The 95,000-nt window shown below is 58.4% G+C and carries 96 protein-coding genes (1 of these 96 running past the window's edge); 41 read left to right on the top strand and 55 right to left on the bottom strand.

The genetic code is table 11. The annotated features are described in order from the left end of the window. From F8N12_RS14770 to def, 3 genes are all read right to left on the bottom strand, one after another. Window positions 1–687: transcription antitermination factor NusB (locus F8N12_RS14770; protein ID WP_318189650.1), on the bottom strand; the 687-nt coding region annotated here is incomplete at its 3' end. Then, window positions 684–1,658: a methionyl-tRNA formyltransferase gene (fmt, locus tag F8N12_RS14775; RefSeq protein ID WP_150581089.1), complete on the bottom strand. Its 975-nt coding sequence runs from the start codon at window positions 1,656–1,658 to the stop codon at window positions 684–686. The genes fmt and F8N12_RS14770, both read right to left, overlap by 4 nt. Before the next feature lie 71 nt (window positions 1,659–1,729). Then, a complete protein-coding gene (gene def, locus F8N12_RS14780; protein ID WP_150581090.1) occupies window positions 1,730–2,236 on the bottom strand; it encodes a peptide deformylase in 507 nt (168 codons plus the stop codon). A 199-nt stretch (window positions 2,237–2,435) separates the two neighbouring features. Between def and F8N12_RS14785 the strand changes: the two genes are divergently transcribed. The 3 genes from F8N12_RS14785 to F8N12_RS14795 all read left to right on the top strand — a co-directional run bounded on the left by F8N12_RS14785 (window position 2,436) and on the right by F8N12_RS14795 (window position 5,252). Next, window positions 2,436–3,461, top strand: coding sequence for a LysM peptidoglycan-binding domain-containing protein (locus F8N12_RS14785; RefSeq protein ID WP_150581091.1), 1,026 nt, complete (start codon window positions 2,436–2,438; stop codon window positions 3,459–3,461). A 78-nt stretch (window positions 3,462–3,539) separates the two neighbouring features. Then, window positions 3,540–4,640, top strand: a complete 1,101-nt coding sequence (dprA, locus tag F8N12_RS14790; protein WP_150581092.1) for a DNA-processing protein DprA — start codon at window positions 3,540–3,542, stop codon at window positions 4,638–4,640. Between the two features lie 54 nt (window positions 4,641–4,694). Next, window positions 4,695–5,252, top strand: coding sequence for an L-threonylcarbamoyladenylate synthase (locus F8N12_RS14795; protein WP_028620349.1), 558 nt, complete (start codon window positions 4,695–4,697; stop codon window positions 5,250–5,252). Between the two features lie 134 nt (window positions 5,253–5,386). Here F8N12_RS14795 and F8N12_RS14800 read toward each other — a convergent pair whose 3' ends face one another. Further along, the gene (locus F8N12_RS14800) at window positions 5,387–6,364 is read right to left on the bottom strand and encodes an NADPH:quinone reductase (protein ID WP_150581093.1); all 978 of its coding nucleotides are present in this window, start codon (window positions 6,362–6,364) and stop codon (window positions 5,387–5,389) included. Window positions 6,365–6,520: 156 nt separating this feature from the next. Here F8N12_RS14800 and hemF point away from each other — a divergent pair, with 156 nt between their 5' ends. Together hemF and aroE are read left to right on the top strand one after the other, a co-directional pair. Then, a complete protein-coding gene (hemF, locus tag F8N12_RS14805; protein WP_150581094.1) occupies window positions 6,521–7,435 on the top strand; it encodes an oxygen-dependent coproporphyrinogen oxidase in 915 nt (304 codons plus the stop codon). 13 nt (window positions 7,436–7,448) lie between these two features. Next, window positions 7,449–8,270, top strand: coding sequence for a shikimate dehydrogenase (gene aroE / locus F8N12_RS14810; RefSeq protein WP_150581095.1), 822 nt, complete (start codon window positions 7,449–7,451; stop codon window positions 8,268–8,270). 100 nt (window positions 8,271–8,370) lie between these two features. Here the strand turns inward: aroE and F8N12_RS14815 are convergent, their stop codons facing one another. From F8N12_RS14815 to betC, 3 genes are all read right to left on the bottom strand, one after another. Next, on the bottom strand, window positions 8,371–9,939 hold the full coding sequence (locus F8N12_RS14815) for a SulP family inorganic anion transporter (RefSeq protein ID WP_150581096.1): 1,569 nt from the start codon (window positions 9,937–9,939) through the stop codon (window positions 8,371–8,373). 176 nt (window positions 9,940–10,115) lie between these two features. Further along, the gene (gene choX, locus F8N12_RS14820) at window positions 10,116–11,036 is read right to left on the bottom strand and encodes a choline ABC transporter substrate-binding protein (RefSeq protein WP_150581097.1); all 921 of its coding nucleotides are present in this window, start codon (window positions 11,034–11,036) and stop codon (window positions 10,116–10,118) included. Between the two features lie 16 nt (window positions 11,037–11,052). Then, entirely contained in the window at window positions 11,053–12,567 is a 1,515-nt protein-coding gene (gene betC / locus F8N12_RS14825) for a choline-sulfatase (protein WP_150581098.1), read from the bottom strand. Window positions 12,568–12,681: 114 nt separating this feature from the next. On the opposite strand from betC, the gene F8N12_RS14830 reads away from it, so the two are divergent. Then, entirely contained in the window at window positions 12,682–13,632 is a 951-nt protein-coding gene (locus F8N12_RS14830) for a choline sulfate utilization transcriptional regulator (RefSeq protein ID WP_150581099.1), read from the top strand. Between the two features lie 4 nt (window positions 13,633–13,636). Here the strand turns inward: F8N12_RS14830 and F8N12_RS14835 are convergent, their stop codons facing one another. After that, entirely contained in the window at window positions 13,637–14,296 is a 660-nt protein-coding gene (locus tag F8N12_RS14835) for an NAD(P)-dependent oxidoreductase (RefSeq protein WP_150581100.1), read from the bottom strand. An 83-nt stretch (window positions 14,297–14,379) separates the two neighbouring features. Between F8N12_RS14835 and F8N12_RS14840 the strand changes: the two genes are divergently transcribed. The 10 genes from F8N12_RS14840 to F8N12_RS14890 all read left to right on the top strand — a co-directional run bounded on the left by F8N12_RS14840 (window position 14,380) and on the right by F8N12_RS14890 (window position 25,503). Further along, window positions 14,380–14,706, top strand: a complete 327-nt coding sequence (locus F8N12_RS14840; protein ID WP_150581101.1) for a DOPA 4,5-dioxygenase family protein — start codon at window positions 14,380–14,382, stop codon at window positions 14,704–14,706. A 301-nt stretch (window positions 14,707–15,007) separates the two neighbouring features. Then, complete coding sequence (locus tag F8N12_RS14845) at window positions 15,008–16,315, top strand: CitMHS family transporter (RefSeq protein ID WP_028620358.1); 1,308 nt, start codon at window positions 15,008–15,010, stop codon at window positions 16,313–16,315. Window positions 16,316–16,401: 86 nt separating this feature from the next. After that, window positions 16,402–17,169, top strand: a complete 768-nt coding sequence (locus F8N12_RS14850) for a TerC family protein (RefSeq protein ID WP_150581102.1) — start codon at window positions 16,402–16,404, stop codon at window positions 17,167–17,169. 296 nt (window positions 17,170–17,465) lie between these two features. After that, window positions 17,466–19,124: a Na/Pi cotransporter family protein gene (locus tag F8N12_RS14860; protein WP_150581104.1), complete on the top strand. Its 1,659-nt coding sequence runs from the start codon at window positions 17,466–17,468 to the stop codon at window positions 19,122–19,124. A 175-nt stretch (window positions 19,125–19,299) separates the two neighbouring features. Then, window positions 19,300–20,688: a M16 family metallopeptidase gene (locus F8N12_RS14865; protein WP_150581105.1), complete on the top strand. Its 1,389-nt coding sequence runs from the start codon at window positions 19,300–19,302 to the stop codon at window positions 20,686–20,688. Window positions 20,689–20,896: 208 nt separating this feature from the next. After that, window positions 20,897–21,937, top strand: a complete 1,041-nt coding sequence (locus F8N12_RS14870; RefSeq protein ID WP_150581106.1) for a DUF5924 family protein — start codon at window positions 20,897–20,899, stop codon at window positions 21,935–21,937. 42 nt (window positions 21,938–21,979) lie between these two features. Then, entirely contained in the window at window positions 21,980–23,128 is a 1,149-nt protein-coding gene (locus F8N12_RS14875) for an ABC transporter permease (protein ID WP_150581107.1), read from the top strand. Continuing rightward, a complete protein-coding gene (locus F8N12_RS14880) occupies window positions 23,125–23,928 on the top strand; it encodes an ABC transporter ATP-binding protein (RefSeq protein WP_150581108.1) in 804 nt (267 codons plus the stop codon). Before F8N12_RS14875 ends, F8N12_RS14880 begins: the two co-directional genes overlap by 4 nt. Window position 23,929: 1 nt before the next feature. Further along, entirely contained in the window at window positions 23,930–24,868 is a 939-nt protein-coding gene (locus tag F8N12_RS14885; protein ID WP_150581109.1) for an MlaD family protein, read from the top strand. Then, the gene (locus tag F8N12_RS14890; RefSeq protein WP_150581110.1) at window positions 24,865–25,503 is read left to right on the top strand and encodes an ABC-type transport auxiliary lipoprotein family protein; all 639 of its coding nucleotides are present in this window, start codon (window positions 24,865–24,867) and stop codon (window positions 25,501–25,503) included. The genes F8N12_RS14885 and F8N12_RS14890 overlap by 4 nt, the downstream gene beginning before the upstream one ends. Before the next feature lie 116 nt (window positions 25,504–25,619). On the opposite strand, the gene F8N12_RS14895 is transcribed toward F8N12_RS14890, so the two are convergent. The 5 genes from F8N12_RS14895 to F8N12_RS14915 form a co-directional block, all read right to left on the bottom strand. Beyond that, window positions 25,620–26,849, bottom strand: coding sequence for a nucleoside recognition domain-containing protein (locus F8N12_RS14895; protein WP_150581111.1), 1,230 nt, complete (start codon window positions 26,847–26,849; stop codon window positions 25,620–25,622). A gap of 197 nt (window positions 26,850–27,046) precedes the next feature. Then, window positions 27,047–28,378: a glutamate/aspartate:proton symporter GltP gene (gltP, locus tag F8N12_RS14900; protein ID WP_150581112.1), complete on the bottom strand. Its 1,332-nt coding sequence runs from the start codon at window positions 28,376–28,378 to the stop codon at window positions 27,047–27,049. A 701-nt stretch (window positions 28,379–29,079) separates the two neighbouring features. Next, complete coding sequence (locus F8N12_RS14905; RefSeq protein ID WP_150581113.1) at window positions 29,080–29,544, bottom strand: inhibitor of vertebrate lysozyme family protein; 465 nt, start codon at window positions 29,542–29,544, stop codon at window positions 29,080–29,082. 2 nt (window positions 29,545–29,546) lie between these two features. Next, window positions 29,547–29,711, bottom strand: coding sequence for a DUF1328 domain-containing protein (locus F8N12_RS14910; protein ID WP_003380232.1), 165 nt, complete (start codon window positions 29,709–29,711; stop codon window positions 29,547–29,549). An 81-nt stretch (window positions 29,712–29,792) separates the two neighbouring features. Continuing rightward, a complete protein-coding gene (locus F8N12_RS14915) occupies window positions 29,793–30,080 on the bottom strand; it encodes a hypothetical protein (RefSeq protein WP_150581114.1) in 288 nt (95 codons plus the stop codon). A 437-nt stretch (window positions 30,081–30,517) separates the two neighbouring features. Here F8N12_RS14915 and algB point away from each other — a divergent pair, with 437 nt between their 5' ends. Beyond that, window positions 30,518–31,864 (top strand): sigma-54-dependent response regulator transcription factor AlgB, encoded by a 1,347-nt coding sequence (gene algB / locus F8N12_RS14925; RefSeq protein ID WP_150581116.1) that lies wholly within the window; start codon window positions 30,518–30,520, stop codon window positions 31,862–31,864. Window positions 31,865–31,874: 10 nt separating this feature from the next. After that, window positions 31,875–33,665 (top strand): ATP-binding protein, encoded by a 1,791-nt coding sequence (locus F8N12_RS14930; RefSeq protein WP_150581117.1) that lies wholly within the window; start codon window positions 31,875–31,877, stop codon window positions 33,663–33,665. Window positions 33,666–33,671: 6 nt separating this feature from the next. Here the strand turns inward: F8N12_RS14930 and F8N12_RS14935 are convergent, their stop codons facing one another. The 7 genes from F8N12_RS14935 to F8N12_RS14965 form a co-directional block, all read right to left on the bottom strand. Then, entirely contained in the window at window positions 33,672–35,285 is a 1,614-nt protein-coding gene (locus F8N12_RS14935; protein WP_150581118.1) for an EAL domain-containing protein, read from the bottom strand. A gap of 75 nt (window positions 35,286–35,360) precedes the next feature. Then, window positions 35,361–36,143 (bottom strand): N-acetylmuramoyl-L-alanine amidase, encoded by a 783-nt coding sequence (locus F8N12_RS14940; protein WP_150581119.1) that lies wholly within the window; start codon window positions 36,141–36,143, stop codon window positions 35,361–35,363. 102 nt (window positions 36,144–36,245) lie between these two features. Then, entirely contained in the window at window positions 36,246–38,279 is a 2,034-nt protein-coding gene (locus F8N12_RS14945) for a GGDEF domain-containing protein (protein WP_150581120.1), read from the bottom strand. Next, a complete protein-coding gene (locus F8N12_RS14950) occupies window positions 38,276–39,154 on the bottom strand; it encodes an endonuclease/exonuclease/phosphatase family protein (RefSeq protein ID WP_150581121.1) in 879 nt (292 codons plus the stop codon). Before F8N12_RS14950 ends, F8N12_RS14945 begins: the two co-directional genes overlap by 4 nt. A 14-nt stretch (window positions 39,155–39,168) precedes the next feature. Next, a complete protein-coding gene (locus tag F8N12_RS14955; RefSeq protein WP_150581122.1) occupies window positions 39,169–39,810 on the bottom strand; it encodes a thiol:disulfide interchange protein DsbA/DsbL in 642 nt (213 codons plus the stop codon). Window positions 39,811–40,011: 201 nt separating this feature from the next. Beyond that, complete coding sequence (locus F8N12_RS14960) at window positions 40,012–40,623, bottom strand: c-type cytochrome (RefSeq protein ID WP_150581123.1); 612 nt, start codon at window positions 40,621–40,623, stop codon at window positions 40,012–40,014. A gap of 46 nt (window positions 40,624–40,669) precedes the next feature. Continuing rightward, window positions 40,670–40,960, bottom strand: coding sequence for a c-type cytochrome (locus F8N12_RS14965; protein ID WP_150581124.1), 291 nt, complete (start codon window positions 40,958–40,960; stop codon window positions 40,670–40,672). A 191-nt stretch (window positions 40,961–41,151) separates the two neighbouring features. On the opposite strand from F8N12_RS14965, the gene yihA reads away from it, so the two are divergent. Next, window positions 41,152–41,796, top strand: a complete 645-nt coding sequence (gene yihA / locus F8N12_RS14970) for a ribosome biogenesis GTP-binding protein YihA/YsxC (RefSeq protein WP_150581125.1) — start codon at window positions 41,152–41,154, stop codon at window positions 41,794–41,796. 411 nt (window positions 41,797–42,207) lie between these two features. Here yihA and polA read toward each other — a convergent pair whose 3' ends face one another. Then, window positions 42,208–44,979 (bottom strand): DNA polymerase I, encoded by a 2,772-nt coding sequence (gene polA / locus F8N12_RS14975; protein ID WP_150581126.1) that lies wholly within the window; start codon window positions 44,977–44,979, stop codon window positions 42,208–42,210. A gap of 74 nt (window positions 44,980–45,053) precedes the next feature. On the opposite strand from polA, the gene F8N12_RS14980 reads away from it, so the two are divergent. Together F8N12_RS14980 and F8N12_RS14985 are read left to right on the top strand one after the other, a co-directional pair. Beyond that, on the top strand, window positions 45,054–45,344 hold the full coding sequence (locus tag F8N12_RS14980; RefSeq protein WP_150581127.1) for a DUF2782 domain-containing protein: 291 nt from the start codon (window positions 45,054–45,056) through the stop codon (window positions 45,342–45,344). 58 nt (window positions 45,345–45,402) lie between these two features. Beyond that, the gene (locus tag F8N12_RS14985; protein ID WP_150581128.1) at window positions 45,403–46,353 is read left to right on the top strand and encodes a homoserine kinase; all 951 of its coding nucleotides are present in this window, start codon (window positions 45,403–45,405) and stop codon (window positions 46,351–46,353) included. Window positions 46,354–46,415: 62 nt separating this feature from the next. On the opposite strand, the gene F8N12_RS14990 is transcribed toward F8N12_RS14985, so the two are convergent. Then, complete coding sequence (locus tag F8N12_RS14990) at window positions 46,416–47,336, bottom strand: zinc ABC transporter substrate-binding protein (RefSeq protein ID WP_150581129.1); 921 nt, start codon at window positions 47,334–47,336, stop codon at window positions 46,416–46,418. Window positions 47,337–47,402: 66 nt separating this feature from the next. Between F8N12_RS14990 and zur the strand changes: the two genes are divergently transcribed. The 4 genes from zur to F8N12_RS15010 are packed head-to-tail and all read left to right on the top strand — an operon-like array spanning window position 47,403 to window position 50,205. Beyond that, window positions 47,403–47,885 carry a zinc uptake transcriptional repressor Zur gene (gene zur, locus F8N12_RS14995; RefSeq protein WP_028619883.1) on the top strand — a complete coding sequence of 161 codons (483 nt, stop codon included), beginning with the start codon at window positions 47,403–47,405 and terminating at the stop codon, window positions 47,883–47,885. Further along, entirely contained in the window at window positions 47,885–48,670 is a 786-nt protein-coding gene (znuC, locus tag F8N12_RS15000) for a zinc ABC transporter ATP-binding protein ZnuC (RefSeq protein WP_150581130.1), read from the top strand. The genes zur and znuC overlap by 1 nt, the downstream gene beginning before the upstream one ends. Beyond that, window positions 48,663–49,451 (top strand): zinc ABC transporter permease subunit ZnuB, encoded by a 789-nt coding sequence (gene znuB / locus F8N12_RS15005; RefSeq protein ID WP_150581131.1) that lies wholly within the window; start codon window positions 48,663–48,665, stop codon window positions 49,449–49,451. Before znuC ends, znuB begins: the two co-directional genes overlap by 8 nt. A 37-nt stretch (window positions 49,452–49,488) precedes the next feature. Then, window positions 49,489–50,205, top strand: a complete 717-nt coding sequence (locus F8N12_RS15010; RefSeq protein WP_150581132.1) for a PA5502 family lipoprotein — start codon at window positions 49,489–49,491, stop codon at window positions 50,203–50,205. Window positions 50,206–50,341: 136 nt separating this feature from the next. On the opposite strand, the gene katE is transcribed toward F8N12_RS15010, so the two are convergent. Next, a complete protein-coding gene (gene katE, locus F8N12_RS15015) occupies window positions 50,342–52,480 on the bottom strand; it encodes a catalase HPII (protein ID WP_150581133.1) in 2,139 nt (712 codons plus the stop codon). 262 nt (window positions 52,481–52,742) lie between these two features. Here katE and F8N12_RS15020 point away from each other — a divergent pair, with 262 nt between their 5' ends. From F8N12_RS15020 to F8N12_RS15030, 3 genes are all read left to right on the top strand, one after another. Beyond that, window positions 52,743–53,750 (top strand): methionine ABC transporter ATP-binding protein, encoded by a 1,008-nt coding sequence (locus tag F8N12_RS15020; protein ID WP_150581134.1) that lies wholly within the window; start codon window positions 52,743–52,745, stop codon window positions 53,748–53,750. After that, a complete protein-coding gene (locus tag F8N12_RS15025; RefSeq protein WP_150581135.1) occupies window positions 53,750–54,424 on the top strand; it encodes a methionine ABC transporter permease in 675 nt (224 codons plus the stop codon). Before F8N12_RS15020 ends, F8N12_RS15025 begins: the two co-directional genes overlap by 1 nt. Before the next feature lie 72 nt (window positions 54,425–54,496). Then, window positions 54,497–55,267, top strand: coding sequence for a MetQ/NlpA family ABC transporter substrate-binding protein (locus F8N12_RS15030; protein WP_150581136.1), 771 nt, complete (start codon window positions 54,497–54,499; stop codon window positions 55,265–55,267). A 144-nt stretch (window positions 55,268–55,411) separates the two neighbouring features. On the opposite strand, the gene F8N12_RS15035 is transcribed toward F8N12_RS15030, so the two are convergent. The 5 genes from F8N12_RS15035 to F8N12_RS15055 are packed head-to-tail and all read right to left on the bottom strand — an operon-like array spanning window position 55,412 to window position 59,320. Continuing rightward, window positions 55,412–56,047 carry an SCO family protein gene (locus tag F8N12_RS15035; RefSeq protein ID WP_150581137.1) on the bottom strand — a complete coding sequence of 212 codons (636 nt, stop codon included), beginning with the start codon at window positions 56,045–56,047 and terminating at the stop codon, window positions 55,412–55,414. Further along, window positions 56,044–56,943: a heme o synthase gene (gene cyoE / locus F8N12_RS15040; protein ID WP_150581138.1), complete on the bottom strand. Its 900-nt coding sequence runs from the start codon at window positions 56,941–56,943 to the stop codon at window positions 56,044–56,046. The genes F8N12_RS15035 and cyoE overlap by 4 nt, the downstream gene beginning before the upstream one ends. Continuing rightward, window positions 56,931–58,010 (bottom strand): COX15/CtaA family protein, encoded by a 1,080-nt coding sequence (locus tag F8N12_RS15045; protein ID WP_150581139.1) that lies wholly within the window; start codon window positions 58,008–58,010, stop codon window positions 56,931–56,933. Before F8N12_RS15045 ends, cyoE begins: the two co-directional genes overlap by 13 nt. Window positions 58,011–58,020: 10 nt before the next feature. Next, entirely contained in the window at window positions 58,021–58,614 is a 594-nt protein-coding gene (locus F8N12_RS15050; RefSeq protein ID WP_150581140.1) for a hypothetical protein, read from the bottom strand. Further along, window positions 58,580–59,320 carry an SURF1 family protein gene (locus tag F8N12_RS15055; protein WP_150581141.1) on the bottom strand — a complete coding sequence of 247 codons (741 nt, stop codon included), beginning with the start codon at window positions 59,318–59,320 and terminating at the stop codon, window positions 58,580–58,582. Before F8N12_RS15055 ends, F8N12_RS15050 begins: the two co-directional genes overlap by 35 nt. A 71-nt stretch (window positions 59,321–59,391) precedes the next feature. Between F8N12_RS15055 and F8N12_RS15060 the strand changes: the two genes are divergently transcribed. After that, entirely contained in the window at window positions 59,392–59,595 is a 204-nt protein-coding gene (locus F8N12_RS15060) for a twin transmembrane helix small protein (protein WP_150581142.1), read from the top strand. 40 nt (window positions 59,596–59,635) lie between these two features. On the opposite strand, the gene F8N12_RS15065 is transcribed toward F8N12_RS15060, so the two are convergent. The 4 genes from F8N12_RS15065 to coxB all read right to left on the bottom strand — a co-directional run bounded on the left by F8N12_RS15065 (window position 59,636) and on the right by coxB (window position 64,015). After that, complete coding sequence (locus F8N12_RS15065; RefSeq protein WP_150581143.1) at window positions 59,636–60,523, bottom strand: cytochrome c oxidase subunit 3; 888 nt, start codon at window positions 60,521–60,523, stop codon at window positions 59,636–59,638. A gap of 25 nt (window positions 60,524–60,548) precedes the next feature. Further along, complete coding sequence (locus F8N12_RS15070; protein ID WP_150581144.1) at window positions 60,549–61,100, bottom strand: cytochrome c oxidase assembly protein; 552 nt, start codon at window positions 61,098–61,100, stop codon at window positions 60,549–60,551. Between the two features lie 118 nt (window positions 61,101–61,218). Beyond that, window positions 61,219–62,805, bottom strand: a complete 1,587-nt coding sequence (gene ctaD / locus F8N12_RS15075; RefSeq protein ID WP_150581145.1) for a cytochrome c oxidase subunit I — start codon at window positions 62,803–62,805, stop codon at window positions 61,219–61,221. An 82-nt stretch (window positions 62,806–62,887) separates the two neighbouring features. Then, the gene (coxB, locus tag F8N12_RS15080; protein ID WP_150581146.1) at window positions 62,888–64,015 is read right to left on the bottom strand and encodes a cytochrome c oxidase subunit II; all 1,128 of its coding nucleotides are present in this window, start codon (window positions 64,013–64,015) and stop codon (window positions 62,888–62,890) included. Window positions 64,016–64,385: 370 nt separating this feature from the next. Here coxB and F8N12_RS15085 point away from each other — a divergent pair, with 370 nt between their 5' ends. Continuing rightward, window positions 64,386–65,036 (top strand): hypothetical protein, encoded by a 651-nt coding sequence (locus tag F8N12_RS15085; protein WP_150581147.1) that lies wholly within the window; start codon window positions 64,386–64,388, stop codon window positions 65,034–65,036. A gap of 125 nt (window positions 65,037–65,161) precedes the next feature. Here the strand turns inward: F8N12_RS15085 and F8N12_RS15095 are convergent, their stop codons facing one another. The 3 genes from F8N12_RS15095 to F8N12_RS15105 all read right to left on the bottom strand — a co-directional run bounded on the left by F8N12_RS15095 (window position 65,162) and on the right by F8N12_RS15105 (window position 68,813). Then, window positions 65,162–66,688: a SulP family inorganic anion transporter gene (locus F8N12_RS15095; RefSeq protein WP_150581148.1), complete on the bottom strand. Its 1,527-nt coding sequence runs from the start codon at window positions 66,686–66,688 to the stop codon at window positions 65,162–65,164. A gap of 91 nt (window positions 66,689–66,779) precedes the next feature. Next, complete coding sequence (locus tag F8N12_RS15100) at window positions 66,780–67,511, bottom strand: carbonic anhydrase (protein WP_150581149.1); 732 nt, start codon at window positions 67,509–67,511, stop codon at window positions 66,780–66,782. Window positions 67,512–67,754: 243 nt separating this feature from the next. After that, window positions 67,755–68,813 (bottom strand): PA0069 family radical SAM protein, encoded by a 1,059-nt coding sequence (locus tag F8N12_RS15105; RefSeq protein WP_150581150.1) that lies wholly within the window; start codon window positions 68,811–68,813, stop codon window positions 67,755–67,757. A 211-nt stretch (window positions 68,814–69,024) separates the two neighbouring features. On the opposite strand from F8N12_RS15105, the gene F8N12_RS15110 reads away from it, so the two are divergent. Next, window positions 69,025–69,330 carry a hypothetical protein gene (locus F8N12_RS15110; protein ID WP_150581151.1) on the top strand — a complete coding sequence of 102 codons (306 nt, stop codon included), beginning with the start codon at window positions 69,025–69,027 and terminating at the stop codon, window positions 69,328–69,330. Between the two features lie 82 nt (window positions 69,331–69,412). Here F8N12_RS15110 and F8N12_RS15115 read toward each other — a convergent pair whose 3' ends face one another. The 4 genes from F8N12_RS15115 to prlC form a co-directional block, all read right to left on the bottom strand. Further along, entirely contained in the window at window positions 69,413–70,795 is a 1,383-nt protein-coding gene (locus F8N12_RS15115) for a M3 family metallopeptidase (RefSeq protein ID WP_224787707.1), read from the bottom strand. Window positions 70,796–70,926: 131 nt separating this feature from the next. Further along, complete coding sequence (locus tag F8N12_RS27900) at window positions 70,927–71,439, bottom strand: hypothetical protein (protein ID WP_224787708.1); 513 nt, start codon at window positions 71,437–71,439, stop codon at window positions 70,927–70,929. A 110-nt stretch (window positions 71,440–71,549) separates the two neighbouring features. Then, window positions 71,550–71,828, bottom strand: coding sequence for a YheV family putative zinc ribbon protein (locus F8N12_RS15120; RefSeq protein ID WP_150581152.1), 279 nt, complete (start codon window positions 71,826–71,828; stop codon window positions 71,550–71,552). Next, window positions 71,825–73,876, bottom strand: coding sequence for an oligopeptidase A (prlC, locus tag F8N12_RS15125; RefSeq protein WP_150581153.1), 2,052 nt, complete (start codon window positions 73,874–73,876; stop codon window positions 71,825–71,827). Before prlC ends, F8N12_RS15120 begins: the two co-directional genes overlap by 4 nt. Before the next feature lie 89 nt (window positions 73,877–73,965). On the opposite strand from prlC, the gene F8N12_RS15130 reads away from it, so the two are divergent. After that, window positions 73,966–74,511, top strand: a complete 546-nt coding sequence (locus F8N12_RS15130; RefSeq protein WP_150581154.1) for a gamma carbonic anhydrase family protein — start codon at window positions 73,966–73,968, stop codon at window positions 74,509–74,511. Window positions 74,512–74,539: 28 nt separating this feature from the next. Then, the gene (locus tag F8N12_RS15135; RefSeq protein WP_150581155.1) at window positions 74,540–75,190 is read left to right on the top strand and encodes an HAD family hydrolase; all 651 of its coding nucleotides are present in this window, start codon (window positions 74,540–74,542) and stop codon (window positions 75,188–75,190) included. A gap of 29 nt (window positions 75,191–75,219) precedes the next feature. On the opposite strand, the gene F8N12_RS15140 is transcribed toward F8N12_RS15135, so the two are convergent. After that, on the bottom strand, window positions 75,220–76,302 hold the full coding sequence (locus F8N12_RS15140) for an aminopeptidase (RefSeq protein ID WP_150581156.1): 1,083 nt from the start codon (window positions 76,300–76,302) through the stop codon (window positions 75,220–75,222). 60 nt (window positions 76,303–76,362) lie between these two features. Between F8N12_RS15140 and F8N12_RS15145 the strand changes: the two genes are divergently transcribed. Further along, entirely contained in the window at window positions 76,363–76,785 is a 423-nt protein-coding gene (locus F8N12_RS15145; protein ID WP_150581157.1) for a hypothetical protein, read from the top strand. A 40-nt stretch (window positions 76,786–76,825) separates the two neighbouring features. After that, complete coding sequence (locus tag F8N12_RS15150; RefSeq protein WP_150581158.1) at window positions 76,826–77,248, top strand: hypothetical protein; 423 nt, start codon at window positions 76,826–76,828, stop codon at window positions 77,246–77,248. A 6-nt stretch (window positions 77,249–77,254) separates the two neighbouring features. Here the strand turns inward: F8N12_RS15150 and F8N12_RS15155 are convergent, their stop codons facing one another. Continuing rightward, on the bottom strand, window positions 77,255–77,494 hold the full coding sequence (locus F8N12_RS15155) for a DUF1161 domain-containing protein (RefSeq protein WP_150581159.1): 240 nt from the start codon (window positions 77,492–77,494) through the stop codon (window positions 77,255–77,257). A gap of 146 nt (window positions 77,495–77,640) precedes the next feature. After that, complete coding sequence (locus tag F8N12_RS15160) at window positions 77,641–78,072, bottom strand: OsmC family protein (RefSeq protein WP_150581160.1); 432 nt, start codon at window positions 78,070–78,072, stop codon at window positions 77,641–77,643. 241 nt (window positions 78,073–78,313) lie between these two features. Here F8N12_RS15160 and F8N12_RS15165 point away from each other — a divergent pair, with 241 nt between their 5' ends. Beyond that, window positions 78,314–79,315 carry an LLM class flavin-dependent oxidoreductase gene (locus tag F8N12_RS15165; protein WP_150581161.1) on the top strand — a complete coding sequence of 334 codons (1,002 nt, stop codon included), beginning with the start codon at window positions 78,314–78,316 and terminating at the stop codon, window positions 79,313–79,315. A 61-nt stretch (window positions 79,316–79,376) separates the two neighbouring features. On the opposite strand, the gene F8N12_RS15170 is transcribed toward F8N12_RS15165, so the two are convergent. Together F8N12_RS15170 and F8N12_RS15175 are read right to left on the bottom strand one after the other, a co-directional pair. Further along, window positions 79,377–79,598: a DUF1161 domain-containing protein gene (locus tag F8N12_RS15170; protein ID WP_150581162.1), complete on the bottom strand. Its 222-nt coding sequence runs from the start codon at window positions 79,596–79,598 to the stop codon at window positions 79,377–79,379. A gap of 122 nt (window positions 79,599–79,720) precedes the next feature. Further along, a complete protein-coding gene (locus F8N12_RS15175) occupies window positions 79,721–79,936 on the bottom strand; it encodes a dodecin (protein WP_150581163.1) in 216 nt (71 codons plus the stop codon). A gap of 155 nt (window positions 79,937–80,091) precedes the next feature. Here F8N12_RS15175 and F8N12_RS15180 point away from each other — a divergent pair, with 155 nt between their 5' ends. Continuing rightward, entirely contained in the window at window positions 80,092–80,418 is a 327-nt protein-coding gene (locus F8N12_RS15180; protein ID WP_028619847.1) for a DUF883 family protein, read from the top strand. Between the two features lie 2 nt (window positions 80,419–80,420). Here F8N12_RS15180 and F8N12_RS15185 read toward each other — a convergent pair whose 3' ends face one another. Further along, window positions 80,421–81,308: a LysR family transcriptional regulator gene (locus F8N12_RS15185; protein WP_150581164.1), complete on the bottom strand. Its 888-nt coding sequence runs from the start codon at window positions 81,306–81,308 to the stop codon at window positions 80,421–80,423. Between the two features lie 111 nt (window positions 81,309–81,419). Here F8N12_RS15185 and trpB point away from each other — a divergent pair, with 111 nt between their 5' ends. Beyond that, a complete protein-coding gene (trpB, locus tag F8N12_RS15190; RefSeq protein WP_150581165.1) occupies window positions 81,420–82,655 on the top strand; it encodes a tryptophan synthase subunit beta in 1,236 nt (411 codons plus the stop codon). Next, window positions 82,655–83,476, top strand: coding sequence for a tryptophan synthase subunit alpha (gene trpA / locus F8N12_RS15195; protein ID WP_150581166.1), 822 nt, complete (start codon window positions 82,655–82,657; stop codon window positions 83,474–83,476). Before trpB ends, trpA begins: the two co-directional genes overlap by 1 nt. Before the next feature lie 69 nt (window positions 83,477–83,545). On the opposite strand, the gene F8N12_RS15200 is transcribed toward trpA, so the two are convergent. From F8N12_RS15200 to F8N12_RS15245, 10 genes are all read right to left on the bottom strand, one after another. Continuing rightward, window positions 83,546–85,507, bottom strand: a complete 1,962-nt coding sequence (locus F8N12_RS15200) for a DUF4105 domain-containing protein (RefSeq protein ID WP_150581167.1) — start codon at window positions 85,505–85,507, stop codon at window positions 83,546–83,548. Continuing rightward, a complete protein-coding gene (locus tag F8N12_RS15205) occupies window positions 85,504–85,824 on the bottom strand; it encodes a DUF2388 domain-containing protein (protein ID WP_150581168.1) in 321 nt (106 codons plus the stop codon). Before F8N12_RS15205 ends, F8N12_RS15200 begins: the two co-directional genes overlap by 4 nt. Window positions 85,825–85,851: 27 nt before the next feature. Next, window positions 85,852–86,166, bottom strand: coding sequence for a DUF2388 domain-containing protein (locus F8N12_RS15210; protein WP_150581169.1), 315 nt, complete (start codon window positions 86,164–86,166; stop codon window positions 85,852–85,854). Between the two features lie 103 nt (window positions 86,167–86,269). Further along, window positions 86,270–86,587 (bottom strand): DUF2388 domain-containing protein, encoded by a 318-nt coding sequence (locus F8N12_RS15215; RefSeq protein ID WP_150581170.1) that lies wholly within the window; start codon window positions 86,585–86,587, stop codon window positions 86,270–86,272. A 311-nt stretch (window positions 86,588–86,898) separates the two neighbouring features. Beyond that, window positions 86,899–87,114: a DUF1127 domain-containing protein gene (locus tag F8N12_RS15220; protein ID WP_150581171.1), complete on the bottom strand. Its 216-nt coding sequence runs from the start codon at window positions 87,112–87,114 to the stop codon at window positions 86,899–86,901. Window positions 87,115–87,433: 319 nt separating this feature from the next. Continuing rightward, window positions 87,434–88,927 (bottom strand): acetyl-CoA hydrolase/transferase family protein, encoded by a 1,494-nt coding sequence (locus tag F8N12_RS15225; protein ID WP_150581172.1) that lies wholly within the window; start codon window positions 88,925–88,927, stop codon window positions 87,434–87,436. Window positions 88,928–89,114: 187 nt separating this feature from the next. Continuing rightward, window positions 89,115–90,563, bottom strand: a complete 1,449-nt coding sequence (locus F8N12_RS15230) for an NAD(P)(+) transhydrogenase (Re/Si-specific) subunit beta (RefSeq protein WP_150581173.1) — start codon at window positions 90,561–90,563, stop codon at window positions 89,115–89,117. Further along, window positions 90,563–90,883, bottom strand: coding sequence for an NAD(P) transhydrogenase subunit alpha (locus tag F8N12_RS15235; RefSeq protein WP_003187417.1), 321 nt, complete (start codon window positions 90,881–90,883; stop codon window positions 90,563–90,565). The genes F8N12_RS15230 and F8N12_RS15235 overlap by 1 nt, the downstream gene beginning before the upstream one ends. 15 nt (window positions 90,884–90,898) lie before the next feature. Further along, window positions 90,899–92,020, bottom strand: a complete 1,122-nt coding sequence (locus tag F8N12_RS15240) for a Re/Si-specific NAD(P)(+) transhydrogenase subunit alpha (protein ID WP_150581174.1) — start codon at window positions 92,018–92,020, stop codon at window positions 90,899–90,901. Between the two features lie 432 nt (window positions 92,021–92,452). After that, window positions 92,453–93,352: a LysR family transcriptional regulator gene (locus F8N12_RS15245; RefSeq protein ID WP_150581175.1), complete on the bottom strand. Its 900-nt coding sequence runs from the start codon at window positions 93,350–93,352 to the stop codon at window positions 92,453–92,455. Between the two features lie 157 nt (window positions 93,353–93,509). On the opposite strand from F8N12_RS15245, the gene F8N12_RS15250 reads away from it, so the two are divergent. Both F8N12_RS15250 and F8N12_RS15255 read left to right on the top strand, forming a co-directional pair. Next, a complete protein-coding gene (locus F8N12_RS15250) occupies window positions 93,510–94,691 on the top strand; it encodes an acyl-CoA dehydrogenase (RefSeq protein WP_150581176.1) in 1,182 nt (393 codons plus the stop codon). A gap of 12 nt (window positions 94,692–94,703) precedes the next feature. Beyond that, window positions 94,704–95,000, top strand: the 5' end (the start) of a protein-coding gene (locus F8N12_RS15255) for a CaiB/BaiF CoA transferase family protein (protein ID WP_150581177.1). 924 nt of this gene lie beyond the right edge of the window; 297 of the gene's 1,221 nt are visible here — the first part of the coding sequence; it begins with the start codon at window positions 94,704–94,706; its stop codon lies beyond the right edge, outside the window.

Below are 95,000 nucleotides of genomic sequence, written 5' to 3' on the forward strand. Positions count from 1 at the left end.
GTCCTGCACGCTGATCCAGCCTTCGGCGAAACCTGGCAGGCTGCGCACGTCGGCAGCGACGTCCAGAATGATGCCGTCCAGGCTGTAGACGCAAGGTGTGGCGGCAATGCCGGCCTCGGTCAGCAAGCCGAGATAGGCATCGCGACTGTGGTGTCGTCGATTGACCCGCAGGATCATCGGCGGATGCGCGTTGTTGGCTGCGCAAATGGCTTCCCACTGCTCAGGCCAGAACGCTTTGAGGGACTTTTGCAGCCAGCGCGGGTGGGCGGTGCGCACCACCGGGTCGTGTTCCAGCTCGGCGAGCAGTGTTTCGCTTTCACGCTGGGCGCGCCGCAGCACGGCGTTGAGCAAGGCCTTGGCCCACGGCTTTTTCAGCTTGTCGGCACAGCCGACGGTTTCGCCGATAGCGGCGTGGGCCGGCACGCGGGTGTAGAGCAACTGGTACAAACCTACCAGCAGCAGCGCCTCGACATCGGCGTCCGCAGCCTTGAAGGGTTTCTGCAGCAACTTCGCCGCCAGCGCCGACAATCGTGGCTGCCAGCGGGCGGTGCCGAAGGCCAGATCCTGAGTGAAGCCGCGATCGCGGTCTTCAACCTTGTCCATCTGCGTGGGCAACGAACTGTTGAGGGAGGCTTTTCCGTTGAGTACAGCCGCCAGGGCCTTGGCGGCAGCCAGACGCGGGTTCATTGAGCGTCCGCCGCTTGGCCGGGAGCTGTTTGCCCGAGAACCGTGCCCACAGCGAATTTTTCACGACGGCTGTTGAACAGATCGCTGAAATTCAACGCCTTGCCACCCGGCAGTTGCACGCGCGTCAGGCACAGCGCTTGCTCACCGCAAGCGACGATCAGGCCGTCCTTGCTGGCGCTGAGGATTTCACCTGGCGTGCCTTGCCCTTCAGCGAGGCTCGCGGCCAGCACTTTCAGTGCTTCGTCGTTAAGTGTGCTGTGGGTGACCGGCCAGGGATTGAAGGCACGGACCAGACGCTCCAGCTCAACGGCCGGGCGACTCCAGTCGATGCGCGCTTCGTCCTTGTTCAATTTATGCGCGTAGGTGGCGAGGCTGTCGTTCTGCCCTTCGCCTGTCAGCGTCCCGGCGGCGAGGCCGGCGATGGCTTCAAGCACTGCCGGCGGACCGATCTCGGCCAAACGGTCATGCAAACTGCCGCCGGTGTCTTCAGCGCTGATGGGCGTTGTCGCTTTGAGCAGCATCGGCCCGGTGTCGAGACCCAGTTCCATGCGCATTACGGTGACACCACTTTCAGCGTCCCCCGCTTCGACGGCACGCTGGATCGGCGCCGCACCGCGCCAACGCGGCAACAACGACGCGTGACTGTTGATGCAACCCAGGCGCGGAATGTCCAGCACCACTTGCGGCAGGATCAGACCGTAGGCGACCACCACGAGCAAATCCGCTTTCAACGCGGCCAGCTCCGCTTGCGCATCTTCATTGCGCAGCGTCGGCGGTTGCATGACCGGAAGGTTGTTTTCCAGAGCAAGTTGCTTGACCGGGCTTGGCATCAGCTTTTGCCCACGGCCCGCCGGACGGTCCGGCTGGGTGTAGACCGCGACGATCTCGTAAGGGCTGGCGAGCAGGGCCTTGAGGTGTTCGGCGGCGAACTCCGGGGTGCCGGCGAAAACGATGCGCAGTGGCTCAGTCATGGAAACTCTCTATTACAAAGCAGTCGCAAAAGAAAAAGGCTTGCCGCAGCAAGCCTTTGCAAAGGAGGGCATCAAGCGTTCTGGCGGTGGAGCTTTTCCAGTTTTTTCTTGATTCGATCGCGCTTGAGATTGGACAGGTAATCGACGAACAATTTGCCGTTAAGGTGATCGCATTCGTGCTGGATGCACACGGCGAGCAGGCCTTCGGCGATCAGTTCATAGGGCTGGCCGTCGCGGTTCAGTGCCTTGATCCTCACCTTCTGCGGTCGGTCGACGTTTTCGTAAAAACCCGGCACCGAGAGGCAGCCTTCCTGGTATTGCTCCATCTCGTCGGTCAGCGTTTCGAACTCGGGGTTGATGAACACCCGGGGCTCGCTGCGATCTTCGGAGAGGTCCATCACGACGATACGTTTGTGCACGTTGACCTGGGTCGCGGCGAGGCCGATGCCTGGCGCTTCATACATTGTTTCAAACATATCATCGACCAACTGACGCACTTCGTCGTCCACTACGGCCACAGGTTTGGCGATAGTGCGCAGACGCGAGTCGGGAAATTCGAGGATGTCTAAAATGGCCATAAGCGTATTTGCTGCACGTGTGAGGTAAAATCGGGTCGATGGCCTGGCGGGTCCGAAGATGCCGGCTACCGTTGTGAAACGAATCTCCCCCTTCCTTTCGTGAAGCCTTTTCAGCAAAGTCTTCCCTGAAAAAAGCCAGGAGCGAGCCACGAAGGCTCCGGCGTTTCACGCGAACGCACATAATAAAGGGATTCACCGCATGAGGAAATCACTACTCGCCCTGCTCCTTCTGGCTTCGGCCGGTTTTGCGCATGGGCAAGTGCAGCTCAGGGAAGGTTTTCCACAGCAATACACGGTGGTTACCGGGGACACACTCTGGGACATTTCGGGAAAATTCCTCCGTGAGCCATGGAAGTGGCCGGAGCTGTGGCAGGTCAATCCGCAGATCGACAACCCCAACCTGATCTACCCCGGCGACTTGCTGACGCTGGTCTACGTCAACGGTCAGCCGCGTCTGACGCTGGGTCGCGGCGCCTCCAGAGGTACGATCAAGCTATCGCCGAAGGTACGCAGCTCGCCGGTGGCCGATGCCATCCCGAGCATCCCGCTCAAGTCGATCAACAGCTTCCTGCTCAGCAACCGCATCGTCGACAAGGTTGAAGATTTTGACCAGGCGCCATACATCGTCGCGGGCGATGCCGAGCGTGTGCTCAGCGGTACCGGTGATCGAATTTTTGCGCGTGGACAGTTTGATCCAGCTCAACCGGTCTATGGCATCTTCCGCCAGGGCAAGGTTTATACCGATCCCGAAACCAAAGAATTCCTAGGCATCAACGCTGACGACATCGGGGGCGGTGAAATCGTCGCTACCGAAGGTGACGTCGCAACGTTGGCGCTGCAGCGCACCACACAGGAAGTAAGGCTGGGCGACCGCTTGTTCAGCAGTGAAGAACGCTCGATCAATTCGACCTTCATGCCCAGCGCGCCTACGGCAGATATTGATGGCCTGATCATCGATGTGCCACGCGGGGTAACGCAGATCGGGGCGCTGGACGTGGTCACGCTGAACAAGGGGCAGCGCGACGGGCTCGCCGAGGGTAACGTGCTGGTGGTGATGAAAACCGGCGAAACCGTGCGAGACCGCATCACCGGTCAGCCAGTGAAAATTCCCGATGAACGCGCTGGCCTGCTGATGGTTTTTCGCACCTACGACAAGCTCAGTTACGGTCTGGTATTGAACGCCTCACGCTCGTTGGCGGTGCTGGACAAGGTGCGGAATCCTTAGCCAGCTTCGCAAGTTACCAACAGAGTTATCCACAGCTTGTTCCCGTTTGAACGGGGCTTTAATGATCAAGGATGATCCATGTCGCTGTCTGTTTTTGCACCGGTCTCCCCTGCGGAGCTGGAAGCCCGTTTACGTCTGCATCGTTTGCCGGAACTCGGGCCTGCGCGTTTCAAGAAACTGCTGGAAGCCTTCGGATCGGCGTCCAGCGCCATCACTGCACCTGCCAGCGCCTGGCGTGCTTTGGGCTTGCCACTGGCGTGTTCAGAGGCCAGGCGATCGAGTGAAGTGCGCGACGGCGCCGGTCACGCGCTGGCCTGGCTAGAGCGTCCGGGCCAGCATTTGCTGATGTGGGACCAGCCTGACTACCCTGCACTCCTCGCTGAAATAAGCGACGCACCGCCGCTGTTATTCGTCGCCGGCGATCCCGGTATTCTGGAAAAACCACAACTGGCGATGGTCGGCAGTCGCAGTGCATCACGTCCTGGTGTGGACACGGCGGCCGCTTTTTCGCGCAGCTTGGCCAGCGCCGGATTTGTCATCACCAGCGGCCTCGCGCTCGGGATCGATGCCGCCGCGCACCAGGCTGCTCTGGACGTTGGCGGGCAAACGGTAGGGGTACTTGGCACGGGACTTGAAAAGTTTTATCCACAGCGCAATCGGCGCCTGGCCGACGCGATGATTGCGTCAGGTAGCGCGGTGCTTTCCGAGTTCCCGCTGGACGCCGGGCCGAGCGCAAGCAACTTCCCCCGGCGCAACCGGATCATCAGCGGTTTGTCCCTGGGTGTGCTGGTGGTCGAGGCCAGTGTAGCCAGCGGTTCGTTGATCACGGCGAGGCTGGCTGCGGAACAGGGTCGTGAGGTGTACGCGATTCCAGGATCGATTCATCATCCCGGTGCGCGCGGTTGTCACCAGTTGATTCGCGACGGTGCGGTGCTGGTCGAAACCATCGAGCACATCCTCGAAGCCCTGCGTGGCTGGCAGCAGTTGCCGCTGTGTCTTGAAGCTCCAGCGGTGAGCCATCCTTTGCTTGAGCTTTTGCATGCCGCACCCCATACCAGCCAGGCGTTGGCAGACAGCAGCGGTTGGTCATTGCCAAAAGTGCTGGCGGCGTTGACCGAGCTAGAGATGGAGGGTCGTGCGGTCTGTGAAAACGGGCGCTGGTTTGCACGGGTGAGCTAGGTTTTACGAGGAAGATCGGTAAACTGCGCAGAGCCTAATTCCGGAGAGTTTTTCATGGTCAACAGTTGGCGTGTGCAACAAGCCGCGCAAGCCATTCGCGCAGGGGCGGTGATTGCCTACCCAACCGAAGCGGTCTGGGGCCTGGGTTGCGACCCGTGGGATGAAGAAGCGGTAGAACGCCTGTTGCTGATCAAGGGCCGGGCTGTGGATAAGGGCCTGATTCTGGTGGCCGACAATATTCGTCAGTTCGACTTCCTGTTCGACGACTTCCCTGAGTTGTGGATGGACCGCATGGCCAGCACCTGGCCCGGGCCGAATACCTGGCTGGTCCCGCATCAGAATATGCTGCCGCAGTGGATCACCGGGGTGCATGAAACAGTGGCGCTACGGGTTAGTGATCATCCGTTGGTGCGGGATTTGTGCGCGGTGGTCGGGCCTTTGGTGTCGACCTCGGCAAATCCACAAGGCCGGCCGGCGGCGCGCACGCGTATTCGTGTGGAGCAATATTTCCGTGGGCAGATCGATCTGGTGCTGGGCGGGAATCTGGGCGGGCGCAAGAACCCGAGCGTGATCCGCGATCTGGCGACAGGGAACGTTATTCGCCCGGATTGAGACCGAGGTGGCCCCATTCGCGGGCAAGCCCGCTCCCACAGTGGATTTTCAGTGAGCACAGATTCCGTGTTCAACAATAATCGAGGGTGGGAGCGGGCTTGCTCGCGATGAGGCCCTGGTAGCAATCCTACGTCTCAAGGTAACAAAATGGTCGAGCCCGTCGTGCGCCGCGCCGACAACTCGGTCTGTGCCTTCGCCGCTTCAGCCAGTGGGTATTGCTGGCTGATGTCCACCTTCAGCTTGCCACTGCTGATCATCTCGAACAGCTCATCGGCCATGCGCTGCAGATTCTCGGCATTGTTGGCGTAGGTCGCCAGCGTCGGCCGAGTGACATACAGCGAACCTTTCGCTGCCAGAATCCCCAGATTCACGCCATCAACGGCGCCTGACGCATTGCCGAAACTCACCAGCAAACCGCGCGGCGCAACACTGTCGAGCGACGTCAGCCAAGTGTCTTTGCCAACACCGTCGTACACCACGGGGACTTTTTTCCCGTCAGTCAGTTCCAGCACGCGTTGTGCAACGTTTTCGTGGCTGTAGTCAATGGTCGCCCAGGCGCCATTGGCTTTTGCCAGTGCTGCTTTTTCCGCCGAGCTGACCGTACCGATCAGGTTTACCCCCAAGGCTTTGGCCCATTGGCACGCCAGCGAACCGACACCCCCAGCGGCGGCGTGGAACAGTATGGTTTCGCCACCCTTGAGTTCATAAGTCTGACGCAGCAGGTACTGCACGGTCAGGCCCTTGAGCATCACCCCGGCGGCCTGCTCGAAACTGATCGCGTCTGGCAGGTGCACCAGATTGGCTTCAGGCAGAACGTGAACATCGCTGTATGCGCCCAACGGACCACTGCCATAGGCGACGCGATCACCGGCCTTGAAGCGGGTAACTTCGCTGCCCACCGCTTCCACTACGCCCGCGCCTTCAGAGCCCAGTCCCGATGGCAGCGCCGGCGGCGGATAGAGGCCGCTGCGGTAATACGTGTCGATGAAGTTCAGGCCGACGGCCTTGTTACTCACGCGCACCTGTTGCGGGCCGGGCTCGGCGGGTTGGTAATCGACATACTCGAGCACTTCGGGGCCGCCATGTGCGCGGAACTGGATACGCTTTGCCATCAACACTCTCCCTGGGTCGTTTTTTGCGAAGTGCTCTATCGGACTCCTAAGCTTGATCTTCGTCAACTGCGGTGACACAGGCTGCAGTGTTATCCTCTGCAGCAATTGGCCGCCGGCAGCAGTGTCGCGCAGCTTTGCCCGATTCAAGGTGATGACATGACGACCCGCACCGAGGCCGTGAAAGCCTATCTGCTCGACCTGCAAGATCGCATCTGCGCTGCCCTGGAAGCCGAGGACGGCGGGCCGCAGTTCGTTGAAGACGCCTGGACCCGACCAGCCGGTGGTGGCGGTCGGACCCGGGTGCTGGAAAATGGAGCGCTGATTGAAAAGGGCGGCGTCAATTTTTCCCACGTGTTTGGCAGCGGTCTCCCACCGTCCGCCAGCGCCCATCGACCCGAACTGGCCGGGCGCGGCTTTGAAGCGCTGGGCGTTTCGTTGGTGATCCATCCTCACAACCCGCATGTGCCCACTTCCCACGCCAATGTGCGCTTTTTCATCGCCGAGAAAGAGGGCGAAGAACCGGTCTGGTGGTTTGGCGGTGGCTTCGACCTGACGCCTTATTACGGCGTTGAAGAAGATTGCGTGCACTGGCACCGCGTCGCCGAGCAGGCCTGCGCGCCCTTCGGCCCTGATGTGTATTCGCGCTACAAAGCCTGGTGCGACAGCTATTTCCACATCAAGCATCGCCATGAACCGCGCGGCATCGGCGGTCTGTTTTTCGATGACCTGAACGAATGGGACTTCGACACCAGTTTCGCCTTCATGCGCGCCATCGGTGACGCTTTCATCGACGCTTATCTGCCGATCGTGCAGCGCCGCAAGAACGATGCGTTCACTGCCAAACAGCGCGAATTTCAAGAGTTTCGTCGCGGCCGTTATGTCGAATTCAACCTGGTTTATGACCGCGGTACGCTGTTCGGCTTGCAGTCGGGTGGTCGTACCGAGTCGATCCTGATGTCACTGCCGCCGCAGGTTCGCTGGGGTTACGACTGGAAAGCCGAGCCCGGCAGCGAAGAAGCGCGTCTGACCGAGTATTTCCTGCAAGACCGCGACTGGTTGGCCGAAGCCTGAACGAGGAATACCGATGGACCGTTACGTTGTTTTCGGCAACCCGATTGGCCACAGCAAGTCGCCTTTGATTCACCGTTTGTTCGCCGCGCAAACCGGGGAGAAACTGGACTACACCACTTTGTTGGCGCCTCTCGATGGTTTTTCCGACTTCGCCCTGGCATTTTTCCGTGAAGGCCGTGGCGCGAACGTCACGGTGCCGTTCAAGGAAGAAGCCTTTCGTCTGGCGCATAGCCTGACCGCTCGGGCGCAACGCGCCGGTGCAGTGAACACATTGAGCAAACGTGCTGATGGCTCTTTGCTGGGTGACAACACCGACGGCGCCGGGCTGGTGCGCGACCTCACGGTGAACGCCGGATTCAGCCTGACCGGCAAACGCATTCTGCTGCTGGGTGCCGGTGGCGCAGTGCGTGGTGCGCTGGAGCCTTTACTGGCCGAGCGCCCTGCCTCGGTGATCATCGCTAATCGCACGGTAGAAAAAGCCGAGTTGCTGGCCGAGTTGTTCGCCGACCTTGGGCCGGTGTCGGCCAGTGGTTTCGACTGGTTGCAGGAGCCGGTCGACCTGATCATCAACGCTACCTCTGCCAGCCTGACCGGTGAGGTGCCGCCGATAGCCAGCAGCCTGATCCAGGCGGGTGAGACGGTGTGCTATGACATGATGTACGGCAAGGAGCTGACCTCGTTCTGCCGATGGGCTACGCAGCATGGCGCTGCCGTGGCAATGGATGGCTTGGGTATGCTCGCTGAACAAGCTGCAGAAGCCTTCTTCCTGTGGCGCGGCGTGCGACCGGACACCGCGCCGGTGCTGGCTGAACTGCGCCGCCAACTCGCTGCATAAAGTCTGCAAAAGCCGGCATGCAGGCGATAAAAAAGCCGCGGTGATTCAGGCATACCGCGGTGAAGCGGATCGCCAGCAAGCCGGCTCCTGCAGTCGCTCATCAATCTTCAAACCGGATCGGGCATTTCTCCGCGCCTTCGAGTTTTCTCAACTCCTCGATCACCGGCGGCCGCGCCCCGCGCAATGTCAGACTACGCTTTTGTTTGAGCAACCGCCGTGCTTCCTGATGCAGCATTTCCACACCCGAATAATCGATAAAGTTGATCTGCTGCGCCTCGATCACCACACGTTCGGCGTGCATCCGTTGCAGGCGCACCTGCAGGTAGTGGCTGGCGCCGAAGAAGATTGAACCGCCGACGCGCAGAACATCTTCGTCGCCGTTGCGCCAATGCTGAACCCGCGGTTGCGAGGTGCGTTTCAGATAGAAAAACAACGATGCCAGCACACCCGCGTAGATTGCTGTCTGCAATTCCAGCAGCAGCGTGGCAACACAGGTGAGCGCCATGACCACGAACTCGGCGCGACTGACCCGCAACAGCGCGCGGATGCCGCGATGATCAATCAATCCCCAGGCGATCAACAGAATGCTACCCGCCATGGCCGGGATCGGAATGTGCGCGATGAGCTTCGCCCCGAATATCGCAAACAGGGCGACCCACACCGCGGAAAAAACGCCGGCCAGCGGTGAACAGGCGCCCGCTTCGTAGCTCAGCCCCGAACGCGTAAAGGAGCCGGCGGACAACGAACCGGAAAAGAACGCGCCGACAATGTTCGATAAACCCTGGGCGCGGACTTCCTGATTTGCATCGAGCATCTGTTGCGAACGCGCGGACAGCGAGCGGGCAATCGACAGGCTTGTCACCAGCCCGAGCATTCCGACGGCCACGGCACTGGGCAACAGACGCAAGATCAGGTCGAGGTCCAGCGGTAGGGGGCTCAACGGCGGCAGGCGCCCGACAAATGCGCTGACCAGGTGCACATGACCGAACATCGAAGGCCACAGCCACACCAACAGCCCGCTTAGTACCAGAGTTATCAACAAAGTCGGCCAGCGCGGCAGAAGCATTTTCAACGTCATGCCAACCAGCACAGTGGCCACGCCGAGTATCAGCGAAGGCTTGTCTGCTTCACCGAGGTGATGAAAGAGCATCATGAAACTGTCCAGCGCGGTGGCCTGATTCGGCACGTCCAGCCCCAGCAGATTCGGCATTTGTCCGATGGCGATTACCACGGCCGCTCCAAGGGTGAAGCCCAGCACCACCGAATGCGAAACGAAATTCACCAGAGCGCCGAAGCGCAACAGGCCGAGTAGCCATTGAAAAATTCCTGCGAGGAATGTCAGCAGCAGTATCAGGGTGACGTAGTCCTGGGACGCGGGCACGGCCAACGGGCTGATGCTGGCATACAGGACAATCGAAATGGCTGCCGTGGGACCGCAAATCAGATGCCACGAAGAGCCCCAAAGGCAGGCGATCAACACGGGAATAATCGCTGCGTATAGGCCGTATTCCGGTGGGAGGCCGGCAATCAGGGCATAGGCAATGGATTGTGGCAACGCGAGGATTGCGCCGCTGAGGCCGACGATCAGGTCACGACCGACGCTGGCGCGAGTCTGCCGTGGCATCCAACTGAGGAATGGAAACAGTGAATGGCGGCTGGGTAAGGCCATGGGTCCTCTCGGGTTGGATTTACGCGCAAGGGTAACAGGAGCAGATAATTGCAGGAGCGAGCTTGCCCGCGAAAAACCTGATGGCACCATGGAGCACCAGGCTTCCCGCGTTATCGTTAACGTCCATCGCGAGCAGGCTCGCTCCCACAGGAATTACAGGGTGATACTCATGGGGTTCAGAGTTTTGCTTTCACCGCCGCCAGAGCCTCTTTCCCGTCAATGGTCTTCACGCCATCCAGCCACTTGTCCAGCACTGCCGGATTCGCTTTTATCCACGCCTTGGCTGCCTGTGCATTGGTGACTTTCTTGTTTACCACCTCAGCCATGATGCTGTTCTCCATGTCCTGAGTAAAACTCAGGTTGGTGAGCAGCTTGCCGACGTTCGGGCAGGCCTGTGCATAACCATTACGCGTAAGCGTGTGAACGCTGCCGGTGTCGCCGAAATACTTCTCCCCGCCTTTCAGGTAATGCATTTTCAGTTGGACATTCATCGGATGCGGCGTCCAGCCTAAAAAGGTCACGAACTTCTGCTTCTTCACCGCGCGCGAGACTTCAGCCAGCATGGCCTGCTCGCTGGACTCGACCAGTTTCCACTGACCCATGTCGAAGTCATTCTTCTTGATGATCTCCTGCAGCGAGATGTTCGCCGGCGCGCCGGAGCCGATGCCGTAGATCTTCTTGTCGAACTTGTCGGCGAACTTGTTCAAATCGGCAAAGTTATGCACACCCGCGTCCCAGACATAATCCGGCACGGCCAAGGTGAATTCGGTGCCGTCAAGATTCTTCGCCAACTGAGTGACATCGCCTGTGGCGACGAACTTATCGTAGAAGCCCTGCTGCGCCGGCATCCAGTTACCCAGGAAAACATCCACCTGACCGTCCTTGAGCCCGCCAAAGGTAATCGGCACGGCGAGCGTGTCGACTTTGGCCTTGTAGCCCATGCCGTCCAGCAGAAACCCGGTGATGGCGTTAGTCGCGGCAATATCACTCCAGCCAGGGTCCGCCATCTTCACCGTCTCGCAGCCCTGCTCGGCGTACGCCGATGCGCTGCCGAGCGCCAGTAGCCCGACCGTCAGTACCGTGGATAACTTTTGCATGGACTTCCCCTTAACATTATTGGTTTTGGCAGGGTTGTGGGTAACGTGCTTTGCGCTCCAGATCATCCAGGTCGATGTGGTTGCGCATGTATTGCTGACTGGCGTCCACCAGCGGCTGGTGATCCCAGCTCTTCAGCTTGCCGACCGTCAGTGCCTCGGCGACGAAACGCCGGCGGCGCTGGCTGGCGAGCACCTGTTGATGAATCGTCGGAATGTCCCATTTGGCCCGTGCTTCGGCCAGAAACTCTTCGAACAACGGCCGATGCTGCGGCGATTGACTCAGTTCCTCCTGTTCGCGCGGGTCGTTGTGCACATCGAAGAGTAGGCAAGGGTCGTCTTCGCTGTAGACGAATTTGTAGGCGCCACGGCGAATCATCATCAGCGGACTGATGGTGCCTTCGGCCATGTACTCGCCAAACACCTCATCGTGGCCTCCCTGCCCTTGCAGATGCGAGACCAACGAACGGCCATCCAGCGGCAGGCCGGGCTCCAGCGAACCGCCGGCCAATTCGACAAATGTAGGCAACAAGTCTGCCGTTGAAACGGCGGCACTCACTCGTCCTGCCCCGAATTGTCCCGGCGCACTGATCAGCAATGGCACGCGTGCGGCCATCTCGAACCAATGCATTTTGTACCAGAGGCCGCGCTCACCGAGCATGTCGCCGTGATCGCCGGAGAAAACGATGATGGTGTCATCGATCAGGCCGGTGTCTTCGAGCGTTTGCAGAAGTTTGCCAACATTGCTGTCAATATAGCTGCAAGCGCCAAAGTAGGCGCGACGCGCATCGCGGATCTTATCCACAGGTAGCGGTTTGCCCCACAAATCGTAAACCTTGAGCAACCGTTGCGAATGCGGGTCGAGGTCCGCCTGCGCCGGCGTTTCTGGCATCGGGATGTCGGCATCGTCGTACATATCCCAGAAAGGCTTGGGAATGGTGTAAGGATCGTGTGGGTGGGTCATCGACACCGTCAGGCAAAACGGCTGATCGCCGTCTTCACGAATATGGTCGAACAGATATTGCTGGGCCCTGAACACCACTTCTTCATCGAAATCCAGTTGGTTGGTGCGCACGCAAGGGCCGGCCTGCAAAACCGACGACATATTGTGAAACCATGTGGGGCGCACATCGGGCTCGTCCCAATTCACCGACCAACCATAGTCGGCCGGGTAGATATCGCTGGTCAGGCGTTCCTCATAACCGTGCAACTGGTCCGGGCCGCAGAAGTGCATCTTGCCCGACAGCGCGGTTCGGTAACCGAGGCGCCGCAGGTAATGCGCATACGTCGGCACATCGGCGGGAAAGTCGGCCGCGTTGTCGTAGGCGCCTATCTTGCTAGGCAACTGACCGCTGACCAAGGTAAAGCGCGAAGGCGCGCACAAGGGGCTGTTGCAGTAAGCGGCATCGAAGACCACACCTTCGGCGGCGAGACGACTGAGATTGGGCAGTTTGATTGGCGAAGGGCCGTAAAACGGCAACATTGGCGCGGCCATTTGATCGGCCATGATGAAAAGAATATTTTTGCGCTTCATGTGATCGCGGCATTCCATAGTGGATATTTATGCGAGAGTGCTGCGATCGAGCATGGAGTCCATGTACTTTAAGGTAAAGCCCATGTCAGGCAATGACTAGGATAAGCACAGCTTATGTACGACGCGTTGGGAGATTTATCGCTGGATTTGCTTCGCGCTTTTGAGGCTGCGGCGCGTCAGCGGAGCTTTACGGCAGCGGCAGTAGAGCTTGGCACTACGCAACCGGCCCTCAGCCAGCAAATCAAACGGCTGGAGGATCAACTGGGGGCGCGATTGTTCGACCGTATCTATCGAGGGATCGAGCTGACTGAGGCGGGAGCGATTCTTTTCGAGCAAGTCCAGCTCGGGTTGCAGAATATCGACGCCGGGTTATACGCGATCAGCGCACAGCAACAACATGAAGTGCTTCAAGTTGCTACCGATTTTGCCTTCGCCGCGTACTGGCTGATGCCCCGATTGCATCGTTTTCACGCTGCACATCCTCATGTAGACGTCAGCCTGGTCACCAGTGAACGCAGCCATAACATGCTGCGCACCGATATCGACGTAGCCGTGCTATTTGGTGAGGGGCGTTTCAAGCAGGGCGTGAGTCATTGGCTGTTCAGCGAGGAAGTGTTCCCGGTGTGCAGTCCATTGCTGGTGAAAGACCGTCCTCTGCCCTTACCCCCTGAAGCCTTGCTGGATCTGCCGTTGCTCCACTTGCGCGGGGAGAACAGTAGCAACTGGTTCAATTGGAGTGGCGTGTTTCGCGAGCTGGGCATCTCTTCCGCGCCAGCCCTCGGGCAATTGCGTTTTGACAACTACACATTGCTGATTCAGGCCGCAATCGGCGGTCAGGGCGTGGCGATCGGCTGGCGCCACCTTGTGGATAATTTGTTGACCCAAGGTTTGCTGTGTCGCCCCGTTGCACACTCAGTCATCTCCAGATTGGGTTATTACGTGGTACTGCCACAGCGTAAACGTCGTGGAGAGCTGATTCAGGCGTTTCTGGATTGGTTGATGGCTGAACAAGCTGCCAGCGCGCAGTCGTTGAATGGACTGCCGCTGCCCTCCGTTGCAGTTTGAATCCTCAAGTCGAGGCAGCAACAAAATTCACATGTTCACCCACATGCAAGTTGAGGTGCAGTTCGTCGGCGATGCCTACTGCTACGCGGTTCAAGCGCTCCAGAGGTTCTTTCAAACCGGGCTCCAGGCTGCTGCTGACGTGGCTGAAATGCTCAATCGTCAGCCCCGCAACGCCGCGCGGCGCGTTCACCAAGGTCCACTGCAGGCCGCTGCTTTCCAGGGCTTCACGGATTTCTTCGGCGGCGTGACGCTGCAACCGATCCTCGATCTCGGGGTCGTCCAACAGTTCGAAATCCCCTACCACAAACAATCTGGCGATGCCGGCAGCCTGCATGCCATCGATCAGTGCATCCACGGCCAGGACTTGCTCTACCGGGCCGGGAACGACTTTCTCCACATGCTCGCTGTTGAACGGCAGCCCTGGCGCGTCCAGCAGGCAGACCACTGCGGAACAGCCCGCGACGCTTTGCTTGACCCGCTCGGCGTCAAACAGATCCCCGCTCTTGGCGCGTAAGCCGGGACGCGGCGCGAGTGCTGTAAGGTCATCGAGAATTGCGATCACTTCGTGCTGACGTCGCAGCATTTCAGCCATCAGCGCACTGCCCAGGCTACTCATGGCACCATAGAGCACCACTTTCACCACCTGGGTTTCTGCATTTTTCATGGCCGAGGTCCCCTCTTTTTATGCGTATATGGCGTGTGACCTGCGCGCATCGTTGAGGGTTCGAAGATTTGGAGGGTTACCCGATGCAAGCGATCAAGGGCTATCACGCTCACGTTTATTTCGACGCCGGCACCATCGATCAGGCGCGCGCCTTGTGTGAGCAGGCGGAGCAACTATTCCCGCTGAAAATGGGGCGGGTGCATGAACGCCCGGTCGGTCCGCACCCCGACTGGAGCTGCCAATTGGCTTTTGACCCGAAGGTGATCGGCGACGTGCTGCCGTGGCTGGCGCTCAATCGCAAAGGCCTGGTGATATTCCTTCATCCCGACACGGGCAACGATCTGCTCGACCATACCGAGCATGCGATATGGATGGGAGCGGTTCGCCCGCTGAATCTGTCTATTTTTTGATCAACAAACCCTGCCCTGCCCGTCCGACGACCGGTTGTACTTCCGGTCAATGCTTTCACCGGCGAAAGGTCGGTGAAAGCTTGCACGATTAGGATCGCCCTCACTGCCGGCAACAGACCGGTGGCCAATGCCAGGTTTTTCTGACTCGCACGGCCCATTTAACAACAACAATGGTGATCCTGATGTCCTTCGCAACCCGCCGCTTCGCTGTCACTCCGTCCGTACGTTTCGTGCTTCCCGTTCTGCGCTGACCTCACCCGGTTCGCCCATTCCCTAGCCGCGCTACGCCTGGAGTATTCCCATGCTGACTTTCCTTGGCTTCGCCATGGTCATCACGTTCATGTTCCTGATCATGACCAAGCGCCTGTCCGCGCTGATCGCCCTGATCATCATCCCGATTGTGTTTGCGTTGTTCGGTGGTTTTGCGCCGAAGATCGGTCCGATGATGCTCGAAGGCATTACCAAGCTGGCGCCCACCGGCGTAATGCTGATGTTTGCCATTCTCTACTTTGCCTTGATGATCGACTCCGGCCTGTTCGACCCGGCGGTGCGCAAGATCCTCAAACTGGTCAAGGGCGACCCATTGAAAGTGTCGATCGGCACCGCCGTGCTGGCGCTGGTCGTTTCTCTCGACGGTGACGGCGCCACCACCTATATGATTTGCGTTGCTGCCATGCTGCCGCTGTACAGCCGCATCGGCATGAGCCCGCGGATCATGGCCGGCCTGATCATCCTGGCGGGTGGCGTGATGAACATGACGCCGTGGGGCGGCCCGACCGCACGTGCCGCCAGTGCGCTGCACGTGGACCCCTCGGACATTTTCGTGCCGATGGTGCCGGCCATGCTGGCAGGCGTCGTTGCCATTCTGGCGATCGCTTACTTCTACGGCATGCGTGAACGTGCGCGTCTGGGTGAGCTGCACCTGGTGGGCGATGAGATCGATCACAGTGAAATCAGCGTGTCGCAATTCCCGGACGCTCGCCGTCCGAAGCTGATCTGGTTCAACGCCGCCCTGACGCTGGTGTTGATGTGCACGCTGGTGGCCGGTCTGTTGCCGCTGCCGGTGCTGTTCATGGTGGCCTTCAGTATCGCAATGATCGTCAACTACCCGTGCCTGCAAATGCAGAAGGACCGCATCGCCGCCCACTCCGGCAGCGTGCTGGCGGTGGTCGGGTTGATCTTCGCCGCAGGGATTTTCACCGGTATCCTCTCCGGCACCGGTATGGTCGACGCGATGTCGAAAAGCCTGTTGGCAGTGATTCCGGACTTCCTCGGGCCGTATCTGGCGGTGATCACCGCGCTGGTAAGCATGCCGTTTACATTTTTCATGTCGAACGACGCGTTTTATTATGGCGTGTTACCGGTGCTTGCCGAAGCAGCCAGTCATTACGGTATAACCGCGGTGGAAATGGCACGTGCCTCGATCGTCGGTCAACCCGTCCACTTGTTGAGCCCGCTGGTACCATCGACTTATCTGTTGGTGGCGCTGGCCGGGATCGACTTCGGCGATCACCAGCGCTTCACGTTGAAGTGGGCAGTGCTGGTTTGCCTGTGCATACTGGTCGCCGCGTTGCTGATGGGGATTTTTCCGCTGTTCAGCACTCTATAAGCCCAAGACTCCATCATGACGGGTCCAGGCTTTGTGGTTTGAAGTCGGGACCCTTCGTGGTTTAACAATCGCTCAAAGGAATACACATGGAATGGCTGACCAACCCTGAGATCTGGGTTGCCTTCTTGACACTGACCGCCCTGGAAATCGTCTTGGGTATCGATAACATCATCATGATTTCGATCCTGGTCAGCCGCATGCCCAAGCACATGCAGCAGCGCACCCGGATTTTTGGCCTGGCGCTGGCCATGGTCACGCGGATTCTGTTGCTGCTGTCGATCACCTGGGTCATGCGCCTTACCGCCGACCTGTTCGAAATGTTCGGCCAGGGCATTTCCGGGCGAGATCTGATCCTGTTCTTCGGTGGCCTGTTCCTGCTGTGGAAGAGCTCGCAAGAGATGTACCACGCGCTGGAAGGTGAGGATGAGACTCACGACGAGCCGAGCGTCAAGGGTGGCAACTTCCTCTACACCATCATCCAGATCGCGATCATCGACATCGTGTTCTCGCTGGACTCGGTGATTACTGCCGTGGGCATGGTCTCGCATGTACCGGTCATGGTCGCTGCGATTGTTGTCGCGGTACTGGTGATGATGCTCGCAGCCGGCACCATCAGCGCGTTCATCGACAAGCATCCGTCGCTGAAAATGCTGGCGCTGTCTTTCCTGCTGCTGGTGGGCACCGTGTTGATCGCCGAGTCCTTCGAAGTGCATCTGCCAAAAGGCTACGTGTATTTCGCCATGGCGTTCTCGCTGGCGGTCGAAGCAGTCAACATCAAGATGCGCACCGCGATGGCGAAAAAGCGCAAACAGCAGGACCCGGTGAAACTGCGTAAGGACGTTCCCGGGCAGTAACCGGATGTCTGTCGGTTAACGCAAACTGTGGGAGCGAGCCTGCTCGCGATAGGGCCTTCGCATTCAGCTTTGATGCTGACTGCCAGGCCGCTATCGCGAGCAGGCTCGCTCCCACATTGTTTTGTGCGGCTGCACAGAGGCACCTTTTCATGACACTTTTGTTTCAATCACTTCTTTAGCTATGCGATGCTGGCGCGCAGACCGTTAGCCAACTACAGCTTAAATACACCAACGTAGATCGTCGCGCGGCACCGTCAACTTGTCCTTTTGGGACGCTACCACCCCAGGGGGCCCTTATGCTCACCCTGCTCAATCTGTTATCTGCCGTGGCTCTGCTGATCTGGGGCACGCACATCGTCCGAACCGGCATCCTGCGGGTTTACGGTTCCAATCTGCGCCATGTAATTGGCCAGAACATGTCCAAACGCGGATTGGCGTTCCTCGCCGGGATCATCGTGACTGCGATGGTGCAGAGCAGCAACGCGACCGCCATGCTCGTCACCTCCTTCGTCGGCCAAGGTCTGATGGCACTGACGCCAGCGCTCGCGACCATGCTGGGGGCCGACGTGGGTACCGCCCTGATGGCGCGGGTGCTGACCCTTGATCTATCGTGGTTGTCGCCGCTGCTGATCTTCCTCGGGGTGATTTTTTTCCTGTCGCGCAAGCAGACCCGTCTTGGCCAAATGGGCCGCGTGAGTATTGGTCTAGGCCTGATAATCCTCGCGCTGCAGTTGATCGTTGAAGCGGCGGCGCCGATCACTCAGGCCCAAGGCGTGAAAGTGATTTTCGCTTCGCTGACCGGCGACATTCTGCTCGACGCCCTGGTCGGCGCCCTGTTCGCGATGATTTCCTACTCCAGCCTCGCCGCCGTCCTGCTGACCGCAACGCTGGCCGGTGCGGCCGTGATCAGTTTGCCGGTGGCAATCGGCCTGGTGATCGGCGCCAACATCGGCAGCGGCATTCTGGCGTTCATGAGCACCAGTATGCAAAATGCCGCCGGGCGCCAGGTTGCGCTGGGCAGTCTGTTGTACAAACTGATCGGCCTGTTATTGATCATTCCGGTGCTCGACCCGCTGGTGCACTGGATCGACAGCCTGGACTACAGTCCGCAGGAAATGGTCATCGGTTTTCACCTGCTCTATAACACCGCGCGGTGCCTGATACTGCTGCCCAGCGTCGGACCGATGGCCAGGCTGTGCGCCTGGTTGCTGCCGCAGCGGCCAGACACCAATGGCACCGCCAAACCCCGCCATCTCGACCCGACGGCGCTGGTCACCCCAAGCCTGGCGCTGGCCAACGCGGCCCGGGAGACGTTACGCATCGGCGACTTGATCGATAACATGCTCGAAGCCATGCTCGATGTGTTGAGCGGCAAACAGACGGCCGTGACCCAGGAAATGCGCCGTCTGACCGATGATGTCGAATCACTTTACAGCGCGATCAAGCTGTATCTGGCGCAAATGCCCAGGGAAGACCTCAGCGATCACGACAGCCGACGCTGGGCGGAAACTATCGAATTGGCGATCAACCTCAAACTCGCCGGCGACCTGATCGAACGCATGCTGCGCAAGGTGCAGCAGCAAAAAACCTCGCAACGACGGTCGTTTTCCGACGTCGGACTGGAAGAGTTGGCGGGTCTGCACAGCCAATTGATTGCCAACTTGCGGCTGGGCTTGTCGGTATTTCTCAGCGCCGACAAGGAAAGCGCCCGGCAGTTGTTGCGCGAGAAGCGCCGGTTTCGCGCGCAGGAACGCCGTCTCGCCCACGCGCATGTCAGCCGCCTGCAACGCAAGATCGTGCAAAGTATCGAGACCAGTTCGCTGCACCTGGAGCTGATCGCCGACATGAAACGCCTCAACTCACTGTTCTGCAGTAGCGCCTATGTGGTGCTGGAATCATCCGATACAGGGGCGCTGGTTGTGGATGATTTGGCCGACATCACGCATTCACCTTGAACGACTGGCGGCGGGGTCAGTCAGTAACTTTGGTTCCGGTTCAAGATCATCGCCAGCAGGCTGGCTCCCATAGTGGATCCAAGGTGAAACGCACATCAACTGTGGGAGCGAGCCTGCTCGCGATGGCTGCCCGGAAAGCGACACGGATCTCCAATCAGTCGTATGGAAGCTCGTTATGCGTTGCCTGCTGCTCGCCTGTCTGTTACTCGGCTCATTTCCCGCCCTCGCCCTGGATCGTTTTCAGGTCGAGGGCTACACGCTGCCTAACGGTTTGCAACTGCTGCTCAAACCCGGCACGGAACGCGGGCATGTGGCGATACGCCTGGTGGTCGGCGTCGGCATTGATGACTTCGGCTGCGACGAAAAAGAGCTGCCGCATCTGCTTGAACATCTGCTATTCAGCGGCATAGACGCCACAGGCGAAGGCGGTCTTGAGGAACGCATGCAGGCGCTGGGCGGGGAATGGAACGCCTTCACCAGCAACGCCGACACCACCTTCGTGATAGAGGCGCCGGCAAAAAACCAGCGCAAAGTCCTCGACCTTCTACTCGCCCTGCTGACTCAGACACGCTTCGATGACAACGCCGTCAACGCCGCCAAGCAAGTGGTCGAGCGTGAGGACGGTGGTCACTACACGCACCTGCAACGGTGGCTCGATCGCCAGGACCTTGGGCACACGGCGAGCAATCAACTGGCAATTGAGCTTGGACTGAAATGCCCCGAGCGCGCGGAAGTTGATCACCTGACCCGCGAGCAACTGGAAAAGGTGCGCGCAGCCTGGTATGCACCCAACAACATGACCCTGATTATTGTCGGAGATTTGGAGCGTCTGCTGCCGGCTTATCTGGAACGGGCCTGGGGTGCACTTGAACCGGTAGATCCGACTGATCATCCGCCGCTGTCGGAGATCAATGCCGGTGCAGCGCACGAGCGCACGTTAAGCCGTGGCCTGGTCGGCAGCGGAGCCAAGCTGCATTGGCTGGTGCCGGAACCGGTATTGGAGAATCAGCACGATCAAACCTTCGATTTGCTCAAGGATTATCTGGATTGGGCGCTCTATCGACAGCTGCGTCTGGCCCATGGTTTGTCCTACGGACCGTCGGCTGAGCGCGAAGTATTCGGCGGGGTGGGCTTCTTGAGCCTGAACGCTGACCTGGAGCGCGATGATGTGCCCCAGGCCGAGCAGGTGCTGGAGCAATTGAAGGCCGGGTTGCTCAAGGACGGTTTGAATGCCGAAACGTTCGACCGCCTTAAGCAGGCTGCCATCGCCCGTCAGGCCTGGGCGGTTCAAGGCAACAGCGCGCTGGCCGATTACTATTGGAGCGCTTTGGGAAATTATCAGGACGGTCGTTTCGCCGATCCCGCCAGAGAGCTCAAAGGCGTGACGCTGGCCGAGGCCAACAAGGCCATGCGCGAACTGCTTATGCAGCCTGGTTATCTGCGAGTCGAGAGGCCGCTGATGAGTGATGATCAGCTTGTCTGGGCGGTTGCAGGCAGCCTGGCGCTGATCGTGCTGGTGTTGTTGGGTTGGCGGGTGCATCGACGAGCGCGGCCATCCCTGTAGCAGCTGCCGAAGGCTGCGACCGAGGGCGAAGCTGTCGTAAACCCGGACACCTCGTTACGTCAGGCAGATTATAGGGGGCTGGTTGGCGAGGACTTTGTCCTCGGACGCAGCCTTCGGCAGCTGCTACATAAACGCGATTCTCGCCACTGCGCCCCATCGGGCGGTACTCTGGCGAGGATTTTCCCTACGACTATTTGTGAATCGCCGAATGCAGACAATGAACGTGTACCTACAGCGCATTCTGGAGTTGATGAAGCGCTACCCAGGCGTCATTGCGCTCGGCGGATTCATTTCCGGGGTCGGCAGTTTCATGCTGGTCGACCGCCAACAAGGACTGGCGTCCTGGATCGCCGTCATCATGCTGATCAGCTGGATCTGGCTGATGCTGGAAAACAGCCTGACCCGGCTGTTCGCAAAAATTTTCAAAAGGGAAATTCCTCAGCCATTACTGCGTTACGGCACGCAGATGATTCACCAGGAAAGCCTGTTTTTCGTCCTGCCATTCTTCTTCATCACCACCACTTGGAACAGCGGACAGTTGTTCTTCACCGGCATCCTCTGCCTTGCGGCACTGATTTCCATCATCGATCCGATCTACTATAAATGGCTCGCACCGAGGCGTTGGGCGTTTCTGGCGTTGCACACCCTGACCCTGTTTGCTGCCCTGCTCACTGCGCTGCCGGTCATCCTGCACCTGACTACTTCACAGAGTTTCAAACTGGCATTAGGCATCTCCGTGCTGCTGTCATTTCCCAGCCTTGCGTCGATCTTTCCGATTCGCACGCTGCGTAATGCCCTGGCGATTCTGTGCATCACGGTAGGCATTGGCGGCGTCGGTTGGGTCTTGCGTTCGTGGGTGCCGCCGGCGACTTTGTGGATGACCGACGTGGCGATCAGCACCCAAATGCAGGACCGCACGCCCGGCAAAAGTCTGGACGAGGTCAGCGCCGAACAGATTCGCGGCGACGGCCTGTACGCCTATACGGCGATCAACGCCCCGCGTGGCCTCGATGAGCGGATCTACCACGTCTGGCAATTCAACGGCAAAGAGGTCGACCGCATTCCGCTGGATATCCACGGCGGGCGCAAAGAGGGCTACCGCGCCTGGACCCATAAGCGCAATTTCCCCGGCAACCCGGCGGGCAAGTGGCAAGTGCGGGTGCTGACTGAGGATGGCCAACTGATCGGCGTGCTGCGCTTTCAGATCAAGGACAGCACACCGGTCAAAGAAAAGTCGGACGGTTCGTGATATTACCTAACCCTGCGCAACAGCCACGCAAGCACGGATTTTATGATCAGCACCCCATTGGCCGGCGATGCCCGACTGGAGACCACGCACACACCCGCGCAATTGCGTATTACGGGTGACTGGACGCTCGTCCATTACGCCGATCTGAAAAGCCTGAGCGAAAAGCTCCGCGGCCAATACAGCGACACCACCCCCATCGACCTCAATGGGCTCGGCGCGCTCGATACCGCCGGCGCATCGCTGCTGGTGGAGTTGCTCGGCTCCGAACGCCTCGGCAAATCCGCCGAGCATCCGGATTGCACCTTGTCGGCCGCCGATCGTGCCCTGCTGCAGACCGTGTATTGCTCGATGACTGACTTTTGCGTACCGATCAAAGAGCCGGAAATAAATGTCGGCATCCAACTGTTGACGCGTATTGGCCGCGCAGTCGATGCAGTATGGCTAGACACCCTGCAACTGCTGGGTTTCGTTGGCCTGATCATGGAAACCATCGCCCGCGGCTTGTTTCGTCCAAAGCGCTGGCGCCTGACGCCCATGGTCGCGCACATTGAGCAGACCGGCCTCGACGCCGCACCCATCGTCGCCCTCCTCACTTTTCTGGTGGGTGCTGTGGTGGCGTTTCTCGGTGCGACGGTGCTGGCCGGTTTCGGTGCGACGATTTTCACCGTGGACCTGGTAGCGTTTTCCTTCCTGCGCGAGTTCGCCGTGCTGCTCACCGCCATCCTCATGGCCGGGCGTACTGCCAGTGCGTTCACCGCGCAGATTGGCTCGATGAAAGCCAATGAAGAAATCGACGCCATCCGCACCCTCGGCCTCGATCCGATGGAGCTGCTGGTAGTGCCGCGTGTGTTGGCGTTGCTGGTGGCGCTGCCGATGCTGACCTTTCTGGCGATGCTCTCGGGGATCATTGGCGGTGGCGTGGTGTGCGCGGTGTCGCTGGATATCTCGCCGGCGATGTTCCTCTCGCTGCTGCAATCGGACATCGGCGTTCAGCATTTTCTGGTGGGCATGGTCAAAGCACCGATTTTTGCTTTTCTGATCGCCGCGATCGGTTGCCTGGAAGGCTTTAAAGTCAGCGGCAGCGCCGAGTCTGTTGGCGCACACACCACGTCGAGTGTGGTGCAGTCTATTTTTGTGGTGATCATCCTGGACGCCATTGCCGCGCTGTTTTTCATGGAGATGGGCTGGTGAGTCGTCAATCCCGGGCGCCCTGCGAGGCGGTGATCGAAGTGCGTGGGCTGTGCAACCGTTTCGGCAGCCAGAGCGTGCACGAGAACCTTGACCTGGACTTGTACAAAGGCGAGATCCTTGCGGTGGTTGGCGGCTCCGGCAGCGGCAAATCGGTATTGCTGCGCAGCATCGTCGGCTTGCGCCAGCCGAGCGAAGGCGTGGTCAGGGTCTTGGGCAAAAACCTGCCGACGCTCTCCGAGCACGAACGCTCACTGGTCGAACGGCGTTTTGGCGTGCTGTTCCAGAAAGGCGCGCTGTTCTCTTCGCTGACGGTCACCGAGAACGTCGCCCTGCCCTTGATCGAACACGCAGGCCTCAGCCGCGAGGATGCCGAGCATCTGGCGGCGGTGAAACTGGCCCTGGCGGGGCTGCCGCTGTCGGCGGCCGATAAATACCCAGCATCGTTATCCGGCGGCATGATCAAGCGCGCTGCGCTGGCCCGGGCCTTGGCACTCGATCCGGATATCCTGTTTCTTGATGAACCTACCGCTGGCCTCGATCCGATTGGCGCGGCGGCGTTCGATCAACTGATCCTGACCCTGCGCGATGCGTTGGGCCTGAGCGTGTTTCTGGTTACTCACGACCTCGACACGCTGTACACCATCACCGACCGTGTGGCGGTGCTGGCGCAGAAAAAAGTGCTGGTGGCGGACGCCATCGATGTGGTCTCGGAAACCGACGATCAATGGATTCACGAATACTTCCATGGCCCTCGCGGCCGCGCGGCGCTTACGGCCGCCCAACAGCTCAACGAGGTCTGACATGGAAACCCGAGCCCATCATGTTCTGATTGGTCTGTTCACCGTGTTCGTGGTGGCCGGCGCCCTGCTCTTCGGTTTATGGCTGGCCAAGTCCAGCGTCGACACCCAGTTCAAGGATTACGAAGTCGTCTTCAACGAAGCGGTCAGCGGTCTGTCCCAGGGCAGCGCGGTGCAGTACAGCGGGATCAAGGTGGGCGATGTGGTGACCTTGCGCCTGGACCCGAAAGACCCGCGTCGGGTGCTGGCGCGAATCCGCCTTGGCGGCGACACGCCGATCAAGCAGGACACCCAGGCGAAACTGGCACTCACCGGCATCACCGGCACCTCGATTATCCAGCTCAGCGGTGGCACGCCGCAGAGCCCGGCACTGGAAGCCAAGGACGGCAACTTGCCGACCATCATTGCGTCGCCCTCGCCCATCGCCCGATTGCTCAATGAGAGCAATGATTTGATAGGGGGCGTGAGCAGCTTGATGAACAACGCCAACCTGATGTTCTCCGAGCAAAATATCGAGCGCATCAGCAGGACCCTCGAGCACCTGGAACAAACCACCGGGACCATCGCCGATCAACGCGGCGACATCCGCCAGGCCATGCAGCAACTGGGCGCCGTCGGCAAACAGGCGTCAGCCACGCTCGAGCAGACGGCGGCGTTGATGCGTAACGCCAACGGTTTGCTCAATGATCAAGGCAAGCAAATGTTCGGCAGTGCCGAGCAGGCGATGAAATCGCTGGAGCACAGCAGCGCGACGATCAATACACTGCTGACGACCAACAAGGATTCACTCAACAGCGGCATGCAGGGCCTCAACGGGCTGGGCCCGGCCATTCGCGAGCTGCGCGAGACGCTGGCATCGTTGCGGGCGATTTCCCAGCGACTGGAAGCCAACCCCGGCGGATATCTGCTGGGCAATGACAAGAACAAGGAATTCACGCCATGAACCTGCGCCTCGCTGCCCTCCTCGCTGCTGTTGCGCTGAGCGGTGCCTGCTCAATCCTGCCCGAGTCGACGCCATCGGATGTGTATCGCTTGCCGTCGGCGCAGAGCGCTGCGGTGAGCAACGGCATGGCACAGCGCTGGTCGTTGCGTTTGAACAAACTGCAGGCCAGCGAGGTGCTCAACAGCCCGAAAATAGCAGTGATTCCGCAGGGTGATCTGATCAGCAGCTACGCCGCCTCGCGCTGGAGCGATCCGGCACCGGTGCTGCTGCGCAATCGTCTGCTCGATGGGTTTCAGCGTGATGGTCGGGTGTCATTGTTGAGCACTGACGACAGCAATTTCCAGGCGGATCTGGAGTTGGGCGGTAATTTGCAGGCGTTCCAGACCGAATATCAGGGCAGCACGGCGGTTGTCGTGGTGCGCCTTGACGCTTTGCTGGTGCGCAGTTACGACCAGCGCATTCTGGCCAGTCGCCGCTTTGAAGTGAGACAGCAGCTGGGCGATGTAAAAGTGCCTGCGGTAGTCGTCGGATTTGGTCAGGCCAGCGACCGCTTGACCGCGCAAGTGGTGAGCTGGGCTGTAGAGCAAGGCCAGAAGATCGCCCCGCCCGTCAGGAACGCCGCAGAGCCCCTGTAGCAGCTGGCGAAGCCTGCGTACGCAAACCATACCGTACAGATTCCGGATAACGGCTGACGGCTGACGGCTGCTTCGCCGCCGTACGCAGGCTTCGCCAGCTGCTACGAGGTTTTCGGTCAACCAAAGAACCAGTAGCAAACGCCGATAGCCCCAATCACCCCGGCCAGTTCCGCCAGCAACGCACACCCCACGGCATGCCGCGCCCGCTGAATGCCCACCGCGCCGAAATACACCGCCAGCACATAGAAGGTCGTTTCGGTACTGCCCTGCACCGTCGCCGCCACCAGTGCCGGGAAGCTGTCCACGCCGGAAGTCTGCATGGTTTCGATCAGCATCGCCCGGGCAGCGCTGCCGGAGAACGGTTTGACCATGGCCGTCGGTAGCGCGTCGACGAAACGGGTGTCCCAACCGGCCCATTCCACCAGATGCCGAATCCCGTCGAGGCCGAAGTCCAGAGCGCCGGATGCGCGCAGCACGCCAACCGCACAGAGCATCGCCACCAGGTACGGCAGCAGATTTTTCGCCACATCGAAGCCTTCTTTCGCGCCTTCGACGAACGCTTCATAGACTTTCACTTTGCGTAACGCGCCGACGATCAAAAACATCATGATCAGGCCGAACAGGGTCAGGTTGCCGAGGATCGATGACAAGCCCGCCAGCGCGGTTGCCGAGAGCGTCGCCAGCAAGGCCATGAACGCGCCGAGTGCGAGGGCTCCGGGTATCAGGTACGCAAGCACCACAGGGTCCCACAGGCGCAGGCGTTGCATGAACGCCACCGAGAGCAACCCGACCAGCGTCGAGCAACTGGTGGCGAGCAGGATCGGCAGGAACACCAGCGTCGGGTCCGGCGCGCCTTGCTGGGCGCGGTACATGAAGATCGTCACCGGCAACAGCGTCAGCGACGACGCGTTGAGCACCAGAAACAAAATCTGCGCGTTGCTGGCGATCGTGGCGCTGGGGTTGAGTTCCTGCAGCGCTTTCATGGCCTTCAGGCCGATCGGCGTGGCGGCGTTGTCCAGGCCCAAGCCGTTGGCGGCGAAGTTGAGCGTGATCAGGCCGATGGCCGGGTGACCGGCCGGGACTTCGGGCATCAGCCGCAAGAACAGCGGCCCCAGCGCCTTGGCCAGCCATTCGACAATCCCGGCCTTTTCGGCAATGCGCAGGAAGCCCAGCCACAGCGTCAAGGTGCCGAACAGCAGGATCATGACCTCGACCGACAGCTTGGCCATGGCGAAGATGCTTTCCACCATCGCCGCGAAGATCCCGGCATTGCCGCCAATCAGCCACTGCGCCAGCGCCGACACGGCTGCCACGATGAAGAAGCCAAGCCACAGGCCATTGAGCATCAGTTGAATCCCCCGAAGAATGCGGCGAATGATAACGGGGTCGCCACAAACGACAAACCCCGGATTTCTCCGGGGTTTGCATGTTCGACTCGTTCGCTTGTAGGAGTGAGCCTGCTCGCGATGAGGCAGCACATGCAACATCTCTGTTGTCTAGTGTACCGCTATCGCGAGCAGGCTCACTCCTACAAGGGGTGGTGTCAATTCCTGGAAATCTGACCTGCCGGCATAGGGTCCTTGCTGCGCCAGTGCGGCAGGGAGTTCCAATAGCGCTCGCCCTTCGCGTCGTCATACATGCCTTCCCAGCGGGAGATGACCAGCACGGCCAGTGCGTTGCCGATCACGTTCAGTGCGGTACGGGCCATGTCCATAATGCGGTCGACACCAGCGATAAACGCCAGACCTTCCAGCGGAATGCCAACGCTGCCCAGTGTGGCCAGCAACACCACGAAGGACACGCCCGGAACACCGGCGATACCTTTGGAGGTGACCATCAGCGTCAGCACCAGCAGCAATTGCTGGCTGATCGACAAATCGATGCCATACAACTGCGCAATGAAGATGGCCGCAATGCTCTGATACAGCGTCGACCCATCGAGGTTGAACGAGTAGCCGGTCGGCACCACAAAGCTGCAGATCGCTTTCGGCGCGCCGTACGCTTCCATTTTCTCGATTACGCGCGGCAGCACGGTTTCGGAACTGGCGGTCGAGTAAGCCAGTACCAGCTCATCCTTGAAGATGCGCATCAGCTTGAGCACCGAGAACCCGAACAGGCGCGCAATCAGGCCCAGTACCACGAAGGCGAAGAAGATGATCGCGACGTAAACCAGGATCACCAGTTTGGCCAGCGGCAACAGCGAGGCGAAACCGAAGTTGGCCACGGTCACGGCGATCAGTGCGAAAACGCCGATCGGGGCATAGTTCATGATCATGTGGGTGACTTTGAACATGCTTTCCGACACGCCCTGGAACATCGTCACCAGCGGGTCGCGCAATTCCGGCTTGAGGCTCGACAGACCGAGGCCGAACAACACCGAGAAGAAGATGATCGGCAGCATCTCGCCACGGGCAACGGCGGCGAAGATGTTCGAAGGAATCAGGTTGAGGATGGTTTCGATGAACGCGTGTTCATGCTGAACCTCGGCCGCCGTCGCCTGGTACTTGGAAATATCCACGGTTCCGAGGGTGCTCATGTCGATGCCAGCACCGGGGTGGAACACGTTGGCCAGAACCAGACCGACCACGATGGCAATCGTGGTGACGACCTCGAAGTAGAGGATGGTCTTCAGGCCGATGCTGCCGAGCTTCTTCGCATCACCAACGCCGGCGATCCCAACGATCAACGACGAAATCACGATCGGGATCACGATCATCTTGATCAAGCGGATGAAGATATCCCCTGCCGGTTGCAGGACGTTGCTGATCCACCAGGCTTTTTCTGCGCTGAAATGGTTGAGCAGTGCACCGATTGCAATCCCCAACACCAGACCTATCAGGATCTGCCAGGCGAGGCTGATTTTTGCCTTCTTCATATCTTTACCCTTACTTGCGTTTGAATCAGGCAGATGCGGGAACCGGGACGCTTGTGGCGAAAAAATTCAACGCAGCTGCCGCGTATAAGGTGCCCAGATCCGCATTTCCACGGCTCTCTGGCAGGCGAAAAAAGGCGCAACTATTCCGATGCAAGGAAGCAACGTCTAATGCCGTAAACGATTACCCTATGCCGAATCGGCATGATCATTTTGTTACAAAGTCGCGTCCATCCTGATTGGAATACGACATTTCGGCAGGCGAGAGTACGGTGAACCGGCCACATGCGGACCATTCGGGCAGTTATAGGAGATGGAAATCAGCGATATTCGAGTGCTCTTCGACCGGGCCTGAAAAAAAAATTGCTATAGAAAACAGCAAGATTTTCTCGATATACGGTCGTACGAAGGCTTTGGAAAAAGTACAAGGGGGGTAATAGCGAGGAGGAGAAGGCATCGGTGCCGAATGGATCGTCGCCTGTATAGCATTTACAACATAAGCCCTTCGCAAGTTCGACGGGCACAGGCCCGGCGAACTTGCGACGCAGCTATTTCCTGACCCGGCCCTTGCGCAGGCACTCCATGTGCCCGTAGGTCACTCCGCCCTTGAAACAGGCAGAACGTCCCGACCCCTTGGTCGTGCACCGACCTTATTAGGTGGCGCATGTTGAAAGAAGCCGCGTAGCTTCCTTCAAGTTTTGAAATCAGTACCAGTTTGGATCTTTTTTCAGCTGTTCCATCAGAAGCTTCTGCATACCTTCGTCCGGTTCGCCCAGGAACCGATAGTCGGCATGTCGCGTTGGCGATTTGTCGGCAGGTAACCCTGCAGGCACTTCCACCAGCATTGCGTAAGCATCTTCTTTGTCGAAACTGAAGGCCACGATCAAGCGTTTGTTCAGGCAAGTGCTTTGAGTTTCGCAAAGCGGCCCGACCAGATACTTGTCGCCATCCTCTTCAACTGCATTCATTTGCTGAGCGTCGCCGGTCAGGTTCATCACCCATTCCGGAAGGCGCTCTTCCTTTTTCACCACATCCGTCCATGTTTCGCGGTATTGCGGGTCGGCATTCAACAGCTCGTTGACCCGCGCCTGGCCATCATTGGCCGCCGATGCAATGGCACTGCCGCCCAGCAACAGGGCGGCTGCCAGCATTTTCAGTGAAACGTTCATCTTCACCCTCGACCGCGACGGCCAAAGAAGAACGAGACAACAAACATCACCAGGAATACGACAAAGAGAATCTTGGCGATACCCGTGGCGGTGCCCGCGATACCACCAAAGCCCAACACTGCAGCGATGATGGCAATGATCAAGAATGTAATTGCCCAACTCAACATGGTGATTCTCCTTACATTGCTATTTTGAGATAATGCTTGTGGTGCTGTTCCCGGCGCCTGCAGCTCGCCAAGGTTGATTACTTAGAAAACCCAACGTTCCTGATGCGGTACGTCATCGACCGTCTGAGCCTGGTCAACGTCCATCATCCGCATCGAAGCGCTGTCGGCAGCAGTCACGTTGGTGGCGCTGAAGTGGGATTGCATCGGATGTTGCATCGACACTCGTGGCGCTTCCTGTTCCTGGCTCTGCTTCCAGTGCTGGTACTGCTGGACGGCGATCAAGGTGATCAGCAGCGCCAGGACAGCAAACAGCCCCTGTTGGATATGCAGTGGCGAGATACGCAATTGGGCGGCACGTTGGCGAGTCATCCTGAAGCTCCTCCCACATCGGGTGAATTTGTTAAAAGGCATCGCTTGGAGTGCCTTGGATGAACAGACCATTGCAGCCTGCATGCCAGTTTTCTGCGTCCGATAAAATGTATGCAAATCAATGGCTTACGCTAATTACCAAAATGTTGTCGGACGCATCCTGCACGATGGTTCTTTTGCGGTCGTGCGTAATGCACGATAAATTCGTAGGAGTTTTCGTTATTTTTGAATTGATGATGCGTAGCGGATGTCAGAAGGGGACGTCAGAGCCAGGCCGCAGGCCGCTTATCCGATAAAAAAACAACAAAATCAGTGGATTAGCCGTAGTGTGAAGAGAGAGCTATCCCGAGGTGGCCGAAATCGACCAGAATTAACCATGCAACTTGCCCGATTTTTCCGGGACTAACCAAGATCATTCATTAAGGAGCGTAGGAAAGATGGAATCAGCCACTGAGAATCAAGGCCGCATTCTGCTGGTGGACGACGAGTCCGCCATCCTGCGTACTTTTCGTTATTGCCTGGAAGACGAGGGCTACAGCGTTGCTACTGCCAACAGTGCGACCCAGGCTGAGGCGCTGTTGCAACGGCAGGTGTTCGATCTTTGTTTCCTCGATTTGCGTCTCGGTGAAGACAACGGTCTTGATGTGCTGGCGCAGATGCGCATCCAGGCACCCTGGATGCGGGTGGTCATAGTTACCGCTCACTCGGCGGTCGATACCGCGGTGGATGCGATTCAGGCTGGTGCTGCTGATTATCTGGTCAAGCCTTGCAGTCCGGACCAGTTGCGCCTGGCGACTGCCAAGCAACTGGAAGTGCGGCAACTTTCGGCGCGTCTGGAAGCTCTTGAAGGTGAAATACGCAAACCCAAGGATGGTCTGGATTCCCACAGCCCCGCCATGAAGGTGGTGCTGGAAACGGCGCGTCAGGTCGCCGGTACGGACGCCAACATTTTGATTCTCGGTGAGTCGGGCACTGGTAAAGGGGAGTTGTCCCAGGCAATTCACGGCTGGAGCAAGCGTGCGAAAAAGTCCTGTGTAACCATCAACTGCCCGTCCCTGACCACTGAATTGATGGAAAGCGAACTGTTCGGTCACACCCGCGGCGCTTTTACCGGTGCCAGTGAAAGTACCTTGGGGCGTGTCAACCAGGCGGATGGCGGCACATTGTTTCTTGACGAAATCGGCGACTTTCCCCTCGCGCTGCAGCCAAAGTTGCTGCGTTTCATCCAGGACAAGGAATATGAGCGCATCGGCGATCCGGTCACCCGGCGGGCTGATGTGCGGATACTCGCTGCTACCAACCTCAATCTGGAAGACATGGTCCGCGATGGTCGCTTCCGCGAAGATTTACTCTATCGCCTGAACGTCATCACTCTGCACCTGCCGCCGCTGCGCGAGCGGCGCGAAGACATCCTCAATCTCGCCGACCGTTTCCTGGCCCGCTTCGTGAAAGAGTATGCGCGGCCGGCACGCGGTTTCAGCGAGGAGGCGCGTGAGGCGCTGCTCGGTTATCGCTGGCCCGGCAATATTCGAGAGCTGCGCAACGTGGTGGAGCGAGCGAGCATCATCTGCCCACAGGAAAAGGTCGAGATCACTCATTTGGGTATGGCCGAGACTCCAGTCAACAATGCGCCACGCATCGGTGCTGCATTGAGTCTGGATGAGTTGGAAAAGGCCCACATCGGCGCAGTACTGGCTACGGCGGATACTCTCGACCAAGCCGCTAAAACACTTGGGATTGACGCTTCAACGCTGTATCGCAAACGCAAGCAGTACAACCTGTGAGCCTTCTCGGATGAAACTGGCGATGAAGTTGCGAACACGGCTCTTCCTGAGTATTTCAGCACTGATCACCGTAGCGTTGCTGGGCCTGCTGCTTGGCCTCGCCAGCGTGTTGCAGATGAGCGCCACCCAGGAAGCGCTGATTCGCGACAATTCCATCACCCTCGACCTGGGCCTAAAGTTGCGCCAGGCGCTGGGCGATCAGTTGATCATGATGCTGCGCGACAATCCCGACATGGCTGCGTTTGACGCATCCCGACAGCAGTACTTTCAGTTGCTTGATCAGGGCATTGCCCATGAACAGGGCCGGAATCGGGGTAACTACGGTTTTGTCCAAGCCAAAACTGACTACCAAAGTTTTCTCCAGGCGCTGGATTTCTCGCGCGATCCGGCGCATGTACTCAGCGGCAATCAGGACCTCACCGAAAAATTCAACGTCTTGCGCAACGGCCTGATCATGGAGCACAAGGACGCGCTGGATAACATCAACGACACCCAGCGCCAGGCCCGTGAGCGGGCACTATTGATTGCCGGAACACTAGGGCTGGTCGGACTGGCGGTGCTGATTATCGGTTTCATCACCGCCCATGGGATCGCGCGGCGTTTTGGTGCGCCCATCGAGGCGCTGGTCCAGGCGGCAGACGATATCGGCCAAGGTAATTTTGAGGTGACCCTGCCTGTTTCTTCCGCAGAGGAAATGAATCAGCTGACCCAGCGATTTGGAATCATGGCCGAAGCATTACGTCAGCATCAGGCAACCAACATTGATGAATTGCTCGCTGGGCAACAGCGTCTGCAAGCAGTGCTCGACAGCATCGATGATGGTTTATTGATGATTGACCGCGAGGGCCGTCTCGAACACCTCAACCCGGTAGCGCAGCGGCAGCTGGGCTGGGACACCGACCGTCTGGGTCAGGGACTCGGTTCGGCACTTGAACGTCCGGAACTCGACGCGCAGCTGCAGATGGTGCTGCGCGGTGGCACTTTGGAGCGCGCACCGGATGACCTCAGTATCGAAGTAGACGGCGAATCTCGCTTGCTGACTTACAGCCTGACCCCGGTCAGCCATACACAGGGCCATATCCTCGGCGCCGTGATGGTGTTGCATGACGTCACCGAGCAACGTGCATTCGAGCGGGTGCGCAGTGAGTTTGTCCTGCGCGCGTCTCATGAACTGCGTACCCCGGTGACGGGCATGCACATGGCATTCGGCCTGTTCCGCGAGCGTGCGCATTTTGCTGCCGATTCACGGGAAGCCGATCTGCTCGATACCGTCAACGAAGAAATGCAGCGGCTGATGCAGCTGATTAACGATCTGCTGAATTTTTCCCGCTACCAGAACGGTTTGCAAAAACTCACGCTGGCGCCATGTTCCATCGACGAGTTGCTTGAGCAGGCACGCGTTCGTTTTGCCGATGTCGCCGGCGAGCAGGGCATTGATCTGTTAGTGGAAGTGCAGGGGCCTTTGCCTTGGCTTCAGGCTGATCAACCGCAACTGGACCGGGTTCTCGACAACCTGATCGATAACGCGCTTCGCCATACTGGCACGGACGGCCAGATTCGCCTTCAGGCCCGACGTCATGGTGAGCGGGTGATCATCAGCGTCGAAGACAATGGCGAGGGCATTGCGTACGGCCAGCAGGGGCGCATCTTCGAGCCGTTCGTGCAGGTAGGCCGCAAAAAGGGTGGGGCCGGACTTGGTCTGGCACTGTGCAAGGAAATTGTGCAACTGCATGGCGGGCGAATGGGCGTTTATTCGCGGCCGGGGCAGGGGACGCAGTTCTACATGGCCTTGGCGGTTTGAGGCCTTTTACGCTTCGTCATTAATTCGCCGCCCGGCCATACGTCGACCCCGGGTAATCAGTTCAATGAATTGCACGGCACTCAAGGCGTGGGCGAATAACCATCCCTGCCCAAATTTAACCCCCTCGCTGCTGAGAAAAGCGGCTTGCGCCTCATGCTCGATGCCTTCGGCAATCACCTTGAGTTGCAGCGCCTGGGCCATGTGGATGATATGTGGCGCCACGCCGCTACTGGCGGCGTCGTGCCCCAGTGCATCAATGAAAGCCTTGTCTATTTTCAGACAGTCCACCGGCAATGTCTGCAAGTAAGCGAGGCTGCAGTAACCGGTGCCAAAATCATCTATCAGCACCTGATGCCCGACATCGCGTAAAGCCTGCAAATTTTCCCTGGCCACTACCACATCCACCAGGCCTCGCTCGGTAACCTCGAAAGCGATCTGCCGCGCGGCAACCCGATGCAGTGTCAACAATCGCGCCATCACTTGGCCGATCCGCGGCACCATGACGTCGCACGCGGCCAGGTTGACCGAAATGTACAGTTGAGGATTGGCCCGCAACAAATGTCCCAGCTGTTCCAGCAGGCGCTGCAGAACGAAATCAGTCATCTGACGGATCTGCCCGGTGTTCTCTGCCATCGGGATGAACAGGTCGGGGCTAGTCAACGTGCCATCTGGTCGGCGCCAGCGCAGCAGGGCTTCGGCGCCAACGCAGTTACGGCTGTCGAGGTCGAAGATCGGTTGATAGAGCACCTGCAATTCCCCGCGGCGGATTGCGCCTGCCAGCTCGGCATCGAGTGACTGGCGCTGGCGTACAAGCAAGAACACCAGAAAGCCCATTAAGCCGCCTAACGCCAGGCTCCCAGGCAACAGCCACCACCAGACCGCAGGTACATGAATACCGGTCCGCGGCGTGATCAGCACCAGTTGGTATTCCGGGTTGTTGGTCGGCATGCGGTATATCAGTCGGCTTTCGGTAACTTGCAGCGCATCACGACTGCTCGGCGGCCACGGTGCAGTGGGTGGCCATCGTTGTGCAGTGCCCAGCACCGGAATCGCCCGGGAGCCATGGTCGAGCACTACCAGCAAGCTGCTTCCCGGAGACAGGTCGACCATGTCGGTCAGATGCCCCCGAGAGGTTGCCACGCGAAAGTTGCCGCGCCCGAGCATGAGCGCTGCGCGATTTTCATCGGGTTCCGTGGTGGTATTCAGCCAATAGCTGTAGGTGGGACCCTGAATATCCGGTGCGCGAATAAGCGCCAATCCTTCCCGGCGCGGGCGGTTTGAACAGATGCGCGAAGCATCCATGTAGGCGGCTTCATAGACGAAACGGTAATTGAAGGTGACCTGCTGCAATGTCGCGATCATGTCGTCGTCGCAACCTCGCAGCGGTTGCGCCTCGAGATCATCCAGGCTCTCGCGTAGCTGGCCGAACAATTGCTCGAGTCTTGCCAGAAAGCGCTCACCCTGGGCGTTCATTTCCTGACTTTCATTCAGCTCCACTTGGCGCATGGCGACGAAAAGACTGAGCGCCATCAGCAGCGTCGCACTCAAGGCGGCAGCCAGCATCGCCAAAAACCACGGGCGATAGAACCAGCTGCGTAACGTCTCTCGAGCTACAGTCATCTAGGGAATCCGAAGAATTACCAATGAGTTATAGCTGTTGATTGAGAAAACGCCTTGACCGTCGGGCGGCCGTCATTATTTTGTCTGGTTTAGAACCGCTAACAGCGCGGCTGTCTGTGCATCCGGCATACCGTCGAATCGCGCAGGTCGAAAGTGCATTTGAAACGCTGAAAGTACATGACGTGTCGCTACATCCAGTTCCCCGGTTTGTGGCGTCGAATAGCCCAGGCGGGACAGTTGCCCCTGAAACCAGCCGATACTTGGCAGTAGGGTGTTGAACTGTTGTTGCTTTCGTGCCACAGCCTGTTCGTTCGGCCACACGCCAAGACCTTCGGCGGCCAAACGTTTCCAGGGGAACAGGGGGCCGGGATCGAGTTTGCGCAACGGCGCAATGTCGCTATGGCCGATGATGCTGCGGGCACTGATGGCGTATCGTTTGCTGATGTCTTTGAGCAGGACGATCAACGATTGAATTTGCGCCTCGCTGTAGGGGTACCAGAGGCGGCTTCCGTCAGGATTTTCAGTAAAGCCGGGGTTGACGATCTCGATGCCGATCGAGCTGGAGTTCAACCATGTTCGGCCTTGCCACTCGCTTTCACCGGCATGCCAGGCGCGCACGCCTTCATCCATCAGCCGGTAGATCGTAGCGTCGTTGTCGTCGCCGATCAGGTAATGGCTGCTGACTTCGCCGTGGGTCAACAGTTGCAGTGAGCGTTCCAGCGAGGCGGAGGTGTAGTGCACCACCACAAACTGGATGCGACTGTCGTAATTGACGGAAGCGTGACTGGTGTCGAATTTCGGGCCACTGCTGCAACCGGCCAGCAGAATCAGCGACGTGATGAGAGCAAAAAATTTCATGGCAGAAGGCAACACGTAAATGACATTAATGCAACAGTGTAACGTACCGCCTTGCCTGAGGATGGACGGCGCTTCAATTTAAATGAAACGGAACATTTTCTCTTAACCCGATTCCATGCGGTTGCGCCCGGCGTGTTTGGCGCGATACAGCGCCTGATCGGCTCTTTTGAGCACGAGATCACTGTGTTCTCCCGATCTGAACGCGGTGAAGCCGATTGAAAGGGTGATGGTGACCGGCTCGCCCTTGAAGTGAAACGGGCAGGCCTCAATGGAGGCGCGCAGATGTTCAAGAAGCTTGAGGCCCGTGGCTGGAGTGGTATCCGGCAATAACAGAACAAACTCTTCTCCACCAAAACGGGCGATGAAGTCAGTACCGCGCAAGCGATTGCGTAACACGCCGGCGATGATCTTCAGCACCTTGTCACCGGCCAGATGGCCATAGCTGTCATTGATACGTTTGAAGTGGTCGAGGTCGATTATGGCCAACAGCAGGGTGTTGCCGTGTTGCTGCCATTGATTGATTTCCCGCTCGAGCCGCTCGCCCCAGGCGGCGCGGTTGGGCAGCCCGGTCAACGGGTCGATCAAGGCTTTCTGGCGCTGTTCTTCCAGGTGCTCGCGGTAACCCATGGCTTCCTGCTCCATGTGGGCCACGCGTTCGGCAAGCCCTTGCAAGCGGGCCGCCACTTCCTGCTCACGCTCATCGCGCTGCTGGCGGTGCTGGTCCATCGTTCCGAGCAAACCTTCCAGATGATTTTCCAGCACATGCTTGAGGCCTTCCAGGTCGGCAGCTTCCTGCATACTGCAGTGCAAACCGTCGACCTGTTCACGAATCTGCGTGTCCATCTCGCGCGCCGCAGAGCGGCTGTCCGCATGCCCGTCGCTGGCGGCTCGCAGATTGCTCTGGAAGGCTTCCAGGCGTTCGTTGAGCTGTTGCAGATAGGTTTCGAATTCATGCTGGCCGCTGTCGGTAATGGCCAGCATCAGGGTGGCCAGATCATCCAGAATCGGCAGCAGTTCGTACCAGTTCAGCCCGTTCTGCAAACGCTCGCGCATGGCCTCGGCTTGTGGCTGATGCCGCTCCGGCAAGGACAAGTCGTCGAGCAGGCCCAACAATGTATCTTCAATATGCCTGGCGACCGAGCTGTAGGAGGGTTCGGGAGAATCCGGCAGGGCGTAGAGAATGTCGAGTTCCGCTTGTTCCGGATCGATGGCCGCCAATGCCTGCGCCATGGCGGGCGGCAAGGGCAAACGGTCCAGCAACAACGCCGCCGCCCATTCGTCAGTATTGTCGCTCGGCTGGACGCGTGGGGAAGGGACGATGTCCGCTTGTTCTGCCAGGGTTATCTCGGGCTGGCGCTGAGGCGGTGCAATCGGTGCCGGTTGCAGCGCTTCGACTGTGGGGAGCTCGACGATTTCTGCGGGCGCGGGGACATCGGTTTCAAAGTGGCTGGCGGTGGTAACGGTCGGCGCAATTGGTCGCGCCAGTGGCGCGTTGGTGGACTCTGCAATCGCCGGCGTTGCCTCTGGAGCCGGCTGGACGATCGCTTCAATCGGCATAGGCCTGGACGCAAAGGTGTCGGCGACGGTGGCTTGCTGCACTGTGTCTTGCGCTTCACGACTGCCAAACAAGCGCTGCAGCAAACCCGGACGCTCAGGCTCGGCGCGGGACTCTGTCTGACTTAACGCTTTGCCCTGCAACCCGCTCAGTTCACTGAGTAGCAGCGGAATTTCGCGGGCGTGGCTGACGCGGTCATCCAGCTGCTTGGCGAAACTCTTCAGGGGCCGGCTCACTTCGCGGGGCAGCGGCAACGTCTGCAATTGCGTCACCAGCGCAGACAGCGCGGCACTGGTCTGGCTGACACGGGTTTCTCGGCGTTGTTCAGAGTCGAGTACGGCTTTTTCCAGGCGCGGGAGCAGGGCCGCCAAGCCGGCATCCATGTCATTGGTACGGATAACGTCGCGCATTTCCTTCATGCATTGATCAACCGCGCGGTCTGTACCTTCTGCGGCGAGAGTGCTGCGCACCAGCCCGCGACGCAGCAAGTCGAGCCGCGCCTCCCAGCGCCGCTCTAGCTTTTCCTGTTGCTCAATGCTTTTGAGGTATTTCTCTTTCCAGCGCTGTGCTTCGTCGCTCATTCAAGGGTTCCGCGATGGGCAGGACTCAGCGCGGGCAATGCATCGGCCGTGAGCGAACCCGGCAGACGAATCTCTACCGCGACCGGCAGGTGATCGGAAATGGGATGTGCCAGCACCTGGACCTTTTCAAGGGTCAGGGTCGGACTCAACAAAATATGATCCAGGCAGCGCTGCGGACGCCAGCTCGGGAAGGTAGCTTCCAGTTGCGGTGCGATCAGGCCGAGATCGCGCAACGGCGAATTCTGCAGCAGGTCACTGGCGTGGGTGTTCATGTCGCCCATCAACACCTGATGCTTGTAGCCGCCTATCAGCTCACGGATATACGCCAACTGCATGCTGCGGGTACGTGGCCCAAGTGCAAGGTGCATCATGACCACCACCAGCGCTTCCGGGCCTTCGCCGAACCTGACCAGAATGGCCCCGCGACCTTTCGGCCCCGGCAGCGGATGATCTTCGATCGCCCACGGGCGCAGGCGGCTCAGGACACCATTGCTGTGCTGGCCGAGTCTTCCGAGATTGCGGTTGAGTTGTTGATACCAGTAAGGGAAGGCGCCCAGTTGAGCCAGGTGCTCGACCTGATTGACATAGCCCGAGCGCAGGCTGCCGCCATCAGCTTCCTGCAAGGCGACCAGATCGAAGTCGCCTAGCAGGTTGCCGATCTTTTGCAGATTGTCGGCACGCCCGATGTGCGGCAACAAGTGCTGCCAACCCCGGGTCAGGTAGTGCCGATAGCGCTCTGTGCTGATGCCGACCTGGATGTTGAAACTGAGCAAACGCAGACGGCTGTCTGCGGGCAGGCCCGTCGATTCCAGATGATGCTCGTTGACCCGCGGATCATGCAGGCCAACGACGCGTTCATTTCTCCAGCGGCGCATGGCAGTCGCCGCGCTTAGTTGGCAGCAGCCTTGGTTGCCGCTCGCTCCTGGTCGACCAGTTTGTCGGCCAGTTGCAGAGCTTGTTCAGCGCCACCGGCGGAGCCGATGTCAAAGCGGTATTTGCCGTTGACGACCATGGTAGGTACGCCGGTGATTTCATATTTCTTGGCCAGCTCTTTGGCCTGATTCACTTGCCCCTTGATGGCGAAGGAGTTGAACGTGGCGAGGAATTTGTCCTTGTCGACACCTTGGGTAGCCAGGAACTCGGCCATCTCTTCCGGCGTTACCAGCTTCTTGTGTTCTTCCTGGATAGCCTTGAAGACCGCAGCATGAACTTTATGCTCGACGCCCATTGATTCAAGAGTCAGGAACATTTGCCCGTGTGCATCCCATGGGCCGCCGAACATGGCTGGAATACGTTTGAAATTGACGTCGGAGGGCAATTTCTCAACCCAAGGATTGATCACTGGCTCAAATTTGTAGCAATGCGGGCAGCCATACCAGAACAGCTCCACGACTTCGATCTTGCCGGGCACTGCTACCTGAACCGGATTGGCCAGTTCGACATAAGGTGCGGCGGGTGCTTCGGCAGCCTGGACGGACATGCCGAACAGGCTGGCAGCGGCCAGAGCGGCGCTGATGATCAGATTACGCATGCTTTACTCCTGGACAAATGGGGTCACCTCGCGCGACCTGTTTTCAGACAGATCATGGCGGGCTCGAGTGCTGTAGTGTAACGGTAGCGGCCATAAAAAAGGGCAGCCGCAGCCACCCTTTTTATACTTGCTGCGACGGATTAATAGAGCGTTAACGTTGCAGGAGATGTACGCCCCTGGCGACGCTCAATCCGCACTGACTCAGTGCAGGCCCTGAATGTAGCTGGACACTGCGGCGATATCTTCGTCGCTCAGTCGCTTGGCAATAGTCTGCATGGTTTTGGTGTCGCCGTCGTTATTGCGGCCGCCTTCTTCCTTGCGGAAGTCAGTCAGTTGTTTGGCGATGTATTGAGCATGCTGGCCGCCCAGGTGTGGGAAACCGGCGGGTGCGTTGCCTTTGCCGTCTGGCGAGTGGCAGCCGGTGCAGGCTGGCAGGCCCTTGGCCAGGTCGCCGCCACGGAACAATGCTTCACCGCGAGCCACGAGTTTCGGGTCGGCGGCGCCCACGCTGCCTTTCTGGCTGGCGAAGTAGGCAGATATATCAGCCAGGTCCTGATCGCTCAGGTTGGTCAGCAGGCCGGTCATTTCAAGTACGACACGTTTGCCGGATTTGATGTCATGCAACTGCTTGTTCAGATAACGCTCGCCCTGGCCTGCCAGTTTCGGAAAGTTAGGCGCCATGCTGTTGCCATCCGGGCCATGACAGGCGCCACATACTGCGGCTTTCGCCTGACCAGCAGTCGCATCACCTGCAGCATGGGCTACGCCCGAGATCCCCACGGTCAACAGCAGACTCACGATCAATTTGTTCATCAGCTAATCCAACTACGGCTAAGGGTTAAAGAGTTATGGGCCGGGATCACTCGCTCATCCACTGGATGATGGCTCGGTAATCCTCGGCACTGCAGTCCATGCACAAACCACGCGGCGGCATCGCCTTGAAACCCTGGGTAACGTGTTGCACCAGCGTCTCCATACCTTTCGCCAGCCTCGGCGTCCAGGCTGCCTGATCGCCTTTTCTGGGCGCCAAGGGTAGTTGGCCGGAATGACACGCACCACAAACACGGTTGTACACAGCTTCCGGATCCTGTGTAGCCTGAGCGCTGTAAAGCGGCATCAAGATACCGGCAGCTAGCAGCCATTTCGTCATAAAACGACCTTTTCAGGGTTGAGAGCGTTCTGCGTTCTAATGCGCAATCAGGGTCAATCGCTCTCGTGAACTTCATCCTACGCTGGGACAAAGCGCACACAAAATCTGCGGCATTATATACTGGCGTCACTGAAACGGAAACGACACCGCTTGCCGCGTCCATTCCTGGCGCCGCCCACATCGGAAATCCCATGCAACTCAAGAATCCCATCCTCGGCCTGTGCCAACAGTCCACCTTCATGCTCAGTGCCGCCAAAGTCGATCAATGCCCTGACGATGAAGGCTTCGAAGTGGCCTTTGCCGGCCGTTCCAACGCCGGTAAATCCAGCGCTTTGAACACCCTGACGCACGCCAGCCTGGCGCGGACCTCGAAAACCCCGGGTCGCACGCAACTGTTGAACTTCTTCAAGCTAGACGATGATCGTCGTCTGGTCGACCTGCCGGGTTACGGTTATGCGAAAGTGCCCATTCCGCTGAAGCTGCACTGGCAGCGTCACCTGGAAGCTTATCTGGGTGGTCGCGAGAGTCTGAAAGGGTTGATCCTGATGATGGACATCCGTCATCCAATGACCGATTTCGATCTGTTGATGCTCGATTGGGCAGTCGCCAGCGGCATGCCAATGCACATTCTGCTGACCAAAGCCGACAAGCTGACCTACGGCGCGGCGAAGAACGTGTTGCTCAAAGTCCAGGCAGAGATCCGCAAGGGTTGGGGCGATGCGATCAGCATTCAGCTGTTCTCGGCACCCAAACGACTGGGCCTGGAAGACGCCTACACTGTACTGGCGGGCTGGATGGAACTGGCGGATAAGGGCGCGGAGCCTGTCGGGCAATAAACTGCAGGCAAAAAAAACCCCGGACTTCTTATGGGGAGGGGGAAGTTCGGGGTCCAAGCTCCGGACCGCTAGGGCGGGGTCCGGATATCTGCCAACACTTAACACAACATAGGAGCATTGAACGGCTTCACCAGCCATTCAGTTACTCTGAGTGAGCGTTCACAGGTTTAGTTCCGGGCGATCAGAAACCATTTGAAATAAACCGGTTCGATATTTTGAATATGCCAGTCTCTCTCGCGGCATAGCTTGCCCGTGTGGCCACCTGATTTGCTCATCTTTGCACCTGATTGTTGCGAGTTGTTTCCGTTGGATTGCGCAGCGATCCCCAAAAAGGGACTGCTGCGCAGTCCAACGGGGACAAGTCCCCTCGCCACAGATCCCTTTCCGGAATTCGCTCCTACGAAAGCACGATCAATGTGCTTCGTCCCAATTGTTTCCCACACCTACTTCGACCAGCAGCGGCACATCAAGCTTCGCTGCCTCGCTCATGTGCAGACGAATTTCCTCGCGAACCTTGTCGACCAGATCTTCACGCACTTCGAGCACCAATTCATCGTGCACCTGCAGGATGACTTTGGCGTCCAGACCGGACAACGTCAGCCAGTTATCCACAGCCACCATGGCTTTCTTGATGATGTCAGCTGCGGTGCCTTGCATCGGCGCGTTGATCGCGGTGCGTTCGGCGCCTTTGCGCAAGGCCGGGTTCTTCGCATTGATTTCCGGCAAATACAGGCGGCGGCCGAAGATGGTTTCAACGAAGCCTTGCTCGGCAGCTTGCGCACGAGTGCGCTCCATATACTCCAGCACGCCGGGATAGCGGGCAAAGTAACGGTCGATATACGCCTGGGATTGCTTGCGATCCACCCCGATCTGCTTGGCCAGACCAAATGCGCTCATGCCGTAGATCAACCCGAAATTGATCGCCTTGGCACTCCGGCGCTGATCATTGCTGACGTCCGCCAGCGCAACCCCGAACACTTCCGCTGCGGTGGCCCTGTGCACATCAAGGTCGTTACGGAAGGCGTGCAGCAAACCTTCATCCTTGGCCAGGTGCGCCATGATCCGCAGTTCGATCTGCGAATAGTCAGCGGCCAACAGTTTGTAACCTTTCGGCGCGACAAAAGCCTGCCGAATCCGTCGGCCTTCGGCAGTGCGGATAGGGATGTTCTGCAGGTTGGGATCGATCGACGACAAGCGTCCGGTGGCGGCGACGGCCTGTTGATAAGTCGTGTGGATACGGCCGGTGCGCGTGTTGATCTGTTCTGGCAGGCGGTCGGTGTACGTGCTCTTGAGCTTGCTCAGCGAGCGATACTGCATCAGCACTTTAGGCAGCGGATAATCCTGCTCGGCCAATTCGGAGAGCACCGCTTCAGCGGTAGACGCCTGGCCCTTGGCGGTTTTGCTGAGTACCGGCAAACCGAGTTTCTCGTAAAGGATCACGCCCAGTTGCTTGGGTGAGCCGAGATTGAACTCCTCGCCGGCGATAGCGAAGGCTTCACGCTCCAGTGCCACCAGTTTCTCGCCCAATTCGACGCTCTGGATGCCCAACAGGTTGGCATCGACAAGCGCCCCCTGACGTTCGATCCGCGCCAGCACCGGCATCAATGGCATTTCTATTTCGTTCAGCACTTTGTTCAGACTCGGCGTCGCTGCCAGTTTTTCCTGCAGGGCAAGGTGCAAACGGAACGTGACATCAGCATCTTCTGCCGCATAAGGACCGGCCAGCTCCAGCGAAATCTGATCGAAACTCAGTTGTTTGACGCCTTTGCCGGCAATGTCCTGGATATCGGTTTTGCTCTGACCCAGGTATTTCAGCGCCAGGCTGTCCATGTCGTGACGGGTGGCGGTCGAATCAAGCACATAGGACTCGAGCATCGTGTCGTAGGCAATACCCTGGACGAGGATCCCGTTAGCCTGATCGCCACCGATCGCGCAGTTGGCGAGGATGTTGGTTTCGAACTTGGCGTGCTGGCCGACTTTCAGCTTCTGCGGGTTTTCCAGCAGCGGCTTGAGGGCCCGCAGCACGTTGTCGCGGTCCAGCTGATCCGGCACGCCCATGTAGGAATGAGTCAGCGGAATGTAGGCCGCTTCGTTGGCTGAAACGGAAAACGCCAGCCCCACCAATTGCGCGTGTTGCGCATCGATACCGTTGGTTTCGGTGACGATAGCGATCAGCGGCGCCTTGTCGAGCTTGTCCAGCCAGACATCGAAGCGCGCCTGATCGAGGATGGTTTCGTATCGGGCTTCGACAGCGTCCGCCGGCTGCGCCTCGGCGACTTCGACAATCTCCTGACCGGAGCGCTTGGCATCGCGCTGATTTTCGTCGGACCAGCTTTTGAATTCCAGCAGGGCGTAGAGCTCGGCGAGCTTGTCGTGATCGGGCTGGCCCATCTGCAGGTCATCGAGGCCGATATCCAGCGGCACGTCGATTTTGATCGTCGCCAGTTGGTACGAGAGGAAAGCCATCTCGCGGTGCTCTTCAAGCTTGGCCGGTAAAGTTTTTGCGCCGCGAATCGGCAGCGTCGGCACGATGTCGAGCTGCTCGTAAAGCTCTTTCAGGCCACCGTTGACGCCCATCAGCAAACCAGACGCAGTCTTAGGCCCAATGCCTGGCACGCCCGGGATATTGTCGGAAGAATCGCCCATCAGTGCCAGATAATCGATGATCTGCTCGGGAGCGACGCCGAATTTCTCCTTCACGCCGTCTACGTCCAGCGCGCTACCGGTCATGGTGTTGACCAAGGTAATGTGCCCGTCAACGAGTTGCGCCATGTCCTTGTCGCCGGTGGAGATGACCACCGGTCGGTCCGCCGCCGCGCTGCTGCGGGCGAGGGTGCCGATCACGTCATCGGCCTCGACGCCATCGACGCACAGCAAGGGGAAGCCCAGAGCCTTGACGCTCTGGTGCAGCGGCTCGATCTGTACACGCATGTCGTCAGGCATGCTCGGCCGGTTGGCCTTGTATTGGGCGTACATGTCATCGCGAAACGTCCCACCCTTGGCGTCGAACACCACGGCGAACGGACTGTCCGGGTACTGCTTGCGCAGACTCTTGAGCATGTTCAATACGCCTTTGACCGCACCGGTCGGCAGGCCTCTGGACGTGGTCAGCGGTGGCAGCGCGTGGAAGGCGCGATAGAGGTAAGAAGAACCGTCCACCAGGACGAGGGGGGCTTGGCTCATGAGCACGATCAACCTTTTCGGCGGGTCCGGCGCTAGAATAGCGGGACCATTGACGACAAAGGGACAAGGTTATCATGCGCACACTAAATCGCTTGCTGCTGGCTGGCTTGTTTGCAATCGCACCGCTGGCTGTCATGGCTGCCGATGATGCGCCGACATCCGAACCTGAAGTCACGATCCGCACGGAAGGGGACAAGGTTATTCAGGAGTACCGCCAAAACGGATTCCTGTACGCGATCAAGGTCACGCCGAAGGGCGCGCCGCCTTATTTTCTGGTGCGTGCGGACGGTACCGATGCAAACTTCATCCGCTCGGATCAGCCGGATATGCTGATTCCGTCGTGGAAGATCTTCGAGTGGAAATAGTTTCTTAACTTCAACCGGCGTTGGCTCAGGCAGCGACGCCCGTACTGGCAGTTTAAAAATGTCTGTGTTCACCCCGCTGGCTCGGCCTGAGCTGGAAACCTTTCTCGCCCCCTACGGGCTCGGCCGCCTGCTTGATTTCCAGGGGATTGCCGCCGGTAGCGAAAACACCAATTTCTTTATCAGCCTGGAGCAGGGCGAATTCGTCCTGACGCTGGTTGAGCGTGGTCCGGTCCAGGAAATGCCGTTTTTCATCGAGCTGCTCGACGTGCTGCACGGCGCCGATCTGCCGGTGCCTTACGCGTTGCGCACTACCGACGGTGTCGCCCTGCGTGAGCTCGCCGGCAAACCTGCCCTGTTGCAGCCGCGTCTGGCCGGTAAACACATCAAGCAGGCCAATGCGCAGCATTGCGTACAGGTCGGCGAGTTGCTGGGTCACCTGCACCTGGCGACGCGCGACAACATGATCAAGCGTAAAACCGATCGTGGGCTGGACTGGATGCAGGAAGAGGGCACGCAGCTACTGTCGCATCTGAATGACGAGCAGCAAGCTCTGTTGCAGCGGGCGCTGGAAGAAATTGCACAGCAGAAAGCAAGAATCCTGGCATTGCCACGCGCGAATATTCACGCCGATCTGTTCCGCGACAATGCCATGTTCGAAGGCACGCACCTGACCGGGCTGATCGATTTCTACAACGCCTGCTCGGGTCCGATGCTGTACGACGTAGCTATTGCGCTGAATGACTGGTGTTCGGACGACGATGGCATTATCGACGGACCGCGGGCGAGGGCGTTGCTGGGGGCTTACGCGGCACTGCGGCCGTTCACGGCAGCCGAGGCCGAATTGTGGCCGACCATGCTGCGCGTGTCGTGTGTGCGATTCTGGTTGTCGCGCCTGATTGCGGCGCAGTCGTTTGCCGGCCAGGACGTGTTGATTCATGACCCGCAGGAGTTTCAGCGGCGGTTGGCGCAGCGGCAAAAGGTCAGCACACCGCTGCCTTTCGCCCTTTAATTGTGGCGAGGGGGCTTGGCGAAACGTCGCACCGCCCCCTCGCCACACAATCATCGGAAAATTTAAAGCGACTCCAGGCACCCCGCCAGATCATTCCCCAATTTCTCCAGGACCTGTTCATAGCCCTGAGCAGTGGCTGGCGTGTATCCGCCTAACGCATCCAGTTCCGCCAGTTTCACCGGCAAACCCGCCACCAGCGTTTCTGCCAGTCGCGGGCGCAATGGCGGCTCACTGAACACGCACGTCTTGCCCACTTCTTGCAATCGAGTGCGCATCGCCGCCACGTGCTGCGCACCGGGCTGGACTTCGGCGGCAACACTGAACACGCCGGTGTGCTTGAGGCCGTAAGCTTCTTCGAAGTAGTCGAACGCTTCGTGGAAAACGAAATACGGCTTGCCCGCGATCCCCGCCAAGCGTGCCTTCAAACGCAGGTCCAGTGCATCCAGCCGCTCCTCGAATGCTTTCAGGTTGCTCTGATAACGCGCTGCGTTGGCAGGATCGACGGCGCTCATGTCAATCGCCATCTTCGCTGCGATGACCCGAGCATTGATCGGGGATAACCACAGATGCGCATCAAGGGTGCCAGGACGATGATCGTGGTCATGGTCATCAGCTTCTTCTGAATGAGAGTGGCTATCTGCGGCGAAACGGCGAAGTTTCATGCCTGGAAGATCCTGGACGGCAACACTCGGCAACGTGCGCCCGTTGAGCACGCGGGGCATGAAGCCTTCCATGTCCGGACCGATCCAATAGAGTAGATCGACCGACTGCACCTTCCGTACGTCGGAAGGGCGCAGCGCGTAGTTATGCGGTGATGCACCTGGCGGCAAGAGCACTTCCGGAATCGCCACGCCGTCCTGCACGGCCGCAGCAATCAGCTGCAGCGGCTTGATGCTGGTCAGGACCCTGACCTCGGCATGGGCTGAGCCAATCAGTAAAAAACTTGCGAGAAAAGCGACAAACACAGAAAAAAGTCGGGACACGATGACCACTCGAAGAGGCGAGAACGGGTAACATAATAACGTCTCTCACAAAACTCGTCGCCGCCCATGCCAAAAACTCCGATAGCCAGCCGTCCCCACGACCACTCTCATTGCGTTCACAGCGCTCTGTCGGAGGCCGATGCCTTGTGCGCCCGTCAAGGCCTGCGCTTGACCGCACTGCGTCGGCGGGTGCTGGAATTGGTCTGGCAAAGTCACAAGCCGTTGGGCGCCTACGATATCCTTGCCGTGCTCAGCGAGCAGGACGGTCGCCGTGCCGCGCCGCCGACTGTCTACCGCGCACTGGATTTCCTCCTGGAAAACGGCCTGGTTCACCGCATCTCTTCGCTGAATGCCTTTGTCGGCTGCAATCACCCGGAGCATGCGCATCAGGGCCAGTTCCTGATCTGCCGCGAATGCCACGCCGCTATTGAGCTGGAGCAGAAATCCATCAGCGACGCCATTGTCAGCAGCGCCCTGGATGTCGGATTCATAGTGGAAAGCCAGACGGTCGAAGTGGTCGGTCTCTGCTCGGGCTGTCAGGGGGCTTGATGAGCAATGCGCTGATCCGTCTCGAGCAGGTGACCGTCACGTTCGCCGGGCAAAACGTGCTGGATAATATTCAGCTGAGCGTTGAGCCGGGGCAGATTGTCACCTTGATCGGCCCTAACGGCGCCGGCAAGACCACCTTGGTGCGCGCCGTGCTCGGCTTGTTGAAGCCCGACAACGGCAGCGTCTGGCGCAGGCCAAAGTTGCGCGTTGGTTATATGCCGCAAAAACTCCACGTCGATCCGACGTTGCCGCTGTCGGTGCTGCGCTTCCTGCGATTGGTGCCGGGAGTCGATCGCCCCCGCGCTTTGGCTGCGCTGAGGGAAGTTGGTGCCGAGCACGTGATCGACAGTCCGGTGCAAAGTGTATCCGGTGGTGAAATGCAGCGGGTGCTGCTGGCCCGGGCGCTGTTGCGCGAGCCGCAGCTGCTGGTGCTGGACGAACCCGTACAAGGTGTCGACGTCGCCGGCCAGGCCGAGCTCTACAGCCTGATTACCCGGTTGCGCGACCGTCACGGCTGCGGCGTGTTGATGGTCTCACACGATTTGCATCTGGTGATGAGCACCACCGACCAGGTGGTTTGCCTCAATCGCCACGTTTGCTGCTCCGGACACCCAGAGCAAGTCAGCGGCGACCCGGCGTTCGTCGAGCTGTTCGGCAAGAACGCGCAAAGCCTGGCGATTTATCACCACCATCACGATCATGCCCACGATCTGCATGGCTCGGTTGTCACTACGGCCCCGGCGGCCCAACCCCACGTTCACGGAGATGGCTGCAAGCATGGCTGATTTTCTGCTCTACGCCCTGCTTGCAGGCCTGGCCTTGGCGCTGGTCGCTGGGCCGTTGGGATCATTCGTGGTCTGGCGGCGCATGGCCTATTTTGGCGACACCCTTTCCCATGCAGCATTGCTCGGCGTGGCCTTGGGCTTCCTGCTGGACGTCAGCCCGACGGTGGCGGTGACCGTAGGCTGTCTGCTCCTGGCGGTGTTGTTGGTCACCTTGCAACAGCGCCAGCCGCTGGCGTCCGACACGCTTTTGGGAATTCTCGCACCCAGCACGCTCTCTTTGGGCTTGGTGGTACTAAGCTTCATGCACGAAGTGCGGATTGACCTGATGGCTTATCTGTTCGGCGATTTACTGGCGATCAGTCCGACCGACCTGGCGTGGATTCTCGGCGGCAGCGCGGCAGTCTTGGGGTTGTTGGTGGTGTTGTGGCGCCCGTTGCTGGCAGTCACCGTTCATGAAGAGCTGGCAAGAGTGGAAGGTTTACCGGTACCGGCCTTGCGCCTGGTATTGATGTTGCTGATCGCGGTGGTCATTGCGGTGGCGATGAAAATCGTCGGCGTGTTGCTGATTACTTCGCTGTTGATCATTCCGGCCGCTGCGGCGCAGCGTCACGCCCGTTCGCCCGAGCAGATGGCACTCGGCGCGAGCCTGCTGGGCATGCTCGCGGTGTGTGGCGGGCTGGCCTTGTCCTGGTTCAAGGACACCCCGGCCGGGCCATCGATTGTGGTGGCGGCGGCCGCATTGTTTTTGCTGAGTTTTGTTCTGCCCCGTCGAGGGGTGTAGACTTGCTCGTTTTTTGCGCAAATAGAGAGTCGCAGGAATGAAGCCGTTCGCCTCCCGTTATCTGCTCCTTGTCGCATTTTCTCTGCTGCTGGGTGCCTGTCAAAGCACGCCGCCGGCGGCCATTGAAGCCCCCGATGCGCGGGCCACGGCCATCGCGCAGCTGGAGCAAAGCCTGGCCAGCAGTGAGCTGGCCACCGCCGAAGGGCAGTTGGCCGCTTTGCAGGCCGAATCACCGAATGATCAATCCCTAGAGCAATACCAGCGGCAATTGGCTGAAGCCTATCTGCGCCGCAGCCAGATCGTTCTGCAGAAAGGCGATGTCAACGCGGCCGCGACAGCACTGAGCCGCGCGCGGGTATTGATGCCCAAGGCACCGGCGCTGACTGGCGGAGTAAACGGAGCCATTGCTGAGGCACGCAAAGCCGAGCTGGAAAAAGCTGAAGCTGCACTTCAAGCAGCCGAAGCCAAGCCGCCGGCGAAAGTGATCGATCCGACTGCAGAAAGCACTACGGTGGCATTGAATCTTACTGACATGGCCAAGCTTCGCCGGCAGTTGGACGCGATTGCGGCCGACGTGGTGAATTACCAGTGTGATGTGAGTATTCAGGCGCCGCGCAACCAGGATTTCCCTTGGTTGACGACATTGCTGAACAAGCGTGTGAAAAAGCTGGATTCGGCGTTCGAGCTGAATCTGGAGAAGCAGTTGTTGCGCAATATTCCGGCGCAGATGGTATTGAGTCCGCGTAAACCGTAAGAGCATCGTCGGAAAGCTGCCCGGAGCAAGCTCGCTCCCACATTTGACCTCCGGCTTACACAATTTTGTGAGCCACTGAGATGAATTGTGGGAGCGAGCCTGCTCGCGAAAGCGTCCGTGCTATCGCAGCATGACCTTAAGCCGGAACAGCCTTGGCTTTAGGTTCGCGATCCCAGACCCGATGCTGCGCGATTGCAGCGAAGAACGGCTTGATCAAGCTCGCATCCGTCCCCACGACCAGTCCCGCATCGACTTCCAGTTTCAGCACATCCAGCAACTGCTTGGCCTCGCCATGCAGGGCGATTGCTTTCAGGTGCTTGTACGCTTCGAGCACGTAGTGCAACGCGACGCCATCACCGCTCAACGCCTTGATAGACGCCGCGCCGCCCGGCACAAACACCGCATCGAACGCAATGGACGGCATGCCTTCCATCGACGCATCAACGGGTAGTGCCTTGCCGTCAGCCGTGGTCACCGGCGCCGAGGTAGGGCCGAGCAGTTTGGCATGCGCGCCTTCAGCTTTCAGCGCAGCTTTCATCGCGTCGATTGCCGCGCCATCGACGCCATTAGCCGCCAGAATCGCAACTTTACGCGTCTTGATATCGCCCGGCAGCAGGTTGGCCTGACTAAGCGCCGGCGAACGGTCCAGAGAGGTTTTCGGCACATCGACAGTGCCTGCTTTTGGTGCTGGCAGGCCAAGGTTTTTGGCAACACGAGCCGCCAGTTCCAGGTCGATGTTGGCGAGAATCTCGTTCACTTCACGGGCACGGATGTACTCGCGCTCGACTTTGCCCAGCTCGAAGCTGTAAGCCGCGATGATGTGCTCCTGCTCGTGCTTGCTCATGCTGTGGAAGAACAGCCGCGCTTGCGAGAAGTGGTCACTGAACGATTCGCTGCGTTGACGAATCTTGTTCGCGTCGATGCGCTCTGGATACGACTCGAAACCGCCATCCTGAGCCGCCGGCGGAGTTTCTTTCGGCCAGCCGCCATCGATGGAGTTCGGCTCGTAGGAAGCACGTCCCTTGTCGATCGTGGTGCGATGCAACGCATCCCGTTGACCATTGTGGAACGGGGCGACCGGACGGTTGATCGGGATCTCGTGAAAGTTCGGCCCGCCCAGTCGGCTGATCTGCGTATCGGTGTAGGAAAACAGCCGACCCTGCAGTAGCGGATCATTGGAGAAATCAATGCCCGGGACAATATGGCCAGGGCAGAACGCGACCTGTTCGACTTCTGCGAAGAAATTGTCCGGATTGCGATTGAGCACCATTTTGCCCAGTGGGGTGATCGGAACGATTTCCTCTGGAATGATTTTGGTCGGATCGAGGATGTCGAAGTCGAAGGAATGTTCGTTTTCCTCCTCGACGATCTGCACGCCCAGTTCCCATTCCGGATAGTCGCCCATCTCGATCGCTTCCCACAGGTCGCGACGGTGGTAATCGGTGTCCTTACCCGCGAGTTTCTGGGCTTCATCCCAGACCAGCGAGCAGGTACCGGCAGACGGACGCCAGTGGAATTTGACGAAGCGCGATTTGCCTTCGGCGTTGATCAGACGGAACGTGTGCACACCGAAGCCCTGCATGCTGCGCAGGCTTTTCGGGATCGCCCGGTCGGACATCGCCCAGATAACCATGTGCGCCGATTCCGGCACCAGCGAGACAAAATCCCAGAAGGTATCGTGGGCCGAGCCGCCGGTAGGGATTTCGTTATGCGGTTCAGGTTTTACCGCGTGCACGAAGTCAGGAAACTTGATCGCGTCCTGAATGAAGAAGACCGGCATGTTGTTGCCGACCAGATCGAAGTTACCTTCGTCGGTGAAAAACTTAACGGCAAAACCGCGTACGTCGCGCACGGTGTCGCCCGAGCCGCGTGGACCCTGCACCGTGGAAAAGCGCGTGAACACCGGGGTTTTTTTCCCAGGGTCTTGCAGAAAACCGGCCTTGGTCAGTGCGGAATGATTTTCGTACGTCTGAAAGTACCCATGAGCGCCAGTACCGCGGGCATGCACGATGCGCTCTGGAATGCGTTCATGGTCAAAGTGCGTGATTTTTTCACGCATGATGAAATCTTCCAGCAGCGATGGGCCGCGGGCTCCGACTTTCAGGGTGTTCTGGTTATCGGCGATCTTTACACCCTGGTTAGTGCGCAGGGCCTGATCGGTGGCATCGGAGCGGAACTGTTCCAGACTTTCCAGCTTGGTATTAGTGTTGCTGCGGTCCAGGGTGTCGGTCCCGGCCAGCGCGCTTGTTGGGGCGGCAGGTTTTTTCGTACTCATCAGTCGTAAACTCCTCGTTGCGATTCCCGTCGTAGCCAGGATGCTGGTCCATTCCCCGATCACGGCACCGGGGCGGTGTGAGTTGCTTTATTAGTGACTGACGACCTTTTACGGCGTTCCTTTTTTCTTACCTTTGATCGCGTTATTGCCAAATGGCAGGATCAATGCGAAATAAATGCTAAGAACCTCTATACGGACAGGCTAAAATGCGCGCCCGGCTAACCGCTGACCCTTTTCCAACGCGCCCCACAAGGTTCGCTACGTGATCGAGTTTCAAAACGTCCACAAAACCTACCGCGTCGCCGGTAGGGATATCCCCGCCCTGCATCCGACCAGTCTGACGATTGAGAACGGTCAGGTCTTTGGTCTGATTGGCCATTCCGGTGCAGGGAAAAGTACCCTGCTGCGTCTGATCAATCGCTTGGAAAACTCAAGCGGCGGCAAGATTTTCGTCGACGGCGAAGAAGTCACCGCGCTGGATGCCAACAGCTTGCGGCGTTTCCGTCAGCAGGTCGGGATGATCTTCCAGCATTTCAATCTGCTGGCCTCCAAGACCGTGGCCGATAACGTCGCCCTGCCGTTGACCCTGGCCGGTGAACTGTCCCGTAGCGAGATCGACCTGCGCGTCGCAGAGCTGCTGGCGCGAGTCGGCCTGTCTGACCACGCCAAAAAGTATCCGGCGCAATTGTCCGGCGGGCAGAAGCAGCGCGTCGGCATCGCCCGCGCGTTGGCGACCAAACCGAAAATTCTGTTGTGCGACGAAGCCACCAGCGCGTTGGACCCGCAGACCACTGCGTCGGTCCTGCAACTGCTGGCCGAGATCAATCGTGAGCTGAAGCTGACCATCGTGCTGATCACCCATGAAATGGACGTGATCCGCCGCGTGTGCGATCAGGTCGCGGTGATGGACGCGGGTGTGATCGTCGAGCAAGGCTCGGTCGCTGAAGTGTTTCTGCATCCGAAACACCCGACTACCAAGCGCTTCGTGCAGGAAAGCGAGCAAATCGATGAGAGCGAGCAACGCGATGACTTCGCTCACGTACCCGGCCGGATCGTGCGCCTGACGTTCCAGGGCGAAGCAACCTACGCGCCATTGCTCGGCACCGTCGCTCGCGAAACAGGTGTGGATTACAGCATCCTCGCCGGTCGTATCGACCGCATTAAAGACGTGCCTTACGGCCAATTGACCCTGGCGGTCACCGGTGGCGATATGGAGGCGGCATTTGCCCGTTTCACCGCGGCTGATGTCCACATGGAGGTGCTGCGCTGATGGAAGCCCTTACCACATTCTTCGCCAATATCGACTGGTTCGAAATCTGGCTGGCCACCGGCGACACGCTGCTCATGTTGTTCGGTTCACTGCTGTTCACCGTGCTGCTGGGCCTGCCTCTGGGCGTGCTGTTGTTCCTGTGCAGCCCGCGGCAGTTGCTCGAGGCCAAAGGCATTTACGCGATGCTGTCGCTGGCGGTGAACATTCTGCGTTCGCTGCCCTTCATCATTTTGCTGATCGTGATGATTCCGTTCACGGTGCTGATTACCGGTACGTCCCTGGGCGTTGCGGGCGCCATCCCGCCACTGGTGGTGGGCGCCACGCCGTTCTTTGCGCGACTGGTGGAAACCGCCCTGCGTGAAGTTGATCGCGGCATCATCGAAGCGACCCAGGCCATGGGCGCCACCACGCGGCAGATCATCACCAATGCGCTGCTGCCGGAAGCGCGCCCCGGCATCTTCGCAGCGATTACGGTGACAGCGATTACACTGGTTTCCTACACTGCCATGGCGGGTGTCGTCGGCGCGGGCGGCTTGGGTGACCTGGCGATCCGCTTCGGCTATCAGCGTTTCCAGACGGACGTAATGGTCGTTACCGTGGTGTTGTTGCTGGTGCTGGTTCAAGTGCTGCAAACCGTAGGTGACAAGCTGGTCGTCCACTTCTCACGTAAATAAGTTTTTAATGAAAAGCATAAGCCGGCCATTCGCTGGCAGGTGCCAAACGGGCATCCACATGGAGTTAGCTGAATGAAAAAATTACTCGTCGCATTGGCCGCCGTTGCCGCGTTTTCCGCCCACGCCGACACGCTGACTGTCGCGGCCACCCCTGTCCCGCACGCGGAAATCCTGGAATTCGTCAAACCGGCTTTGGCTAAAGAGGGCGTGGATCTGCAGGTGAAAGTCTTTACCGACTACATTCAGCCGAACGTGCAAGTGGCCGAAAAACGCCTTGACGCCAACTTCTTCCAGCACCAGCCGTACCTCGATGAGTTCAACAAGGCCAAGGGCACCAGTCTGGTCTCGATTGCCGGTGTGCACCTGGAGCCATTGGGCGCTTACTCAAGCAAGTACAAGTCGCTGACCGAACTGCCTGGCGGCGCCAATGTGGTGATCCCGAACGACGCCACCAACGGCGGCCGCGCACTCTTGCTGCTGGCGCGGGCTGGCTTGATCAAACTGAAGAACTCCAGCGATATCCTCTCGACCGTCAAGGACATCACCGAGAACTCCAAGGACCTGAAATTCCGTGAACTGGAAGCCGCGACCATCCCGCGTGTGCTGACTCAGGTTGACCTGGCGTTGATCAACACCAACTACGCGCTGGAAGCCAAACTTGATCCGGCCAAGGATGCATTGGTCATCGAAGGCAGCGATTCGCCGTACGTGAACATCCTGGTGGCGCGTCCGGAAGACAAGGACAGCGCTGCAATGCAGAAGCTGATCGCCGCGTTGCACAGCCCGGAAGTCAAAGCGTTCATTATCGAGAAGTACAAAGGCGCGGTCGTGCCGGCGTTCTGATTTGATGCGTTAAAAAAATGGGGCGCATCGATTGCGCCCCATTTTTTATGCCTGAAAATACGGACCCTGTTGGAGCCGGCTTGCTGGCGATGGCGTCGGTGAAATCGCTATCGCCAGCAAGCCGGCTCCTACAAGTGTGTGTCGTTACTGACGCTTCAGCATCACCGGCAATTGCGCCACCAGTTTCACGTTATTCAACGGCGCCCGAATAAACCCGCGCTGCGTGCCGTCCGGGCCGATCACTGCCAGGTTGCCGCTGTGATCAACCGTATAATTGGGCTTGCTGGTGTCTGCCGGGATAAACGGAATGCTCACCGCGTTGGCGAACTTTTGCAGGTCTTCGATCGAGGTCGGCGTCAGGCCAATGAACTGCGGATCGAAATAGCCCAGGTACTGCTTGAGTTGCTTGGGCGTATCTCGATTCGGGTCGACACTGACCAGGACGATCTGCAATTTGTCCCTGACGTCTGCCGGCAGTTCGCTTTTTATTTGACGCAGCTGGGCGAGGGTGGTCGGGCAGATGTCGGGGCAGAAGGTGTAGCCGAAGAACAGCAGGCTCCACTTGTCTTTCAACTCGTTGACCAGCACCGGTTTGCCGTCCTGATCGGTCATCTTTAAATCAGGAAGGTTGCGGCTTTGCGGCAACAGGATAATGCCGGCGTCGATCAGCGCCGTCGGGTCGCCCTGGCCTTTGCCGGACAGTACTTTGTTGATGGTCAGGCCGAGAATCAGTGCGACCAGGGCGACGAGGATGAAGACGGTTTTCTGGGTTCGGGTCATAGGTTCAACAGTAAGTAGTGATCTACGAGCAGCGCGATGAACAGCAGGAACAAGTAGTAGATAGAGTACTTGAAGGTGTTGATCGCCGCGTGCGGCCGAGTGCCACGGTACAGCACGATGGCCCATTGCAGAAACCGCGCGCCGAGTGCCAGTGCGCAGATCAGGTAGAGCATGCCGCTCATGTGGATCACAAATGGAAGCAGGCTCACGGCCAGGAGCACAAAGGTGTAAAGAAGAATGTGGACTTTGGTGTAGTGCTCGCCATGGGTGACCGGCAGCATGGGAATGTCGGCCTTGGCGTATTCCTCTTTGCGATGGATGGCCAGCGCCCAGAAGTGCGGAGGGGTCCAGGCAAAAATAATCAGCACCAGCAATAGCGGTTCGGCGCTGACATGACCGGTGGCAGCGGTCCACCCCAGGAGCGGTGGTGCGGCACCGGCGAGGCCGCCGATGACGATATTTTGAGGCGTCGCGCGCTTGAGGAAACCGGTGTACACCACCGCGTAACCGAGCAGTGAGGCAAGGGTCAGCCAGGCCGTCAGTGGGTTGGTGAAGGTCAGTAGCAAGGCTTGCCCCAGCAGCGCCAGTACCAATGCAAAGGTCAGCGCGGCGGCGGGTGAGACCCGGCCTTCAGCCAAGGGACGTTTATGCGTGCGCGCCATCACTGCATCAATGCGCCGGTCGACCACATGATTGACCGCCGCCGCGCCACCCGCACATAGGGCAATGCCCATATTGCCGAACACCAGCACCGTCCAGGGGACCCCGGCGCGAGTTGCCAGAAACATGCCGACCAGCGAGGTGATCAGCATCAGCACCACGACTTTCGGCTTGGTCAGCTCAAGGTAATCACGCCAGATCGCCTGGCTATGTCGTTCGCCAATCAGAGTCGCCATGGCATTTCTCCTTTTATTGTTATGGGCCCGGCCGAATGTTTGCGCGGGCTGAATCGCCAGCGAGCAAAGCGTTGTTGCTTGACCCGAACCAGGCTGGTTCGCGCGTGATAATTGACCAGCACCATCGTCAGCAACAGCGCGGCGCCACCGGCGTTATGTGCGACCGCCACCGGCAGCGGCAGATGAAACAGCACGTTGCTGATGCCGAGCATGATTTGCACAGCCAGAGCAATCAGCACCAGTTTGGCCAGACGGCTCATGCCGACCACTTTCAGCTGCCACGCCAGACCCAGTAGCACCAGCGTCACCAGCAGCGCGCCAATACGGTGAGTCAAATGAATCGCCGTGCGTGCATCGCTGTCCAGTTGCCCGCCGAGGTAGTTGGGACCGATGTGTTGGGTCAAATGAAAGCCGTTGGCGAAGTCAGCCGGTGGCAGCCATTCGCCGTGGCAGGTCGGGAAATCGATACAGGCCACCGCCGCATAGTTGGAGCTCACCCAGCCGCCGAGGGCGATCTGCCCGATCACCAGCAGCAGGGCGGCCGTCGCCCAGTGTTGCAAACGTCGGGGCACGGTGAGCGCCGGCAGTACGGCAGACAACCGCAAGGTCAGCAAAAACAGAAGACTCAAGGTCGCGAAACCGCCAAGCAAATGCCCGGTGACCACTTGGGGCCACAGCTTGAGTGTCACCGTCCACATGCCGAACGCCGCTTGCGCAATCACTACCGCCAGCACAAACAACGGCAACTTCACCGGTTGGCCGGGATCACGCCGATGCATCCAGGCGCGTCCGGCCAGCACCGCAATCAGCAGGCCGAGAGTGCCGGCGAAGTAGCGATGGATCATCTCGTTCCAGCCCTTGTGAGCCTCGACCGGTGCGTCCGGGAAATGCAGTTCGGCATGCGCCAGTTGGGCTTCGCTTTTGGGCACGCTGATAAAGCCATAACACCCAGGCCAGTCCGGACAGCCTAGTCCGGCGTGGGTCAGGCGTGTGTAGGCGCCGAGCAATACGACAATCAGTGCCAGCAACGTGGCAAATAGCGCGAGGCGAAATCCAGGTTTGGCCATGACGATGCCCTTATCCGATGTTCGACAGTTTCAACAGGTGGCGCAGGTCGTTGAGCAGGTCCTTGCCTTTGACCGTCGGCTCGTAGCGCAGCACCAGATTGCCGTGAGGGTCGATGATCCACAGCTGCGGCACCGCCTGATCGCCCGTGGCCTTGCTGAACGTGGTGAGATCCAGTGGATAACGCTGCAATTGCGGATACTCGCGCGTCAGCTTGGCGTCGTAGTCACTGCTGAGCGGTTGCGCCGCGGCCAGTGCGTGGGTGGCGCGTCCAGCTTCACGGCCAAGGCCGATCTGGATTTGTCGCGCCATATACACCAGTTGCTGACAGTCCACCGAGCAGCCTTTTGGAGCAGTGACCAACAATTGCCAGCGCTCCTCCTGCGCGTGCACGCCAAGGTCGGCGCGGGTCTGGCCATTGCCGATCAGTTCCCCGTGATAACTGCGGCCCTCCGGCACCCAGAACTGCAACTTGTACATGCCGGTCGCGAGGATCATCGGGCCGATGACGCCGAGCAGAATCAGCAACAACTGCAAGCGGCCCTTGCGCCGGTTCAGCGGCGTTTTCGCCTCAGACATGCTGGGTGGATTCATGGTCGCTCCCATGGTGTTTCTCCTTTGCGTTGTGCCAGCCGAGATAGAGATAGAGGCCGAGCAGGGCGATCGCCATGGCGAACCATTGCACGGCATAAGCGAGGTGTTTTTCCGGGCCCATGGCCACGACCGGCCAATCAGCCTGATACGTGACGGCGCCGGGTTCAGCGCGTAATTCGTGGGCAAAACCTTCACGTTCGAGCGTCGCCCATAGCCGGGCCGGCTCGATGGCGGTGACCAGTTGCGGCCAAGTGGCGCTGCTCGGGTCGGCATGCAGCTGGAACGTCGCCCCGGGCGGTACGTAAACCCAGGCGTCGAGACTCACGGCGAGTTCAGGCGTGGTGAATTGCGGCGGTGTGCGCCGATCCGGCCAAGGCAGCCAGCCGCGATTGACCAGTATCCAGAGCCCGGTCGCTTGATCCTGAAACGGTTGCAGCAATTCCACGCCGACCTTGCCGCCCCGCTGGCGGTTGTCCAGTAACAGGCTGTGCGCAGCATCGAACTGGCCGTGCAAACGCACGCGGCGGAAGGCCGGGTCTTCGCTATGCAGCAGCGCGTTGCTCGCCATCGGTTCGGCTACCCGGCGTTCGGCATAGGTATGCAGCAGCGCGGTTTTTTCCGCGCCCCGACTCAGTTGCCAGCCTCCAAGCACCACCATCAACGGCAGCAGGACCGCTACCACCAAAGTGGGCACGACACCCGGCCGAAAGCGCTTCATGACGTCGCCAGAAAGTCGTTGGTCGCGATAGCTATACTCAAGTGCATCGCCTTTCCCCCGGGAGTCCTGCCATGCTCAAAACAGTCATCGGCCTGATGCTGATTGCCACGGTTGTCAGCCTGTTCAGCGGCCTGTTTTTTCTGGTCAAGGACGACAGCAGTTCGAATCGCCTCGTCATTGCCTTGAGTGTCCGTGTGGCCCTGGCCGCCATTACCGTGGGCTTGATCGCCTGGGGATTCTTCAGCGGCCAGTTGGTGTCCCAGGTCCCCTGGTAGCTGCAACTTGCGGCTTGGAGCTTGCGGCTTGCAGCTGCTTCTAAAGCACATAAACAAAGAAGAACAAGCCGATCCACACCACGTCCACGAAGTGCCAATACCAGCTCGCCGCCTCGAAGCCAAACTGGTGCTCATTGTCAAAGTGCCCGCGCAGAATGCGCATCAGCATCACGAACAGAATGATGGTGCCGATGGTCACGTGGGCGCCGTGGAAGCCGGTGAGCATGAAGAAGGTCGCGCCGTAAATGCCGGAACCCAGGGTCAGGCCCAGCTCTTTATAGGCGTGCACATATTCTTCGACCTGGAAGCCGAGGAACGCGCAGCCCAGCAAAACGGTAACGGCCAGCCAGAGTTTCAGCGCACCGCGATGGCCTTTTTTCAGGGCGTGGTGGGCGAAAGTAATGGTTACGCTGGAGCTCACCAGCAACACCGTGTTGAGTAGCGGCAAGCCCCACGGGCTGATGACATCCTTGGGTGCAGGGAATAGTTTCGGGTCCGGGTTGTTCAGCAGCGGCCAGGTGAACTCGAATGCCGGCCAGAGCATGTGCGCCACGCCCTTGGGCCCTTCACCCCCCAACGCCGGACCGGCGAGTACGCGCACATAAAACAACGCGCCGAAGAAGGCGAAAAAGAACATCACCTCGGAGAAAATGAACCAACCCATGCCCCAGCGGAACGAGCGATCCATTTGCGGGCTGTACAAGCCCTGACGGCTCTCCTTGATCACAGTGCCGAACCAGCCGAACAACATGTATGCGACCAGCAGGCTGCCGACGAAGAAAATCAACGGGCCATTGGACTCCGGGCGGGCGGCCTTCAGATCATTGAACCAGGTCGCCAGGCCAAACACCGTGGTGAACAGGCCAATCGTGGCGATGATTGGCCATTTGCTCTGCGCCGGGACGTAATAATGCTCATGAGTTGCCATTTATTGTTCTCCTTATCGGGCACGCTCAGCCGCCAGTGTTGACTGCTACCGGAGGATGTCGGGCAGTGATATCGAACAGCGTGTAGGACAGCGTTAGGTGCTTCACTTCCTTGGGCATGTCGCGATCGACGATGAACCGCACAGGCATCTCGATCCGCTCACCGGGTTGCAACACTTGTTGGGTGAAGCAGAAACATTCGGTCTTGTGAAAATAGGCGGCGGCGTTGCTCGGCGCGATGCTCGGCACGGCCTGGGCACTCATTGGCTTATCGGTGGGGTTGTGGGCGATGAAGACCATCTCGTTGACTGCACCGGGATTGGCGGTCAGCTCATCGCTCTTTGGGTAGAAATTCCACGTCATGTCGGCGGAGTTGGTCGACAGAAACTGCACGCGCACCTGGCGCGAGGTGTCGACCGTCTGTTCGCCCTCATACTGCCCGCCGGTCTTGCCGTTGATGCCGAACGCCTTGCACATCACGTCGTAGATCGGCACCAGGGCAAAACCAAAGATGAACATGGCCACCACCACAAGCAGCAGGCGCGTGACGAGTTTTTTCAACGAGATTGAATCAGTCATGATTCCATATCCTCAACACTAACCCCTGTAGGAGTGAGCCTGCTCGCGATAGCGGTGTACCTGGCACACCGCATCGAGTTCATCGCGAGCAGGCTCACTCCCACAAAGGCATAGCGTTTCATTTCACTTCCGGCGGCGTGGTGAAGGTGTGATACGGCGCCGGCGATGGCACGCTCCACTCCAGACCTTCCGCGCCATCCCACGGCTTGGCTGGTGCAGGTGCGCCGCCGCGGATGGTCTTGATCACGATGAACAGGAAGAAGATCTGCGTGGCACCGAACAGAAAAGCGCCGATCGAGGAGACCATGTTGAAATCGGCGAATTGCAGGTTGTAGTCCGGGATCCGCCGCGGCATGCCGGCCAGGCCGACAAAGTGCATGGGGAAGAACGCCATGTTCATGCCGATGAAGGACAGCCAGAAATGCAGTTTGCCGAGGGTTTCGTCATACATGTGGCCGGTCCATTTCGGCAGCCAGTAATAGGCCGACGCAAAAATCCCGAAAATTGCTCCGGGCACCAGCACGTAGTGAAAGTGCGCGACCACAAAGTATGTGTCCTGATACTGGAAATCCGCCGGGGCGATGGCCAGCATCAGGCCGGAGAAACCGCCGATGGAGAACAGAATCACGAACGCCACGGCAAACAGCATCGGCGTCTCGAAAGTCAGCGAGCCCTGCCACATGGTGCTGGCCCAGTTGAACACTTTCACCCCGGTGGGCACCGCGATCAGCATGGTTGCGTACATGAAGAACAATTCGCCCACCAGCGGAATGCCGACCACGAACATGTGGTGCGCCCAAACGATGAACGAAAGGAACGCGATCGCCGCCGTGGCGTAGACCATTGAGGTGTAGCCGAACAACGGCTTGCGCGAAAACGCCGGAATAATCGAGCTCACCGCGCCGAAGGCCGGCAGGATCATGATGTACACCTCGGGGTGGCCGAAGAACCAGAACACATGCTGGAACAACACCGGATCACCACCACCGGCGGCACTGAAAAAACTGGTGCCGAAGTGGATGTCCATCAGCATCATCGTCACGCACCCGGCCAGCACCGGCATCACTGCGATCAGCAGGAACGCAGTAATCAGCCAGGTCCAGACGAACAGCGGCATTTTCATCAACGTCATGCCGGGGGCGCGCAGGTTGAGAATGGTCGCGACCACGTTGATCGCGCCCATGATCGAACTGATGCCCATCAGGTGGATGGCAAAGATGAAGAACGTCACGCTTTCCGGGGCGTAAGTCGTTGATAGCGGCGCGTAGAACGTCCAGCCAAAGTTCGGCCCGCCACCGGCGGTAAACAAGGTCGAAATCAACATCCCGAATGCCGCCGGCAACAGCCAGAAACTAAAGTTGTTCATGCGCGGCAGGGCCATGTCCGGCGCGCCGATCATCAGCGGGATCATCCAGTTGGCCAGCCCGACAAAGGCTGGCATCACCGCACCGAACACCATGATCAAGCCGTGCATGGTGGTCATCTGGTTGAAGAATTCCGGCTGGACGATTTGCAGTCCGGGCTGGAACAGTTCGGCGCGGATCACCATGGCAAACGAGCCGCCGAGCAGGAACATGGTGAACGCGAACCACAAATACAGCGTGCCAATATCCTTGTGGTTGGTCGTCAGGACCCAGCGCATCAGGCCTTTCGCTGGGCCGTGGGCGTGTTCGACATGACCGTGGTCATCGATGACGGCGCTCATGGCTTGTCTCCTGTAAACAGATGGGCTGGGCAGGCCGGGGCGCATTGGCCCGACCGGTTCCTGAGGTGCGCAATGGACCGGGTCATTTGCTTTCCGCCTGTTTCAGTTCCAACACTTCCTTCGGCGTGACCATGTCACCCTTGTTGTTGCCCCAGGCGTTGCGTTCGTATGTCACGACAGCCGCGATATCGACTTCCGAGAGCTGCTTGCCGAACGCCGCCATCGACGTGCCGGGCTTGCCGTGGAAGACAATATTCAAGTGATCCTTGATCGGGCCGGTGGCAATTTTCGAGCCTTTGAGCGCCGGGAACATCGGCGGCAGCCCCTGACCTTCAGCCTGGTGACAAGCCACGCAAGTGGTGTGATAGACCTTGTCGCCGCGCTCCTTGAGTTCGTCGAGGGTCCACTCCTTGCTGGTCAGCTCCTTCAGCTGCGCAGCTTCAGCCTTGCGCTCGCCGAGCCATTTTTCGTAATCGGCCTGTTCCTTGACCTCGACCACGATCGGCATGAAGCCGTGATCCTTGCCGCACAGCTCGGCACACTGGCCGCGGTAGATCCCGGGTTTTTCGACCCGGGTCCAGGCTTCATTGACGAACCCGGGAATGGCATCGCGTTTGACCGCAAAGGCCGGTACCCACCAAGAGTGGATCACGTCGGCGGAGGTCACCAGGAAGCGCACTTTGGCGCCGATCGGCAGCACCAGCGGCTTGTCGACCTCGAGCAAATAGTGCTCGCCCTTGGCTTCCTTGTTGTGGATCTGATCGGCGGGGGTGGTCAGGTTGCTGAAAAATTCGACGTCCTGACCCAGGTATTTGTAGTGCCACTTCCACTGATAGCCCGTGACCTGGATATCGATATCCGGCTCGCTGCTGTCATACATCTGGATCAGGGTCGCTGTCGCAGGCACCGCCATGACCACCAGAATCAATAGGGGCACGATGGTCCAGAGCACTTCTACGGTCGTGTTTTCATGAAATTTTGCGGCCACCTGCCCGGTCGAGCGACGGTGGAGAATCATCGACCAGAACATGGCGCCGAAGACGATGATGCCGATCACCACACAGATCCAGAAAATGATCATGTGCAGGTCAAATACTGCGTGACTGATTTCAGTCGCTCCCGGCGCCATATTCACAGTCCATGCGGCGTGCGCAGGGCTGAAAATTGACCACAACAGGAGGCCCATCCAGACATGTGGATGTCGCATCATTGCGGGTTCCCCTTATCGTTCTTGTTATCCCGCCGGCTTTCACCTGCGGCAAGGGAGCGGCTGTCTCAGACTACGAACTTGATTGCCGGGCCTTGCTGCGTGTGCAGTCGGGCGTCATCAGCTAACTCCATTCCAACCCGAGTATAGACAGCGACCGGCTCCTCGCAATGTGGCCGCGCAAATGATCTGCAATGCCTGAGACTTGCGCTCAAGGTCACGAATGGAGAAGGATGCAGACGAGTGGCGGCAAATGGATATAACGGAGATGTCTCAAGGATGAAACAATTATGACAAATGCGTCTTAGCATTTTTCGTAAGCCAGCTAAGTTATGTCTTTCCTATTTCATTGCCTTTGTTTCCTGGAGTTTTCATGAACACCGCCGCATTGCGCGAGCAGATCCAAAAAGCCCAAAAACACGAAGCCGAGACCGGCCTGTTAACCCGTCAGCTGGAAAGCAAACTGCCTCATCTACACCCTTCGATCCAATTACCGGAAGCCGATGCCAGTGGCGTGCTGTCGCGTTTTGTCGCCGCTTACATCGATGAAGTGCCTGATCTGCTGGATGCGGCCAATGAAGTGGCAAAGGAAGCGGGCATCGAATCGCAGATCAGACCGGTGCTGAAAATCGCCGAGCAATATTTCCTTCAACCACCGACTATCATGACCGGTCACGTCGGTCTCGACGGCCTGCTGGATGAAGCGTACCTGGCGCATCGATTTGTTGAAGAGGTCAACGACCTGTACATCAAACATTTTGGCCAGCCGTTGATCCCATTGGACATGACGGTGGCCAATCTGATTGCTCACCAGTTGATCGGCGAAGAGTTCGCCAACCAGCTCGATGAGGCCGTGCATCACGCAGTAGACCAAATGCTCGACGACGAGAGCTTTGCGCTGGAGTCGGTGGAAGCCTACCGTGACAAACTGAGCAGCCCCGACACTGGTGCCGCGTGGAAACGCTGGCCGTGCATGTCGCGCCGTTTGGGAGTGGGTCTGGAGCTGGATCAGCCGGCTGCCTGACATTCAGGACTACCGATACCCCTGTGGGAGCGGGCTTGCTCGCGAATGCGGTCGATCATTCAACGTTGATGTCGACTGACACTTCGCTTTCGCGAGCAAGCCCGCTCCCACCATCCATTTGTTTTTTATGCCGCTGAACCGACGCCGGTGGTGGTGCGCAAACGCCCCTCCAGCCTGCGCTTCAGCCCGCGTGCCTCAATCAATAGCGTCGAACCCTTCGCCGCGTTGGCCCGTCCCCAGTCCTCCAGCAATTCCAGGCACGAATGGTCGATGTAGCTCAGATTATTGAGCGGTACATGAACGGTCGCGCCCGCAGGAATTGTCCCTAACACTTGCGTCAACGCCGGCACTTTCAGAAAGGTTGCAGCACCCATCAGGCGCAGCTCCATCTCGCCTTCCCGGGGCAAATCGATCAGGCTTATCTTCAGTCGAGAAGCTTTCCAGGCGAGTTTTGCCAGGGTCAGACCAAAGCCGATCAACACGCCAGTCAGCAGGTCGGTGAAGATGATTGCCAGTGCAGTTGCGGCGTAAGTGAACATCGGCATGCGCCCATAACGGCCCAGGCCGCGGAAAACTTTCAAATCGACCAGTTTGAAGCCGGTGTACACCAGAACGCCCGCCAGGCTCGCGACCGGGATGCTTTGCAGCACGCTCGACAGCAGTAACACGAAAGCCAGCAGCCAGAGGCCGTGGAAGATCGTCGACATGCGCGTGGTGGCGCCGGCTTGCACGTTGGCCGAGCTGCGCACGATCACACCGGTCATCGGCAGTGCGCCGAGCAGGCCGCAGAGCATGTTGCCGACTCCTTGCGCGGACAACTCCCGATCAAAATCGGAGCGCGGGCCGCTGTGCATGCGGTCTACGGCGGCCGCCGACAGTAAAGTCTCGGCGCTGGCGATAAACGCCACGGCGAAAGCGGCAATCAACAGAGTCGGGTCAGCCAGGTTGAGCAGATCCGCAGGTTTCAACCAATCGATGGCTTCTGTGAGATTCGCAGGCACTTCCACACGTTTTACCTGCAGTGCCAGCACCAGGCTGGCGATGGTCGCCAGCCCGACACCGAGCAAGGCTCCGGGCACAAAGCGTAAAGAGTGCGGGCGCAGTTTTTCCCAGAGATACATCACGGCGATGGTCGACAAGCCGAGCAGACCGGCCTGCCAGCCAAATGACGGCAATGCCTGAGCTACGGCCGCCGGGAATGCGGTCAGATTATCCAGCCCCGATGGCTTGGGCACTGCATCAAGCATCACATGCACTTGGGATAGCACTATCAGCACGCCGATCCCGGCCAGCATGCCGTAAACCACCGCAGGTGCCGTCACGCGAAACCAGCAGCCCAGTTTCAGGCGCCCGGCGATCAGTTGCAGGAAACCCGCCAGCAGCAGAATCGGCCCGAGCATGTCGATCCCATGCTGGCGTACCAGTTCGAATACCAGCACGGCCAGGCCTGCGGCCGGCCCACTGACCTGAAGTGGCGACCCGGCGATCCAGCCCACCACTAATCCACCGATGATGCCGGTGATCAGGCCTTTGGCTGGCGGAAGCCCCGAGGCGATTGCAATTCCCATGCACAAGGGCAGGGCGACCAGAAAGACAACCACTGAAGCCAGCAGCTCCCGTGGTAAAACAGCTTTGAGTTGCGCAGCACGCATGATGATTCTCCCGAAATTTTCTTCAGGCATGGCAAAGCCGTGCTGCTCAATTGGCAGCCACGGCTCTACGACACTGGGTGTTTAGGAGGATTTAGAAGCGCGCTTTGGGCGTCGCCACCGGAATCGGATGGCTGCCATCGAGCGGCAGGAAACAACCCTGATCCGCGTCGTAAGCTTTGATTTCGCTGGTTTCAATGCTGTAGACCCAACCATGGATGAACAGCTGACCGCTGGCCATGCGCGATGCGACCGAGGGATGCGTGCGCAGATGTTGAAGTTGAGCGATCACATTCTCTTCGGTGAGTATGTGCATGCTTTCGCTTTCGTTCGCGCAGTTACAGTTTTCCGAGACCATGGTTTTGGCCACTTCGGCGTGGCGCAGCCAGGCTTTGACTGTCGGCATTTTTTCCAGGCTTTGCGGGTTGAGCACCGCACGCATGGCGCCACAATCGGAATGTCCGCAAATGATGATGTGCTGCACGCCTAGCGCGAGTACCGCGTACTCGATCGCTGTCGACACACCACCGTTCATCTGTCCGTAAGGCGGCACGACGTTACCAACGTTGCGGGTGACAAACAGGTCGCCAGGGGCACTTTGGGTGATCAGTTCAGGCACGATGCGCGAATCTGCACAGGCAATGAACATCGCTCGTGGGCTCTGGGCCGTGGCGAGTTTCTTGAAAAGCTCTTCCTGCTGAGGGAAGACTTCGTGATGAAAATGCAAAAAGCCGTCAACGATATGCTTCAGCGCTGCATCGGCGGTCTCCGCCTCTGATTGGGCTGAAGCCGACGCAGCCAACGGCTGTTTATCCTTGTCACTCATGAATTCATCCTCTTGAGCGGAGTCAGGGAAGGTTCCCTTATTGTCCGGTTGGAAGCCAGTGGCTGTTAAACAACAAGCGGGTCTTAACCTTCGACCCGTCAGTCACTCGATGAACACGGTAGCTGTCGAAACTTAACTCAAACTGAATAAACCGCTCTAGAACGTGTGTTCCAGGTCACAAAAATCGTGACTGGCGTAGTGTCCAAGCGATATTACCGTTACTCAACGATCGGTACATTGTCCTTAAATCAGTGACATCTGGCGACCCGGCGGACAAAACGAATTGCAGTCCAGGTTGTAGTCTTCACGCTGATTGATCCCCAGTCGCTTTATGGCTTTGGCGAAACGTTGCGCCAACAGATCGGCAAATGGCCCTTCCCCGCGCATGCGTGTACCAAAACGGCTGTCGTAGAGTTCGCCGCTGCGGCTTTGGCGGATAAGGCTCAGCACGTGAGCGGCGCGCTGAGGGTAATGCGCCGCCAGCCATTCTTCGAACAGCGGCGCTACTTCCAGAGGCAGGCGAAGCATCATGTAGGCGGCACTCTGCGCACCGGCGGCGTGGGCTTGTGTCAGCAAACTTTCGAGTTCGCTGTCATTGATCATCGGAATCATCGGTGAACACAACACTCCGACCGGAATACCCGCCGCACGCATCACGCGAATCGCCCGCAATCGTGCCTTGGGTGCTGCTGCGCGAGGTTCGAGAATCCGCTTCAGCTCGTCGTCCAGCGTGGTCAGGCTGATCATCACAGCCACCAGGCGTTTCTCGGCGAGTTCGGTCAGCAGGTCCAGGTCCCTAAGGATCAGCGAGCCCTTGGTGACAATGGTGACCGGGTGACGATAGCGCAGCAGCACTTCGAGGGTTTTGCGGGTAATCCGGTGTTCGCGTTCGATCGGCTGATATGGATCAGTATTAGTGCCCAGTGCGATGGGTGCGCATTGATAGCCGCGTCTGCAAAGCTGTTCTTCCAGAACGTCGGCGGCGTTGGTCTTGGCGATCAGTTTCGTCTCGAAATCCAGGCCAGGTGACATGTCCCAATAGGCATGACTTGGCCGGGCATAACAGTAGATGCAGCCGTGCTCGCAGCCCCGGTAGGGATTGATTGAGCGATCAAATGGCAGATCTGGCGAACTGTTGCGGGTGATGATGGTTTTCGCTGTCTCGATGCGCACCTCGGTGCCTTGCGTCGCCGGTACTTCCTGATACCAGCCGTCGTCCTCGGCCACGGTGCGATTGGGGGCAAAGCGGTTGTGCGGATTGGTCGCTGTGCCGCGGCCGCGGGGGGGCAATGGCGGGATCATGAATAGAACTCTCGGGCTGTATGTAAATACAGTATCCGAGGGGCGCCAAATTGGCGAGTACCATTCGGCGCCTGCTGCCAGTACTTAAGCCTGGCGTAACTTAAAGCAATGCCGGGAAACATATAACGAATAGCGCGTGGTGATTAAGCCTTAGTAGTATCCGTTCGGCACTACCTAATACTAATTACTTATTTTTAAATGGAATTTAATCATGTCGTTTTTAAATCAGCGCGGTATCTTCATGCAGCTGTTGGCCCCAACTATTACCAATACGCGGGAGGCGCGCGTATCTATGCAGCTGGGCCGTAAGGAATCGGGCTGGGACGCAGAGGCCGGCGCAGTAACGGATGTTCTCGTGGACTCGGTTTACGTTGATGCGGTATCCAATGATGGCGGGCGTTCTTTCAGTATCAAATCGATCAATAGCGATGTTGATGGAGATGGTGATATCGACAATGACGACAAGGTAAAACTGCTGGCGCTGGCAAAAGCTTACTCCAGCATTGTGAATCCTTGATTCATAAGTACCCCTGAATGGATCATCATTCAGGTGTACTTGGTTAATGCCAAAGTAAGGCGCGGCATTTACACGCGTTCAATTAATCAAGGCGTGGGAAAACATCCTGGTCAATCGAACGTTCAAGGAACACTTCAAGCGAAGTTAGCAGAGAGCGCGCATCACCCGGTGTAAAGACGGCCTCTCGAAAGGCCTTACCCGTTGCCACATGGAATACACCGTCCCGTTGAAAACGTTTGAAGGCCTCAGTTGCCAATACCCCTGACCACTTATAGGCGTAAACCGACGCCTCATAACCCGTCACCATGTAGTCGAAGCTGTTGGCGAACCGGCAGTAGCTCGGCAGTTGCAGGTGCGGGATCTCTTTTTGAATGTCATCGAACACTTGCTGCACGGTACGGCCATCGCCGTGGCATCGATGCAATTCAAAGTCGAAGAGCGCGCTCATCAACAGCTCTGCGGTTTGCCAACTGGTCTGGGTGCGGACAGCAGCCAGGACGCGGCCGACCCGCTCTTCACCCAAGCGCGCTCCGGTTTGGTAGTTGGCAGCGAGCCATGACAGGAACTCAGGTGAAAGGCACCAGAGCTCGAACAGTTGCCCGGCGAATTCGGCGCTGTCACGCCCCCATTGCGAAACACCGGACAGCGTGTGATGAGGGGAGCGCGTCAAAACATGCTGCAGACAGTGACCAAATTCGTGAAAAAGTACCCGTAGATCCTGATGCACCAGGAGGCATGGCTGATCGCCCGTGCCCGGCGTGAAGTTGCCGTACAGAATGGCGATCGGCAAGGTGACCAGGCCCTCGGCGTCCCGGCGGCGATTACGCGGTGTGGCCGTCCAGGCGAAGTCGGTACTTTCGGTTCGGTGAAAAGGGTCGAGGTAGATGTGCCCGATCACCCGGTCGTATTCTCTGACCTCAAACAAACGGACGCTGACATGCCAACGGCTGAATTCTTTCTGCTCCACAATCCGGATGCCGAACATGCGTTCGCTGAACAGGCACAGACGATGCAACGTCCCATCGAGCGGGAACCAGGATTTCAGGTTTTTCAGGGCGTCACCGTGCAGCTTCTGACGCAACTTTCTGGCGAGAAATTCTCGGTCCCATGGCTGGACATCGGTGATGCCCTGCGTCAGGGCAAAGGTTTCGAGCGCTTTGGCATCGCTGTCGAATTGCCGGGTCGATTGCGCGATCTGTTGACGCAGAAACCCGCTGACGTGAGCGGGCGATCGCGCCATTTTTTTCACCAATGCCAGTTGCGCGAAATTTTCGTAGCCGAGCAGTTCAGCCTTGCGTTGGCGCTCAGCCAGCAGCAACTCGAGCACAGGACCGTTATCGAATTCTCCGGCAAGGGGGCCTTGGTCTGAGGCGCGGGTGGCATAGGCGACAAAAAACTGTTCGCGAAGCGCCCGGTTTTCGGCGTGGACCAGCACGTGCTGAAAGGTATTCTGGTCCAGCTGCATCAGCCAGCCTTCGATCCCGGCCTGTTGGGCGTTTGATGCCAGCTGGGCCTTGATCGCACTGGAAAGTCCGGCTAGTGCCGACTCATCCTCGATATGCTTGGTCCAGGCTGCCGAGGCGCTTTGCAGCTGATTTAGGAACAGGCTCTCTCCAGCGCACTGATGTCCTGATTGATCCGCATCAGTTGCTGTTGACGCTCGACATCCAGCTCGATGCCCGACAGACGATAGCTGCGCAGAATTTTGCTTAAGACCGCTGTGCGTGACTCATCGAAATTTTCTGCAATCGGGCTCTCCACCAGCTGCTGATAGCGTTGGTAGAGCAATTTGTTGCTCATTTTCTCCGCGTTGTAAGCCGATGCAGCCTCGCGGGCTCCGGCAATTGCCACGTGCCAAGCGTCATCCTGCTTCACCAGATTGAGCGTTTCGATGATGGCCAGGGTTTCAGACAGGCGCGCGTCGGTTTCATCGACTGCGATCACCAGGTCATCCCATGTCGGGAAGGCGTACTGGCTGGTAATGATGTCGGCAAGCGCCTGACGGTTTTCCGAAATGATTGTTTCGATGGCCGGCACCAAATGCTCGGTGCGGATGGCGGTCCAGGGCGGCAGTGTCCAGGTCTGCAGCAGTGGGTTGGATGTAGTCATGGCGTCTTCCTTGAGTGAGGTCTGAACGGGTCAGCCTACTCAGGAAGCGCAAAGCAAGGTGGTAGATAATTACCGCCTCTCACGCTGTTCGGCGTGAGGGCCGGTAGTGTTCATTCAGGCTTTTTCTTCAGCTTGGGATTGGGAAAAAACTGCACGGCCTGTACTTTGGTATCCGCAGCTTTCAATGCAGATGTATTGACCCGGGTGCCCAATTCCTTCGGCACCGACAGCCCTTGTTCATTCAGCGTGTCGGCATAACCGCAGGCCACACATTCACGGTGCGGAACATCATCTTCGTTCCACATCCGCAATTTGTCCGGCTCGTTGCATGCCGGGCAAACAGCCCCGGCGATGAAGCGTTTTTTAGTGATCACAGGCACCTCACTCATGCTGCGGCGTCCTCACTCAGGCCGCTATGACGCAAGAGTGCGTCAATCGATGGCGCACGGCCACGGAAGTCGACGAACAGCACCATCGGCTCTTGGGAGCCACCGCGTGCGAGGATTGCTTCACGGAACGCTCGGCCGGTTTCAGCGTTGAGCACGCCATCCTCTTCAAATCTGGAAAAGGCGTCGGCCGACAGAACTTCAGCCCATTTATAACTGTAATAGCCTGCCGCGTAACCACCGGCAAAAATGTGCGCGAAGCTGTTAGGGAAGCGGTTATAGGCTGGCGGACGCATCACTGAGACTTCGTCGCGCACGCCTTCGAGTACTTGCAGCGGGCTTCGGCCGTCGCCGTGGGTGGCGTGCAGTTCAAAGTCGAATAACGAGAATTCCAGCTGGCGCACCATCATCAGGCCGGATTGGAAGTTCTTCGCCGCGAGCATTTTTTCCAACAGATCCTGCGGCAGCGCTTCGCCGGTTTCGTAGTGGCCGGAAATCAGCGCCAGGCCTTCCGGCTCCCAGCACCAGTTTTCCATGAACTGGCTCGGCAGTTCGACCGCATCCCACGCCACGCCATTGATGCCGGAGACGCCGGCGTGATCGACCCGGGTCAGCAAGTGGTGCAGGCCGTGGCCAAATTCGTGGAACAGAGTGGTCACCTCATCGTGCGTCAGCAGCGCAGGTTTGCCGCTGTCGGCCGGGGTGAAGTTGCACACCAGATTGGCCACCGGGCTTTGCAGCACGCCTTCAGCGGTACGGCGACGGTCACGGGCGCCGTCCATCCAGGCACCGCTGCGTTTGTTGGCGCGGGCGTAGAGGTCGAAAAAGAAGCGGCCGACGTGTTGGCCGTTTTCCTTGATTTCGAACAGGCGAACATCCGGGTGCCAGGTGTCGAAGCCTTTTTGTTCCGCGATCTCGATGCCGTACAGGCGCTGGACGATGGCGAACAGGCCGCTCAGCACTTTATCGATCGGGAAGTAAGCACGCAGGGCTTCCTGTGCAACGCTGTAGCGCTGCTCGCGCAGCTTCTCCCCGTAAAAGCCGCTGTCCCAGCTTTGCAAATCCGGGCAGCCTTGTTCTGCAGCGTACGCTTTCAGCTGTGTCAGGTCTTGAGCGGCGAAAGGTTTGCTGCGCTTGGCCAGATCGCGCAGGAAAGTCAGCACCTGATCGCTGGATTCAGCCATTTTGGTGGCCAGGCTCAGCTCCGAGAAACTCGCAAAGCCCAGCAGTTTTGCCAGCTCCTGACGCAGGTCGAGGATTTCTTCCATGACGGGGCCGTTGTCGTTCTGACCGGCATTCGGGCCTTGATCCGAGGCGCGGGTGCAGTAGGCCGCGTACACTTCCTCACGCAGGGAGCGGTCCTGTGCGTAGGTCATCACCGCGTAGTAACTCGGGAATTCCAGGGTAATGAGAAAGCCGTCGAGGCCTTTGGCTTGTGCTGCTGCAGCCATCTGCGCCTTGGCCGAATCGGTCAGGCCGGTGAGGACAGTTTCATCGGTAACGTGTTTGGTCCAGGCTTGCGTGGCGTCGAGCAGCTGGTTGGAGAAGCGACTGCCCAGTTCGGACAATTTGCTTTGCACCTCGGCGTAGCGCTGTTGCTCGGCAGGCGGTAAGTCGATGCCGGACAAACGGAAGTCACGCAGCGAGTGCTCCAGAATGGTTTTCTGCGCCACGTCGAAACCTGCGGCTTCCGGGCTGTTTGCCAAGGCTTCGAAGGCCTGGAAGAGCTCGCGGTTCTGGCCCATCTCGGTCGAATAGGCGCTAAGGGCTGGCAGGCACGACTCGTAGGCTTCACGCAATTCGGCACTGTTGCACACGGCATTCAAATGACTGACCGGGCTCCAGGCTGTGCCCAAGCGGTCATTGAGCTCGTCCATCGCCAGCACCAGGCCGGCCCAGGTCGGTTGTTTGCCCTGGGTCTTGAGGATTTCGATAATGGCAGCGCGGTTGTCAGCCAGGATCTGTTCAATGGCCGGTTGCACGTGTTCGGCCCGGATCGTCGAGAACGGCGGCAGGTCGTAGGACTGCAAAAGAGGGTTGTTCACGCTCACGTTTGGCACCTTGGCTGGAAGAAACATGCGCCCATCTTAATTACAATCGACGCTCACCGCAGCTATCAGCAAAAGAGAGAGAGCCTATCGTGACCCTTCGCAAGTATCAGAATCACTCGCCGCGCCTTGGCAAAGGCGCTTTTGTCGATAGCTCGGCGGTGGTAATCGGCGACGTCGAAATTGGCGAAGACAGCTCGGTCTGGCCGCTGACGGTGATCCGTGGCGACATGCACCGCATCCGCATCGGTGCCCGCACCAGCGTGCAGGACGGCTGCGTGCTGCACATTACTCATGCCGGCCCGTTCAACCCCGATGGTTTCGCGTGCCTGATCGGCGATGACGTAACCATCGCGCACAAAGTCATGCTGCACGGTTGCAGCGTTGGCAGTCGGGTGTTGATCGGTATGGGCAGCATTGTCATGGACGGCGCGGTGGTCGCCGACGATGTCATCATCGGTGCCGGCAGTCTGGTGCCGCCCGGCAAGCGTCTGGACAGCGGTTTTCTCTATGTCGGCAGTCCGGTCAAACAGATCCGCCCGCTGACCGACAAGGAAAAAGCCTTTTTCACCTACAGCGCGGCGAATTACGTGAAGCTCAAGGATCTGCATCTGGCCGAAGGCTACGACAAAGATTGAATCATCCCGCTACTGGCCAGGAATTTTCATGCATTACCAAACGATATTGTTCGATCTCGATGGCACGCTGACGGACCCGCGTGAAGGCATCACCCGCTCGATCCAGTTTGCCCTGAGTAAGCTGGGGATCGATGAGCCGGACCTGACCCGACTGGAACACTTCATCGGCCCGCCGTTGTTGCAGGCGTTCATGCAGTTCTATGACTTCGACGAAGCCAAGGCCTGGCAAGCGGTAAATTTCTACCGCGAGCGTTTTAAAGTCACCGGGCTTTATGAAAATCGCGTGTTCGATGGCGTCACGCCGTTGTTGGAAACCCTCGGTGGCCAGGGGCGAAAGCTGTATATCGCTACGTCCAAGCCATGGGTGTTTGCCAGGGAAATCGCCCGCCACTTCGACTTCGCCAAACACTTCACAGTGATTTACGGCAGCGAACTGGATGGCACCCGGACCAATAAAGTCGAGCTGATCGCGCACTTGATAGCTGAAGAAAATCTGGACCCGGCCAACACGCTCATGATCGGCGACCGCAAACATGACCTGATCGGCGCCCGCAGCAATGGGCTGCATGCCGCTGCGGTGGGTTACGGCTTTGGCAGCCGGGAAGAGCTGAGCGCGGAAGGGCCGACGTATCATTTCGAGACGCTGGATGAGATGCATCGGGCGTTTTTGCGGGGTTAAAAATGTTTCGCAGGCAAGCCTGGCTTACCTCAAATCCCCGCCTCTGCCAACACCTTCAGCGCTGCTTTGCGCTCCACAACCGGCAACGCCGCGAGCTTCTCAGCTGCCGCATAAAACCTCACCCAGTCGCCGCCTGCTTGACCAAACAATGCCGCGAACGCCGGCACCCATTGATCGTACAAACCAAATGGCAGCAACCGGGCATTGTTCATTGGCCCGTAAATCCACGCGTCATAACGTTTGTCTCCGGCCCATCGGCTGTCGCGCAACTGCCTGTACCCGGTGCGTAGTCGTTCAAACTCAGTGGCTTTACGCTCGCGCATTTCCTCGGCGGCCAGTGGCTGGGCATACAACCGCTCAAGCCGCGAACGGGTATCCAGGACCAGCTGAATAAACTGTTCTCGTTGCTGCGCGCGGGCGTTGTTCTCGGGCGGCAGGCCGCGACTCGCTCTCCACTGCCGCGTACCTTCCTGCTCGACAAACGTGGCGAAAGATTCATTGAACTCGGTGTCGTCCGTCACATAGAGGCGCTGGTGCGCCAGTTCATGAAAGATCAAGGTTGCCAACCGTTCGTCTCCCCAGCCCATCATCGAACTCATGATCGGATCATTGAACCAGCCGAGCGTCGAATAAGCCTCGACGCCGCCAACCGACACGTCCATACCTTGCAACTGCATCAAAGCCGCTGCGCCTCGAGCCGCGCCTTGTTTGTAGTAACCGCGATAAGCGACGCAGCCGGCGATGGGAAAACAATGGTTCTGCGCAGCCAGGGAAAACTCGGCCGTGGCGAAGACATTCCAGACCACGTAAGGCCGACCGATGTCGGCGTACAGCCGGTAACTCTGGTTGTCCGGAAGATGCAGATGCTGGCTGACAAACGTCCTGGCTTTTTGCGATTGAGCCAGATGGTTGCGCAGTTTCTCACCGCGCGAAGGGTCGGCGATCACTTCTGCGACCGGCACACGAGCGTTCAGCAACTGCAACTGACCACTGGCCAATTGGCTGTAATAGCTGACGCTGGTGCACCCACTGAGCAACAAAAACATCATGCCCGGAAACAAAATGCGCAAAACGCGATCAAGTAACCCAAGGCTTGGAAGCGGCCTGATCAAAATAAAATCATCCCTGGAAGGTCTGCTCGCAAGACTATCCCGCCTGACTGGAGCTCCGCTATGCGTAAGATGATACTGACGAGCGGCTTATTGATGCTGACCGGCTGCGCTGGTTTTGGCTTGCCTGAACAAGACCCGGCACAAGCCTGGATCGACCTGCATCCGCAGCAGGAAGACACCGCGCTGCAGGCTGTGGAGGTCGACGACAAAGCCTCTACTGACAAGCGCTATTTCGAAGTGCAGCCCGGCAGCCACGAGTTGACCGTTCGCTACCAATTCCCGGTGCAGCCGACCAACATTGGACCTGACGCCCAGCCACTGTGGCGCGATTGCCAATTGAACGTGAAATTCAACGATTTCAACGCCGGGCAGAAGTACCAACTGCAAGCGGGTAACATCGGCTTTCGGCCGTGGGCAAAGCTCTATGATCAACAGCGAAAGGTGATTGGCCAAGGCACGCCGGCTGGCTGCCAACGTACTTGAACAGCGCTATGCTGAATGACTAAACATCAGGACATTTATCATGCGCAGGTCGATGTTGTTAATGGTCGTCATTCTGATCGCCGGTTGTGCCAGTCCGCTCCCGCCGGTTAATCCGCAGATGGCATGGGTCGATTTCTCAACGCCCTTTCCCAACGATAAATTGCTGATGGCAGAACGCCTGGACAATCAACGGATGAGCGACGGGCGTTACTTCCAGGTCTCGCCCGGCAGTCATGAGCTGATCGTTCGCTTCGACTTCGAAGTACCCGGCGGCGGCGGGTTGAGCGGGATGAGCAGCCCCCGTGACCGGTTGTGTTACTTGACCATCAGCTACGACAATTTCGAAGCAGGGCAGCGCTACGTGCTGGAAGCCCGATCAATATCGTTCACCCCGAGTGCCCGCTTGTATAACGCCAAGCGTGAAGTTGTGGCAGAAGATCGGCAGGCCTACTGCATCACCTGAATCCGATCAGTCGTCGTTTCTTTGATAGATGATGCCTTTGGTACCGTTCTCGCAGCTGCCCACGACCATGGCAACATCATGTTTCTCAGCCTCTTCCTTGGAAACGATTTCCAACGTGTAGGAGGGTACCGCTTTCGCCTGAATATTCACTTCAATCTCTTTCTTGAGTTCTTCACAATCTTTCGGCGCCGCGAGAGCCGACGTTGCCAGCGCACTGCAGAGAACCGCCAGGGCAAAACGTTTCATGGTTGAAGCTCCTTGATGCAGCACGCACGAAAGTGCGCTTCAGCTGCTGTCAGTTATTGGACCACAGCGACGCCAATGGGGTTTTGTTTCAGGACAAAAAAATCGCAGCCTGTCGAAGGCTGCGATCGTGCATTGCGGTTATGTGATCAGCTGATCAGCGTTGCATCGAGGCTGATTTTTGCATTCAACACTTTGGAAACCGGGCAACCTTCTTTGGCCTTGTTGCTCAGCTCTTCAAATTGCGCCTGGCTGGCACCTGGAATCTTCGCTTTGAGAATCAGCTTCACCGCAGTGATTGCGAAGCCACCTTCGACCTGGTCCAGTGTCACTTCAGCGTCGGTGTCGATGCTCTCGGCCGTCAGGCCGGCGTCGCCCAGAATCATGGAAAATGCCATCGAGAAACAGCCTGCGTGCGCGGCGCCAATCAGCTCCTCAGGGTTGGTCCCTTTGCCGCCTTCGAACCGCGCTTTGAAGCCGTAGGGCGCTTCTCTGAGGACACCGGTTTCGGTTGAAATGGAACCGATGCCGGTTTTCAGGTCACCTTCCCAATGCGCCGATGCTTTCTTGGTAATAGCCATGTCTGCCTCCTCGAGTTCAGGCGCGAAGAGTCGCACCCTGATGATTGTCGGTTCTATGATTGTGAGGATACACGGTGGTGCAAAGTTCACTGGATCTGATTAGTCCTATAATTTCGTAGGAAATTTCGCCTCGGCTATTGAATCTCGGGTATATGCCCTCATTGCATGGAACACGCTTATGGATTCGGCAGGTTTTCGGTTACAAGAAAAACCTGCGTCTTCAAATTGGAGAACCAGGCTTATGCAACATCTATCCGATATCAAATTCTCAGCCCTTGATTTAGTACCCGTGCGCGAAAATGGCAGCCCGGCCGAGTCCTTGCGCAATTCGTTGGACTTGGCGCAGCGCGTAGAAAAGTTCGGCTACAACCGCTTCTGGGTGGCCGAGCACCACAACATGGACGGTATCGCCAGTTCGGCTACCTCAGTGTTGCTCGGTTACCTGGCTGGTGGCACCTCGACCATTCGCGTTGGCTCGGGCGGCGTGATGTTGCCTAACCATGCGCCGCTGGTGATTGCCGAGCAGTTCGGTACGCTCGAAAGTCTGTACCCGGGCCGGATCGACCTGGGCTTGGGCCGCGCGCCCGGTTCCGATCAGATGACGGCCCGCGCTCTGCGCCGTGAGCGTTCGGGCAGCGCTGACGATTTTCCGGAAGACGTTGCGGAGTTGATGCGTTACCTCGGCCCGCGAACCCCCGACCAGCGCGTCATCGCCATGCCGGGTACCAATACGAACGTGCCGGTCTGGTTGCTGGGTTCAAGCCTGTTCAGTGCACAACTGGCCGGTCAGCGCGGTTTGCCCTACGCTTTCGCTTCCCATTTCGCACCGCGTTTCATGCATGAAGCCATTCGCGTCTATCGCAATCACTTCAAGCCTTCAGCGGTGTTGGACAAACCCTACGTCATGCTCGGTGTTCCGCTCGTGGCGGCCGACACCGATGAGCAGGCTGACTACCTGGCGACGTCGGTCTACCAGCGGATTCTTGCGCTCATGCGCGGGCAGAGCCTGGTCCAGCGCCCGCCGGTAAAAACCATGGACGGCTTGTGGTTGCCGCACGAGAAAGAAGCGGTGGGCGATTTCCTCGGCCTGGCGATGGTTGGCAGCCCGGAAAAAATCCGCGCGAAACTGGGCGTTCTTGTCGAGCAGACCCAAGCCGACGAGCTGATTTTTACCAGCGATCTATACGAGCACGCTGATCGGGTACGTTCGTATGAGTTGCTGGCGCAGGCGATGAAAGGCTAATTTGCGGGCATAAAAAAGCCGGCGTCCTGCGTCGGCCTTTTTAATCCACCTGGCCGTCAGCCTAGCGTTTGTAGACGATTTCCTTGGTCCCGCCTTCGCAGCTGCCAACCACTTGTGCACCGGCAGCAGCGCCTTTATCCACGATTTCAAGTGAGTAGCCTGAAACGCCCTTGGCATCGAGTTTAGCGGCAATCTCGGCTTTCAATTCTTCACACGGCTTGCCGTCAGCCAACGCTGTACCGGCAAGGCTCAACAAACCTATCGCCAAAACAAAATTCTTCATCGGTTGCATTCCCTGGTCGGATCATTAGGGACATCCGGCGATCCGCCGGATGTATTCATGTAGCGCTTTGCCATTCCCTATGGCATTCGGCCAGCGCGCAAGTTCAGAAGACTAGCTCAAACTCAGCTGCTGGCAATACGGAATCCCACCTTGAGCGTCACCTGGAAGTGGGCAGCCTTGCCGTTTTCGATGTGCCCACGGGTTTCGGTGACCTCGAACCATTCCAGATTCTTGATGGTCTTGTTGGCTTCCGCCAGCGCGTTGTTGATTGCTTCTTCGATGCTGTTCACGGACGAGCCGACAAGTTCGACTTTCTTGTAGGTGTGGTGATCGGTCATAGCGTTCTCCTCGGGTTTGAATACAGCCTAGCAGTGATTTTTCCTATTTCTTCTGTGGGTTATTCCGATATGAAAGTTCAGATTTACTGCACTTTCTCGAACCACCGCAGTCCCAACCAACACACGCCACTCATCACCAATGCAGGAGAGCCACCATGGCCAACACTTCTTTACGTAAAGCCTCATTGCAAAGCATGGAAGCCGAGATCGAGAGTTTGCTGAAGTCTTTGGAAAACCTGAAGGACGACGCTTCCGACGAGTCGCGTAAAACCCTTAAAGTTTTGAAAACCAACGCTGAGAATGCGCTGAAGCACTCGCGCCACCTGCTCAGCGATGCGTACGAAGAAGTCAAAGTCAAAACCCGCGAAACCGGGATTGCGACGCGGGACTACGCTCAGGAGCATCCTTGGACTACAGCCGGCGTCGCAGTTGGCGCGGTCGGTTTGCTGGCGGCTTATTTGCTGTGCAAGCGCGGTAACTGATCTTATTGGCGCAGCTCATTTTTCAACCATTGCGCCAATTGCCTGGCGCGCCCGTCTGCGGCGCGCTTGGGTAGCCACAACGCCAGTTGCGCCGGGGTTTCACTGAAGCCCCAAGGCGCAACCAGGCGACCGGCTTTCAAGTCCTCAGCCACTAACGGTTCAGGCGCTATCGCTACACCAAGCCCCGCCACCGCTGCTTCCAGCAGATAATACAAATGCTCAAAACTCTGGCCGTACTTCAGTGCATTGGCGTCGAGGTTGCTTTGCCGTGCCCAACTTGGCCACGCCTGTGGGCGCGAGGTGGTGTGCAACAACGGCTCTTCCAGCAGCGCACTGGGTGGCGCTTCTTTCAGCGACTCATAAGCGGAACAACGCGGGCTCATGACCGGGCCAATGCGCTCGCTGGTCAGTTCGTAGACTTGCATATCCGCTGGCCAGGGCGGTTCGGCAAATACCAATAGCGCGTCCAATCCTGGGCGGCGCGGGTCGAGATCGCCTTCGCCGGCGGACAGGTGCAGGCGCAGGTCCGGCAACTCTGCATTCAGTTGACCCAGCCGTGGAATGAACCAGCGGGCCAACAGACTTCCCGAGCAACCGAGGACGAACGGTGCATCAGCAGTGCTTTGCGTGAGTTCGGCACACACGGTGCGCAGTCGCTCGAACGCTTCAGTGCTGGCGTCTCGTAAGCGAGCGCCTGCATCTGTGAGTTTAATGCCACGTCCATCCTTTACGAACAGGCTTACACCGAGGTGCTCCTCAAGCACTTTCACTTGTCGGCTAACCGCGCCGTGAGTGACGTGCAGCTGTTCGGCAGCCTGACTGACGCTGTTCAAGCGAGCGGCAGCCTCGAAGGCGCGAAGAGCGTTCAGCGGAGGAAGGTCGTGGCTCATGAGATATGTGAGTTTTCCTAACAGGTTGTGGCAATCTTATCGGTTTTCAGCTTAAGGCGTCAGCGGTAGAGTTGAATCATTGTTATCTCACGCATTCAACTGGAGCGACTCATGACCCAGACCAATCTGCGCAGCGGCCCCGACGTTAATGGCCTGTTTGGCGATTTCGGCGGCCGCTACGTCGCCGAAACCCTGATGCCGTTGATCCTTGAGTTGGCCCGCGAATACGAAGCGGCCAAGGAAGATCCGGCGTTCAAGGAGGAATTGGCCTACTTCCAGCGCGACTACGTCGGACGTCCAAGCCCGCTGTACTTTGCCGAACGTCTGACCGAGTTCTGCGGCGGCGCGAAAATTTATCTCAAGCGTGAAGAGCTCAATCACACCGGCGCGCACAAGATCAATAACTGCATCGGCCAGATTCTGCTGGCGCGGCGCATGGGCAAAAAACGCATCATTGCCGAGACCGGTGCCGGCATGCACGGCGTGGCAACCGCCACCGTGGCCGCACGTTTTGGTCTGGACTGCGTGATCTACATGGGCACCACGGACATCGAGCGCCAACAGGCCAACGTGTTCCGTATGAAGCTGCTGGGCGCTGAGGTGATTCCTGTTGTTGCCGGTACCGGCACGCTGAAAGATGCGATGAACGAAGCACTGCGGGACTGGGTCACCAATGTCGACAGCACTTTTTACCTGATCGGTACCGTCGCGGGTCCGCATCCGTATCCAGCCATGGTCCGCGACTTCCAGGCGGTGATCGGCAAAGAAACCCGTGACCAGTTGCAAGCTCAGGAAGGTCGACTGCCGGACAGTCTGGTCGCGTGCATTGGTGGCGGGTCCAACGCCATGGGCTTATTCCATCCGTTTCTCGACGATAAAAGTGTCGAGATCATCGGTGTTGAAGCTGCCGGTCACGGCATTGAAACCGGCAAGCATGCCGCCAGCCTGAATGGCGGCGTACCGGGTGTGCTGCACGGCAATCGCACGTTCCTGCTGCAGGACGACGATGGCCAGATCATCGACGCTCACTCCATTTCCGCTGGCCTCGACTACCCGGGCATCGGCCCGGAACACGCCTGGTTGCATGACATCGGTCGCGTTCAATACACCTCGGTAACTGACGACGAAGCCCTCGATGCGTTTCACAAATGCTGCCGTCTTGAAGGGATCATTCCTGCACTTGAAAGCGCCCATGCCTTGGCTGAAGTGTTCAAGCGTGCGCCGAATCTGCCAAAGGAGCACTTGATGGTGATCAACCTGTCCGGCCGCGGCGACAAAGACATGCAGACCGTCATGCACCACATGGAGCAGACTCAACAAGAGCGCTCCCAGCAGGAGAAACACTGATGAGCCGCCTGCAAACGCGTTTTGCCGAACTCCAAGAACAAAATCGCGCCGCCCTGGTGACATTCGTCACTGCTGGTGACCCAAGCTATGACACTTCTCTGGCAATCCTTAAAGGCTTGCCTGGCGCTGGCGCTGATGTGATCGAGTTGGGCATGCCCTTCACCGATCCGATGGCCGACGGCCCGGCGATCCAGTTGGCTAACATCCGCGCCTTGGCCGCCAAGCAAAACCTGGCGAAAACCCTGCAAATGGTTCGTGAGTTCCGCGAAGGCAACAGCGAAACGCCGCTGGTGCTGATGGGTTACTTCAATCCGATTCACATGTATGGCGTAGCGCGTTTCATTGCCGACGCCAAGCAGGCCGGCGTTGATGGCCTGATCGTTGTCGACCTGCCGCCTGAGCATAACGGCGAGTTGTGCGAGCCAGCACAAGCGGCCGGGATGGACTTTATTCGCCTGACTACACCGACGACTGATGATGTGCGTCTGCCGACCGTATTGAATGGCAGCTCTGGTTTCGTCTATTACGTGTCGGTCGCCGGTGTAACCGGTGCGGGCGCGGCGACGCTGGAGCACGTGGAAGAAGCCGTCGCGCGTTTGCGTCGCCATACCGATCTGCCGATCAGCATCGGTTTTGGCATTCGTACGCCGGAGCAAGCCGCAGCGATCGCGCGTCTGGCAGATGGCGTCGTGGTGGGTTCGGCATTGATTGACCACATCGCAACAGCCGATACCCCGGAGCAGGCCATTGATGGGGTATTGAGTCATTGTGCGGCATTGGCCGAGGGTGTGCGCAACGCCAGGGTAAGTGCTGCGGCGTAATTGCGAGTCAAAGGAGATCGTCTGGACTCCGCCCCGGTCTGCGGCAGTGTCTAGACGATCTTTTGTTTTTCAGGGCAGTTCCAGCCCGCCCGCAGCCTTGTGCAATTTGCGCAAATGCTCGCCAACCTGTTTCAGGTTGGCTTCGTTGGCGGCCATTTCCGCTGCACGGCTTGGCTCAAGCAAAGCCCTTACTTCTTTGTCGAGATCGCCGGTCAGCGCCTGAAGCTGTTTCTGACGCAGACTGCTTTCCGATTCCAGCCGCTGCCATTCGCTCGGTTGCGGTAATCCATAGCCGCCTGTGCCCAGCAACTCAGCAGGGCGGCTGAGGAAACCACTGTTGGCGAGGATTTGTTGCAAGGTCGCGTTGGCCTTGTCCATACCGCCGTTCTTCAGCTCCCGGGCGCCGAGGTAGCGTTGTTTCACCTCATCCTGCGCCAACACCATTTGCTGGCGAAAACTGGCTTGTTCAAGCAGCAACAACGCTGCGCTGGTGCGCAAGTCGGCCTGATCGATCCACGGCCGGCGCTCTTCGGCCTTGAGGGATAACCAGTCTTCAACCTTGTCCTGCTTGATCGGCAGATGCTTTTTCAGCACCTCGAACATCGCTTGATAACGATCCCGGAATGAGTCGAAGCGATACCCCAGGCGGAGCGCCTCGCGAGGATCGTCAAGAACGCTGGTGTCGGCCAGCCCACGGCCTTTGAGCACTTCCAGCAAGCCATTGGGCATGATGCTATCGAGGCCCACCAATTGCGCATTGTTGGAACCGCTGCGCAGCAATTTCAGGCCTTCAACCGCGCAGTTATTGGACAGGAAGAAATAATTGCCATCGTAACTCCAGTGCATCTCGGCTGCATGTTCCACCACGTCTTCTACTTCGCGGCGCGATAAGTTCAGAGGGATCGACGCCAGGCTGCGCAGTTCTGTCTTGGTGTACTCATCAATGACCTGGGCCAGTGGCAAGACGAACAGGCGCGAAGGGTATTTGCCCACCAGTCCGTCCCAACTCGACAGCTGCACATCGCCCACGAAAGCGCGATAAGACAGCACCAGGTGCTGATCCAGATCCAGCCGACAGTCCGGACCGCGTGGCCGACCTGGGGCGCAGATCACCAGACGCAACATGCTGTGGCCCCACCGGCTGACCCAATTCTGGTTGGCCTCGGCGAGCAGGTAATCGACGGCATAGACGCGCTCAGGATCGACCTGCCCCAATGGTTGCTTGGCGAAATCGTTGCCGGCATTAAGAAAGGCGAAGGATTTACCGCAGGTGACTTCGTTGGCAGGTGCCCAGCCGAAATGGTCTTTGTAGTAGCGGTACAGCGCTGGACGGCGGCAGGCATAGCTCGGGTCGAGCAGGAAATACTCCATGTTGACGGCAACAAATTCTTTGGGACTGCTGGTCTCGTAAATGTCGGGGCTGCGAGCGACCTGGCGGTTGTGCTGTTCGCGTTCACCGCGACGGCCGACGTATTGCGGCCAGCCAGCCAGGTCGAGCAGGCGCGGATCGTCGCTGAGGGTAAAGCGTCGATCAGGCTGCCCCCGACACTGGTCAGGAATGCCGATCAAGCCAGAACTGTTGCTGCGTTGCGTGCATCGCAGGATCAACGTCCGTTCAGCGTCCGGCCACAACCGCGAGCGGTCATAAATGTGAGTGAGCTCGTGGAGGACCGTAGCAAGCATTTCCCGGCGCACGGTGCCATGAGGTCGGTAGGTTTTCTGAGTGGCAGCGCTGCCATCCGTGAGGCTGTCGAGAAGATTCCGGTTCAGATCGAGCTCGGAGACCAACGATGCCTGACCGTAGGCATTGCTGGGCATCTTGTCGGTCCAACCGACATTGATGCGTCGGTCGAGTTTCTCGATGAAGCGCGGTGGCAACGCCTGCATGGCTTCATCAAGCAGTGTCTGGCTCGCCTGCTGCTGCGCAGGGGTCAAGCCTTCGGTCTTGAGCTTGAGTTGCAGGCCAGCCTGGGCCGTGTTGCCAAGCAGCAACACAACCCCGGCCAGCAGCCAGGCTAACGATGGTTTCACAGTGCGAGGATGGCTTCGGCGAGCACCTGATCACTGGCGTCACGCGCTTCCGGTACCCGGGTGCGCAAAGTGTTGAAGGCCGCTTCCAGGTGAGCGCCACGAATGTCGCCCTCACTCGCGACAAAACTGGCCGCATCATCATGGGCTTCGCGGATGATTTTCGAGTCGCGGATGGAAGTCGTTGTATCAGAAGTGAAATCGATGGTGCGGCGGGTGGCATTGACCAGAATATTACTGGTGGCAACCAAGGTCTGCGCCTGGGCCATATCGGCGATGAACAGCAAGCCAAGAACGGCAGCAATCAAAGGGCTACGCATGGAACGACTCCGCAAAAATTAGGATACCTATTGGACGAGAATTGCCTGCGCCAGTTCAAGGTCGCTGGCATGAAGTTTTGGCTCGGTTGTGCGCAGGTAATCAAGCGCGGATTCAAGCCGCGCTCCACGCAGTTTGCCGTTGCTGGCGATGAACGCCGCCGCGTCATCCTGCGCGTCAATCAACAGCTTACGATCGAACGGAGCCGAGGTCACCATGCTGGAGGCGTACCCCGTGACCACAATGCCTTGAGTCGACAGATTGAACGCGTCATACGCGTGAGCCGATACCGCCCAGCAGGTGGTCAGAATCGGTATGAACAGGAGCTTTTGGAAAAAACGCATGGGACTCGATGACAGAAAATGAGCCCCAAGGCTAGCGCAACGCCCGATCCAGGGCCAGTTCCGAAACATCGGGACACGCTGGGCATGCCCCGTCGGAACGTGTTTACAAGGTGAGGATGGCTTGGGCCAGTTGCGAGTCCGTTGCGTTCAATTGCGGAGCCTGGACACGGATGTGATCCAGAGCACTTTCCAGCTTCACGCCGCGAATGACGCCTTCGCTTGCGACAAAACTTGCGGCATCGTCGCGTGCTGCACGGACAATTTTGTCATCGCGGAACGAAGAAGTTATGTCTGAAGTGGCGTCTGAGGTGGCCTTCAGTGCGCCTACTATCGAGTCAGTAGTAACAATGAAGCTGGTAGCGCTGGAATTGGCAGCCACGGCAAGCAGGGCTGCAGCGCTGAGCAGGCGAAGACGGGACATGGTGTAACTCCTATGATTGATCTGATTAGAAGTGAGGCTTTGGATCAGACGTCGGTTACACGTCGCTTGTTACTTCTGCGTGCATTTTAGGCCTGCGCATCTGGATTCGCCCAGTCAGTAATTAATTGATGCATCGGCCCCAATGGCGCGATGTTAACTGTACTGGTCTATATTTAAATAATTTCAACTGTGCCGTTAGGAGATTTCATCGCCCACAAACGACAAAGCCCGTCGCGGTTACCTGCGACGGGCTTTGTTTTTTAGATTAGTGCTGGCGGTGGACCCGATAGGTCAGAGCCAGCGACGCTGATTCAGCGCCAGAACGGCTTGCTCAACTCTTCGTAGCGTTGTGCTTCGCTGATACCGGCGTCAGCCAGCAGGCGAGAGTCCAGGCGAGCCAGTTGATGGCGGCTGGCGATGCGACGCTGCCAAAGCATCAGGTTGGCGATTACGCGCAAAGGCATGGAAGCCTGGGTTTTTTCTGCAGTGTTTTCGAAGAACAGGTCGGAACTGAGTGTACGTTCCATGATTGACATCCTTCCGCTTGTGGCGGGATTAGGTAGTGGTTTAACTGATGCCAATGATCCTCTGTTTAAGCAACCCTCACTAGATACAGTTCACCTGTATTGTGAGAGTTCAGTTAGCTGTTAAAGGTGAGTGTACTGGTCGATATTGAGGCAACTGTACCTATGAGCACCAATTTGGTGCGTTTTAGTGCTTTAAAGTCGATTTCATAGGGAAAGGACGTAGGAAAAGACCGGTACAGCAGTACAGTTTTGTAACGGTCAGCGGCTGGCAATTGAGTGTCGTTCTAAATGTAATTACGTCAGCCGCTATCTGTACCCGTCATGACGCGAGCATGCTGCCCGTTTCTTCCAGATTCACGTGCCAGGCCAGGGCATTGCGCAGGACATGCGGCGTATGCCCACCCAACGCACAGGCGGCTTTGAAGTAGTCATCCAGCGCCTGACGGTACTGCGGGTGCACGCAGTTATCGATGATCACCCGAGCCCGCTCCCTGGGCGCCAGTCCACGCAGGTCCGCAAGCCCTGTCTCGGTCACCAGAATGTCTACATCATGTTCGGTATGATCAACGTGACTCACCATCGGCACCACGCTGGAAATGGCTCCGCCCTTGGCAATTGACTTGGTGACGAAAATCGCCAAGTGCGCATTGCGCGCAAAATCGCCCGAGCCGCCAATCCCGTTCATCATTCGCGTGCCGCACACGTGAGTGGAGTTGACGTTACCGTACAGGTCGAATTCCAGCGCCGTGTTAATGCCGATGATGCCGAGCCGCCGTACCACTTCCGGGTGGTTGGAAATCTCCTGCGGGCGCAGAATCAGCTTGTCCTTGTAGCGCTCCAGATTGCCGAAGACATCGGCATTGCGACGGCTCGACAAGGTAATCGAGCTGCCCGAAGCGAAACTCAGCTTGCCGGCATCGATCAGGTCGAAGGTCGAGTCCTGCAGCACCTCGGAGTACATCGTCAGGTCTTCGAACGGGGAGTCGATCAAGCCACACATGACCGAGTTGGCGATGGTGCCAATGCCGGCCTGCAGCGGGCCGAGCTTGTTGGTCATGCGTCCGGCAGCCACTTCCTGCTTGAAGAACTCGATCAGGTGGTCGGCAATGGCCTGGGTCTCAACGTCCGGTGGAAACACGGTCGACGGCGAGTCAGGCTGATGGGTGATCACGATGGCGGCAATCTTTTCCGGCGGAATCGGTATCGCGGTGCTGCCAATACGATCATCAACCTTCACCAGCGGGATCGGCGTGCGTGTTGGACGGTAGGTGGGGATATAGATGTCGTGCAGGCCTTCGAGATTCGGGTTGTGCGCCATGTTGATCTCGACAATGACCTGCCTGGCGAAAATCGCAAAGCTGGCCGAGTTGCCCACCGATGTCGTCGGCACGATATGGCCCTGCTCAGTGATTGCCACGGCTTCAATCACGGCGATGTCCGGAAGCTGGAGCTGCTGATTGCGTAGTTGCTCCACCGTTTCCGAAAGATGCTGGTCAATAAACATCACCTCGCCGGCATTGATCGCCTTGCGCAGCGTGCTATCGACCTGAAACGGCATGCGTCGCGACAGCACGCCCGCTTCGGTGAGTTGCTTGTCGAGGTCGTTGCCCAGGCTGGCACCGGTCATCAGAGTAATTTTCAGCGGGGAGATTCTGGCGCGCTCGGCCAATGCCAGAGGCACGGCTTTGGCCTCACCGGCGCGAGTGAAACCACTCATGCCGACGGTCATGCCGTCTTCAATCAGCGCGGCCGCCTCAGCGGCACTCATCACTTTGTTCAACAACGAAGACAAGCGAATACGATCACGGTACATGGAGGGTTTCTCGGGTGTCGAAAGCAAGGTCCGCAGTCTAGTGAATTTAGCGAGTGCTCGTCCCGCTACAAAGGTCGCATTCGAGGCGTCTATTTGGCGGGTTTCAGACAAAACATCGTTACCGGATCTGTAACAGACACAAACAAAAACGCCCCGAAGCGTCGGGGCGTTTGTTTAGCCGAACGGGTTATTCGACAGCTTTGACCATGTCCTCGATGACTTTCTTGGCGTCGCCAAACACCATCATGGTCTTGTCCAGATAAAACAGCTCGTTATCCAGGCCTGCATAACCGCTGGCCATCGAGCGCTTGTTGACGATGATCGTCTTGGCCTTGAAGGCTTCGAGAATCGGCATGCCGGCGATTGGCGATTTCGGATCATTTTTTGCAGCCGGGTTGACCACATCGTTCGCGCCGAGAACCAATACCACGTCGGCCTGACCGAACTCGGAATTGATGTCCTCCATCTCGAACACCTGGTCATAAGGCACTTCCGCCTCTGCCAGCAAGACGTTCATGTGCCCGGGCATGCGACCCGCGACCGGGTGGATCGCGTACTTCACGGTCACACCGCGATGGGTCAGTTTTTCCGTCAGCTCTTTCAGCGCATGCTGCGCGCGTGCTACCGCCAGACCGTATCCCGGAACGATGATCACGGTGTCGGCATTGGTCAGCAGGAACGTTGCATCGTCAGCCGAACCGGATTTGACCGGGCGAGCTTCCTTCTCTCCTGCAGGACCGGCCTCGGCGGTGTTGCCGAAGCCTCCCAGCAGTACATTAAAGAAGGAACGGTTCATCGCCTTGCACATGATGTAGGAGAGGATCGCCCCCGACGAACCTACCAGCGAGCCGGCGATGATCAGCATCGAGTTGTTCAGCGAGAAGCCGATCCCCGCTGCTGCCCAACCGGAATAGCTGTTGAGCATCGAAACCACTACCGGCATGTCCGCGCCGCCGATAGGGATAATGATCAGCACACCCATCACGAACGCTAGAACCAACATCAATGCGAAGGCACTCAGGCTGCCGGTCAACATGAAGGTAATGCCCAACGCCAGCGTTGCCAGTCCCAACAGCAAGTTCAGTTTGTGCTGACCGCTGAACTGTACCGGTGCGCCCTGGAACAAGCGAAACTTGTACTTGCCCGAGAGTTTGCCGAACGCGATCACCGAACCGGAGAAGGTAATTGCACCGATAGCTGCGCCGAGAAACAGCTCCAGACGGTTACCCGCAGGAATCGCATCGCCCAGCTGTTTGACGATGCCCAGAGATTGCGGCTCAACCACAGCAGCGATAGCGATGAACACCGCTGCCAGGCCGATCATGCTGTGCATGAAGGCGACCAGTTCCGGCATCTTGGTCATTTCAACGCGTTTGGCCATGATCGAGCCGGCAGTGCCGCCGACCAGCAAGCCGACGATAACGTAACCGATGCCGGCTGTTGCACCGCCTTGCTCCATAGAGAGCGCGGCGAGTTTATAGATCAGGCCTAAGGTCGTCAGAATCGCCAGACCCATGCCGAGCATGCCGAACAGGTTGCCGCGCCGCGATGTGGTCGGGTGCGAAAGGCCTTTAAGGGCCTGGATGAAGCAGATGGACGCGATCAAGTAGAGCGTCGTTACAAGATTCATGCTCATTACTTTGGCGCCTCTTCTTTCACTTTCGGGGCTTTTTTCTTGAACATTTCGAGCATCCTGCGGGTGACCAGGAAGCCACCAAACACGTTGACCGCTGCCAGCGCTACCGCGAGCGTGCCCATGGTTTTGCCCAGAGGCGTGACGGTTAACGCTGCTGCCAGCATGGCGCCGACGATCACGATCGCCGAGATTGCGTTAGTCACGGCCATCAATGGCGTGTGCAGTGCAGGTGTGACGTTCCAGACCACGTGATAACCGACATAAATCGCCAGCACGAAGATGATCAGGTTGTAGATACCGGGGGAGATAAGCTCTTCCATCGTCTGAATCCCTGCTTAGGCGTTTTTGCGGATGACTTGGCCGTCGCGGCACATCAGGCACGCGGCGACGATGTCGTCTTCGAGGTTAACTTCGAATTGGCCTTCTTTATTGAAGACCAGCTTGAGGAAGTCCAGCAGGTTGCGCGCGTACAGCGCCGACGCGTCCGCCGCGACCGCGCCGGCGAGGTTGGTCGGGCCGCAAATGGTCACGCCATTTTCTACGACCACCTGATCGGCCACGGTCAGCGGGCAGTTGCCGCCTTGCGCAGCCGCAAGGTCGATGACCACGGAACCCGGCTTCATCTGCGCCACGGTTTCGGCGCTCAACAAAGTCGGCGCCTTGCGGCCCGGAATCAGTGCGGTGGTGATGACGATGTCAGCCTGTTTGGCACGCTCGTGTACGGCCTGGGCCTGGCGCTGCATCCAGCTCGCTGGCATTGGCCGCGCGTAACCGCCAACACCGACGGCGCATTCGCGCTCTTCTTCGGTCTCATACGGCACGTCGACGAATTTGGCGCCTAGGGATTCGATCTGCTCTTTAACCGCAGGTCGCACATCGGACGCCTCGATCACTGCGCCCAGCCGTTTGGCTGTAGCAATGGCTTGCAGACCGGCCACGCCAGCGCCCAGGATCAAAACCCGCGCCGCCTTCACGGTGCCCGCAGCCGTCATGAGCATTGGCATGAAGCGAGGATAATGGTGCGCGGCGAGCAGTACAGCCTTGTAGCCGGCGATGTTCGCTTGAGACGACAACACATCCAGACTCTGCGCGCGAGACGTACGCGGCGCGGCCTCCAGTGCGAAAGCGGTAATCCCGCACTCAGCCAGTTTGCAAATCGTTTCATTGCTGAACGGGTTAAGCATGCCAACCACTACGGTGCCGCTCTTTATCAGCGCCAGCTCGCTGTCGCTGGGAGCGACCACCTTGAGAATCAGCTCGGCACCAAACGCATCGTTGGCGCTGCCAATTGTCGCGCCTGCCGCTTCATAGGCACTGTCGACGACACTGGCGCTAACGCCAGCGCCGCTTTGAACGGTAACCCTATGACCTTGGCCGATCAGCTTCTTGATGGTTTCCGGGGTTGCAGCAACCCGCGTTTCACCCGTTTGGGTTTCGAGAGGAACACCAATGTGCACGTCAAATCTCCTGCGTGATCTTGTTGAGTAAACCCAGGCACTGCGGATGGTGCGGCTGGGGCGGCCGATCAGCACGATCCCGCGAATCAGGGCGGGGCGCGGCATTTTGCAGGCGAACTTTGTGCCCTTCAAGGGATTATGACGGGTGACGGAAAATTAACTACAAGTCACCCCGTGACCGAATGTCGCAACCGCACGGCTCAATGCCTTGCAGGCCGTGCTCTGCAACGATTTCAATGGAAATTCAACAAATTTCATATCGGCATCATGAATGCAAGGTTATTGCTCTGCGATAGAGGCTGAAAGCCACGTCTTAAGCCGCTTGTGGGACGTTTGTGCCTTATTTCAATACAGTTTGCGGTATGCGACAAATACTTATATCTGTAGGGCTCTGAGATTATTGACTACGGGGTCAGCTAACGCCGCAAGCCTTTATTCATGCAGGCTGTAGCTGTGGGCCTGACTCACCAGCCAATCGCGAAAAGCCTTCAATGATGCAGATTCGACTTTTCGCTCCGGAATCATTAAGTAGTAAGCCTTGATACTGGCGAGCGCTAAAGGATTGGCGATCACCAGGCGCTTCTCCTCCAGCTCGCGCTGAATCAGAAACGGCGGGATCAGCGCAATGCCCATGTCATGCATGGCCGCTTGGGCAAGCATGGAGAATAGCTCGTAGCGCGGGCCTGTCATGTCTCGGGGAATATTGAGGTGTTGCGAGTTGAACCACTGACGCCAGGCATAAGGGCGGGTGGTCTGTTGAAGCAGCGGCAATTCGGCGATTTCAGCGGCACTGAGACTTGTTTTCTCGGCAAGCAGTGCTGGGCTGCATACGGGCATGGGATTTTCACCCATCAGCCTGTGGGATTCGGTACCTGACCAGTCCGCATCGCCGAAGTAGATTGCGGCGTCAAAATCGGTGTCGGCAAACAGGAAGGGGCGGGTCCTGTTGGTTAAGTTGACCGTCACTTCTGGATGCTTTTGCTGAAAATCCTTCAGTCGTGGCAGCAACCATTGAGTGCCGAAGGTCGGCACCACCGCCAGTTCAATTACGTTGGCACCCTGTTGGCCCATGACCGACAGCGTATCCCGCTCAACGGCATCCAGTTGGGTCGCAACCCTGCGGCTGTAGGAGAGCCCGGCTTCCGTCAACTTCACGCCGCGTCGCGAACGTCGGAATAGCTCCACGCCCAGGAATTCTTCGAGACTGGCAATCTGTCGGCAAATGGCTCCCTGTGTGAGAGATAGCTCTAAGGCTGCCTTGGTAAAGCTTTCGTTGCGTGCCGCGGCTTCAAAACTGATCAGCGCCGTAGTACTGGGTATCTTTCTGCGCATGTACTTCAACCTCACTAATACATTGCCAAAAACAGGTTTAACGACGTTACGGAGTGAGAAATTAGCACAACAGTATGCAAAATCCTCGTTTGCGCACACGCCGAACGGCGCCTAGGATCAGTCCACGTTATTTGACCCGATTCGAGAGGACACACTCATGGGCGGTAAAGCTAGCTTCAACTGGATCGATCCCCTGCTGCTGGATCAACAGCTCACCGAAGAAGAACGCATGATCCGCGACACTGCCGAGCAATTCGCTCAGCAAAAGCTTGCGCCGCGCGTTCTCGAAGCTTTCCGCCATGAGAAGACTGATCCGGCGATCTTTCGCGAGATGGGCGAAGTGGGCCTGCTGGGCGCCACTATCCCGGAGCAGTACGGCGGCAGTGGTCTGAACTACGTCAGCTACGGGCTCATTGCCCGTGAAGTGGAGCGCGTCGATTCGGGCTATCGCTCAATGATGAGTGTGCAATCCTCGTTGGTGATGGTGCCAATCAACGAGTTTGGTACCGAAGCGCAGAAGCAGAAATATCTGCCGAAACTGGCGAGCGGCGAATGGATTGGCTGCTTTGGCTTGACAGAGCCTGACCACGGTTCCGACCCGGGTGCGATGATTACACGTGCGCGCAAGGTGGAAGGCGGCTACAGCCTGACCGGCAGCAAAATGTGGATCACCAACAGCCCGATCGCCGATGTGTTCGTGGTCTGGGGCAAGGACGACGCGGGCGACATCCGTGGGTTTGTTCTGGAAAAAGGCTGGAAAGGCCTGAGCGCCCCGGCGATCCACGGCAAAGTGGGGCTGCGCGCATCCATTACCGGTGAAATCGTCATGGACAACGTTTTTGTCCCGGAAGAAAACATCTTCCCTGATGTTCGCGGCTTGAAAGGACCGTTCACCTGCCTGAACTCGGCGCGCTATGGCATATCCTGGGGTGCACTCGGCGCCGCCGAATTCTGCTGGCACACCGCTCGCCAGTACACGCTCGATCGCAAGCAGTTCGGTCGACCACTGGCCGCTACCCAGCTGATCCAGAAAAAACTTGCCGACATGCAGACCGAGATCACCTTGGCGCTGCAAGGTTGCCTGCGTCTGGGTCGCATGAAGGATGAAGGTACGGCAGCCGTCGAGATCACATCGATGATGAAGCGCAACTCCTGCGGCAAGTCGCTGGATATCGCTCGGATGGCGCGTGACATGTTGGGTGGGAACGGTATCTCCGATGAATTCGGCGTGGCCCGCCACTTGGTCAACCTGGAAGTGGTCAACACTTATGAGGGGACTCACGACGTGCACGCGTTGATCCTTGGTCGCGCGCAGACCGGCCTTCAGGCGTTCTATTAATAGGAGAACGGCATGGGCGCGCTTTCTCATTTGCGAGTACTGGATTTGTCGCGAGTACTCGCCGGACCTTGGTCCGGGCAGATACTGGCGGACCTTGGCGCTGAGGTAATCAAGGTCGAGCGTCCGGGCAATGGCGATGACACGCGCGCCTGGGGGCCTCCGTTTCTGAAAGACGCCTACGGCGAGAACACCAGCGAGGCCGCCTACTACCTGTCAGCCAATCGCAACAAGCAATCGGTGACCATCGATTTCACTCGCCCGGAGGGGCAGGCGCTGGTGCGCGAGCTGGCGGCCAAGTCAGACATTCTG

Origin of the sequence: Pseudomonas fluorescens (assembly GCF_902497625.1) — a bacterium.
GTDB classification, from domain to species: Bacteria; Pseudomonadota; Gammaproteobacteria; order Pseudomonadales; family Pseudomonadaceae; genus Aquipseudomonas; species Aquipseudomonas fluorescens_BQ.

Bases quoted from the DNA above. Each gene is read 5' to 3' on its own strand.
- F8N12_RS14815 (WP_150581096.1), bottom strand. From the start codon at position 9,939: ATGGCCTTACCCAGCCGCCATTCACTGTTTCCATTCCTCAGTTGGATG.
- dprA (WP_150581092.1), top strand. From the start codon at position 3,540: ATGTCGCTGTCTGTTTTTGCACCGGTCTCCCCTGCGGAGCTGGAAGCC.
- F8N12_RS14835 (WP_150581100.1), bottom strand. From the start codon at position 14,296: ATGAAAAATGCAGAAACCCAGGTGGTGAAAGTGGTGCTCTATGGTGCC.
- F8N12_RS15135 (WP_150581155.1), top strand. From the start codon at position 74,540: ATGCATTACCAAACGATATTGTTCGATCTCGATGGCACGCTGACGGAC.
- F8N12_RS15180 (WP_028619847.1), top strand. From the start codon at position 80,092: ATGGCCAACACTTCTTTACGTAAAGCCTCATTGCAAAGCATGGAAGCC.
- F8N12_RS15145 (WP_150581157.1), top strand. From the start codon at position 76,363: ATGCGTAAGATGATACTGACGAGCGGCTTATTGATGCTGACCGGCTGC.
- F8N12_RS14845 (WP_028620358.1), top strand. From the start codon at position 15,008: ATGCTGACTTTCCTTGGCTTCGCCATGGTCATCACGTTCATGTTCCTG.
- F8N12_RS15010 (WP_150581132.1), top strand. From the start codon at position 49,489: ATGAAGCCGTTCGCCTCCCGTTATCTGCTCCTTGTCGCATTTTCTCTG.
- F8N12_RS15120 (WP_150581152.1), bottom strand. From the start codon at position 71,828: ATGAGTGAGGTGCCTGTGATCACTAAAAAACGCTTCATCGCCGGGGCT.
- F8N12_RS14955 (WP_150581122.1), bottom strand. From the start codon at position 39,810: ATGCGTAATCTGATCATCAGCGCCGCTCTGGCCGCTGCCAGCCTGTTC.
- F8N12_RS14840 (WP_150581101.1), top strand. From the start codon at position 14,380: ATGCAAGCGATCAAGGGCTATCACGCTCACGTTTATTTCGACGCCGGC.
- F8N12_RS14865 (WP_150581105.1), top strand. From the start codon at position 19,300: ATGCGTTGCCTGCTGCTCGCCTGTCTGTTACTCGGCTCATTTCCCGCC.
- algB (WP_150581116.1), top strand. From the start codon at position 30,518: ATGGAATCAGCCACTGAGAATCAAGGCCGCATTCTGCTGGTGGACGAC.
- def (WP_150581090.1), bottom strand. From the start codon at position 2,236: ATGGCCATTTTAGACATCCTCGAATTTCCCGACTCGCGTCTGCGCACT.
- F8N12_RS14935 (WP_150581118.1), bottom strand. From the start codon at position 35,285: ATGACTGTAGCTCGAGAGACGTTACGCAGCTGGTTCTATCGCCCGTGG.
- F8N12_RS14930 (WP_150581117.1), top strand. From the start codon at position 31,875: ATGAAACTGGCGATGAAGTTGCGAACACGGCTCTTCCTGAGTATTTCA.
- F8N12_RS14985 (WP_150581128.1), top strand. From the start codon at position 45,403: ATGTCTGTGTTCACCCCGCTGGCTCGGCCTGAGCTGGAAACCTTTCTC.
- F8N12_RS15210 (WP_150581169.1), bottom strand. From the start codon at position 86,166: ATGCGTTTTTTCCAAAAGCTCCTGTTCATACCGATTCTGACCACCTGC.
- F8N12_RS15065 (WP_150581143.1), bottom strand. From the start codon at position 60,523: ATGGCAACTCATGAGCATTATTACGTCCCGGCGCAGAGCAAATGGCCA.
- F8N12_RS15060 (WP_150581142.1), top strand. From the start codon at position 59,392: ATGCTCAAAACAGTCATCGGCCTGATGCTGATTGCCACGGTTGTCAGC.
- yihA (WP_150581125.1), top strand. From the start codon at position 41,152: ATGCAACTCAAGAATCCCATCCTCGGCCTGTGCCAACAGTCCACCTTC.
- F8N12_RS14870 (WP_150581106.1), top strand. From the start codon at position 20,897: ATGCAGACAATGAACGTGTACCTACAGCGCATTCTGGAGTTGATGAAG.
- trpB (WP_150581165.1), top strand. From the start codon at position 81,420: ATGACCCAGACCAATCTGCGCAGCGGCCCCGACGTTAATGGCCTGTTT.
- F8N12_RS14950 (WP_150581121.1), bottom strand. From the start codon at position 39,154: ATGCGCCGCTGGAGAAATGAACGCGTCGTTGGCCTGCATGATCCGCGG.
- katE (WP_150581133.1), bottom strand. From the start codon at position 52,480: ATGAGTACGAAAAAACCTGCCGCCCCAACAAGCGCGCTGGCCGGGACC.
- F8N12_RS15105 (WP_150581150.1), bottom strand. From the start codon at position 68,813: ATGATCCCGCCATTGCCCCCCCGCGGCCGCGGCACAGCGACCAATCCG.
- F8N12_RS15100 (WP_150581149.1), bottom strand. From the start codon at position 67,511: ATGAGTGACAAGGATAAACAGCCGTTGGCTGCGTCGGCTTCAGCCCAA.
- betC (WP_150581098.1), bottom strand. From the start codon at position 12,567: ATGAAGCGCAAAAATATTCTTTTCATCATGGCCGATCAAATGGCCGCG.
- aroE (WP_150581095.1), top strand. From the start codon at position 7,449: ATGGACCGTTACGTTGTTTTCGGCAACCCGATTGGCCACAGCAAGTCG.
- F8N12_RS15085 (WP_150581147.1), top strand. From the start codon at position 64,386: ATGAACACCGCCGCATTGCGCGAGCAGATCCAAAAAGCCCAAAAACAC.
- F8N12_RS15070 (WP_150581144.1), bottom strand. From the start codon at position 61,100: ATGACTGATTCAATCTCGTTGAAAAAACTCGTCACGCGCCTGCTGCTT.
- F8N12_RS27900 (WP_224787708.1), bottom strand. From the start codon at position 71,439: ATGACTACATCCAACCCACTGCTGCAGACCTGGACACTGCCGCCCTGG.
- F8N12_RS14785 (WP_150581091.1), top strand. From the start codon at position 2,436: ATGAGGAAATCACTACTCGCCCTGCTCCTTCTGGCTTCGGCCGGTTTT.
- F8N12_RS14800 (WP_150581093.1), bottom strand. From the start codon at position 6,364: ATGGCAAAGCGTATCCAGTTCCGCGCACATGGCGGCCCCGAAGTGCTC.
- F8N12_RS15050 (WP_150581140.1), bottom strand. From the start codon at position 58,614: ATGGGAGCGACCATGAATCCACCCAGCATGTCTGAGGCGAAAACGCCG.
- F8N12_RS15205 (WP_150581168.1), bottom strand. From the start codon at position 85,824: ATGCGTAGCCCTTTGATTGCTGCCGTTCTTGGCTTGCTGTTCATCGCC.
- F8N12_RS15160 (WP_150581160.1), bottom strand. From the start codon at position 78,072: ATGGCTATTACCAAGAAAGCATCGGCGCATTGGGAAGGTGACCTGAAA.
- F8N12_RS15030 (WP_150581136.1), top strand. From the start codon at position 54,497: ATGAAAAAATTACTCGTCGCATTGGCCGCCGTTGCCGCGTTTTCCGCC.
- F8N12_RS15110 (WP_150581151.1), top strand. From the start codon at position 69,025: ATGTCGTTTTTAAATCAGCGCGGTATCTTCATGCAGCTGTTGGCCCCA.
- F8N12_RS15155 (WP_150581159.1), bottom strand. From the start codon at position 77,494: ATGAAACGTTTTGCCCTGGCGGTTCTCTGCAGTGCGCTGGCAACGTCG.
- F8N12_RS15185 (WP_150581164.1), bottom strand. From the start codon at position 81,308: ATGAGCCACGACCTTCCTCCGCTGAACGCTCTTCGCGCCTTCGAGGCT.
- F8N12_RS14795 (WP_028620349.1), top strand. From the start codon at position 4,695: ATGGTCAACAGTTGGCGTGTGCAACAAGCCGCGCAAGCCATTCGCGCA.
- F8N12_RS15215 (WP_150581170.1), bottom strand. From the start codon at position 86,587: ATGTCCCGTCTTCGCCTGCTCAGCGCTGCAGCCCTGCTTGCCGTGGCT.
- F8N12_RS14905 (WP_150581113.1), bottom strand. From the start codon at position 29,544: ATGAACGTTTCACTGAAAATGCTGGCAGCCGCCCTGTTGCTGGGCGGC.
- F8N12_RS14945 (WP_150581120.1), bottom strand. From the start codon at position 38,279: ATGAGCGACGAAGCACAGCGCTGGAAAGAGAAATACCTCAAAAGCATT.
- F8N12_RS14875 (WP_150581107.1), top strand. From the start codon at position 21,980: ATGATCAGCACCCCATTGGCCGGCGATGCCCGACTGGAGACCACGCAC.
- F8N12_RS15170 (WP_150581162.1), bottom strand. From the start codon at position 79,598: ATGAAGAATTTTGTTTTGGCGATAGGTTTGTTGAGCCTTGCCGGTACA.
- F8N12_RS14980 (WP_150581127.1), top strand. From the start codon at position 45,054: ATGCGCACACTAAATCGCTTGCTGCTGGCTGGCTTGTTTGCAATCGCA.
- F8N12_RS15225 (WP_150581172.1), bottom strand. From the start codon at position 88,927: ATGTACCGTGATCGTATTCGCTTGTCTTCGTTGTTGAACAAAGTGATG.
- F8N12_RS14850 (WP_150581102.1), top strand. From the start codon at position 16,402: ATGGAATGGCTGACCAACCCTGAGATCTGGGTTGCCTTCTTGACACTG.
- F8N12_RS15230 (WP_150581173.1), bottom strand. From the start codon at position 90,563: ATGAGCATGAATCTTGTAACGACGCTCTACTTGATCGCGTCCATCTGC.
- F8N12_RS15165 (WP_150581161.1), top strand. From the start codon at position 78,314: ATGCAACATCTATCCGATATCAAATTCTCAGCCCTTGATTTAGTACCC.
- F8N12_RS14915 (WP_150581114.1), bottom strand. From the start codon at position 30,080: ATGACTCGCCAACGTGCCGCCCAATTGCGTATCTCGCCACTGCATATC.
- F8N12_RS15235 (WP_003187417.1), bottom strand. From the start codon at position 90,883: ATGGAAGAGCTTATCTCCCCCGGTATCTACAACCTGATCATCTTCGTG.
- F8N12_RS14895 (WP_150581111.1), bottom strand. From the start codon at position 26,849: ATGCTCAATGGCCTGTGGCTTGGCTTCTTCATCGTGGCAGCCGTGTCG.
- F8N12_RS15220 (WP_150581171.1), bottom strand. From the start codon at position 87,114: ATGGAACGTACACTCAGTTCCGACCTGTTCTTCGAAAACACTGCAGAA.
- F8N12_RS15045 (WP_150581139.1), bottom strand. From the start codon at position 58,010: ATGGCCAAACCTGGATTTCGCCTCGCGCTATTTGCCACGTTGCTGGCA.
- trpA (WP_150581166.1), top strand. From the start codon at position 82,655: ATGAGCCGCCTGCAAACGCGTTTTGCCGAACTCCAAGAACAAAATCGC.
- F8N12_RS15095 (WP_150581148.1), bottom strand. From the start codon at position 66,688: ATGCGTGCTGCGCAACTCAAAGCTGTTTTACCACGGGAGCTGCTGGCT.
- F8N12_RS15055 (WP_150581141.1), bottom strand. From the start codon at position 59,320: ATGAAGCGCTTTCGGCCGGGTGTCGTGCCCACTTTGGTGGTAGCGGTC.
- F8N12_RS15245 (WP_150581175.1), bottom strand. From the start codon at position 93,352: ATGCGCAGAAAGATACCCAGTACTACGGCGCTGATCAGTTTTGAAGCC.
- F8N12_RS14890 (WP_150581110.1), top strand. From the start codon at position 24,865: ATGAACCTGCGCCTCGCTGCCCTCCTCGCTGCTGTTGCGCTGAGCGGT.
- fmt (WP_150581089.1), bottom strand. From the start codon at position 1,658: ATGACTGAGCCACTGCGCATCGTTTTCGCCGGCACCCCGGAGTTCGCC.
- F8N12_RS15025 (WP_150581135.1), top strand. From the start codon at position 53,750: ATGGAAGCCCTTACCACATTCTTCGCCAATATCGACTGGTTCGAAATC.
- zur (WP_028619883.1), top strand. From the start codon at position 47,403: ATGCCAAAAACTCCGATAGCCAGCCGTCCCCACGACCACTCTCATTGC.
- polA (WP_150581126.1), bottom strand. From the start codon at position 44,979: ATGAGCCAAGCCCCCCTCGTCCTGGTGGACGGTTCTTCTTACCTCTAT.
- F8N12_RS14940 (WP_150581119.1), bottom strand. From the start codon at position 36,143: ATGAAATTTTTTGCTCTCATCACGTCGCTGATTCTGCTGGCCGGTTGC.
- choX (WP_150581097.1), bottom strand. From the start codon at position 11,036: ATGCAAAAGTTATCCACGGTACTGACGGTCGGGCTACTGGCGCTCGGC.
- F8N12_RS15250 (WP_150581176.1), top strand. From the start codon at position 93,510: ATGGGCGGTAAAGCTAGCTTCAACTGGATCGATCCCCTGCTGCTGGAT.
- hemF (WP_150581094.1), top strand. From the start codon at position 6,521: ATGACGACCCGCACCGAGGCCGTGAAAGCCTATCTGCTCGACCTGCAA.
- gltP (WP_150581112.1), bottom strand. From the start codon at position 28,378: ATGAAGAAGGCAAAAATCAGCCTCGCCTGGCAGATCCTGATAGGTCTG.
- znuB (WP_150581131.1), top strand. From the start codon at position 48,663: ATGGCTGATTTTCTGCTCTACGCCCTGCTTGCAGGCCTGGCCTTGGCG.
- znuC (WP_150581130.1), top strand. From the start codon at position 47,885: ATGAGCAATGCGCTGATCCGTCTCGAGCAGGTGACCGTCACGTTCGCC.
- F8N12_RS15175 (WP_150581163.1), bottom strand. From the start codon at position 79,936: ATGACCGATCACCACACCTACAAGAAAGTCGAACTTGTCGGCTCGTCC.
- F8N12_RS15035 (WP_150581137.1), bottom strand. From the start codon at position 56,047: ATGACCCGAACCCAGAAAACCGTCTTCATCCTCGTCGCCCTGGTCGCA.
- F8N12_RS14830 (WP_150581099.1), top strand. From the start codon at position 12,682: ATGTACGACGCGTTGGGAGATTTATCGCTGGATTTGCTTCGCGCTTTT.
- F8N12_RS14960 (WP_150581123.1), bottom strand. From the start codon at position 40,623: ATGAACAAATTGATCGTGAGTCTGCTGTTGACCGTGGGGATCTCGGGC.
- coxB (WP_150581146.1), bottom strand. From the start codon at position 64,015: ATGATGCGACATCCACATGTCTGGATGGGCCTCCTGTTGTGGTCAATT.
- cyoE (WP_150581138.1), bottom strand. From the start codon at position 56,943: ATGGCGACTCTGATTGGCGAACGACATAGCCAGGCGATCTGGCGTGAT.
- F8N12_RS14860 (WP_150581104.1), top strand. From the start codon at position 17,466: ATGCTCACCCTGCTCAATCTGTTATCTGCCGTGGCTCTGCTGATCTGG.
- F8N12_RS15115 (WP_224787707.1), bottom strand. From the start codon at position 70,795: ATGCAGCTGGACCAGAATACCTTTCAGCACGTGCTGGTCCACGCCGAA.
- F8N12_RS14910 (WP_003380232.1), bottom strand. From the start codon at position 29,711: ATGTTGAGTTGGGCAATTACATTCTTGATCATTGCCATCATCGCTGCA.
- ctaD (WP_150581145.1), bottom strand. From the start codon at position 62,805: ATGAGCGCCGTCATCGATGACCACGGTCATGTCGAACACGCCCACGGC.
- F8N12_RS14965 (WP_150581124.1), bottom strand. From the start codon at position 40,960: ATGACGAAATGGCTGCTAGCTGCCGGTATCTTGATGCCGCTTTACAGC.
- F8N12_RS14885 (WP_150581109.1), top strand. From the start codon at position 23,930: ATGGAAACCCGAGCCCATCATGTTCTGATTGGTCTGTTCACCGTGTTC.
- F8N12_RS15150 (WP_150581158.1), top strand. From the start codon at position 76,826: ATGCGCAGGTCGATGTTGTTAATGGTCGTCATTCTGATCGCCGGTTGT.